The sequence below is a fragment of the Streptomyces sp. SAS_270 genome, assembly GCF_052543295.1.
Genome location: NZ_JBMNDS010000019.1, coordinates 1 through 115,343, shown reverse-complemented (window position 1 = coordinate 115,343; position 115,343 = coordinate 1). Strand labels below are relative to the sequence as shown.

Genomic DNA, 115,343 nt, shown 5'->3' with positions numbered 1-115,343 from the left:
CTGAGGTCCCAGATCCGCACGGCCTTGTCGTCCCCGCCCGTGACCGCCACCGGGCATCCGTCGATCTCCCCCAGGGCCGCGTCCCGGACGGTGCGGCGGTGCGCGGACATGTCACCGCCCAGCTGGGTCCGGTCCCGCAGGTCCCAGAGGCGTGCCGTGCCGTCGCTGCTCGCCGTCAGCGCGACCGGTCGTCCGCCGAGGTCGCCGGTCGTGATCGCCTTGACGCTGTTGGTGTGGCCGGTCAGGGCGCGGCCGTACTCCTGGCCCGCCGAGAGGTCCCAGATCCGTACCGTGCCGTCGACCCCGCCCACCAGCGCCACGGTGTAGTCGCCGAGATCGCCGATGGCCACGGCGCTGACCGCGACGCCCATCCGCAGCGAGTCCCCCAGTTGCCGCTGGGCGGTGAGGTCCCAGACACGCACGGTGGCGTCGTTGCTTCCCGTCACCGCGATGGGCCGCTCGTCGAGGCTGCCCACCGCGACGCAGTACACCCCCCTGGTGTGGCCGGTGAGCAGCCGGTGCGCGCCGCTCGCCGACCACCAGGCCCAGCGGGCGCTCCAGGGAAGGGTCACACCGAGGTCCTCGATGCGGTCGGCGAGGCTGTCGGCCTCGCAGCGGCGCGCCGAAAGCTGCAAATCCGCGGCCCGCGCGCCCAGTTGGCGGTTCGGGGTGAGCCGGTGGGCCACCTGCTCGTACGCGGTGCGGATGCGCCGGGGGGCCTCGCCGTTGATGGTGGCCAACGCCCGGAGCAGGCCGAGGGGTTCGCAGGCGAGCAGGAAGCCGGGGTCCTCTATGAGGCCCGCGAAGACGCCCGCCGCCGCGGCGTGCGTGGCCAGGTGCTGGCGTACGTAGGGGGGTGCGGCGAACCAGTCGAGGCCGTCGTGCGGCACGACCGGTACGAGGGCCACCAGTGCTTCGACCACGGACCGATGGATGTCGGTGGTGGCCCGGCCCGCGGTCTCCCGCAGGTGCTCGGCCAGGGCTTTGTGGTAGAGCCGGTAGACCGACCGGTGGTCGTCGTCGGTGACCTCGGCGACGTACGCCTCGGCGACGTCGAGTACCCAGGAGACGTCCTCCTCGGTGCAGGGGACGCCGGAGAGCACGGTGCTGAGCGTCGTCCACACCCGGCCGCGGGGCAGCCCCGTCCCCTCGGAGAAGGCCAGGGCGAGCAGCATCCGGCGCACGCGCGCCTCGTCCGGTCCGAAACGCGCCAGGTAGTCGTCGAACGCCTCGCCGATCTCGCTGGGCAGTTCGTCGGCCCACCCCGCGCGGCGTACGTCGACGGCGGCACCGTCGGAGCGCAGCGTACGGGCGGTGGTGCGCGCGTAGAGGTAGACGCCCGCCGCGCGCCTGGCGACCCCGGCGGCGACGGTCCCGGCGAGGTCGGGGAGGTCGCGGTAGGGGGTGCTGACCTCGGGCTCCTCCTCGGCGAGCAGCATCTTGCCGACGTACTCGGTGAGATCGCCCTGCTCGGCCCGGTAGCCGGGGCGGTCCAGGTCCAGGCAGGTGAAGGTGGGGCCGAGCGGGGTCACGAGTTCGTGGCGGGTGCCCACGAGCAGCCGTACGCCCTGGATCTCGGACATGGGCCGCAGCAGTTCCCGGGTGATGCGGCGGGGCTCCCCGTGTCCGCCCGCGTCGGCCGCGGTGTCGGATCCGGCCTCGTCGACCGCGTCGACCACGACGACGATCGGTGGCTCCTGCCGGCCGCGCCGCGTCAGCTCCTGGAGCAGTGCCGGCGTGCCGTTCACCTCCGCGCCCAGGGTGTGGGCGATGCGCTCGACGATCTCCTCAAGTCGTTTGTGCCGTGCGTGCACGGCCACCGTCACGCATCCTTTGGGCACCACCGTCGCGGGATCCAGCGCGCGGACGTCGAACCGGGTGCGGTAGCGCTGGTCCGACAGGGCCACGACTCTTCCCAGGACCGCCGATTTGCCGCATCCGGGCCGTCCGGTGACCACGCGTCCCCTGCCGTCGCCGTGAGCGGCCGTCAGCCAGGCCACGAGTTCGCGGAGCACCCGGACACGCCCGCTGAAGTACAGGCCGTGCTCGGACTCGAACTCGACTCCGCGCGAGCGGGGGCCGAAGTGGTCGGCGAGATCCTGCTCGGCGGCGCGCCGTTGCACCTCCAGGTCGGTCCCGATGGGCGGTAAGGACTCACGGAAACCGGAGTTCGGGAAGAACGGTGCCAGGCCGGTCACCAACCCGCTGGCGAGTTCGGCGCGTTGGCCGCGGCCCGCGTCCTCGAAGCGCTCGTTGACGGCCCGCACCAGCTCGGTCAGGTCGAGGTACTGCTGGCGTTGCCCGGTGCGAGTGGTGGTGACGCCGACGGCCGTGCGCAGCGCGCTCACGAAGAGGCCGTCCTCCGCGACGTCCTTGCGCCGGGCGGAGGCGAGGAACCACAGTCCGGTGGAGGTGCCCGCGCCGCCGTGCCGGTAGGCGATCGACTGGAGGGCGATGCCCGCCGCGTCGGCGCTGCCCGCGCCGGCCGCGCAGGTGTCGAGGACGAGGAGCAGGTGGCGCAGCTCTCCTCGGCACAGAATGCGGACCAGGTCCTCGGTGGCGAGGGCGGTGGTGGCGACGTCGGCGTCCTGCGAGTCCCAGCACAGCAGGTAGTGGCGGTCGCGGTCCTGGACGAGTCCGTGGCCGGCGAAGTACACGACCACCACGTCGTCGCGGGCGAGTTCGGCGTCCGTCGACCAGTGGCGGAGCTTCTGGCGGACCTGTTCGGCCCCGTCGTACTCGCCGAGTCCCGGAAGCACTTCCTGGTATCCGCACCCGGCCATGAGCTCGCGCATCGCGCGGACGTCCGTGGGCACGTGGAGCAGTTGCTCGTCGGCCGGGAGGTGGGCGTACCGCCCCATCCCCAGCGTGATGAAGAATCGCCGCCCCACCTGTCGCACCATCGCGCCCCCCGCTGCCCCTGTGAGAAACAGTAGCGGCACGGTCGCTCTCTGTGTCGAGAAGCGTCAGGCGCGAAACACCTCGATTCCTCCCGCCGCCTACCGCTCGTTCACTTCGCCGACGAAGGCCGCGCCGTCTTCGAGCCGTGCCCGCACGCTGTCGTCCCCGGACCAGGACACGACGATCCCGTCCGGCCCGTCCGTGCGCACGGACACCAGGTCCGCGAGGGGCCGGGGGTCCGGCTCCGCGGTGAGCCGGGCGAGCGCGACGAACAGGGTGGGGCCGTCCCCCGTGGTGCCTGTCAGGCCGGCGGGGCCCTCCAACAGGCCGACGGCGGGCAGGAGTTCGGCTTGGGCGTCCTCGTGCGGCGCCCAGCCGGTGATCCGTACCGGCGTCCCGGGCGCCGCGCCTGTCACCAGGTGCGCCCGCACCTCCGCCGCTCCGCGGGCGAGGACGAGGCTGGTCACCCGGGCGTCACCGCCCGTCGTATGGCGGGACGCCACCCAGTCGTCGCCCGCGCCGAGCGGTTCGATGTCCGTGCGGCTCGGATCCTCGTCCACGATCACACTGTTGTCGTACGACGTGGAGGGCGCGGTCACGGTCGAGTACGCGAGCCGTGTGTAGTACGGGTCGTAGCGGACGTCCTCGCTGCCGTGGTTGTGCAGGCGGACCAGGCCGTCCGAAGCGGTGGACTGGAGAAGCCAGTTGGGCGGGCGGACGGGGGTGACCGCGTCGGCGCGGTCCGTCGGGCCGGGCTGTTCGGGGGCCGTCCAGGCCTCGTGGTCGGGGGGCAGCAGCAGCCCGACGAAGGCCTTGCTCGCCCAGTACGGGGACGCGGGGCCCGAATAGCCCTGCAGGACGGCTTCCTCGGGGCCGTGCCAGCCGAGGGTGAGCAGGCCCCGGTCGTCGACGGCGTCCCGGTCGAGGAAGTGACGCAGGGCGCCGGAGGCCAGCCTGCGGGTCTCGCCGGGCGACAGGGGCGTGCGGCCGGTGAGGGCGCCCAGCCACAGCGGGGCGGTGGTCGCGAAGCGGTAGGTGAGGGAGCGGCCCTGGCGCATCGGGGCTCCGTCGGCGCCGAACAGGCGGGCGTAGTCGGCGAGATGGGTCTCCAGGCGGCCGCCGTAGAGGTCCAGCAGGCGGGGGTCGTCCTCCAGCCACGCGTGCAGCACCGGGTAGAGGTGCATGGCCCAGCCGTTGTAGTAGTCGAAGGCCCGGCCGCGGCCGTCGGTGTACCAGCCGTCGCCGACGTACCACTGCTCGATGCGGTCCAGGCCCCGGTCGATCGCCGCGCCGGCGGCCTCCGGCTCGTAGCCGATCTCCCGCAGGAAGCCGCCCACCGTAACGGGGAACAACTCCCAGTTGCAGGCCCAGGGTTCGGCCGTCAGGGCGTCCGCGAGCCACTGCGCGGCCCGCTCGCGGACGGGGGCGTCCAGGCGGTCCCAGAGCAGCGGGCGGGTCAGCCGCAGTGCGAGGGCGATGGACGCCGCCTCGACGAGCGGCTGGCTGCGGTCGGCGATGCGCGGCCAGACGCCCGCGGTTCCGGCGGCGAGGCCGTCCGCGTAGCGCTCCAGGGCCTTCTCGTCGCGCCGGAAGGCGGCCAGGAGCAGGGTGCGGGCGTACCCTTCGAGGCCGTCGGAGAGCTTCCCGGACCAGCTCGTGCGGTCGCCGGGGAGGTGGTAGAGCGCGCCGTCCGCCGTGGCGTACGGCGCGACCGCGGCCAGCAGGGAGTCCGCGGCCGACTCCCAGTGGGCGCGCGTGTAGCCGGTGTACGGGCTGAGTGTGCGGTCGTCCGACGGCAGGGGGAAGGGGAAGGGCACGGGAGCTTTCCAGTCTCGATCAGAGGGCGGCCGCCCCGGGACGGGCGTCGGGCCCGTCGACGGTCGGGCCTGGCGTCGGGCCCGTGCCCGGTGGACAGGCACAGGCCTGGGGCGCCCCGGTTCCGGTCGGGACGCCCCAGGGTCTCATCCCACCCTCACCAAGCCCTCCGGCACCAGATGCCGGGCGACCAATTCGTCGCGCACCAGCTCCGCGTACACCGTGGCACCGTGCACCGAGGTGTGGGTGTTGTCCCTTTTTTCGTTGTACAGGTAGATCGCTTTGGAGCCTTCGACGCCCAGAGACTCGACGAGGGCCTTGGTCCTGGCGGTCAGGTCGATCAGCGGGACGTTCTCGGCCGCCGCGACCGAGCGGATGACCGCCGGGTGATCCACGCCGAGGCCGTTCACCAGCAGCGCGGTGTTGTTGTTCAAGGTACCGTCCGCGTTGAACCAGCGTCGGACGATCGGTGTGACCAGAACGGGTTCCCCGCCCTCGGCTCGTACACCTGCCACGAGGGTTTCCAGGTTCGCACGGTAGGTCGGCTCGTCGGTGGTCTTGTCGTTGTGGGCGAGCTGGATGAGGACGAGGTCGCCCTTGCGGATCAGCGGCTTGACGGTCGCGAAGAGCGCCGGGTTGTCGAGGTAGGTGACCGTACTCTCCCCGGAGTCCGCGTAGTTGGCCACGGACAGGCCCTTGCGGAGGTACTGGGGCAGCTCCTGGCCCCAGCCGGTGTAGGGCTCGCCGGGCTGGTCGCAGACCGTGGAGTCGCCGACCAGGAAGATCTGCCGGGTGTGCGGGCGGGCGGGGGTCACGCGGATGCCGGCCAGCGCGGGCGCCGAGCCGCCGATCACCAGGTCCAGGCCCGGTGTGCCGTCGGCTCCGGTCGGTTCGCCCTCGGGGGTGCGGACGTTCACGGTGAAGCTGCGGGCCGCGTACTCGCCGGCCGCCGTGGCTGTCTCGGGGAGGAGGGCGCGGCGCGTCTCGCCGCTGATGCCGGTGGCGGCGGCACTGTCGCCGCCGAGGAGCACCTTCACGTCGTACGTGCCGGGGGCGACGTCGAAGTGGCAGGTGACCGGCGCGGTCGTCGTGCAGTTCTCCGGACCGAGAACGGGCCCGCGGCCCCCATGGGCCTGCGCCGGGGTGACCGCGAGTGCGGTCGCGGCGGTCAGCGCCGCCAGCACGGCGACGGGGACTCGGTTGAAACGTCTCACTGCGGCTCCTCCGACAGGACGACAGGACCTGGCGGCTGGACGGTACCGCTCCGGACAAGCGCTTTCTAGTACTCGGCTCAATTTCACACGATCGCCAACTCCAAGCATGCGAAAGCCCTTTCGCGAAATCGATTCAACTGTCACTCTGCGAGACACCCGCACACCCCCCACACCCTCCCGAAGGAGGCACCCCCATGTCCGGATCCGCCCGCAGAACGGTCCGCCGCCGCACCTTCGTCCTCGGCGCAACGGCCGCCGCAGGATCGGCCGCCCTCGCCGGCCCGCTCGCCCCCACGGCGACCGCGGCGACCTTCGGCTACGCGGACGACGGTGCGAACTACGTGATCGACACCGGCGCCAACCTCGTGTTCAAGGTCAGCAAGACCAACGGCGACCTGACCTCGCTCGTCTACCGGGGCACGGAGTACCAGGGCTACGGCGGCAAGAACTCGCACATCGAGTCGGGCCTCGGCACCTCCACCGTGACCGTCAAGCAGTCCGGTTCGACGATTCTGGTCTCCGTCGCGTACGGCACGCTGAAGCACTACTACGCGGCCCGCAGCGGCGAGAACAACGTCTATCTGTGGACCAACAAGGCCGACACCTCGGTCAGTGCGACCCGTTACATCGTGCGGGTCAAGGCGGGCCTCTTCCTCAACGACGAGCCCGATTCGTACACCTACGCACCCACCACCATCGAGGCCGCGGACGTCTTCGCGAAGTCCGACGGCCAGACCCGCTCCAAGCACTACTCCAAGCTCCGCGTCGCCGACTACGACTACATCGGCTGGAAGACGGGCAGCGTCGGCCTGTGGATGGTGCGCAGCAACCACGAGAAGGCGTCCGGCGGCCCGTTCTACCGCTCGCTGCTGCGTCACCAGAGCGCGGACGGCGGCGGCCTGTACGAGATCCTTTACTACGGCGAGAACCAGACCGAGTCGCAGCGGTTCGGGCTCCAGGGGCCCTACGTCATCGCCTTCACGGACGGCGGCGCGCCCTCCTCGTCGCTGTTCCACGGCAGCCTGACCACCTCCTGGGCGGACTCGCTCGGCATCTCCGGGTACGTCGCCTCGGGCGGCCGGGGCAAGGTCGCGGGCGTCGGGATCTCGGGGCGCGACACGGCGTACGCGTACACGGTCGGGATCGCCAACTCGGCTGCCCAGTACTGGGCTTCGGCGCGCTCGTCGGACGGCTGGTTCTCGATCGCGGGCGTGCTGCCGGGGACGTACACTCTCACCGTCTTCAAGGGTGAACTCGCCGTCCACACCATGTCGGTGACGGTCACCGCGGGTGGGACGACCACGCTGAACACGATCGCGATCCCGTCCTCGAACGATCCGAGCAACGCGAGCGCGATCTGGCGGATCGGCAACTGGGACGGTACGCCGAGCGGGTTCAAGAACGCGGACCTGATGACCTACGCGCATCCGTCCGACCCGCGGGCCGCCGCCTGGACGGGCAACGTGGTGATCGGCAGCGGCAGCGAGACGTCCGCGTTCCCGGCGTACATCTGGAAGGACGTCAACAGCGGTCTGCTGGTCTACTTCAAGCTGACGGCGGCCCAGGCGGCGGCCGCGCACACGCTGCGGATCGGGGTGACGACGGCATACGCGAACGGGCGGCCGCAGGTCGTCGTCAACGACGCCTGGACGTCGCCGATCCCCTCGCCGCCCACCCAGCCGAGCACACGGTCGCTGACCGTCGGCTCCTACCGGGGCAACAACTACACGTTCACGTACAGCGTTCCGGCCAGTGCCTGGCTCACGGACACCAGCCAGTACAACGTGCTGAAGATCAACGTGGTGAGCGGTTCGGGGACGACGTCCTATCTCAGCGCCGGGACAGCCATCGACGCGCTGGACCTGCTGACCTGACGGCGGCAACCTCCGGGCGCCGGGCGGCGACTCCTGTGCATGACTGAGCCGAACCCGCACTCCGCAGAGCAGCACCGGCATCGTCTCTCCCGCACCCGGCGCCGTACCCTCGCGTTCGCCACCGGCACCGCGGCGGCCCTCGGGCTCGTCGCGGTGTCGCTGGTGCCCAAGGCGCAGGCGGCGACCGTGATCACGGTCGCCAAGGACGGTTCCGGGAGATACACGACCGTGCAGGCCGCGATCGACGCGGCGTCCGCGGGCGACACGATCTCCATCGGGAAGGGCACCTACACGGAGATCGTCAAGGTGCCGACGAGCAGGTCGGGGCTGACGATCAAGGGCGCCACCGGCAACGCCGAGGACGTCGTCATCACCTATGACAGGGCCGCCGGGTACACGGATGGGAGCGGCAACAAGTACGGCACGCTGGGCAGTTCGGTGGCGACCTTCTCGGCGAACAACCTCACCGTCACCGGGATCACGGTCCAGAACACCTTCTCCAAGGCCGCACATCCGGAGATCACCGACACCCAGGCGGTCGCCGTCACCACACAGGGCGACCGGCAGAAGTTCACGAACGACCGTTTCATCAGCCGCCAGGACACGGTGCTCAACTGGGCGCCGTCCGCCACCGGCCAGTACCGGCAGTACTTCTCCTCCTCCTTCGTCTCCGGCGACGTCGACTTCATCTTCGGCAACGCCACCGCCGTCTACGACCGCGTCAACATCCAGCTGCGCAATTCGGGCGCGGCGGCGGGCGGGCTGAACGGCTTCCTGGCCGCGCCCAACACCAACTCGGCGAAGACGTACGGGATCCTGATCACCGGTAGCACGATCTCCAGCTCGGCCGCGGCCAACTCGTACTATCTGGGCCGTCCTTGGCATCCCACGTCGGATGCCGTGGGGCAACTGGTGATCAGGAACAGCGCGTTGCCCGCCGCCGTGAAGACCGCGGGACCCTGGACCGACATGAGCGGCTACTCATGGAAGAACGCCCGTTTCTTCGAGTACAGGAACACGGGCGCCGGTGCCGCGGTGAACTCCAACCGCCCGCAGCTCACCGACTCCCAGGCCGCGAGCTACACGGCCCAGAAGTACCTGGCGGGCACGGACGGTTGGAATCCCGTCGGCTGACGTCACGTCATGAGGCGCGCGTCCACTGCTGGTTGGTGCCTCCGTTGCAGGTGTACGTGATCAGGGTGGCGGAGTTGGCGGTGGACGCGCCGTTCACGTCCAGGCACTCGCCGCTCGCGCGGGACTTCAGCAGCACGTAGCTGCCCGACGTGGTGACCGACCACTGCTGGGCGGTCGCGGTGCTGCAGTTCTCCTGGGTGACGTTCGTGGCGTTCTCCGTCAGGCACAGGGAGCTGTGCCGGGTCATCAGCTCGTAGTAGCCGCTGCCGACGGACTTGAACCAGTACTTCTGGTTCGTCCCACCGTTGCAGGTGTACTGGGTGAGCGCCTTGCCCTGCCACAGCGACTGGTCGGGGACGTCGGCGCACTTGCCGGAGTGCCGGGCGGTCAGCGTCTGGTAGGTGGCGGCGACTGCGGTCACCGTCCCGGCGGTCGTGTCGACGGTGACCTCCGGGGACCAGCTCATGCTCAGACTGGTGGAGGTCGGGAAGGTGAGCGGCAGCCACACGTACCGCGAGTCGTTGACGGTCCCGCCGAAGGAGTTGCCCCAACGGTCGCCCATATAGAGGTACGAGGTGCCCGAGGTGCCCTGCACCGGAAGGACGTAGGCGGTCTGCGAGTTGAAGGCCGTCGAGTCGCCGACGTTCGTCATCGCGCTCCACGGCCCGGCGGGACTGGTGGCGGTCGCGTACTGCTGCTGGTTGGCGCTCCAGCCGGTGGCGCCCGAGGTCAGCATGAAGTACACGCCGCCCCGCTTGAAGAGCGCCGGTGCCTCGCGGTGGCCGCCGGGCCACGGGTTGGCGACCAGGCTCGCGATGCCCGTGTAGTCGGCGGTGAGCCTGTAGAGGTGCAGGTCGTAGTTCTCGTTGGCGGCCGATGCCATGTAGCCGGCACCGTCGGAGTCGACGAAGACGGTGATGTCGCGGGACATGGAGTCGCCGAGCGGCCGGAAGCTGCCCCGGTAGGTGTAGTTGCCGTCGACGGTGTCCGAGACGGCGACGGCCGCGCGGGCCTCGCTGTAGTCGGTCCCGTTCTCCTTGTGCATCCACATCACGAACTTGCCGGTGGACGCGTTGTACATGACCTTGGGACGCTCGATGTTGGCCGTCGCCAGTTCGCTCGCGCTGGACTGGCTCAGCACATGGTTGCGGAACTCCCAGTTCTTCAGGTCGGTGGAGCGGTAGGCGTCCACGTACTGGAAGGTGTTGTCGGCGTTGCGGTGCTCGCCGAACCAGTAGTAGTAGCTGCCGACCTTGATGACGCCGCCGCCGTGCGCGTGCACGGCGCTGCCGGAACTGTCCGTGAACTGGGTGCCGTTGGTGATGGTCTGGGCCGCGGCCTGCGCCGGCCCCGCGGTGGCAAGAGCGCCGACGAGCGCCAGACAGAGCGCGACGAGGACCGCGTGGACACGTCTCATCTCACACACTCTCCTTCAGAACGGTGAAGTGCCGGGCGGAGCCCGAGAGTCCGGGCAGGGTGCGGATCGGTGACCAGGTGCGCAGCCCGTCGAGGCTGTCGCTGTAGTAGTACTTCTTCTCCGCGTAGCCGTCGAAGTAGATCCGCCAACCGCCGTTGTCGAGACGCACCAGGGCGGGACCCTCACGCCAGTCGCCCCAGCCCGCCCAGTCGCCCGTGCCGGTGAGGGTGTAGGGCCCGGCGAGGCGGTCGGCGACCGCGTGCTCCAGGTACTTGGTCGTCTCCTGCTTGGTGATGGCGTGGTACTTGCCCCCGTGGCGGACGACGAAGGTGTCGATGTAGTTGGCGTTGTCGAGACCCGAAAGCGGCCTCGGAACCGACCAGTTGAGCAGCGAGGTGCCGCGCGCGGTGAGCAGGTGCGGCCGGAAGACCGAGTTGTTGGCGGTGTCGAGGGCGACGACGATGTTGACGCTGCCGTCCACCGGGTCGACGAACCACTCCGGTGCCCAGGTGCGCGCGAGGCCCGGCGTCGGCAGGGTGTGGTTCGCGACGAACTGCCAGCTCGTGCGGTCCTTGCTGCGCGCGAACCCGATCGTGTTCCCGGTCCAGTTGGTGGTGTAGACGATCCAGTAGTACCCGTCGGAGTGCTTGATGAGCGAGGGGTCGCGGATCAGCCCGGTCGGCGGGGTGTAGGCCGGTCCCTTCAGCAGGGAGTACGTCAGCGCGTCGGTGGACTCGTAGACGTACAGGTTGGACTCGCTGCTGTTGGTGAACGCCGTCATCGTGTAGCGGCTGGTGGCGGCGGGCGCCTTGACGGGGGTGTCGGCGACGGGGACGCCGAAGTCGGGGGTGCCGTCCTCGTGCCAGCCCAGCTTCTGGATACGGGTGTGCCGGTTGGGGTCGTTCAGCGGGTCGCCGACGATCTCCTTGTACTGGCGGGCGTGGTAGACGAGGACGTCGGTGCGGCCGTCCTCGGCGACCGTGAAGCAGTTGTGGCCCGGCCCGTACTGCTTCGTGGTGTCGTTGCTGGTGAAGACGGGGTTCGGCGACTTGGACCAGCCGGCCGGGTCCATGAGGTCGCTGTCGGCGTCGGCCGTGAGCAGGCCGAGGCAGTAGTGGTAGTCGGTGGCGCTCGCGGAGTACGACATGAAGACGCGTCCGCCCCGGGTGATGACCGAGGGGCCCTCGTTGACCTTGTAGCCGACGCACTCCCAGTCGAACTCCGGTGTGGTGAGCCGAACCTGAGGACCCGTCAGTGTCCAGGGGTTCGCCATCGCGGAGAGGAAGATGCCGGTGTTGTTGTCGAGGCCGGGCTCGTGCTGCGCCCAGGAGAGGTAGCGCGTGCCGTTGTGCTCGAAGGTCGTGGCGTCCAGGGAAAAGGTCTCCCAGGCCGTCTTGATCTGCCCCTTCTCCGTCCAGGTCCCCTTGAACGGATCGGCGTTCTCGTTCTCCAGGACCCAGATGCGGATGGCCCACACGTCGTTCGCGGGCGCGGAGGCGAAGTAGATGTACCACTTGCCGTCGATGTGGTGGATCTCCGGCGCCCAGATGTGCGCGCCCATGGCACCGCTCGAGTGCTTCTTCCAGATGACGGACTCGTCGGCCTTCGCCAGCCCGCGCAGGGTGCGGGAGCGGCGCAGGATGATCCGGTCGTACTCGGGGGCGGTGGCCGTGAAGTAGTACTGGCCGTCGGTGTGGCGGTGGATGTGGGGATCGGCGCGGTTGCGGACCAGCGGGCTCGGATAGGCGGCGGTGCGGGCCTCTGCCACGCCGGGGGCGGCGACGAGCGCGCCCGCGGCCAGTGCGGCACCCTTCAGCACCAGTCTCCGGCTGGGGACGTCGGGCAGGTCGTCAACGCGGCTCATGCTGAGGGCCTCTCGGGGTGGGGGACGAGGGGGCGAGGGGGGACGGCTCTCGAACGCGGCTGGTTCGATATGTCGCACGACATCTGTTATTCCGAACGCCGAAAAGGTAAGGGCGTGTTACGAGGAGGTCAACGGGTCCGACGGGACAAAAGAGGAAGCGAAAATTTCTGTTATCGGCGACGGTCCGCCCGCGTCTCCGATGCGTGCGCAGCCTCCCCCACACCACAGCAGCCGCCGCCGGAGCCATCGCCGCGGTGGCCCTGACGATCACCGCCCCCGCCACCGCCCGGGCGGCCGGGGCCCAGGACGTCACCGCGGCGGTCCGCGCCGACCAGGACGTCACGCTCACCGGCGACGCGGTCGTCACCGTGCCGGCCGGGACCACCACGTACGACGGAGTGATCCACGGCGAGGGCACCCTCAGCGTGCGCGGCACCGGCACGCTGGTCCTCACCAAGGACAGCGACTTCACGCTTCCGAAGTCCCGGCAGCGGCAGACCGTGCGGACCCAGGGCGGCAACCACCCGTACACGACAGTCACGAACCCCGATCCGCCCGCGATCACGGTCGAGCGCGGCGCGACCCTGCAGTACGGCACGGGCGGCGGCACCGGCCTGATCGGCCACTTCCCGTACAGCACCCCGGGCTATCGGCTCAATCAGCTCAACGTCCGGGTCGACGGCACCCTGCGCCTCTCCCTCACCCGCACCTTCAACATCGGCACCATCAGCGGCTCGGGCCTGGTCACCCAGCCGCGCAACATGTGGGGCACGCTCGACCTCGCCGGAACGCACCCGTTCTCGGGGGTGATCGACAACGGCACGGGCATGGCGGTCGGCCGCCCCGAGTACCCGGTGGCGCTCCCGAACACCCGCGCCGTCCTCAACCAGGGTTCCTGGATCATCGACACCCCGCTGTACCAGACGATCACCCTGCGCCAGGACTTCTACCAGCGCGAGTACGGCAGCGACGTCAACGTGCACACCCGGCCCGGCAGCAAGGTCGTGCTCACCGGCCAGTACAGCTACAGCGACCGGGGCGGCGACACGAACCCCTCGCTCAGCGACCCCGGCATCAACTGGCGTGCGATACCGCACCAGTTGAACAAGCGCGGCACCAACATCGAGGGTGCGAACATCCAGTGGGGCGACGGCACCACCCACAAGATCTTCATGCCGGGAACGGCCGACACCGTCTACATCAACCTCCATGAGGCAAGCGGCCGCCGCTCCCTGCTCACCTTCGCCTACAACGGCCCCGTCACGCTGGGCGCACCCATCGGCGGTGGCAGGTACCACGACACGCTCGCCGCGCCCGGCGCCGGTGACGTAGTGATCAAGGGGACGGCCGGCAACGACGTCACGTTCGCGGCGAAGCAGCACTACGACGGCTCCACGACCGTCGAGAAGGGGGCCGTGCTGCGGCTCGGCTCGGGCGCCCGCGGCGGCGACGGCTCGCTGATGACCGGCACGGCGCGCCGCCGCATCGTCGACAACGGCACGCTCGTCGTCCGCAACATGTCCACGCCCGTCTCGCTGTCCCGCATCAGCGGCAGCGGAGGCCTTGTGCAGTCGGGCGCCGCGACGACGACGCTCACCGGCACGGGCGTGACGTACACGGGGACGACGACCGTGAAGAAGGGCACGCTCGCGCTGGCCCCGGGCGCCTCGCTCGCCCGCAGCAAGGCGATCCGGCTCAGCTCGGCCGGAGCACGGCTGGACGTACGCGGGACGGGCCTGCGGGTGGCGACCTCGCTCACCGGCAAGGGCACGGTCCTGGGTGCGGTGACCAACGCCGGCGAGGTCGCGGGCGCGCCGACGGTGAACGGCTCCTACACACAGACCGCGAAGGGTGAACTCGTCCTGGGCGACCGGCCGTTGAAGGTGAGCGGCGCCGTCCGCCTCGCCGGGGGCCTGGACCTCTCCGCCGCCGGCGGCGCCCCGGCCCGCACGGTCACCGTCCTCGACCACACGGGCGACGCGAGGACCACCGGCACCTTCACCGGGCTGCGCGAGGGCGCCAAGGTCAAGCTCGCCGACACCACGTACCGCATCACCTACCGGGGCGGCGACGGCAACGACGTCGTCCTGACCGCCGCCACCGCCGCGAGCCCCTCGGCGACCACCCGCGCGAAGGCGGCGCCCGGGACGTCGGAGGTCGACACCCGCGCCGCGGGCGCCTCCGCCGCAGCCCAGGGCTTCGGCTGGTGGCCGTACGCGCTGGGGATCGGCCTGCTCGTCGGACTGCTGATCCCGGCGACCCGGCGGACGCGGGGCGGCGGACGGCGGCGCGGCGGGCGGCATGCGTCGCAGAGGTAACCAGGGATGCCGTTCTTGCCTCTCGCGACCGGCGGGAAGACGGCTGTCCTCCCCATGACGGGCGTCGGCGACGGCCGGCGGTCGACCCCGCGCCCGTGCCCCTGAAACCGGCTGGGACACTGCCAACCATGGACACGACACCCGAGCAGATAAGCTCCCGGACAGCAGCCGCGTGGACCGTCGCACTCACAGTCCTCGGAGGTTTCACCGGCTTCGCCTGGGACGGGCCGTTTCTTGCCGTTACCTGCGCCCTTTCCCTGGGAGGCGGCGCCACTCTGGGCACGATCCTGTCCCGCCGCCGAATGATCGCAACCATTCGGGAAGGCCAGGGGAAGGCTGCCGCGCTCGGGTACGCCGACGGGATCGCGGACATGATGGTGCTGGGGATATCCGCATACAGTGCGGCTGTCTTCCCGCTGTCCGGCCCCGGCGCGGTGGACACCGCCGAGCGCGCGGCGCGCCGTAAGGCCGCCTACGGCCTCACAGCCGCCGAGGGACTCCCCCACCCCGTTCGCGAGGCCGCGGCCGCCGCTCTGGAAGCGATCGACGGCGGGAGTGAAAGCGACACCCGGTCCGCCATCGAGGACCTCATGAACGCCGTTCAGGAGCAGCGCCGCGCAACGTGACTGACAGGTTCTCGCTCACGGCCTTCTGCACGGGGACGCCGTAGGAGCCCAGGACGGCTGGGCGAGCGCTGCTGCGTGACCAACGGCCGTGTCGTGCGCTACGACCGCACTGCGTCCGCCGTCACAAAGTCATCCCCGGCTGTCGGCTCACCCGTCCGGACCTGTCGGACTGTGCAGGCGGGGCGGTCGGCATGACGCTGGAAGCCGAGCCCGCGGGACGGCCGGAGGGACCACCCGGCGCACCGGACCCACCCGTCGGGCCGAGGAGCGGCCGGGGGACGCCTCCATGCCGCCCATCCTCCAGGAGCGTGATCATGGCCCGTAACCGCTGTCTGATCCTGAGCTCGCCAGCCGAGGTCTGGCGCCTGCTGTCCGACGGCCACCGTTACGGGGAGTGGGTGACAGGAACTCAGCAGGTCCTCGCCGCGGACCCGAATTGGCCCGACGTCGGTGCCCGACTTCAGGTCCGCGTCGGCGCCGGCCCTCTGACCCTCGACGACACCTGCGTCGTCCGTATCTCCGAACCGCGACACCGTCTCGAACTGGAAGCGAAGGCGGATCCCTTCGGCGCCGCTCGCATCGCCATGAAACTCACCCCCTGGGGCGAGCACACCCTCTTCACCCTCGACTGGCACCCCCTGCGGGGTCCCGGCACCCGGATGCACGGACTCCCGGTGAACTACTTCGTCTCGGTCCGCAACGGCATGATGCTGACGAAGCTGGCTCGCATCGCGGTGCGCGAGCACGACACGACCGTTTGAGGCACCTTGCAAGCACCCGAGGCGGTCCACTGCTCGTGAAGGACCAGCTACGGCGTCGACTGGTGGCCTGAGTCCGTGGATTCCACATCATGGGCATTCCGCCCACATAACGGACAGGATCCGCCTCCCCCTCCCCCTTCGACTAACGTCATGACATGACCAGCGACACCCTCAGCGACAGCCCGCGCACCCTCGCCGACGCCCTCGCCACCGGCACGGTCGTCCTGGACGGCGGCATGTCCAACCAGCTCGAGTCGGCCGGCCACGACCTGAGCGACGAGCTGTGGTCGGCGCGGCTGCTCGCGGAGCGGCCCGAGGCGATCACCGAGGCGCACCTCGCCTACTTCGAGGCAGGCGCCGACGTGGCGATCACCTCCAGCTACCAGGCGACCTTCGAGGGCTTCGCCGCACGCGGCATCACGCCCGAGCGTGCGGCCGAACTCCTCGGCCTCAGCGTCGAGTTGGCCCGTGAGGCCGCTCGCCGCGCGCACGCCAAAGGTGTCAGCCGGCCGCTGTGGACCGCCGCTTCGGTCGGGCCGTACGGTGCGATGCTCGCGGACGGGTCGGAGTACCGGGGGCGGTACGGGCTGAGCGTCGCCGAGCTTGAGCGCTTCCACCGGCCGCGCCTGGAGGTGCTGGCCGCGGCCGGCCCGGACGTGCTGGCCCTGGAGACCGTGCCCGACGCCGACGAGGCCAAGGCCCTGCTGCGCGCGATCCGCGGCCTCGGGGTGCCGGCCTGGCTGTCCTACAGCGTCGCCGGTGACCGTACGCGAGCCGGGCAGCCCCTGGAGGAGGCCTTCGCCCTGGCGGCCGACGCCGAGGAGGTCCTCGCGGTCGGCGTGAACTGCTGCGCCCCCGAGGATGTGGACGGCGCCGTGGAGATCGCGGCGCGTGTGACCGGCAAACCGGTCGTGGTCTACCCCAACAGCGGCGAGACCTGGGACGCCGAGGCACGCGGCTGGGCCGGCCGCTCCACCTTCACGGCCGAACAGGTCACCGGGTGGCAGCGCGGCGGAGCACGGCTGATCGGCGGGTGCTGCCGGGTGGGGCCGGGCGCGATCACGGGGATCTCCGAGGCACTGGGAGACCACTGAGACTCCCGGGCCGGACGGCCACCGCGCGGCCCCGGCTCCATCGCCTCTGTCCCCAGCCCTCCTCCTCGGCCCCTCCCCCCTGCTAGCCTCCGGCTCGGGAACCGGTTGCCCTGGTGTTGCCGCACTTCCCGAGGGGTGGATCCGGCGCGGCGAAGGCGTCGCCCGGGGTGGCGGAGAGGGGCGAGGGGATGACCAGGAAGAGCACCGCGGATGCCGGGGGGCGGCTCACGATCCGGGACGTGGCGGCGCGCGCGGGGGTGTCCGCGTCGACGGTGTCGCGGGTACTCGGCGGCGACTACCCGGTGAGCACGGCGACCCGCACCCGGGTCATGCGCGCGGTCCGCGAGATGGACTACGTCGCCGACGCCCGCGCCAAGGCGATCGCGGGAGTCGGCACCCCGACGCTGGCGTTCGTGCTCGACGACATCACCGGCCCCTCGTTCGCGCACATGGCGCACGGCGTGGAGCGCGAGGCGACCCGGCTCGGCCATCTCTGTCTGGTGTGCAGCACGGACGGCGACGCCGAGCACGAGCTGGAGTTCATCGAGACGATGCGCGCGCAGCGTGCGACGGCGGTGATCCTGGTCGGCGGCGCCGCCGCCACCGCCGAGTACCGCGAGCGCATGGCGCGCATCGCCAACTCACTCTCCTCGGCGGGGTCGCGGCTCGTGCTGTGCGGGCGGCCGCCGCTGGAGCGCGGCACACCGGCCACGGTCATCGAGTACGACAACGAGGGCGGCGCCTACGCCCTGTGCGCCCATCTCCTCGCCCAGGGCCACGAACGGGTCCTCTTCCTCGGCGGCAAGCCGGACAACAGCACCGCCCAGGGCCGCGAGCGCGGCTACCTCGCCGCCCACCGCGCCCGCGGCCTCGACCCGGACCCGGCGCTGCGGCTGTCCGGCGACTTCACCCGCGACTCTGGCCACCGTCTGATGCGCCAGGCCCTCGCGCAGGGGCTGGAGTTCACCGCCGTGTTCGCCGCCACCGACATGGTCGCGTCGGGCGCGCTGACCGCGCTGCACGAGGCGGGTCTGCGGGTGCCGGCCGACGTCTCGCTCGCCGGTTACGACGACATCCCGTACGCCCGTGACCTCCACCCCCCGCTGACCACGGTCCACGTCCCCTACGAGGAACTCGGCCGGCTGGCCGTCCGCACCGCGCTCGGCCGCACCCCGGACGCGCCGGACGAACACCTGCTCCTCGGTACGCACGTCGTGGTCCGCGACTCGGTGGCGGCTCCGGCACACATCTAGCACCTGTGGTGCAGGAGCATAGAAACCGGTTGCTCAACCCGCGTCCGGCGGTCCGGCACGAACCCCGGCTCCTCGGCTGGACCGACGTCCTCACGGCCGCGGGCGGGGCTCGCCGGAGCGACGCAGTCGCCGTACGACCGACAGCGATGCCGTGCTGCGCGGGGGCGAACCGTCGACAGGGGGCGCTGCGGGTGTGGTTTCCGCAGAGCTGACGGGTTTCGCCGACTCGGTCTCCCACAGGGCAAGTTCGCGATCGCGCGGGCCCCGCACGACGACAGGGTCTCCGGCGCCGAAGACGCGTACCGGACGAGAGGCGTCCCAGGCGGGCCAGCCCGGGTCGCCCTCGACCGCGAACCGCACCCACGCCGAGTGCATCGCGTCGGCGAGTTCCTGCGGAGCACCCTCGCCCGCGAGTTTCGCCGACTCGGGCACCCCGGCGGTGTCGAAGACGAAGCCCAGTTCCAGGGCATGGCAGGCGCCGAGGCCGGTGACGTTGGACGGCCAGGCGAACTCGTAGACGTGGCACGGCACTTGGCGCGCGTCGGCGAGACGGTGCAGGGGCATGCGCAGCAGGTGGTCGGTGACCATCTGGCCCACGAGGTCGGCGATGCCCGCGTCCGGGTGCAGGGCGCGGTAGCCGCGCGGCACCTCGGTGCCGCAGTGGCAGCGGGCCATGGCGCCGGCGAGGGCGACCGCGCCGAGCCGGTCGACGCGCTCGTGCAGGCCGCCGGGCACCAGCCAGAGCCGGTACTCCTCGCTGGTCCAGCCCAGGAGCAGTTCGACACCGGGCGCGGCCGTCCCGTCGAGCAGGGCCTCAAGCGGGTCGCGGGGGACGAGGTCGCCGTCGACGACGATGCCGAAGGCGGGTCCGCCGAGGATCGGGCTGCTGAGCCGGCCGACGTCGGCCTGAATGCGCAGCAGCAGGTCACGGTCGACGGAGGCGAACGCCTCGGCCGTGGCGGGGACCTTCAGCCGGGTGGCCATCCTGCGCACCATCCGGCGGACCTTGTCGCGCTCCATCGCCTCCGGCGGTCCGCTCTGCAGGGCCGCGCGGTGGAACAGCCCGGCGGCGCGCGGAGTGGCCAGCAGCGCGCCGATGCTGATGGCGCCGGCGGACTCGCCGAAGACGGTCACCCGGTCCGGGTCGCCGCCGAACCGCTCGATCGACTCGTGCACCCACTCCAGGGCGGCGAGCTGGTCACGCAGTCCGGCGTTGGCGGGTGCGTCCGGGAAGAGGCCGTAACCCTCCACGCCCAGGCGGTAGTTCATCGACACCAGGACGACGCCGTCGCGGGCGAAGGCGTGTCCGTCGTAGACGGGGACGGCCGAGGAGCCGCGGGTCAGGGCGCCGCCGTGGATCCACACCATGACGGGCAGCCGGGCGCCCGAACCCGGTTCGGGTGTCCACACGTTGAGGTTGAGGCAGTCGTCGCCGGGCACGACGGGGTCGGACAGAAGGCGCGCGAACGCCTCGGAGTACGGCGGCTTGGGCGGCGTCGGCCCGAAGGCGCCCGCGTCGCGCACCCCGTCCCAGGGCTCAGGGGGAGCCGGTGGCCGGAAGCGGCGGGGGCCGAAGGGTGGTGCCGCGTACGGGATGCCGCGGAAGACGGCGATCCCCCGCTCGTACCGGCCGCGCACCGCTCCGTAGGGGGTGGTGACCACCGGGCCCCGCGCGTTCACCGGGTCCGTCGAGTCCACCGAGGGCGCCGTCATCCGACCACCAGCTCCTCACTCAGTACCGCGCCGACTGTTCGGGTCAGCGCATCACATCACCTCCGGTGTGTGCGTCGAGGGCGTTTCGGACGGCTGCCCGGCCGCCTATTTGGCGTACATCAACGTGCCGAATCCGGTCTGGTCGAAGCCGCCGCTGGTCGAGCCGTAGTCACCGCCCCCGCCTTCGGGGCGGCCCGCCTCGGCCATGGCGGTGATGTACGGGACGGAGAGGCCGCGCCTGCGGGCGTAGTGGTAGTGCAGGATGTCCCACACCGGGCGGGCCTGGCCGCGGCTCGCGGACGAGATCACGGTCTGCGACTGCTTGGCGCAGTTCTGGCCGGTGCCCCAGGTGTACGTCGTGTAGGGGACGTTCTGTCCGAGGTTGTACTTGGCGACGTACTGGGCGCACTTCATGAAACGGCTGTCGTCGTAGCCGTACAGGTCCTCGCCCTGCGACCAGGCCGTCTCGCAGAAGGCGCCGAGCTGGCCCATGCCCATCATGGTGTGTCCCTGGTCGCGGCCGGACTCCTGGTACTGGGCGAGGCCCTGGCTCTCGTGGACGAACGGCACGGCATGGGTGATCGACCCGTTTCCCGCGCCGCTCTTGAAGTAGTTCACGGCCTGGTCGTACATGGCCGCGTCGTCGCACAGGATTCCGATCGCGAGGATCGAGTTCATGGTGCAGAGGTCCCAGTTCGCCCAGTAGTTGGTGATGCAGGCGTCGTTGTGGCCGGTGAGGAACTGGTTGTTGAGCGGGTAGAACACGCCCCGCATCATCGTCTTGAACCGGTCGAGGTCGAACCCGGCGTAGCCGCGCATGAGTTCGGCCGCGTTCGCGAACTGGTAGCCGTAGATCCCGGCGGCCAGGAAGCGGTCGGCGTTGCCGGTGACCGTGGTGAGTTTGGCCGACCAGGCGTTGAGGATCTTCACGGCGGTGTCGCCGTTGGCGCCGGTGCCGGCGATCTTCCAGCGCAGGGCGTTCTGGTAGGCGGCGTGGATGTCGTTGTAGAGGATGCCGTAGTTCTCGCCCGTGCCGCCGCGGATGATGGTGGCCTGCGGGTTGGGTGTCCAGCCGGCGGCCGAGTGGGAGTTGGCGGTCAGCCGGTTCCAGCCGGAGAGCCAGGGGTCGTCGCCCGCGGCGACCCTCACCTTGGCGCGGTTGAGCTCTCCGTAGGCGTGCAGCATGCCGGGGTGGGTGAAGGTCGCGGGTGCGGCGGCCGCGGTGGGGCCGCTCACCGCCGACGCGGAGGCGCCGACGGCGAGGGCGGCGGTGAGTCCGCCGGCGGTCCTGAGCAGACCGCGGCGGCTGACGTTCGTGGGCGTGCTCTGCCTGTGGGGGTTGGTGCGGCTCATGGCAGTGCATCTCCGATCTATGTGGGGGTGATGCTCACCTGCTCGAACTGCGTGGTGCTGTGGACCAGCGGGCTGCGGGAGCAGACCACGAGGCCCACGTAATAGGGGGCGTCACCGAAGTCGGGGATCTGGCCGTCCGCGAGGGAGGTCCAGGTGGCGCCGTCGTCGGTGGAGAGAGCTGCGGTGAAGGCGGTCCCGGCGCGCTTCAGCCGCAGCAGGCAAGGGAGTTGAGTGCTTCCGCTGCCGGTGAAGGCGGAGGCTCCCGCCACGGTCCTGCGGAGCATGAGCTGCGCCGTGCTCCCGGACGTGACGATCGCTCCGGCCGCCTGGTCGAACGGTGACAGCGACTTGGCCATCAGCAGGCCCACGCGGTCAGTGGGGGATCCGCTACGGGACAGCAGCCGGGCGGTGATCTCGCAGTCGCCGCTGACGGGCTGCCGTACGAACTGACCTGTCATCCCCTGGCCGTTGACGTTCAGGTCGACGCCCGCACCGCGCACGGTGAAGGTGCCGCCGTCGTACGACGTGCTGCCGGGGGTGCGGATCGCGACCACGCCGAGGGTCCCGAAGGCCCGGTCGTCGAGCACGGGGTCGCCGAGGTCGCCGTACGTCCAGGGGGCGGGCGGCGGGGTGCCGACGGTGACGGTGAGCGTGCCGGAGGCGGTTGCGGCCGCGTTGCCCGCGGTGGTGGTGACCGTGAACTCGCCTGTCCCGGTGGCGGTTCCGCAGATGAGGCCGGTGCGTTTGTTGAGGCGGAGTCCGTCGGGCAGGCCGTCCGCGGTGAACCGCACGGGCTCGTGCGACGCGCGCAGCAGGTGCCTGAACTCCGTGCCCCGGTTGACGAACACCGCGCCGGGCGAGGTGAGTTCGGGTGCCGTCGGGGTCGGCATCTGCGCGTGGGCGGTCTCCGAGAGCGGGCCGCGACCGCCGGTGCCGGTCTTCGCGACGGCGTAGTGGTACGTCGTTCCGGGCGCCCCTGTCGCGTCCGCGTAACGGATGCGGGCGCCGAAGCCGACAGGGCCGATGCCGGTGGCGAGGGTCTCGTACGGTCCGTCGGGACGGTCGGCCCGCAGCACCAGGTAGTTGGCCGCCAAGTCCGGGTCGGACCAGGCGAGTTCGACGGCGTCGGCCGCGGTGGTGGCCCGCAGATCGGTGGCGGACCGGGTGGGCCGGGGCGAGGTCCAGACGTCACCGGACGACGAGGTCACGCTCACGTTGTCGAAGGCACCGGTGCCGGTCTCGGCGTACTCCTCGTCGACGCCGAGGCAGGAGGTGAGGGTGAGCCCGGCGTGAACCGTGCCGCCCAACTGGACCTTGGTGGAGCCGACTTCGCGCCAGCGGATGCCGTCCGGGGAGAGGAGTCCGGTGCAGCGGCCGCCCTTGCGGGTGACCCGCACCCAGTACGGCTTCCGCAGCCGGTAGCCGTCGCCCGCACCCTCGACGTACGGCGCCTGGAGGGGCGTCGCCGACTCCGGCAGCGTGCCGAGGTCGGAGATCGGGAAGGACGCGGACGTGGTGAGGGTCTGCTGCTGGGACGGCGGGACGGGGGTGCTGCCGGTGGCCGAGGTGGCCGCCCCCGCCTTCGGACGCACGGTCCACACACCGCTCCAGGTGTGCAGCGGCAGCCCCTGGACCAGCATCGACGCATGCGCCGCGGTCGCGTCGAGGGAGTCGCGGAGGGTGACGCCGATCTTGGAGTACTGCGAGCTGAGCGGCCACACGATGCGCGCGGTGACCGTGCCGTCGCCGTGCAGCGGAAGGTGCACGAACCGGTGGGTCTCGGCGGTGCCGCTCGCCTCCAGCACGAACCGCTCTGCGTCGAACACCGCGGATCCGGGGATCCTCACCTCGCCCACGTCCTGGGTGGACCAGGGCTCCGGGAGGCCTGCGCAGGCGGCCACCGGCAGCGAACTCCCGCTCATTCCCTGGGAGTTGGAGGCGGTGACTGTGTAGTGGTACGTCCGGCCCGTGCGCGCGCCGGCGTCGGTGTACGTCGGCCGGTCGACACCGGTCGCGACGGTCTCGTACGGGCCCTGCGGCCTGGTGGCCCGGCGCACGGTGTAGGCGGTCGCACCCGCGGACGGCAGCCAGCCGACGGTGACCGACCCGTCCTGCCCCACCGCAGTGAGGCCCGCCGGAGGAGTCGGCGCGGTGGGCGCGGGCGCCGTCGCGCCGGCGTAGGTGAAGGTGCCCCAGCTCGGCAGGTCGTCGTTGCTGCCCTCGACGACGCGGGCTCCGCCGCTGCCGCGGAAGACGGCGGCCTTCGTGTACGGGGCGTCGAGGCCGCGGACACCGGCGTAGTGGGCGTAGTACATCTCGTAGATCGGGGGCAGCGTGCCGCGGACCTTGTCCGAGACGGCCGTCTTGACGTACTTGCCGGTGCGGTCGAGGTCGGGGGTGAAGGGGACATCGCCGCCGAGGTTGTAGCGGGCGGCGTACTCGGCGTTCGCGAGCATACGGTGGCCGTCGAAGCCCCACAGGTCGACGCCCTGGCTCCAGGCGACCTGGGCCGCGTCGCCGAGCAGTCCGACGGCGAGCTGCTCGTGGCCCTGGTCGCGGCCGCTCTCCTGGCCCTGGCCGTCGGCGCCGACGACGCGGTGCGGGACGCTGCCGTTGCCGGCGCCCGCCGCGGCGAAGCGGAGCGCGTCCTCGAAGAGGGTGCGGTTCTCGCAGAACACGCCGATGGCCAGAATGGTCTGAATGGACGTCAGGTCCCAGTTGCCGTTGGCGTAGAGCATGTATCCGGACACTGCCGGATACCAGACGCGCAGGAAGGACTCCTCGCAGCGGGCGATGTCCGAGTCCGCCCAGCCGTCGTAACCGGTGTGCCGCAGCAGCTCGGCCGCGTTGACGAACTTGAAGGCCTGGAGCCCGGCGCCGAGCGGCCCGTCCGCTCCGGTGATCGCCGTCAGCGACGTCGACCAGGCGTTGAGGATGTCGCGGGCCTTGTCGGCATGGGCGCGCTCCCCGGTGGCGCACCACATCAGGGCGTTCTGGTAGGCGGCGGCCGAGTCGGCGACGGCCTGGTTCATGAAGTTCGAGGGGCCGCGGCCCCAGGAGGTGATCTGGCCGGTGTTCTGCACGGTGTACGACGCCGACGAGCGGGCGTGCGCCGCGAGCGCCGAGTAGCCGTCGTACAGGGGGGATTGCTTGGCGCCGACCGCGGCTTTCATACGGGCGAGGTCGTCGACGGTGTGCAGGAGGCCGGGGTGGGCGAAGGTGAACTCGGCGGCGGTGTCCGGGGTTTCGGCCCGCGCGGCGGGCACGGACAGGGAGGTCGTGCCCGCGGCGAGGAGCAGTGCCGTGGAGGCCTGGATGAGGCCGCGGCGGCTGAGCGTGGTCACTGGGCTGCCGCCTCCGCCTCGGCGGTGGTCAGGAAGGTGAGACCGGTGACGTGCTCGTTGTAGTACCACTGCACCGAGTCGGTGGTCGCGTACCACTTGGGCTTCTTCATCGAGTCGGCGACGACCGTGCCGTTGATCACCAGGTTCTCGAAGGTGACGTTCTTGATGCCGTGGTCGGCGTCGTAGCCGAGGAAGAGCGACGGGTTCGCGTGGGTGCCCGTGTAGCTGAGGTTCTTGACGTAGACGTCCTCGATGCCGCGGCCGACCGAGGTGTTGTACTTGGTGTTGTACATGACCCGCATATGGATCACCTGACCCCAGCGGAAGTCCTCGATGCGGACGTCCTCGATCAGCACGTTCTTGACCAGGTTGGAGTCGCCGGGGTTGAGGGCGATGCAGCCCTGGTAGCCCAGCTGCGGCTCGCGGTGGTCGAGGATGTCGAGGTTCTTGAAGACCAGGTTCTCGAGCATCTCGGGGGCGTCGCTGTTGCCGTGCGTGCCGACGTTGATCGGGTGGGCGACGTCGGCCCAGAGGGTGCAGTTCTGGACGGTGATGTCCCGGGTGTCGCCGTAGTAGTCCCAGCGGTGGCAGTAGATGGCGATGCAGTCGTCGGAGTTGCGCATGAAGCAGCCGTCGAAGACGATCCCGGTGGAGGAGAAGACGTCGAAGCCGTCGCCGTTGCCCTTCGAGCTGAACGAGCGCGCCTTCTTGATGTGGACGTTCTCGCTCATGCCGAACGTGCCCGCGTAGCCGTTCGGGTTCATGATGATGACGTCCTCGACGCGGATGTTTTTGCTGCCTTCGCAGAGGATGCCGCCGGGGCCCGCGTTGAGCATGCCGTGGCCGGTGAGGGCCGCCTTCTCCACGTTCTTGAAGAACACCTGCGCCTGCAGGACCGCTCCTCCCGCCAGGTACACGGTCTTGCCGCTGGGGACGGTGAGGACGTTGCCGGTGACGGTGTGCACGCCGGGGCCGAACCAGAGGACGTCCGGGTCGTCGGCGGAGGGCGGGTTGGGGTCGATGTGGTTGGTGAACAGGTGCAGACAGTCGAAGATCTCGTCGTTGATCTGGACGACCACGTCACGCGGCTCGTCGAGGGTGAACCGCAGGGTGTCGCCGAGCAGTTCGGGCTTGATGCCGAGCGCGTCCGGTCTCACCCGGGCCTTGGTGGTGCCGCCCTTGAGATACGTGACCTCGATCTCGACGCAGCCCTGGAAGTCGAAGTACACCATCGACGTGTTGAGGACCTTGCCCGACCCGGTGGTCGCGTTGATCTCCTCCAGCTGCGGCCGCCAGATGTCGAGGGTCGCCCACTCCCCGTCGGGGGCGGTGCGGACACGCACCTTGAAGCTCGTGTTGGTCGGCATGGTGGACGGACGCGGGTAAGTGACCAGCTTGGGGGCGGAGTTGCCGCCGTCGGCGCGGGCCGCCGTGGCCGTCGGGCCGGACAGGCCGGCGGCGAGCACGGTGGCGCCGGTCGCCTGAAGGGCGGTGCGCCGGGACAGGGGCGTGTTCATGCGTGACTCCTTGCAACAGGAAGGCAGGTGGGGCTACTTGAGGCCGGAGGTCGCCATACCGGCGACGAATCCGCGCTGGGCGACGAGGAAGATCAGCAGGATGGGGACGACGTACATCACGGAGGCCGCGGCCTGGAGGTTGGCGACGGGTGTGCCGGCCGAGGTGACGTAGGTGGACATGATGGCGACGGCGAGCGTGGTGTGGTCGGTGGACAGCAGCAGCTGCGGGGCGATGTAGTCCCCCCAGGTCCAGGTGAACGCGATCACGAAGCTCGCGGACAGGACCGGCCAGGACTGCGGCAGGAAGATCCGCCAGAAGATCGCCGCATAGCCGCAGCCGTCGACGATCGCGGCCTCCTCCAGCTCCCGGGGCAGGCCGGCGAAGAACTGCCGGAAGAGGAAGACCAGATACGGGGCGGCGGACAGGCCCCACAGCACCCACGGCCAGTACGTGTCGACCATGCCGAGCTTCGCGAAGATCAGGTAGGTCGGCAGGAGGGTGATGAGCTGGGGCAGCATCATCGAGCCGAGCAGGATGCCGAACAGCGTCTTCTTGCCCGGTGCGTCGAGGCGGGCGAAGCCGAAGCCGACCCAGGCCGAGCTGAGAGTGACCAGGGTGGCGTAGATGAGGGCGATGACCAGGGAGTTGCGGGCGTAGCCGAGGAAGTCGATGAGGTTGAAGGCGTCGGCGAAGTTGTGCCACTGGACGTGCTCGGGCAGCCAGTGCACGGGTGAGGCGGCCAGTTCGCCCGGGGTCTTCAGGCCGGTGAGGACCAGCCAGCCGAAGGGGCCGAGGAACAGCCCGGTGAGGGCGACGAGGACGGTGTAGAGAACGAGGCGGTTCACGCGCAGTCGCACGCGGGCCGGGGACGTCGAGGGCTTCGGGGGCAGGCTCGCGGCGGTCACTTCTTCGCCTCCGGTTCGACGTTGTAGAACACCGCACCGGACGTGAACTTGAAGATGAGCCCGGTCACGATGAGGATCAGGACGAAGAGAATCCACAGCAGCGCGGAGGCATAGCCGTAGCGGCCGAGCGCGAAGTACTGCGCGAACACGTGCATCATGTAGGTGTAGTTGGACTGAGGGACCGTGGTGACGCCGCCCGTGGTGCCGAGCGGGGCCAGCAGCAGCGGCATGATGGTCTGCACCGAGGCGATCACCCCCGTCACCGTCTGGAACAGCAGCACCGGCGACAGCAGCGGCACGGTGATGCTCCGGAAGGTCCGCCAGGCACCGGCCCCGTCGATACGGGCCGCCTCATGGAGCTCGCGGGGTACGTCCTGGAGCCCGGCCAGTGAGATGATCATGATGTTTCCGGCGGCCCAGAGAACCGTCATCAGCAGGACGTAGCGCGCATAGGGATCGGCGAGCCAGCCGACGGCGTCGATACCGAAGATGTTGAGGACGCCGTTGGCGGCACCCGAGTTCTGGTCGAAGAGCTGCTTGAACGCGATACCCGCGCCCACCGGCGGCACCACCGCCGGCAGATACAGCAGGGTGCGGAACAGCCCGCGTGCCTTCATCGGCCGGTTGACCAGGACGGCGAGCCCCATCCCCGCGGTGATCGACAGGGGTACCGAGGTCACCGCGAACAGGCCCGCGCGGCCCAGCGCGTCCCAGGTCGTCGGGTCCGAGAACAGCTCTCGGTAGTTGCCGAGGCCCACGTAGCGCCAGTGCGGCGAGATGCCGTCGTACGTGGTGAAGCTCAGCCACAGCGCGTACGCCATCGGCACGATGGTCAGCAGCAGGAACCCGATGATCCAGGGCGAGGTGAACATGTAGAACGCCCGGTGCCTGCGCGCGGCCATGGAGGACCGCGGCCGGTCGGCGGTCCCTGCCCGTCCGGAACTGGCCGCCGAGTTACGCCGGTCCGCGACGGACGGCATCTGATCAACCGTCATCCCACCTGCTCCTTACCGCGCTTCAGCTGCTCGTTGAGGGCCGAGTTCAGCCGTCCCGCGAGGGTGTCGACGGAGATGCCGCCGTTCATCGCGGCCGGGGCGATCTGGTTGAAGAGCGCGTCGAACGCGTCCGCGGTGGTGTACGGCGTGAAGGAGATCACCGAGAAGTGCTTCAGCTCGGCCTCCTGGACCCTCAACTCCTGCTTCTGATAGGCCTCCTGAGAGGGCATCAGCGGGCGTAGCGACTTCAGCGTGGGGATTCCCCAGCCGCTGGAGGCGCGCGCCTTGGCCGGTGCCTCGCCGAAGAACCACTCGAAGACCCGCCAGGCGGCGTCCTTGTTCCGTGCCTTCCGCGGCATCCACAGTCCGGTGCCGCCCTGGCAGGCGCTGATCCGCGGGCCTCCCTCGAAGACCGGCGCGGGTGCGAGGCGGGAGACGGGCGCCATCTTCTTGTCCGCGTTGATCACGCCGCCGAGCCAGTAGCCCGCGTTCGACATGGCCATCCGGCCGGCCTGGTAGGTGGGGCCGTCCCAGCCATTGGGGTCGGGCTGGATGAGGCTCGGTCCGACCTTGGCCCTGCAGAAGTCGATGTACCAGGCCAGTGCCTTGCGGGCCTCGGGGGTGGTGAAGTCGACCCGGGAGAAGTCGTCGTTGAAGAGACTGCCTCCGGCGGACGCCGTCATGGTCGCCAGGAGCGTGGCCCTGGTCAGACCGCTGTAGCTGCCGCCGAAGACGGTCGTCTGGCCGTTCTTGCGCTGGACGATGCGCTTGGCGCGCTCCAGCCATTCCTCGTACGTGACCGGCTCGGTTTCCGACGGGTGGTCGACCCCGGCCTTGTCGAACGCCGAGGTGTTGTACCAGTACATCGAGTCCTGGGAGAAGTCCTTCGCCATGCCGTAGCGGGGGCCCTTGCCCTGGGTGCGGCCGTCGTACCGCCACAGGTCGTTGACCGGATCCAGGTCGTCGACCTTGAGGACGCTGCTCCTGGCGAAGTAGGGGTCCAGCTCCTCCATCACGTCCCGCGCCGCGAAGTACGCCGCGTCCACGGCTCCGACGGCGCGCACCAGGTCGGGCGGGTTGCCGTTGGTGAGCATCGCGATCAGCTTGGTGATGTCCTGCTGCACCGTGACGATCCTGATGCCGGTGTCCTTCTGGGCCTGCTTGATCAGTTCCGGGGAGATGTCCTCGGGCTTGACCATCAGCGTGACGGTCTCGCCCGACCCGCCGACCGCGCTCGACACCTGCAACGCGCAGCCGCTGAGCGCCGCCGCACCGGCCACGGCGCCGCCCGCCGACATGGCGAGAAACCGGCGGCGGCTGGGTGGAGTTCCGGCGTGCGAGCGCATGAACGCCTCACCTTCTGCTTCGAGTCGAGCGGACCACCGGCCAACCGGTGGCATAACGACCTCACCGATAGCAACCGGTTGCTACGGCAGGTGCGCAGAGCTTCTTCGCTGTCCGGAAACCTCGTCAAGACTCCTGACGAACTTTCGAAAACACTGGTCGGTCCTCGACGACACGCAAAAGCGGCGATCGGGAGGGCGGTGACGGGCGGTTTCGGGGCACTTGGGTGGAGGGCAGACTCCGGAGGCGGGCTGCCCGCGAGGCCGAACCGGTGGGTGGCGCGACCGGCACGGGGTCAATCGTCGATGTCGACGGCACTCATAGGAACCGGTTGTCGATCACCTCTTGAGGATCACTCGCGGAGAGGCGCACCATGGAGTCCCTCGCCATGGGGCCCCTCGCCATGGGGCACTCGCCGAGGGGCACTCGCCGAGGATCAGACCCCTGCGGCGCCGCCTGCGAGCCGCCCACCCCGAGGCGACAGCCTCACCGACCTCGCCGAACACCGCGGGCCGCTCGAGTAAGCGCTTGCCCCCATTCCCGGCTCCATGACGCCACCCCGGCGCAAGGACCCGCCCCCGACCCCACCCCGACCCCGCCCCCTTTCCGCCACGAACCGCGCCCCCAATGCCCCATCCCGCCACGACATGCACAGATGCACCCAGCGGGATCGAGCCGCGCGCGAGGCCCTTCCTCCACCGCACTGTTTGACCGGCTCCGCGCGCCAGATCTACGGTAGAAGACGCTTTCTGAAACTGTTTCCCAGCGCCTCAGGAGAGTCATGCCCAGCGCCCAGCCGCCGAGGGTCGTGTTCGCGATGGATCCGGTACACCTCCCCCTGCTCTTCCCTCCCCCGCTCATGGCACGGCTCCAGAAGGCGGCCGAGATCGACCCCGGTCTCGTCGTACGGGACTTCGCGGCCCCTGAGGCGGCCGCGGCGCTCGCCGAGGCCGAGGTGCTGATCACCGGCTGGGGCTGCCCCCGGCTCGATGAGGAAGCACTGGCGGCGGCACCGCGGCTGCGCACCGTCCTGCACGCCGCGGGCTCCGTCCGCTCGCTGGTCGGCGAGGCCCTGTGGGAGCGCGGCGTGACCGTGGCCAGCGCGGCGGCCGGCAACGCCCTGCCGGTCGCGGAGTACACGCTCGGCATGATCCTGCTCCTCGGCAAGGACACCTTCGCCCACCGCGAGCGCTTCCGCGCCACCCATGCCCAGCCCTCCGCCGCCGAGACCGTGACCACGGGCAACCTCGGCCGCCGGGTCGGGATCATCGGCGCCTCCCGCGTGGGCCGACGGCTGCTGGAACTGCTGCGCCCGTTCGACTTCGCCGTATCGCTGTACGACCCCTACGTGGACGCCGCCGAGGCCGCCGCCCTCGGCGCCGAACCCCGGTCGCTGGAGGACCTGCTCGGCGACAGCGACATCGTCAGCCTGCACGCTCCCGACATCCCCGAGACCTACCGCATGCTCGACCGCGACCGGCTCGCCCTCATCAAGGACGGCGGGGTGCTGATCAACACCTCGCGCGGCGCCCTGGTGGACCCGGTCGCTCTCACCGAGGAACTGGTCTCCGGCCGCCTGCACGCGGTGCTGGACGTCACCGAACCCGAGCCGCTGCCCGCCGACTCGCCGCTGTACGACCTGCCCAACGTGTTCCTCACCCCGCACATCGCCGGCTCCCTCGGCAACGAGCTGGCGCGCCTCGGCAGCATTGTCGTCGACGAGCTGACCCGCTTCGCCACCGGACTGCCGCCGGTCCACGAGGTCCGGCGCGCGGATCTGGCCCGTGTCGCCTGACCTCCACGCCTTCCGCGCGCCCCGCCGCGCGGAAACCATGGGATACGGTTTCACCACCGGCGGGGTGCGGGACCCCGGCCCGTCCGGCGGGAGAGTCGCCGACGCGGCAGTCGCTACGGTCAAGGAGTCGCCACGGTGAGTCAGCGCAAGGTGTCGGGCGACTCCGCAGGACGGGCCACGATCCGGGACGTGGCCCAGCGCGCGGGTGTCTCCGTCGCCAGTGTGTCGCGCGTCCTGTCCGGCAACTACCCGGTCTCGGACGAGCTGCGCCGCCGGGTGATGAAGGTCGTACAGGACCTGGACTACGTCACCAACGCGCACGCCCGCTCCCTGGCCGGCGGCGGTACGCCCACGGTGGCCATCCTCCTGAACAACATCACCGGTGCCGCCTTCGCCCATGTCGCCAAGGGTGTCGAGGGTGCCGCCTCGCTTCGCGGCTGGCTCTCGCTGGTCGGCACGACCGGGGACGACCCGGAGCGGGAACTCGCCCTGGTCAACCTCATGCGGCAGCAGGGCGTCGCCGCGGTGGTCCTGCTCGGCGGGGCGTACGACTTCGACGAGTACCAGGTCCGGATGGCGAGGTTCGCCCGCTCCCTGGACGCGGCGGGCTCGCACCTCGTCCTGGTGGGCAGACCGCCGCTGGAGGGCAACGTCCCCGCCACGACGGTCGACTACGACAACGAGGGCGGCGCCTACGCCATGGCCAGCCACCTGCTGTCCGCCGGCCACCGCCGCGTCCTCATCCTGCCGGGCCACGCCGAACTCACCACCGCCCAGGGCCGTTTGAGGGGCGCCCGGCGCGCCTTCGAGGCGTACGGAGTGCCGTTCGACCCGGGCACGGTGATCCACGGCAGCTACGACTACGAGCACGGCTACGACGCGGTCGAGCAGAGCCTGCGCGAGGGGCTGGACTTCACGGCCGTCCTCGCGGGCACGGACGTGGTCGCCGCCGGCGCCATGCAGGCGCTGCGCTCGGCCGGGCTCAGGGTGCCCGAGGACGTGTCGATCGTCGGCTACGACGACATTCCGCTGGCCTCCCAGCTCACGCCGCAACTGACCACCGTGCACGTCCCGTACGAGGAGATGGGCCGGGTGGCGCTGCGCGCGGTCGCCGACCGGCGCGAAGGCGGTGCGGGCCGCCGCCGTAGCGGGGACGGCGACCACCTGGTCCTGGGCACGCATGTCGTCGTACGCCAGTCGGTCTGCCCGCCGAGCCGACGCCCGTAACGTCTCCCGCACTCTGTTACGTAAACGTTTTCTTACCGTTCTCGCTCTCACCCGACGCTCCACGCGTCACCCGAGGCCAGCCGCTCACCCCACCCCTGCATGGCGCTGACCTGCCGAGATTCACATTCCCCCAACTCCCTCGGGTCAACCTTCGACCTAACCTCCCGGACAACCCCGCGTAACAATTTTCCGGGGACCTCTTGCTCGCGACTGGCCGATAGGCCTACCGTCCACGGCAACCGCTTTCTACATCTTCCGCTTGGCCACTCCCCCCGCAACCGCGTGCCGATGCATTCCGGCCGCCGTTCCTGGCCGACACCGAGCCGCCGTCCTCTCGTTCTGAGAACGCCTACTCCGAAGGATCAGGGTCAGATGAACTCCACCAGCCCCCGCAAAAGGGCCGTCCGCGCCGCTGTCGCGGGCCTCGCGCTGACAGGTCTGCTCGCCGCGTGCGGCGGGTCCGGCTCCGGAGACTCCTCGTCGTCCGGTCCGGTCACCCTGCCCTTCTGGGGCTGGGCCAACGGCCAGGAAGCGGTTGTCAAGGCGTTCAACGCCGGCCACAAGGACATCAAGCTCAAGTACACGAAGGTCACCGACCAGCTGACCATGCAGAAGCAGCTGACCAACGCCGTCAAGGCGGGCAACGCGCCCTGTCTGGTGCAGAACACCGCCGAGTACGTGACCACATGGGTGTCGCAGGGCGCGCTCGCCGACATCACCAAGTACGTCGAGGCCGACAAGGACAAGTTCAACGCAGGCGCCTGGGCCGGCGCAGGGGTGCAGGGCAAGATCTACGGCGTTCCGACCAGTTCGGCGCCCGCCTTCACCATCTACCGCACCGACCTCTTCGCGAAGTACGGCCTGAAGGCACCCGCGACCTGGGACGACTTCATCGCCGCGGGCAAGGTGCTGAAGAAGCACGGAATCAAGATCACCAACTACGCCGGTGAGGACCCCAGCACCCTTGAGGTGCTCGCCATGCAGGCCGGAGCGCACTGGTACTCCATCGACGGCAACGCGTGGAAGGTGAACTTCCAGGACGCGGGCACCCTCAAGGCCGCCAAGGTGATCCAGGACATCATCGACAACGGCCTCAACTCCAAGCTCTCCTTCGCGGACTACGCGGCTGTGCAGCGCAACTACGACAACGGCGGCACCGCGACCCGGCAGATCTCCACCTGGCAGATGGCCGGCATGGTGCAGAACTTCACCAAGTCGAACGGCAAGTGGGCCCTGTCCCCCTGGCCGACGTTCGACGGCGCCGCGGCGAAGACTCCCGCAGGCACCAACCAGAGTGGCGGCCTGACCCTGGTGACCAAGCAGTGCAAGAACCAACAGCAGGCGGCCGAGGCGGCGTTGTGGATGTCCACCAACACCGGCCCGGTCAAGACGATGGCGAGCCCGGAGACCGGCAACGGCGTGATGCCCGCGCTGGCCGACAGTGACTCGTACGTGGGAGAGGCGATCTCCGACAAGCTGCTCGGCGACAACTACGAGCCCGGCAAGAAAGTCGTCACGGACAGCCTGTCCACCGTCACGACCGACTGGACCTTCGGTCCTGACTGGACCGCGATGTTCACGGAGTTGCAGAGCGGCTGGGCGAAGGTCATGAACAAGGAGCAGAAGGTCACCGATCTGCTGGCGCACATGCAGGAGTGGACGGTCAAGGACCTCAAGTCCCGCGGCATCAGCGTCAAGGGCTGAGGCACGCCCGATGATCCGCTCCCAGCGCTGGAAGGGCGCCGCCTTCACGGTGCCCTTCCAGCTCGGCTTCGTGTTCCTGTACGTGATCCCGATCGGCTACGCCGTCTACCAGTCGCTCTTCCTTGAGCAGCAGTCGGGCCTCGGGCTCGGCGGTGCGACGGAGAAGTTCGTCGGTCTGGACAACTACCAGCACGGCCTGACCGACTCGGCGTTCCTCAACTCCGTGCTCCGGGTCGTCCTGTTCGCCTGCGTCCAGATTCCGGTGATGCTCGCCGTCAGCCTGGTGCTCGCCCTGTGTCTGGACGCGCTCACCTCGCGGGCGGCCGGGCGCTTCCGGATCCTGCTGCTCATTCCGTACATGATCCCCGGGGTGGTCGCCGCCATCGTGTGGATCAACCTCTACAGCCCGGATGTGGGCCCGTTGACCCCGCTCGGCGACCTGTTCGGCTTCTCCTGGAACTTCTTCGCACCCTCGATGGTCTGGCCGTCCATCGGCAACCTGCTGACCTGGCACGGCATCGGCTACAACATGGTGATCATCTACTCGGCGCTGCAGGGCGTGCCGCGCGAGCTGTTCGAGGCCGCACGGCTCGACGGCGCCTCCGAACTCCGTATCGCGCGAAGCATCAAGATCCCGCACGTGCGCGGGGCCCTCGTCCTGACCGGCATGCTGTCGATCATCCAGATGCTGCAGATCTTCAACGAGCCGGCGCTGTTCCGCAACGTGACCCCACAGACGGTCGACGACAGCTTCACGCCGATCATGGTCATCTACAACCAGGCGTTCAACGCGGGCAACTACCACTACGCGGCGGCCCTTTCGGTGCTGCTCGCCCTCATCCTCGGTATCGCCTCCTTCCTCTTCTACCGGCTGACCTCGAAGGAGGCCGACTGACCATGCTGACGGACACCCGCAGCGAAGACACCACCGAGCGGCCCCCGACGCGCCCCGTCCGGCGGCTCACCCGTCCCGACCGCGCGGCCACCGGCCGAGGCGGCCAGCGCTTCATCATGATCGGCCTGGCCCTGGGAAGCGCCTACAGCCTCTTCCCGGTGTACTGGCTGATCGTCGCCGCCACCAAGGACCGCACCGGGCTGTACCAGACCAACGGCCTCTGGTTCTCCGGCATGCACCTCTGGGACAACCTGCATCAGCTCTTCACCTACCACGACGGCATCTTCCTGCGCTGGACAGCCAACTCGTTCCTGTATGCCGGCGTCGGCTCCCTCGGCGGCACACTCATCGCGCTCGCCACCGGCTACGGCCTGGCGCGGTTCGAATTCCCGGGCCGCGGCGCGGTGTTCGCGTGTGTCGTGGGCTCCTTCCTCATCCCGATCGCCCTGCTCACCCTCCCCCTCTATCTCCTGTTCTCGGAGATCGGGCTGGTGGACACCCCCTGGGCCATGCTCATCCCGTGCCTGATCAACCCGTTCAGCGTGTACCTGGCCAAGGTCTACACGGAGTCCTCGATCCCCTTCGAACTCCTGGAGGCGGCCCGCCTGGACGGTGCCGGCGAGCTGCGGATCTTCTTCAGCATCGTGCTGCGGATGATGACGACGGGCGGCGCCACCGTCTTCCTGCTCGCCTTCGTCCAGACCTGGAACGCCTTCTTCCTCCCGCTGACCGTGCTCCGCGGCGAGGAGAACTGGACGCTGAACATCGGCCTGTACAACTGGAGCGGCAAGCGTCTGGAGTCAGGCATCGACCTGACCAGCCTGGTGCTGACCGGCGCACTCCTGTCGATCGTGCCGCTCGCCGTGATGATGACGGCGATGCGCCGCTACTGGCGGACCGGCGTCACGCTGGGAGCCCTCAAGTGACCGTGGCGCACAATCCCGTCATCCGTGGCTTCGCCCCGGACCCCTCGCTGGTCCGGGCGGGCGACTGGTACTACGTCGCCACCAGCTCCTTCGAGTGGTTCCCCACGATCCCCGTCCACCGCTCCCGCGACCTGGCCCACTGGGAGTACGCGGGCCATGTCCGGGGCGCCGTCCCGGGCGACTCGCTGGCCGGGGTGCCGGACTCGGGAGGCATCTGGGCCCCTTCCCTGAGCTGGGACGGCGAGCGGTTCTGGATGGTCTACTCGATCGTGCGCTCGGTCGGCACCCGCTACTTCGACCTCGACACCTACGTCACCACGGCCACGCAGGTCGAAGGGGAGTGGACGGCACCGCGCCGGGTCGCCGGCCACGGCTTCGACCCCGCGCTCTTCCACCACGAAGGACGCCTGTGGCTGCTCAACATGCAGAGCGACCACCGCCCCTCGGGGCAACGCTTCGCCGGAATCGTGCTGACCGAACTCGACCGTGACACCCTCACCCCGCTCGGCGACACACGTCTGCTGCTCCAGCACGAACGGCTCATCGAGGGACCGAAGCTGCTGTACCGCGACGGCTGGTTCCACCTCGTGCTCGCCGAGGGCGGAACCGGTTTCGAGCACGGCGTCCTGACGGCACGCAGCCGCGAGATCACGGGCCCGTACGAACTCGACAGCCGCCCCCTGCTGACCACACGGGACGACCCCTCGCACCCCCTCCAGAAGGCCGGTCACGCGGAACTGGTGCAGACCCCGACCGGCGAGTGGTTCCTCAGCCACCTCACGGCCCGCCCCCTCCACACCGCAAAAGGCCCCCGCTGCACCCTGGGACGCGAGACGGCGATCCAGGCGGTGACCTGGGACGACGACGGCCGGCCCCGACTGCGCCAAGGCGGTTGGCACCCCGAGATCGACGTGGAAGTACCCGACCCCCCAGCGCCACCCGCACATCCCTCCCCCTCCCCCTCCCCCTTCCTCGAAGCCGCCACGCCGTCCTGGCCCTGGAGCACCCTGCGCGGCTACCCCGACCCCTCCTGGGCCGACACCTCGGCGCGCCCCGGCTGGATCCGACTGCGCGGCCGCCAGGGCCCGGAGTCCCTCTGGGACCAGAGCCTGCTGGCCAGACGCATCACGGAACACCACGCCGAGGCCGAGGTGACGATCGAGGCGAGCCCGCGCACCTTCACTCAGGCAGCCGGTCTGGCGCTCTGGTACAACACGGAGTCCTTCCTGACCCTCGATCTGACCTGGGCGGAGTCCGCGGGCGAACCGCAGCGCGGCCAGCAGTGGCAGGGCGGGGGCCGTACCGTGCTCAGCCTCCTGGAACGCGACCCGGAGGGCACCAGGCAACTGGCTGTCGTCGACGTGGACGCGGGAACCCCGGTCACCCTGGGTGTGACGGTGGAAGGCACCGACGCCCAGTTCTGGCACGTCCGGAACGAGACGCGCACCCCGATCGGCCCGCCGCTCGACATGACCCGCCTCTCCGACGACCACGGCCCCAAGCTGCGCTTCACCGGCTCCTTCGTAGCCCTTCGCGCCCACGACCTCGTCGACGCGGCCTTCACGGCGGATTTCACCGACTTCCGGCTGACCTGCACGGCCGGCTGACGTTCGACCCTTCGAAATTTTCGCCGAGCCCCATCCTCCAAATCCCTACTCCTTCACGCCGCGTTGAGGCAGGTCTAGGGTAGGAAGCGCTTGCTATGCGGTGCGTGGCGCCGACGCGCGAGCGACGCAGTTCGAAAATTTCGTCGGCCCACGGGACGGGGCCTGAGAGATGGAGTCGCGATGGCGCGTGGCGGGAGCGTGACGACCGGGCCGACACTGGCCGTCGTGGCCCGCGAGGCCGGGGTGTCGGTGCCCACCGCCTCGAAGGTGGTCAACGGACGGGAGGACGTGGCGCCGGAGACCCGCCGCCGGGTCACCGAGGCGCTCGACCGGCTCGGGTACGTTCGCAGGCCCCGCTTCGACGCGGCCAAGGCGCCGGGTCTGGTCGACCTCGTCGTGCACTCGCTGGACAGTTCCTGGTCGGGCGCGGTGCTGCACGGCGTCGAGGAGGCGGCGTACGACACGGGCCTGGAGGTGGTGGTCTCCGCCGGCCTGACCCGGACGCGGGCCGGTCACCCCGACCGCGACTGGCTGGACAAGCTCACCGCACGCGGCTCGGCCGGAGTCCTGTTCAACCTGGCCGAGTTGACCCCGGCGCAGTACGCCTGGCTCGACCAGCACCGCGTCCCGTTCGTGATGATCGACCCGGTGCACGAACCGCCGCCGGGCGTGGTGTCGGTGGGCGCGGCCAACTGGCAGGGCGGGGTGACGGCGACCGAGCACCTCCTGTCCCTGGGTCACGAGCGCATCGCCGTCATCGGCGGTTACCGCCGCAAGATGTGCAGCAGCGCCCGCGTCTCCGGTTACCGCTCCGCGCTGGCCACGGCCGGCATCCCGCACCGCCCCGAGTACATCCGCTACGGCAGCTTCAGCGAGGACGGCGCCCACCGCCGCATGCTGGAACTCCTCAGCCTCCCCGAGCCGCCCACGGCCGTCTTCGTCTGCTCCGACAAGATGGCACTGGGCGTCTACCAGGCCCTGACCGAACGGGAGTTGAGCGTGCCGGACGACATCAGCGTGGTCGGCTTCGACGACCTGCCCGAGGCCCGCTGGACGAGACCGTCGCTGACCACGGTCCGCCAGCCCCTGTCGGAGATGGCGTCGACGGCACTGCACCTGCTGGTACGCATGATGGCGGGCGACCGCCCGGAAAGCACCCGCACAGAACTCTCCACCCGCCTGGTGCACAGATCGAGCACGGCCCCACCCGACCAGAACGCACCCACAGCACCCCACCGGCCGTGACAACGGCCGCCACACACCCGCAGCAACCCACCGGCCGGCGTTGACAACGGCCCCCACGCACCCGCAGCCGCGAAAGCACGGCAGGGGACGGGCCGGAACGTCCGCCCGCAGCGGATGGCGCGTCAACACCCTCCACCCATAACGCAACCGATTCCGCGCCAGACCGAGGACGGATGCTCCGGCCCGGCCCCGACCCACCCACCGGCGGCGGCGGCAGCAGCAGGCGACCCCCCTGCCGAGTGACCGATTCCTTCAAGACCCGCCCCCGCCCCCCGCCTACCGTGGCCACATGACCAAGACTCCACGATTCGACGTGATCGGCCTGGTCGTCTCCGACCTGGCCGCCTCCCTCGCCTTCTACCGCCGCCTCGGCCTCGTCTTCCCCGACGGCTCCGAGACCCAGCCGCACGTCGAGGCGGAACTGCCGGGCGGACTGCGGCTGGCCCTGGACACCGAGGCGACGGTCCGCTCGTTCCACCCCGGGTGGCGGCCCCCGGCCGGAGGGGGCCGGATCTCGCTGGCGTTCACCTGTGACTCACCGGCCGAGGTGGACTCGGTGTACGAGGACCTCGTCGGCGCGGGCCACCACGGCGAGCTCAAGCCGTGGGACGCCTTCTGGGGCATGCGGTACGCCGTGGTGCACGACCCGGACGGCAACGGCGTCGACCTGTTCGCCGCGCTACCCGCGACCCAGTAGCTCCCCGAGCGTCCGCCCCGCCAACTCCCGTACGTCCCGCGCCAGATGGGCCTGATCCGCGTACCCGCAACGGACGGCCGTCTCCGCGAAGGACACCCCTTCCCGGGCCAGCGCAAGCGCCCGCTGGAGCCGCAGCACACGGGCCAGCGTCTTGGGTCCGTACCCGAAGGCAGCCAGCGAGCGGCGGTGCAACTGGCGTACGCCGAGGCCGAGTTCGTCGGCGGCGGCCGCGACGGGGCGGCCCGCGTCCAGCGCTGCGGCGAGTCGGCGCAGCAGCGGGTCCGCCGGATCGCGGTCGGCCGCCCGTTCCAGGGCCACGTCTTCCAGGGCAGCGACGGGGTCGGCGGCCGCGTCCACACGTGCGGTGAGGCGTCGTACCTCCGAGGCGGGCCACAGATCGGCCAACTCGACGCGAAGGTCACGCAGTTCGCAGGCCGGCACCCCCAGCAGGGCGGGCGCGGTGCCGGGAGGGAACCGCACGCCCGCCCACCGCACGGGCCGCTCCCCCGCGACCGGGACGTACGCGTGTGTGTCCGGCCCGGCGACCAGCAGCCGCCCCTCGCTCCACAGCAGGTCCATGCACCCGTCGGGCAGCACGGGCCGGATCACGGGATCGTCCGGGGAGCCCAGCGTGCGGCTCCACACCACCGCGCCCGGGAACCTGGACGCCTGCTCCACGTACACACCCACCACGCTACGCGGCGCGCGCCCGATGTTCCTGCGGGCTGACGCCGTACACCCGCTTGAAGGCGTTGGACAGCGCGAACGCGCTGCCGTAGCCGACCTGCCGGGCGATCGCCTCAAGCGTGTCGTCGGTGTCGCGCAGCCGGTCGGCGGCGAGGGCGAGCCGCCAGCCGGTCAGGTAGGTCATCGGGGGCTCGCCGACGAGTTCGCTGAAGCGGCGGGCCAGCGCGGCCCGCGAGACCCCGGCCTTGGCGGCGACGGTGGCGACCGTCCATGGGTGGGCGGGGTTGTCCTGAAGCAGCCGCAGCACCCGCCCGACGACGGGGTCGGCGAGCGCCCGGTACCAGGCGGGCGTGGCGGCCTCGGGACGCGAGAACCAGGCGCGCAGCGCGGCGATGACGATCAGGTCGAGCAGCCGGTCGAGGACCACCTCCTGCCCGGGCTCGTCGCGCACGATCTCCTCGGCGAGGATCGGCGTGAGCGGGCACTCCCACACGTCGGGGGTGAGCGTCAGCAGCGGCGGCAGGGCGTCCAGCAGCCGTCCGTGGACCTCGCCCTGCATCATGTAGGTCCCGATCAGCATCACCGCGGAGCCGTCGAGCCGGTCGCCCCAACTGCGTACGCCGAGGTCCCAGTGGCCCTTCAGGGACCGTCCGTCGGGGTAGCTGCACTCGCCGCCGGGCAGGATGACGGCCTGCGGTGCGGTGGCCGGGTCGTCGGCGCAGGTGTACGGGTCGGGGCCGCGGGTGATGGCGAGGTCGCCGGCCCGCAGCCGCACGGGCTCTCCGCCGTCCGGCATGATCCAGGAGTCGCCGCGGACCATGAGGACGACCGTCAGCGGAGCGCGGTCCTCCACCCGCACGCACCACGGCGGGTCGAAGCAGGCGCGGATCATGAAGGCGCCCCGGGCGCGTGGGCCCTCCAGCAGGCCGGCGAGGGGGTCCCCCCGCGTGAGCGTGGTCGAGCGTGGAGGAGCGTCCATGGCGTCAGCGTAGACGCCCGGGGCCGGGCGCCGTAGACGTCGGCTTATGGGAATGAGTCCTTCAGCGATGTTCCCGTGCCGGGCACGGAAGTTGACTGAACGGCATGACGGAAAACACGGCAGGTACGCAGGACATGACGGTGTTGGTCACGGGGGCCTCGGGGCGCACGGGCCGCCGGGTCGCGGAGGCGGCGCGGGCCGCAGGTCTCACGGTACGGGCGGCCTCGCGCGCCCAGGGATTCGACTGGGAGGACCGGTCGACGTGGGCGGATGCACTGCGGGGCGCCGACGCGGCGTACCTCGTCTTTCCCTCGGACGTCGGCTCGCCCGCGGCGGCCACGGCGGTCGGCGCGCTCGCCGCGGAGGCGGTCGGGCTCGGCGTACGGCGGCTGGTGCTGCTGTCGTCGCGGGGCGAGGAGCGGGCCCGGCCGACGGAGGAGGCGCTCAGGGAGTCCGGCGCGCACTGGACGGTCGTACGGGCCGCGTGGTTCGCGCAGAACTTCAGCGAGGGCCCGCTCGTGGAGGGGCTGCGGCATGGGGAACTGGTGTTCCCGGCGGGTGAGGTGCGGGAACCGTTCGTCGATGTGCGGGACATCGCGGACGTCGTGGTGGCCGCGCTCACGGCGGGTGACCGGTACGTCGGCCAGGACCTGGCGGTGTCGGGGCCGCGGCTGCTGACGTTCCGGGACGCGGTCGCGGAGATCGCGCGGGCGACGGGCCGCGAGCTGACGTACACCCCGGTGACGGCCCGCGCGTACGGCGGGAACCTCGCGGGGTTCGGGGTGCCGCCCGAGGAGGTCGAGTTCCTCGTGGAGCTCTTCGAGAGCCTCCTCGACGGCCGCAACTCCTACCTCTCCGACGGTGTCCAGCAGGTCCTGGGCCGCGCGCCGCGCGACTTCACGGACTTCGTTCGGGAGGCCGCGGCGGCAGGCGCCTGGAAGGAATAGGCAGCCTCCCCCGTGGGTCACTCCCCCCGTAGGTCACTCCTCCGGAGGACGGGGCGGCGGCGCGTCCCCGTTCTTGTGCGGATGCGGATGCGGGTGCGGATGGGGATGCGGCTGATGATGGGTGTTCTTCGCGTGCGTGCGCAGCCGGGACGTGACGTCCTCGGGCGGCAGGAAGCGGGACCAGCGCTCCGGGAACTCGGAGGGCATGTCCGGGTCGTCGGGGTCGGCATCGAAGTCGGAGTCGGCGGCGCGGGAGGCCGCGGCGCGCGCGACGTACTCGGCGGCCTGCTCCTGGCGCAGCCGCTCGTTGGCGGCGCGGGCCGCGGCCGTGGCGGCGGCCGGCCAGATCCGGTCGATGGCGGCGTTGACCGCGGCGCCTACCAGCACCGCGAACGCGGACACACCGATCCACAGCAGGACGGCGACGGGCGCGGCGAGCGAGCCGTAGATCGTGGGGCCCTCGACGGTGTTGGTGAGGTAGATGCGGAGCAGGAAGCTGCCGAGCATCCACATGCCGAGGGCGACGAGGGCGCCGGGGACGTCCTCGACCCAGGGCGAACGCACGGGCACGGACACGTGGTAGAGCGTGGTCAGGAAGACGATCGAGAGCACGATGACGACGGGCCAGTACAGGATCTGCACGACCGTCGTCGACCAGGGCACGATCTTCACCACGGCGTCCGGGCCCGCGACCATCAGCGGCAGCGCCACCGAGCCGATGATCAGCGCCACGATGAAGAGCAGGAACGACATCAGTCGGGTCTTGACGATGCCACGGGCGCCGTCGAGGCCGTACATGACGGTGATGGTGTCGATGAAGACGTTGACCGCGCGGGACCCGGACCACAGGGCGAACAGGAAGCCGATGGAGATGACGTCGGGGCGGCCGCCCTTCATCACGTCGTCCAGGATCGGCTGGGCGATCTGTGTGACGCCCTTGTCGGACAGGACCGTGCGGGAGGCCTCCAGGAGGTTGGACTCCAGGCTCGCGATGGTGTCGGCACCGGTCCAGTCGTCCACGTAGCCGAGCAGGCCGATCATGCTCAGCAGCAGTGGCGGTACGGACAGCAGCGTGAAGAAGGCCGCCTCCGCCGCGAGGCCGAGGATGCGGTACTCCATGCACGAATTGACGGTGTCCTTGACCAGCAGCCAGGCGGTCCTGCGCTTGGAGACGTTCCGGTAGAGGGCACGGGCCCGGTGGAGACGGCCGCGGGGGCTCTCGGGTGGTTCACTTGCTGGCTGCACGCCCTAAAGGTATCCGCAGTGCCGGGCCCCACTCACCCTCCGGTACGACGGCCCGCGCGGGGCGGGCCCCCGCCCCTCCCGTTCCGAGGCCGTTCCACCGGAAATCCGCCGGAATCACGGCGCGCGGCACCTGCCCGGGAAACCTGGTGACCTGCCCGTACCGAGGAGTAGGTTCGCAGACATGGCAGCCAGCACGCACGAAGTGACCAACCAGGTTCCGCCCCTGGTGGGCTATGACGTCTACTCCGCCGACCGGGCGCTGACGGAGGCCGTCGAGCGGCATCTCGAACCCCGGCTCCTGGACGAGGCGCGCGACGAACTGTCGGCCCTCGGACGTACGTCGGGTTCCGCGCAGGTCCAGGAGTGGGGGGTGCTCGCCAACGAGAACCCGCCGAAGCTGCGGACGCACGACCGCTACGGGCACCGCATCGACGAGGTCGAGTTCCATCCGTCCTGGCACCGGCTGCTCGGCAAGGGTGTCTCGGCGGGGCTGACCTCGGCCTGGGCGCGGCCCGGCGGGCATGTGCGGCGCGCGGCCGCGTTCGTGGTCTGGACGCAGGTCGAGGCGGGCAACGGCTGCCCGCTGTCGATGACCCACGCGGCGGTGCCCGCGCTGCGCACGGACCCGGAGTTGGCCGCCGAGTGGGAGCCGCGGCTGACCTCGACGGTCTACGACCAGGGGCTGCGGCCCGCCGCGCAGAAGGCCGGCGCGCTCTTCGGCATGGGCATGACGGAGAAGCAGGGCGGCAGTGACGTCCGCGCGAACACCACGACGGCGCGGCCGCTCGCCGAGGACGGCACGTACGAGCTGACGGGCCACAAGTGGTTCTGTTCGGCGCCGATGTCGGACGGTTTCCTCGTGCTGGCGCAGGCTCCGGGCGGGCTGACGTGTTTCCTCGTGCCGCGCGTCCTGGCGGACGACACGCGCAACGTGTTCCGCATCCAGCGGCTCAAGGACAAGCTCGGCAACCGCTCCAACGCCTCCAGCGAGGTCGAGTTCGAGGGGACCTGGGCGCGCCGGGTCGGGGACGAGGGGCGAGGGGTGCGCACCATCATCGAGATGGTCGCGGCGACCCGGCTGGACTGCGTGCTCGGTTCGGCGTCGCTGATGCGCCAGGCCGTCGCGCAGGCGGTCCACCACAGCACCTATCGCGAGGCCTTCGGCGGCCGGCTGCTCGACAAGCCGCTGATGCGCAACGTGCTGGCGGACCTGGCGCTGGAGTCGGAGGCGGCGACCACGCTGGCGCTGCGGCTGGCGGCGGCGTACGACGACGGGGGTGAGCAGGAGCGGGCGTTCCTGCGCCTCGCGGTGCCGGCGGCGAAGTACTGGGTGACCAAGCGCTGTACGCCGGTGGTGGCGGAGGCGGCGGAGTGCCTGGGCGGCAACGGGTACGTGGAGGAGTCCGGCATGCCGCGGCTGCTGCGCGAGTCGCCGCTCAACTCCGTCTGGGAGGGGGCGGGCAACGTGCAGGCGCTGGATGTGCTGCGCGCGATCCAGCGGGAGCCGCAGGCGCTCAACGCCTTCCTCCTGGAGGTCGGTCAGGCGCGCGGCGCCGACCATCGCCTCGACGCGGCGATCAAGAACCTGCTGACCGAACTCGCCGACCTGGAGGGCATCGAGGGCCGCGCCCGCCGTCTGGTGGAGCGCATCGCGCTGGTGCTCCAGGGTTCGCTGCTGGTGCGGTACGCGCCCGCGGAGGTCGCCGACGCGTTCTGCGCCTCACGACTGGGCGGCGACTGGGGTGCGGCCTTCGGGACACTGCCGCACAGTCTGGATCTGGCCACCGTGGTGGAGCGGGCCCGGCCGGTGTCCTAGGACCTGTTCGGCCGATCAAGGCGCAGAGGAGCAACGGCTCCTGGCCGACACCGGTGAGCGGGGTCTGGTGCGTGCAGCTGCAAGGCGGAGGAGGGAGTCGACGCGGAGCGTCGGCGACCGACGACAACGCCGCAGATGAGCGTGCCAGACCCCACGTCTGCGGCATGATCGGCCGGACAGGTCCTGGCCGAGAGCGGAACCTACGCCGTACGGGGGTGGTGCTGCGCCGACACGGCACCACCCCCGCGTGCTGGCCCCGTTCAAGGAGCACGGACGCCGTACAGGCGGCGTTGTTCAAGTTTCTGACGCCGTACGGCTGTTCGCCAGGGTTGCAAGGGGTTGCAACTTTTCTGCCTCTGCCGCCGAAGTGTGTCCGTCCACCCCGGGCGGGCGGCACTATGAGAGCCACAGTCGGCGGGGCACCTGGGAGGCTTGGCCGAAAAGAGCCGAGCAACCGGTTGTTCGCGGACCGTCCGGGAGGATCCAGTGGTGCACTCGCCGATCGACGTGACGCGGCTCGCCGCCCTGGACGCCGCGCAGGCGGCCCGCGTGCTCGGCGAGGTGCGCACCGCCACGCTCTCCGGGCAGCGCACCCGGGTCGCGCCGCGCCCGGTCATCGAGGCGTCCTGGGAACGGATGCTGCGCTGCGGCGTGGACCCGGACCACGACTTCCGTGCCGGGCTGCTCAGCCGCGACGAGGTCGAGCGGCGCCGGCAGACCTCCCGGTTGCGGCATGTCATGCCGGTGCTGCGCGAGGGACTGCTGTCGGTCGCGGACGTCTCGCAGCACATCATGGTCGTCGCGGACGCCGAGGGCCGGGTGCTGTGGCGGGAGGGCTGCTCGGCCGTGCTGCGCAAGGCGGACGGCCACGGTTTCGAGATAGGCGCGGACTGGCGCGAGGACGTCGTCGGCACGAACGGTGTCGGCACTCCGCTGGTCGCCCGCCGTCCCGTCCAGGTGTTCTCCGCCGAGCACTTCGTGCGCACCCACCTCACCTGGACGTGCACGGGCGCCCCGATCACCGATCCGCGCGACGGCTCCCTCATCGGCGTCGTGGACGTGAGCGGCCCGCTGGAGACCCTCCACCCGGCCACGCTCGCCCTGGTCGACTCGGTGGCCAAGCTCGCCGAGTCGCGGCTGCGGGAGATGCATCTGACCTCGCTGGAGCGGCTGCGCGCGGTCGCGGCGCCGGTGCTGGCGCGGCTCGGGGGACGTGCGCTCGCCGTGGACACGGACGGCTGGACCGCGGCGGTCACGGGAATGGCGTACACGAACCGGCTGGCGCTGCCCAAGGCCCTGTCCCCCGGGCGGAGTTGGCTGCCGCCGATCGGGCTGTGCTCGGTGGAGCCGCTGCCCGGCGGCTGGTTGGTCAGGGCCGCCGACGAGCCGGTGTCCCGGGGCGCGACGCGGATCGTGCTCGACCTGGCGCAGCCGCGCCGCTGGTCGCTGAGCGTCTCGTCCGGCTCCGGCACCTGGACGCACGAACTGAGCCCCCGCCACGCCGAGTTGCTCTACCTGCTGGCCGTCCATCCCGCCGGCCGTACCGCCTCGGGCCTCGCGGACGACCTGTTCGGCGACCCCGGCCGCACGGTCACGGTCCGCGCGGAGATGTCCCGCGTACGCCGGTATCTCGGGGCGCTGCTGGAACACCGGCCGTACCGCTTCAGCGAGGCCGCCGAGGTCGAGGTCGTGCTCCCCGAGGACCCCCTCGACCTGCTGCCGCACTCCACTGCGCCCGCGGTGCGACGGGGACAGGGAACGCCGTGGGGCGCGGGGCGCCTGTAGTCGCGGCGTTCCGAGGTCGTACGTCACCGAAGCCGTACGCCGAAGTCCCGGGGGGGGGCCCCGAGATGTCGCGGCCGCCGCCCTGCACTCACACTCCGGGGATCTCCCGGGCCCGGAAGGCGGCCCGGACGGTGTCGGCGGCGGACGTGCCGTACATCTTCCGGGCGGTGGCGATCGTCGTGAGCGCCGCGTCCGTGAAGCTCGTGTCGGGCGCGAAGCCGAACTGCGCGTTCACGATGATCCGGTCGGCCTCGCGCGCACCCAGCGCGCCCCGGATGTCGAACAGCGCCCGGGACCAGATCTCGCCGTCGGCGTGCACCTCGCCGACCTTGTCGCCGTACACCTTGTTCCCGTCGACGCGCCGCAGACAGTGCGGAGCCGTCGAGGTGTACGCCACCGAGTCCCAGTCGGCGACGCACGCGAGATCCGTCCTGCGCGGCCAGCCGTACTTGGCGTCCGCGTAGGCGCCGACCGAGACCGCGAGGTAGTCGCCCCAGGCCTCGCCGATGGAGCCCGCCTCCTCGGACGTACCGAAGCCGGGGACCTGGGCGTTGTGCACGGCGTGGCCGTACTCGTGGACGATGACCTCGGCGTCCTCCGCGTCGTCGACACCGCCCTTGCCGAAGCGGATCTCCGCCTTCTTGTCGGTGAAGAAGGAGTTGTCGGCGCCCCACTGGTTGATGCGGACGGGCTGGGCGCGGTCGTTGGCGCCGGGCAGTTCGCTGCCGAAGCCGAGGCTCTGCAGGTACTCCTGGGCCTCGTTGACCCAGAAGTACGCCATCACCTGCTCGAACTGGTCGTCCTTGCGGGTGTACGTGCCGACGTCCGCGATCTTCGCGGAGGCGCCGGTGTCCGATCTGACGTAGACCCACTTGCCGGACAGGCCGCCGGAGGAGTCGAGGTTGCGCAGGGCGGCCAGGGCGTACGCGGAGCCGGGGACCGCCGTGGCGGCGTCCTTCTGGTCGGTGAGGCTCTCGTCGCCCGACGACTGGACGGGGTTGACCATGAAGACGCGCGCCTGCGGGTCGGCGGACGCCGTCGCGGGCGCGGCAAGGGTGGCCAGGGCCACGGCGAGGGTGGCCGTGGTGAGCAGCACGCGGGAGTGTCGGCGTGTCATGCACATCCTCCAGAACATGGGTGGACCGTGGATGCGGGGGGTGACGTTGCGCGGCGAGATCTTGCCCTGTTTACGGGTCTTCCACCAGGCCTGCGGTCACCTGGCGTAGCATCCTCTGACAGGCCCCCCACCCGCCTCTCCGTCAACGCCCTGAGCGTGGGAGGCAGTTGGCCTTCCTCGGGAGGACGCATGAAACACCGCGGCAGGCATCGCCGGCGCAGGAGGGGACAGGCGCTGCGCGCCACCCTCGCCGGAACCGCGCTCGCGCTGACCGCGGCCGCCACGCTGATCAGCACCTCCCAGGCCTCCGGCAGCGGGGCCCCGGGCGCGCTCGCGCCGGTGTCCCAGGCGGGCCCGCTCCGGCTGCACGAGAACCTCGTCGACGCCAGGACGCTGGACACGCTCACGCGCCGGATGGGCGGGAACGTCGGCGTCTCGGGGGTCCTCACCGACACCGATCACGTGATGCGCAACCGGGCGGGCTGCGACACCGCCGAGACGGACGCGCTGCCCGTCGAGCCGACGGCCACGCGCGCGTACTGCTGGGACCGCGCCGACTCGACGTCACCGGGCTGGGTGCCGCGGGCCGTCACCACCTCCGGCGACGCGGACGACGACGGCGCGTGGGGCGAGAACCGGGTGATCCTCGCGGGCTGGACGCACAGCGCGCGCACGGCCGGCACCCCGGCGCGCGACAGGAGCCTGGCCCGGATCGCCGTCATAGACGCGAACGACCCGGACCGCCTCACGTACCGCTGGATCCTCCTCGTGGCCCCGACGGACGGCGGCAAGGACTTCACGGCGGTCCGCTCCCGGCTGTCCGGGATGGTCTGGTACCAGGGCAAGCTGATCGTCACCGCCGAGGGCGGCGCGGACCGCGCGGGCGGCCTGCTCGTCTTCGACCTGCACCGCATCCTGAAGGCCGACGCGGCCGACAGCGCGATCGGCAGGGTGAACGGCGGCTACGCGGCGCACGGCTACCAGTACGTGCTGCCCGCCATCGGCTCGTACACCCCGGCCGGCGGCCGCTGCGACCCGACGACGGACCAGGGCACCCCATGTCCCGGCGCCCTCTCCCTCGACCGCAGTTCGGCGCCCGACAGCCTGGTCGCGAGCGAGCGGATCCCCCAGGGCAGCGACCGCCGCACCCGCCTGTGGCGCTACCCCTTCGGCCTCGGCACGGACACGGCCCGTGGCGGCCTGCTGGCCGGCGACACCCGTGGGCGTGTGGACGCGAGCGAGGCCTACGAGACGAAGGCGACCGGCGTGTCCGGGGTCCTCTCCCACCGGGCCGAGGGCGCGAGCGGGGCCGACTGGTACGTCGACCGCACCTCGGACCACCACGACGTCCTGTGGCGGCAGAGCGGAAGCGGCGCCAAGGCCGCCGAGTGCACCGCGGACCAGTCGCACGCCTGCTGGGGCCGGGGCACCCGCTCCCTGTCGTACTGGGAGCAGACCGGCGAGCTGTGGTCCCTTTCCCCGGACGGCGTGCTCTACGCGGCCCCGCTCACCTCCGTCGAGAAGTCTCTGGAGTAGCCGGTCCCTGCGCCGCCGTGGCCGACCCCTTTCGACAGGCCGCCGGGGAAGATGATTCCCTGGCCCGCATGAGCAACGTCACTGTGACCACCTGGTCCCTGGAGCAGACGGCCCCGACCGACCTGCTCCCCGCGGTCGCCCCGGAGGGGGACGTCCGGATCGTCCGCGCCGAGGTGCCCTCGCCGGAGTTCAGCCGCTTCCTGTACGCGTCCGTGGGCGGGGACATCCTCTGGACCGACCGGCTCGGCTGGACGTACGCGCAGTGGCAGGAGTTCCTGGCCCGGCCCGGCGTGGAGACCTGGGTCGCCTACGACCGGGGCACCCCGGCGGGCTACGTCGAGCTGGACCCGCAGGACGACGGAGCCGTGGAGATCGTCTACTTCGGCCTGATCCCCGCCTTCCGCGGCCGCCGCATCGGCGGCCACCTCCTCGCGTACGGCGCCGCGCGCGCCTGGGACCTGGCCGAGCGGTGGCCGGACCGGGCCGAGACCAAGCGGGTCTGGCTGCACACGTGCAGCAAGGACGGCGAGCACGCCATGGACAACTACCAGCGCCGCGGCTTCAAGCTCTTCGACACGAAGGTCGAGGAGGAGCAGGACGTGGCGGCTCCGGGGCCCTGGCCGGGAGCGTAGGGGTCACTCCTGGACGAGGGGCAGTACCCGGGAGGGCAGCCCCTCGTCCAGGAACTTCTCCAACACCCGAGGCGTCGCCAGGGGGGCCAGCAGCACGATGACACCCGCGCAGAGCGCGACGCCGACGGCACCCGACGCCCAGGTGCCCCACCACTCGGCCAGGGCGATGCAGCTGCCGAGCGGCACGAGACAGACCGTCACGGTCCAGATGTCGCGTCGGGTGGACTGGTCGTCGTGTTCCCTGGCCCACGCTTGCCTGTCGAGGCCCGTGGGAGCCCGGTAACGGGGTCTGGTCCCGACAAGACCGAAGTACACCAGGCATCCCACGTTCAGGGCCAGGAAGAGGATGCCCAGCCAGCCCTGTACGCCCCATGACCAGCCACCCAGGACAGCCGCGCCGGCCCTGGTGCAGGGGGCGATCGACAGCATCACGTACAGCACCAGGAGTGCGGAGAACCTGACGGCGAACTCGGATTCCCTCAGGCGTGTGGTACCGGACCGCCAGCTCTCGTTGCGCGCGATACCGGTGGTGGTGAGCAGTCGCACGGCACGCAGGCACAGGTCCGGCCTGAGCCACCCCAGCAGTCTCACGCGTGCCTCGGACAGGCCCGCCGCCGCCACCAGACGGCGCCCCAGCTCGGCGCCGGTTTCGTCCGGAGGGCCGAAGGAGGTCAGTCGCACTCCGAGATCGGCCAGTCCGCGTCGGCCCTGGCTCAACGACCGGGCCCAACCTCCGGCGTCGCCGAAAAAAGCGTCCAGGTCCGCAAAAAGCGTGGTGTCGACGAGCTCGTTCGGCAGGCTCAGCTCCCTCGGTCCGGCGTCGCCGTAGTCCACCAGGGCGAGCGGCACCACGATGCGAGGGTCGGGCTCCACGCCGGGTGGTGGGGCCGCGCCGGACTCGGCGGCCTTGCGAAGGTGGGCAGCCAGCGCAGTGAAGATGCCCCGCAGTCCCGTCCAGTCTCCACCCTCGCGGTAGGGCCCCATCACCCAGAAGAACTCGCCCCAGCCAGGCCGATAGCGCCGGACCCAGTCCAGCTCTCTGGAGACGTTCCTCTTCACCACCACCAGCCCGCGGTCCCGCAGCAGATCGGACAGGCGGAACGCCGCGTCCTGTGCGATCGCGGGGTCGTCCGACCGGAGCAGTTCACCAAGTGAGTCGATCGCCCTCGGCGTACGGACGGCCCACAGCATCTCCGTGATCAACTCACCGGGCAGACGCAGCTCAGGGGCGAGCACAGCCGCCACCGCGACATCCCCCATGGACGCCAACGCGGCCTTCGCCTCCGGCAGTTGCATGAGCCGCGACGCCAGGAACCGCGCCGCCGACGGCAGATGGGTGGCCGCGAGCGCATGGACCGCCGCCGGTGCCTGCCCGGGCTCGTCGGAGTACTCCGCCGTCACCCGCAGCAGATCGAACACCGCGGCTCCGCGCGGGCGCCGGTCCGCCGCCACCAGCCCGAACGCGGCCACCACGGCGTCCCGCTCGCTCCCTTCGGCCGGCGCCGCGCCGTTCCCGAGGCGCTGGAGGAACATCGTCACGATCTCGTCCGCGAGCGCGTCGTCCACGACCTGAGCGTCGGCCAGGCACTGGAAGGCGAGCAGCTGATCGGCGGCCAGGATCTCGCGCACCACGTCGGAGCAGTCACGGGAGACGACGCCGCACCACAGCCGCACCGTCTCGCGCCAGACCTCCGGGTCCCGGCGGTAGCGCTCCAGCAGCGCGGCAGGCTCGTCGGCGAGGGCCGTGGCCGCCAGGTACTCCTGGAGTGTGAGGTGGGCGAACTGGAAGCGCTCGCCGTTGTCCACGGACAGGAGCAGCCCGCTGCGGTCGACGATCTCGTTGAGCATGCCCTCGGCGTCGTCGGCCGGGCGCCCGTACCGTTCCAGGGTCTCGCGCAGCACCGGCAGCACCTTGTCGTACGGCATCGCGAGCCGGTCGTACGCGTCCGGTGGAACGTCCTGGGCGGCGAGCGCGAGCCGCTGGAGTGCCGCCCGCTTCACGGGCTGGACGAAGTGCGCGTCGCGCTGCCGGTCGCGCAGCAGGCTCACGTTGACCTGCTCGTAGAAGTCGGCCCGGTTGTGCGGCAGGACCTGGCCGGTTCCCGCGTACTCGTAGCTGTAGAGGTACGCGATCATGGTGAGCAGCAGCGGATTGCGGGCCAACGCCATGAGCTGGGGGGTGTCGCGCAGGGCGCCGAGGAGCTGGTCCACGGTGTCCGGCTCCAGGGTAGGGGGCCAGGGCCAGCCCTCCAGGAAGCGGCCGACGAGCCGGTCGTCGAACTCCTCGACGCGCAGGGTCCGCCCGGCCTCATCGTTGAACTCGCCCCGGTAGACGGCGACCCGGCAGGTGACCACGACACGGCAGCGGCCGTACACGGTCATGAACGTCCTGATCGCCGCGGCCACCTGTGGGCGCTGCCCGGTCGGGATCTCGTCGAGGCCGTCGAAGTAGAGGGCGAGCCGGCCCTCGTCGAGGGCGCGTGCGACCCACTTGCCGGCCTTGGGGAAGCCGTGCTCGGCGAAGTGCCCGACGATGTGGTGGACGAGATCGCCGTCTGCCAGGTCCACGGAGCGCAGCGGGAGCAGGACGGGGACGTCGGCCGGCGTGCCGAGATCGACGCGGTGTCTGCGGCGCGGGTCGTACCAGGTGCGCTCGGGCGGCCGGTCGGGCCGGTAGCGCTCGCGGGCCCAGGCCAGCACGGTGTGGCGCAGCAGCATCGTCTTTCCCGCGCCGGGGACGCCGAGCACCACGGCCCGGCGCACCGCGCCCAGCGTGGCACCGGCCTCGCCGCGCTCGGCCGCGGCGCCGAAACCGGACGCGGTGCGCAGCGGGACGTAGACCGATGCCATGTCCATGGCCCTGGCCTCCTCCGGGCGGAAGGAGACGGAGAAGCGGTGATGGCGTTCGTACATCCGGACCGTGTAGCGGCGCAGCGCGGTGCGGGCGAGGAGCGCGCTGCCCGCCAGCCGGTTGTAGAGCGCGGTGGCGACCAGGTCGACGAGATGCTTGAACCAGTCCTTGAGTTTCAGGACGAGGGCGCCGAGGACGAAGGCGATCACGGCAAGAAGCACGTCGTGCGCTCGGTCCCCCATGGACTCCCCCTCCGGCCACCGCGCCGTACCGGAAGGGCAGAATACGAGGGGGCGTCCGCCTGTGTCCCGCACCTGGCGGAAGCCCCTGGCGTACGGTTCCGACCTGGGCCTGAGTGACGAACACCACAGCGTCCCAACATGCGGGACATTCTCGTCCGCATTCTGGACGGTGGTGGACTGCCCCGAGATCCCCGTGACACGCTTCCGTCATGTCTGGAACTGGAATTGCCTTGGTGAGTCGGCGACACGTCGATCTCGGCCGCATGTCCAGCGCCATCTGTCCGGCGCGCTGACGCACTCGCCGGTGGCCTTCGGCCACGGGCCCAGCGCCGCCGTATCCCCCAGTTTCGCGACCCTTGCGCAATGACGCGCCCATACTTCCGTATGCGCCCGTATGCGCAGGTCAGAGCCGCTTTCAGACCTGTCCCGCAGTCCCGAAGGACGTAACAGCCATGGCCGCCACCCCGCAGAATCCCGCCGCGCCCCGCCGCAAGGTGAGCCGTCACCGCGGCGAGGGTCAGTGGGCCGTGGGTCACTTCACCCCGCTCAACGGCAACGAGCAGTTCAAGAAGGACGACGACGGTCTCAATGTGCGGACACGCATTGAGACGATCTACTCCAAGCGGGGCTTCGACTCGATCGACCCCAATGACCTGCGCGGACGTATGCGCTGGTGGGGCCTCTACACCCAGCGCAAGCCCGGGATCGACGGCGGCAAGACCGCGATCCTGGAGCCGGAGGAGCTGGACGACGAGTACTTCATGCTGCGCGTCCGCATCGACGGCGGCCGCCTCACCACCGAGCAGCTCCGCGTCATCGGCGAGATCTCGCAGGAGTTCGCGCGCGGCACCGCCGACCTCACCGACCGGCAGAACGTGCAGTACCACTGGATCCGCATCGAGGACGTACCCGAGATCTGGGAGCGGCTCGAAGCGGTCGGCCTCTCGACCACCGAGGCCTGCGGTGACACGCCCCGCGTGATCCTCGGCTCGCCCGTCGCCGGCATCGCCGAGGACGAGATCATCGACGGCACCCCCGCCATCGAGGAGATCCACCGCCGCGTCATCGGCAACCCCGAGTTCTCGAACCTGCCCCGCAAGTTCAAGACCGCGATCTCCGGCTCGCCCCTCCTGGACGTGGCGCACGAGATCAACGACGTCGCCTTCGTCGGCGTGAACCACCCCGAGCACGGCCCCGGCTTCGACCTCTGGGTCGGCGGCGGCCTCTCCACCAACCCGAAGATCGGCCAGCGCCTGGGCGCCTGGGTGCCGCTCGACGAGGTCGCGGACGTCCATGTGGGCGTCCTGTCGATCTTCCGTGACTACGGCTACCGGCGGCTGCGCACCCGCGCCCGCCTGAAGTTCCTGGTCGCCGACTGGGGTGTCGAGAAGTTCCGCCAGGTGCTGGAGGACGAGTACCTGAACCGGAAGCTCGTCGACGGTCCCGCGCCCGACCAGCCCGTCGCCCGCTGGCGCGACCACGTCGGTGTGCACCGGCAGCAGGACGGCCGCTTCTACGTCGGTTTCGCGCCGCGGGTCGGCCGGGTCGACGGCGCGACGCTCACGAAGATCGCCGAGGTGGCCGCGGCGCACGGCTCCGGCCGGCTGCGCACCACCGTCGAGCAGAAGATGATCGTGCTCGACGTGGCGGAGGACCAGGTCGACTCCCTCGTCGAGGGTCTGGAGGCGCTCGACCTCAGCGTCAGGCCCTCCACCTTCCGGCGCGGCACGATGGCCTGCACCGGCATCGAGTACTGCAAGCTCGCCATCGTCGAGACCAAGGCGCGCGGCGCCGCGCTGATCGACGAACTGGAGCGCCGCATCCCGGAGTTCGACGAGCCGATCACCATCAACATCAACGGCTGCCCGAACGCCTGCGCCCGTATCCAGGTCGCGGACATCGGTCTCAAGGGCCAGCTGGTCCTCAACGACCGGGGTGAGCAGGTCGAGGGCTTCCAGGTGCACCTGGGCGGCGCGCTCGGCCTGGAGGCCGGGTTCGGCCGCAAGGTCCGTGGCCTGAAGGTCACTTCGGAGGAGCTGCCCGACTACGTCGAGCGTGTCCTGACCCGCTTCCGGCAGGAGCGCGAGGACGGCGAGCGGTTCGCCACATGGGCCGCGCGTGCCTCCGAGGAGGCACTGTCGTGAGCGTCGGCGAACGGCCGCGAAAGGAGGGGCCATGAGCGAGCGTGCGGCGCCGTTCTACTGCCCCTACTGCGGTGACGAGGACCTGCGTCCCAGCGAGCAGGGCCACGGCGCGTGGGAATGCGGAGCGTGCAATCGAGCCTTCCAGTTGAAGTTCCTCGGGCTGCTCGCCCGGGGTCTTCAGCACAACACGGGTGGAGGGGACGAGATATGACGACCATTCAGGCAGACACCGACGACACCGAGCTGACCGACGGGCGCGACGCGGAGCTCAAGGCGCTCGCCGAGCAGGCCGGGCGCGACCTGGAGGACGCCTCCGCGCTGGAGATCCTCCAGTGGGCCGCCGACACGTTCGGCAGGAAGTTCTGCGTGACCTCCTCCATGGAGGACGCGGTCGTCGCCCACCTCGCCTCCCGCGCCTTCCCCGGCGTGGACGTCGTCTTCCTCGACACCGGCTACCACTTCCCGGAGACCATCGGCACCCGGGACGCGGTCGAGGCCGTGATGGACGTCAATGTCATCACGCTCACCCCGCGCCAGTCGGTCGCCGAGCAGGACGCCGAGTTCGGGCCGAAGCTGCACGACCGCGACCCGGACCTGTGCTGCAGGATGCGCAAGGTCCAGCCCCTGGAAGAGGGCCTGACGTCGTACGAGGCATGGGCGACCGGTCTGCGCCGCGACGAGTCCCCGACCCGGGCGAACACCCCGGTCGTCGGCTGGGACGAGAAGCGCCGCAAGGTCAAGATCTCGCCGATCGCGCGCTGGACGCAGGACGACGTGGACGCGTACGTCAACGAGCACGGGGTTCTCACCAACCCGCTGCTGATGGACGGCTACACCTCCGTGGGCTGCGCCCCCTGCACCCGCCGGGTCCTGGAGGGCGAGGACGCCCGCGCCGGACGCTGGGCGGGCCGCGGCAAGACCGAGTGCGGACTGCACGAATGAAGACAACGACTGAGGAGTTGCACGTGACGACCGGAGCCACCATCTGGCTCACGGGTCTGCCGAGTGCCGGCAAGACCACCATCGCGTACGAGCTGGCGGGCCGGCTGCGCGAGGAGGGCCATCTCGTCGAGGTGCTCGACGGCGACGAGATCCGCGAGTTCATCTCGGCGGGCCTCGGCTTCAGCCGCGAGGACCGGCACACGAACGTGCAGCGCATCGGCTTCCTCGCCGAACTGCTCGCCCGTAACGGCGTCAAGACGCTCGTCCCGGTGATCGCGCCGTACGCGGACAGCCGTGAGGCCGTGCGCAAGCGCCACCAGGAGAGCGGCGCCGCGTACATCGAGGTGCATGTCGCGACCCCGGTCGAGGTGTGCTCCGTACGCGATGTGAAGGGGCTGTACGCCAAGCAGGCCGCGGGCGAGCTCAAGGGGCTCACCGGGGTCGACGACCCCTACGAGGAGCCCGCGTCGCCCGATCTGCGGATCGAGTCGCACACCCAGACCGTGCAGGAGTCCGCGGCGGCGCTGCACACGCTGCTCAACGAGAGGGGTCTCGCATGACGACGACCGTCGCCACTGTCTCCGAGGACGCAGGCTCCGAGCAGGTCAACCCGTACGCGCTCTCGCACCTGGATGCGTTGGAGTCCGAGGCGGTGCACATCTTCCGTGAGGTCGCGGGGGAGTTCGAACGGCCGGTGATCCTGTTCTCCGGCGGCAAGGACTCCATCGTCATGCTGCACCTCGCCCTGAAGGCCTTCGCCCCCGCCGCGATCCCCTTCACCCTGCTGCACGTCGACACGGGTCACAACTTCCCCGAGGTCCTGGAGTACCGCGACCATGTGGTCGCCGCACATGGGCTGCGCCTCCATGTGGCCTCCGTCCAGGACTACATCGACCGCGGTGTGCTGCGCGAACGCCCCGACGGCACCCGCAACCCGCTGCAGACGGTGCCCCTCACCGAGAAGATCCAGTCCGAGCGCTTCGACGCCGTCTTCGGCGGCGGCCGGCGCGACGAGGAGAAGGCCCGCGCCAAGGAGCGCGTCTTCTCCCTGCGGGACGAGTTCTCCCAGTGGGACCCCCGTCGCCAGCGCCCCGAACTGTGGAACCTGTACAACGGCCGCCACGCCCCGGGTGAGCACGTCCGCGTCTTCCCCCTGTCCAACTGGACCGAGCTCGACGTGTGGCAGTACATCGCCCGGGAACACATCGACCTCCCCGAGATCTACTTCGCCCACGAACGCGAGGTGTTCCAGCGCGCCGGCATGTGGCTCACCGCCGGTGACTGGGGCGGCCCCAAGGACGACGAACACGTCGAGAAGCGCCTGGTGCGCTACCGCACCGTCGGCGACATGTCCTGCACCGGCGCCGTCGACTCCGACGCCACCACCCTGGACGCCGTGATCGCCGAGATCGCCGCCTCCCGGCTCACCGAACGCGGCGCCACCCGCGCCGACGACAAGATGTCCGAGGCCGCGATGGAAGACCGCAAGCGCGAGGGGTACTTCTAGACATGACCAGCACCGCCGAACCCACCCAGACGCTCTCGGTCGAGCAGCTGTCCGCGACCACGCTGCTGCGCTTCGCGACCGCCGGCTCAGTCGACGACGGCAAGTCCACCCTCGTCGGCCGCCTGCTGCACGACTCCAAGTCGGTCCTCGCCGACCAGCTGGAGGCCGTCGAACACGCCTCCCGCAACCGTGGCCAGGACGCCCCCGACCTCGCCCTGCTCACCGACGGCCTGCGCGCGGAGCGCGAACAGGGCATCACCATCGACGTCGCCTACCGCTACTTCGCCACGGCACAGCGGCGGTTCATCCTCGCCGACACCCCCGGCCACGTGCAGTACACCCGCAACATGGTGACGGGTGCCTCCACCGCCGAGCTCACGGTGATCCTGGTGGACGCCCGCAACGGCGTCGTCGAGCAGACCCGCCGCCACGCGGCGATCGCCGCCCTGCTCCGCGTCCCGCACGTCGTCCTCGCCGTCAACAAGATGGACCTCGTGGAGTACAAGGAGTCCGTCTTCGCCGCGATCGCCGAGGAGTTCACGGCGTACGCGAGCGAGCTCGGCGTCCCGGAGGTCACCGCGATCCCGATCTCGGCGCTGGCCGGCGACAACGTGGTGGACCCGTCCTCGAACATGGACTGGTACGGCGGCCCGACGTTCCTGGAGCACCTGGAGACGGTGCCGGTCAGCCACGACCTGGCGCACTGCCATGCCCGGCTGCCCGTGCAGTACGTGATCCGCCCGCAGACCGCCGAGCACCCCGACTACCGCGGGTACGCGGGCCAGATCGCGGCCGGTACGTTCCGGGTCGGCGACAGCGTGACGGTGCTGCCCTCCGGCCGTACGTCGAAGGTCACCGGGATCGACCTGCTGGGCGAGCCGGTGGCCGTGGCGTGGACCCCGCAGTCGGTGACGCTCCTGCTGGAGGACGACATCGACATCTCGCGCGGCGACCTGCTCGTGCCGGCCAAGGACGCGCCCGCCACGACCCAGGACGTGGAGGCGACCGTCTGCCATGTCGCCGACGCCCCGCTGACCGTCGGCCACCGGGTCCTGCTCAAGCACGGCACCCGCACGGTCAAGGCGATCGTCAAGGACATCCCGTCGCGGCTGACCCTCGACGACCTCTCGCTGCACCCGCACCCCGGGCAGCTGGTCGCGAACGACATCGGCCGCGTCAAGATCCGTACGGCCGAGCCGCTGCCGCTCGACGCGTACGCCGACTCCCGCCGTACCGGCTCGTTCATCCTGATCGACCCGGCGGACGGCACCACCCTCACGGCGGGCATGGTCGGCGAGTCCTTCGCCGCGCCGGAGCCCGTCAAGGACGAGTCCGACGACGACGGCTGGGACTTCTGACATGACGTCCACCGACTTCTACTCCACGTTCGCGAAGGAGGGCGGCCGCGTCGGCAGCGGCGCCCTCGGCAGCGGGCAGGGCGGGGTCGGGCGATGTGCGTGCTGACGTACGCGCACTGCCTGCGCGCCCCGTCCCCCCACCCTGCGTCTTGGACAAGACGAAGACCTGCCGACCTCCCGGCCACGAACTGAACCCGTGACCGCCGGGCCAACGAGAGGAACCCCTCCCGTGCCTGCCATCCGCTCCGCGCTTCTCCGCCGCGGCATTGCCGTCGCCACCGCGCTCCCCCTCCTCGCCCTCGCCGCCTGCAGCTACGGCTCCGAGGCCAAGGACGACACCAAGGCGAAGGTCGCCGCCGGGTCGAAGAAGATCGACGGTCTCGACACCGTGAAGATCGGCTACTTCGGAAACCTGACGCACGCCACCGCGCTGGTCGGCAACCAGAAGGGCATCTTCCAGAAGGCCCTCGGCGCCACCGAGGCGAAGTACTCGATCTTCAACGCGGGTCCCTCCGAGATCGAGGCGCTCAACTCCGGTTCGATCGACATCGGCTGGATCGGCCCCTCCCCGGCGATCAACGGCTACGTCAAGTCCGACGGCAAGAGCCTGCGCATCATCGGCGGTTCGGCGTCCGGCGGTGTGAAGCTCGTAGTCAACCCGAAGAAGATCAAGTCCCTGAAGGACGTCAAGGGCAAGAAGATCGCGACCCCGCAGCTCGGCAACACGCAGGACGTCGCGTTCCTCAACTGGGTCGCGGAGCAGGGCTGGAAGGTCGACGCGGAGAGCGGCAAGGGCGACGTCTCGGTCATCCGCACCGACAACAAGATCACCCCGGACGCCTACAAGTCCGGCTCCATCGACGGCGCCTGGGTGCCGGAGCCGACCGCGTCCAAGCTGGTCGCCGAGGGCGGCAAGGTGCTGCTCGACGAGTCGACGCTGTGGCCCGACAAGAAGTTCGTGATCACGAACATCATCGTGTCGCAGAAGTTCCTCAAGGCCCACCCGAAGGTCGTCGAGGCCGTGCTCAAGGGCTCGGTCGAGACCAACAAGTGGATCAACGCCAACCCGGACGAGGCGAAGGCGTCGGCGAACGCCCAGCTCAAGACGGACTCCGGCAAGGAACTGCCGGCCGCCGTCCTGGACCCGGCGTGGAAGTCCATCCAGATCACCAACGACCCGCTGGCGTCCACCCTCAACACCGAGGCGGCGCACGCGGTCAAGGCGGGCCTGCTGGAGAAGCCCGACCTGACCGGGATCTACGACCTGACGCTGCTCAACAAGGTCCTCAAGGCCGCTGGTGAGAGTGCGGTCGACGACGCCGGTCTCGGCACCAAGTAACCCTGCACACCGATGAGTTCCCAGGAGGTGACGACCATGGCAACAACCCTCGCCAAGGACGCCGACGCCACCGTGTCGGTGGAGCACGCCGCGCGGATCGAGCACGTCTCGAAGTCCTTCTCCGGACCCGCCGGGCGGCAGCTCGTCCTCGACGACATCACCCTTGATGTCGCGCCGGGCGAGTTCGTCACCCTCCTGGGGGCCTCGGGCTGCGGCAAGTCGACCCTGCTGAACCTGGTCGCGGGCCTCGACGCCCCGACCGCGGGCAGCATCACGACGCACGGCCGCCCGGCCCTGATGTTCCAGGAGCACGCCCTCTTCCCGTGGCTGACCGCGGGCAAGAACATCGAACTCGCCCTGAGGCTGCGGGGTGTCGCGAAGTCCGAGCGGCGCGACCGGGCCGAGGAGCTGCTCGAACTCGTCCGGCTCAAGGACGCGTACGGCAAGCGGGTGCACGAGCTGTCCGGCGGTATGCGCCAGCGCGTCGCGATGGCCCGCGCGCTCGCCCAGGACAGCCAACTGCTGCTGATGGACGAGCCGTTCGCGGCTCTCGACGCCATCACCCGGGACGTGCTGCACGACGAGCTGACCCGGATCTGGAAGGAGACGGGACTCTCCGTCCTCTTCGTCACGCACAACGTGCGCGAGGCGGTGCGCCTCGCGCAGCGGGTGGTGCTGCTCTCCTCCCGTCCGGGCCGGATCGCGCGCGAGTGGACCGTGGAGATTCCGCAGCCGCGCCGCATCGAGGACGCCGACGTCGCGGAGCTGTCCATCGAGATCACCGAAGAACTGCGTGGGGAGATCCGCCGTCATGGCCAGCACTGAGACCCCGGGGACGGGCCCTTCCGCCACGGACGCCCATGTCAAGGACAACTACGAGCTGTTCGGTCTGGAGGCCGGCCTCGACGCCCTCGAAGTCGGTGTGATCGGACGCAGGCCGCTCCCGCAGCGGGTCGGGCGCACGCTTCGGGAGAAGACTCTGCCGCCGGTCGTGGCGATCGTGGTGCTCCTCGCGATCTGGCAGGCGCTGATCTCGTTCAAGATCGTGGACGACCCGAGCAAGCTGCCCTCGCCCGGCGCCGTGTGGGGCGAGGTCGAGGACGCCTGGCTGGAAGGCAAGCTGCTCGGCTACATCTGGACGAGCGTCTCGCGCGGTCTGTTCGGCTTCCTGCTGGCGCTCGCCATCGGCACCCCGCTGGGTCTGGTGGTGGCCCGGGTGAAGTTCGTGCGTGCGGCGATCGGTCCGATCCTGTCGGGTCTCCAGTCGCTGCCGTCGGTGGCCTGGGTGCCGCCGGCCGTCATCTGGCTCGGCCTCGAGCCCTCCATGATGTACGCGGTGATCCTGCTGGGCGCCGTCCCGTCGATCGCCAACGGCCTGGTGTCGGGCGTCGACCAGGTGCCCCCGCTGTTCCTGCGGGCGGGCCGGACGATGGGCGCGACGGGCCTGCGCGGCACATGGCACATCGTCCTGCCGGCGGCCCTGCCGGGTTACGTCGCCGGCCTCAAGCAGGGCTGGGCGTTCTCCTGGCGCTCGCTGATGGCGGCGGAGATCATCGCCTCCTCCCCCGAACTGGGCGTCGGTCTCGGCCAGCTGCTGGAGAACGGCCGCACCGCCAGCTCCATGTCGATGGTCTTCCTGGCCATCTTCCTCATCCTGTTCGTCGGCATCGCCATCGACCTGCTGATCTTCAGCCCGGTCGAGCGGTGGGTGCTGCGCACTCGCGGTCTCCTCGTGAAGAGCTGAACTCCCATGCCCGCCCCGGTCCTTCTCGTCATCGCCCACGGCAGCCGCGATCCGCGGCACGCCGCGACGGTGCATGCGCTGGTACGGCGGGTGCGGGCGCTGCGTCCGGGCGTGCGGGTGGAGACCGGCTTCCTGGACTTCAACATCCCGTCGGTGCAAGGAGTGTTGGAGTCCCTGGATGCGCAGGGCGTGCGGGATGTGGTGGCGCTGCCGCTGCTCCTGACCCGCGCCTTCCACGCGAAGGCCGACATCCCGGCGGTGCTGCGGGACGCGCCGGCGCGGCTGCGCATCCGGCAGGCGGAGGTGCTCGGCCCCTCGCCCCTGCTCACCTCCGCCCTCGAACAACGGTTGTACGAGGCCGGGCTGAGCCCCGCCGACAAGTCCTCGACCGGGGTCGTGCTGGCCTCGGCGGGGTCCACCGACCCGGAGGCGATCGCAGTGATCGCTGACATCGCGCGGGAGTGGCGGCACACCGGTTGGTGCGCCGTGCGGCCTGCGTTCGCCTCCGCTTCTCTTCCGCGCACCGAGGACGCCGTGCGCGAGCTGCGCGCCCTCGGGTGCGCCCGGGTCGCCGTAGCCCCCTATGTCCTCGCGCCCGGCTTCCTGCCGGACCGCATCGCGCGGGGCGCCGCCGAGGCGGACGTACTGGCCGATGTGCTGGGGCCCGCGCCTGAGGTGGCCCGTGTCCTGCTGGAGCGTTACGACGAGGCGCGCAGGCCCGCCCTGACGGCGCTCGGGGCCTGACCCGAGCGCCGCCGCGCCGTGCCCGGGTCAGGGCTTGGTGGTCGCCGTCACGGTGGCTGTCGGACCGGTGCCCGCCGCGGTCACAGCCGCGATGGTGACGGTGTACGAGGTGCCGGGCGCGAGCCCGCCGAGCACCCGGAACATGCCCTTGGCCGACGGCTGGGTCACCAGGACGTCCCGTCCCCTGACGTCGATCGGGGCACGGCCGTCGGAGACGGTGACGCGGTAGCCGATCACCTTGGCGTCGCCGGTGGCCGTCGGCGGCGTCCAGGCCACGGTCGCCGCCGTGGACGCCGCACGCAGCTTGGGACCCGTGGGGGCGCCCGGCAGCGCGTGCACGGCGGTGGGGGTCAGCGGGAGCGAGGCCGGCGACGGGGCGCTCGCGCCGTGGGCGTTGCGCGCGGTGACGGTGACCGTGAACGGGCCGCCGGACGCCGGGAGTCCACCGATGCGGACGAGGGCGGTGCGCTTGAACTCGGTTGCGCTGACGCTCTGTTCGCCGGCTTGACTGCCCCTCGCGTCATAGGCGCGCGCCGTGTAGCCCGTCACGGGTGAGCCGCCGTCCGCGAAGCTCGGGTTGAAGGTGACCTGGAGGGCGTCGGCGCCTGCCGTGCCGGTGCCGACGCGCGAGGGCGCCTCGGGGGCGGCCGCCGCTCCGATCTTCCGGTTCAGCAGTCCTCGGTGAGCCGGTTCGAGTCCCGCGTTCGCCAGCACCTGTGACGGTACGTCGGACGGCGTGGCCATGATTTTGTTGCCGCTGGTCACGAGGCCCTTGTTGTCCCCGTCGGCCGTTCCTTCCTCCCACCAGTTGCCCTTGATGAGGGTGGGATCGTTGTTGCCGAGGCCGTCCCGGTAGTCGGTGTGCCGCGATCCGACGTTGGCGTACGCAGCGCCGTAGAGGACGTTGCCCTCGATGGTCTCGTAGGTGCAGCCGTTGTCGGTGTAGACGCTCTTGCCGAGGCCCAGCTGGTCGTGGATGACGTTGCCGGTGACCTTCTCGCCGTCGGCCGTCGAGGTGCCGGTCAGACCCTGGGTGTAGATGCCGCCGCCGTCGTCGAGCATCTGCATGTAGTCGGAGATCAGGTTGTCGCGGACGGCGTTGTCGTGGCTGGGGTTCGCGGTCGCCGGATCGCCGATCTTGTCGGGCCAGCCGCCCCAGCCCATGGAGATCGCGCTGTAGCCGACGTGGTCGATCTGGTTGTGGGCGATGGTGTTGTGCCGGGTGTACCCGTTGAGGATCGCCACGCCGCCGTGGTACTCGCGAGGCAGCCCGTAGAGGTGATTGTTCGTCACCTGGACGCCGGTGGCGGGTGTCTGGCCGTCCACGCCGCCGATCTCCAGGCCGTTGCCGGAGATGTCGGTGAAGATGCTGCCGCTGACGGCCGAGTCCGCGGAGCCCGCGCCCAGATCGAGCCCGGAGGCGCCGAGGTGGGCGAAGACGTCGTCGCTGAACTCGATGCGCTGTCCGTGGGCGAAGGACACGTTGCCCGGCATCTTCGTCCAGGACGCGAACGGGCAGGTGCCGCCCTCGACGTACTGGCACAGGCCCTGGGTGGCCCAACCCTTGTCACCCGTGATGGTGTAGCCCGCCTGGATCTCGGAGAAGCCCTCGGGCCGGGAGGGGGTGAGCCAGGTCGCGTAGCTGAACTGCAGCCCGCGGAAGGCGACGTCGTGGACGGGTGCGGAGGCAGTGCCGCGGCCGTCGACCAGCTTCTCGGCCTGTGCCAGCTCGATGTCGGCGCGGGTCGGGTCCTCGCCCGCGCGGGGCAGGTAGTAGACCCGGTGCTCGGTCCGGTCGAGATACCACTCGCCGGGCTGGTCGAGGAGTTCGTAGGCGTTCTCGATGTACGTGGCGCGGCCGCCGTTGGTGAGACGGCCGGGCCCGACCATGCTGACCGTGCGGCCCGGGATGTCGGGGAACTCCACGCGTTTGTTGGAGTTGTCCCAGCACGGCTGGGCCATCGTGATCGTGGTGCCCTCGGCGGCGGCGATGCGGCAGCGCGGCTCGGTCCACTGGCCGAGGCCGTTGCGCTCGATGTTCCACAGGGCTTCGCCACTGGTGTAGACGAACTCGGCGTCGGACGGGTGCTTCCAGTGTGCGAGTGTGCCGGAGGACGCCGTGTACCCGGTGGCGGTCTGGGTGAGGGCGACGGGCACGGCGCCGCGGGCCCGCTGTGCACGCACCCCGTCGACGTACAACTGCCGTGTGTCGGTGAGCCCTTGGGGCGCGGGCGCCGACCAGAGGCCGGGGCGGCCCTCGTCCTTCTGCCAGCCGGCGACCTTGCGGCCGCCGCTGACGACGGTGTTCCCGGTGCCCTGCCACACGACCTTGTGCCCGTTCGCGCCCGAGTCCCGGGCGTCGAGGACGAGCGGCTTCGACCGGCGGTAGGTGCCGGCGGCGAGGTGGACGGTGAGGTCGCCGTCCAGGTCGGCGACGCGGTCCCGGGCGAGGTCGCGGGCGCGTTCCAGCGTGCGTACGGGGTGCTGGACGGTGCCGTTCGCTTGGTCGTCCCCGGACGGGGACACATAGAGATCGGAGGACCCGGCGGCCCCGGTCGCGGTTTCGGCGCCGGTGACCCCCAGGGCCAACAGTGCGGAAACCAGGGTGATCACGGCGGCTCTTCGGCGCGCGGGCATGTTCCCTCCCAGGGATCAGCCGTACCTGACCCCGGAAAGGTAGGAGCATTGAAGGGACGCCGTCAATGAATCGGACACGTAAGCCCGAAAACCCGCTGGGAATGGCGCGGGCGAGGCGCCACGGGTTCCAATTCATCGGACCATGGTTCAGGTTGCTGACCTGCGTTCAGTCGAAGGACAGCCCTCCGGTCCGTGTCCGCTTCAGCTCGAAGAAGTCGGGGTGCGCTGCCAGCACCCGGAAGCTGTCGAAGAGTTCGGCCGCCTTCTCGCCCCGCGGAATGGCCCGCAGCACAGGGCCGAACCACACTGTTCCATCGACATGAATGGTGGGAGTCCCCACATAACCGTCCGAGTCGGACTCCATGCCCGCCTCGTGACTGCGCCGTACGGCCTCGTCGTACGCGGAGTCGTGGGCCGCGGCGGCGAGTTCGGCCGGAAGTCCGACCTCGGCGAGCGACTCGGCGATCACCACGTCGAAGTCCTCGATCTTCCGCTCGTGGATGCGGGTGCCGAAGGCCGTGTAGAGCTCGCGCAGCACCTTCGTGCCGTGCTGCTCGGCCGCAGCCACGGCGACCCGCACCGGGCCGATCGACTTGTCGACCAACTCCCGATACCAGTCCGGGAGTTCATTGCCGACATTGTGCAGATACAGGCTCATCGCACGGAAGCGGAGGTCGAGCGGCCGGGTGCGTTCGACCTCCAGCATCCAGCGGGAGGTGATCCAGGCGAAGGGGCAGGCGGGGTCGAAGTAGAAGTCGACACGGGTCGGCGATCCGGAGTTGTTCTCGGTGGGCGTCATGCGGTCGACGCTACCCGCCGAGTGGCACAGAATCCCGATCCAATTCCGCAGTTCTTTACTGGTCCACTTCTTGGACGAGGGCGGCGGCCCGGCGCGGGTCCCGACCGCTCTCGGCCAGCGCGCGCTCGAACGCGGACGCGTCGTCCGGTACGGACACCGGGTCGGCGAAGCCGTCGTACTGCCGGTACAGCTCGGCGTGCTTCTCGACCACCTCCAGGACGAAGCCGGCCGCCGCGTCCGAGATACGGAACTCCTGGCCGGTGACGGTGGCCACGTCCCAGCCGTGGACCGCCAGCTCCTTCACGATCATCGACGCGATCTCGGCCGCGGGCATCTTCGCCATGCCGAGGTCCACCTCGCCCTCCCACACCGCCGGGTCGTCCCAGGCGGCGACGGCACGGTCGAGCTGCTCGGCGTACGCCTGCGCCCAGTCGGGCCCGGCCGTGAAGTCGCGTCCGGTCAGCTCCTCGGGGAGCTGCTTGCGCAGGGCGCGGTGCTCCAGACCGTGCGAGGTGTAGAGGACCCAGTGGTTCACCAGGGTGCGGACGTCCCAGTCCCCGCAGAGGCTGGGTCCTGACAGCCGCGTCGCCGTGACCCCCCGGGCCACCCGGGCGGCCTCGGCGGCGCATTCCACCATGTACGGATGCACGTTCTTGTACGCGTTGTTCATGCGCTCCACGCTAGGAGCGCAGCGGTCGGTCCTCTTGAACAAACGCGACAGCCTCGTCCGCGAGGTGCACGAGTTCCGCGACCGCCATCGAGCCCGCCTGTCTGCGCTCGCGCGCGAAGGTGTTCGCGAGGCGCTGGAGCAGTTCGTTCAGCGGGGTGGGTACGCCGTGCAGCCGGCCCAGAAGTGCGATCTCGCCGTTGAGGTAGTCGGCCTCGATGGTGCCGGTGCCTCGGTTCAGGGACTGCCAGGAGGAGCCGGCGCCGCGCGGGGAGCCGTCGAACGGTTCGAAGCGGATCCTGTCGCCCCGGGCCTCCTTCTGCTCCTCCTCGCTCGCGTACGCGATCCCGGCCGCGGCCAGCACGGCTTCGCCCTCGGCCCGGACCCGTTCGTAGAGCTTCAGGCCCTCCTCGCCGGCGAGGACCCCGCTGACCGCCTCGATCGAGTTCGCCAGGTTGCCGAGCAGCTTGGCGTACTGCCAGCGCGTCACGTCGGGCACGACCGGCGCCTCGAAGCGGGACTTCTCCAGGTCGGCGGCGATACGGCGGGCCGTGCCGTCCGTGCCGTGCGGGAAGCGGCCGATGTGCAGGATGCCGGTGAGCGGGGCGCCGGCCGCGGAGACGACGCCCGGTTCCACGAAGGTCGCGGGCAGCCAGACGCAGACGCCGTACACACGGCAAAAGCGGCGGAGCGCGAGGCGCTGGCTCTCCACGCCGTTCTGCGCGCAGACGAGGGGCAGTTGCCCGGCCGCCGTGCCCTTGCCGCCCGCCACCGGGACGGGGGCCCAGGTGTCCAGGGCTGCCGCGCTGTCCTGCGTCTTCACGGACAGCACCAGGACGTCGTCCGTGCGCAACTCGCCGAGCGCCTGCGGTCCGTCGACGACGGGCAACCGGTACGTGAGCTCGCCCTCGGGCGTTCTGAAGCGCAGGCCGTGTTCGGTGAGCGCCGCGTGCTGCGCTCCGCGCGCGACGAGCACCACCTCGTGGCCCGCTCCGGCCAGGCGGCCGCCGATGGCTCCGCCGACCGCCCCTGCTCCGATGATGATGTAGCGCATGCGCCCCAGCCTCGCACAGCTGCGTGCACCATCCACGGGATTCCTCGCCCCCTCCGCCCCTTCCCGTCCCGGAACCCGGGGGCTGCGCCCCCAGACCCCCCTGTCGGCTAGAAATAGCCCCTCCGGCGTTTGAGGAGCGGGGGTCCAGGGGCGGAGCCCCGGGAGACGGGACGGGTAGGGGCGGAGGGGGCGAAAACCCCGTAGGGCCCCCACCCCCGCCCCCGTTGACCTTCCCCCAAGGGCAGACCTCAGCCTCGTCGTCATGGACCTCCACCTCACGCAGACCCCGTACAGCGACCCCGGTGACCTCGACGTCGGCGGGCTTCCACGAGAGCCCGGCCAACTGGCCTCCCTCGTCCGGGGGTTGATCATCCACCGCCTGGAGGGCGAGCGCTTCGGGTACGCCATCCCCGAGCAACGCCTGCACGTGGACGCGGAGTCGCGCTACGTGACCGAGCTGCTGCGGATCCTGCGCGAACGCGGCGACGCGCCGCTCACCGAGCGACGGGCGCCCGAGCAGCGTTTCGTCGGCACCTGCCGGGACTTCGCACTGCTCCTGTGCTCGCTGCTGCGGGCGACGGGGACACCGGCCAGGATCCGCGGCGGCTACGCCACGTACTTCGTCGAGGGCTTCCACGACGACCACTGGGTCACCGAATACCGTCTGCCGGACGGGAGTTGGCGACTGATCGACCCGCAGGTGCACGGAGGCGACCACGACGTACCCTTCGACCCGCTGGACGTGCCGAGGGACCGCTTCGTCGTGGCCGGGCAGGCCTGGCAGGCGTGCCGGGCCGGGAAGGCCGACCCGGAGACGTTCGGGGTGTGGGCCGTGGACGGACTGCGCGGAATGTGGCTCGTCCTCAACAGTGTCGTACTGGACCTCGCCGCGCTGAACGGCACGGAACCACTGCCGTGGGACGGCTGGGGACTGGCGGGGCCGCAGCGCTACGACTCGCTCACCGAGGACGACTTCGCGCTGATCGACACGGTGGCCGAGGCGCGTGCGCCCGAGGACCTCCGCCGGCTCCACGCACACCCCCTGCTGGCCGTGCCGGGCGAGATCCTCTCCCACTCGCCCTACCTCGGCCTGCGGCAGGTCACCCTTCCGCGGCGCTGAACACCGTCCCCTGATGGAAGTACAGCAGCCACCCCTCCCCCGTCCGCCGCCACAGCGAACTCCGGTGCGCGCGGCGGCCGTTGTGGTCGGTGTCGAAGGTGAGGTGGACGAGGTCGGGGGCGAGCTGGACGCCCTTCATCTGTGAGGTGACGACGGGCCGGGCGCCCGGCGCGGTGGTCACGGCGAGCGCGGCGATGATCGAGGCGCGGTCCCAGTGCCGGCCCGAGGCGCCGAACTCGTGGAACTCCGGGTGGAGCAGGGCCCCGACCAACTCGGGCGACCGGCGCACCTCCGGGTCGAGGAGGCGCAGTTCGGCTTCGACGGCGGCCTCGACAGCGGGGTTGCGCTCAGGCACCGGTGAGCTCCTCCAGTTTCACGACGGTGTTCCAGTTGCGGGTGGTGGCGGTGAGGCCCTTGAGCAGCCGGGGCTTCGACAGGGCCTCGGCCAGTTTCGAGCGGCCGAGGCCCTCGGGGGCGTACAGGTACAGCTCGCGGTCGCCGAGGCGGAACTCCTCGGGGAGAAAGGCCACCGCGTCGACGGCGGCGAACCGTTCGGCGCCGACGGGCATGGAGAAGTAGGTGACGTGCAACTGCTTGGCCTCCAGTTCGGCGGCCGGGAACGGACACGCCTCGCGTACGGCCTTGAGGTAGGTGTGATCGCGCACGAGCACACCGACGGTGAAGCCGAAGTGCTTCTCGATCGCCTGCGCCAACTCCGCGGCGAGGGAGTCCTCGTCGCCGTGGTCGCTGCCGAAGACGGCGTTGCCGCTCTGCAGATAGGTGGCCACGGAGTCGTACCCGAGTCCCTGCATCAGCGTGCGCAGTTCGGCCATCGGCACCTTCTTGTTGCCGCCCACGTTGATCCCGCGCAGCAGCGCCGCATACATCGTCATCCGCACACCATAAAGCGGCCGCCGTGCCCCATGGGGGTGGGCACGACGGCCGCGGTCAGGAGCGCCGCGTCCCTCGACGATCTTCAGGAGCCCGTCCGGCGTTCCGGCCGACGGATCGGCGATCCGAACCCCTATACGTGTAAGGGGCCCCGTCCTCCTCAGTGGGGAGCCGACCAGGTCCGAGGGGAGGACTCCGACCTCCGCCGGTTCATCGAACAGCACGACGAGACGCGCTTATCCGGCCCCTACCTTCATAGAGAAAGGTGGCGACAGGGGGTTGCCACCACGCACAAGGGGGCTGGCCCGTCATGGGGAACGGAGATATACGGGTGCGAGGTCTGGCCGCAAGGGCCGGCGGCTGGAGCGCCCGGCACCGATGGGCGGCCGTCGGCATCTGGGTGCTGTTCGTCGTCCTCGCCATGGGACTCGGCTCGGCTGCGGGCCGCGTCGACGTCGACGAGAACGATCAGCTCAAGGGTGAGACGCACACCGCCTCGCAGATCATCAACGACGCCGGGATCGACGAGCCGGCCGGCGAGACGGTGCTGATCCAGGCGAGGGACAAGAACCTCACGTCCACGGACGCCGAGTTCCGCAGCGCCGTCACCGCGGTCGTCAAGGCCGTCGACGCGACCGGCAAGGCCACGGACGTGACCTCGCCGTACGACACGAAGACGATCTCGAAGGACGGCCGCAGCGCGCTCGTCCAGTTCGACATGCGCGGCGACGCGAAGACCGCGGGCGACCGCGTGGAGCCCGTCCTGAACGCCGTCGAGGACGTCCAGAAGGACCACTCGGGGCTGCGGATCGAGGAGATCGGCGGCGCCAGCATGCAGAAGACGTTCACCGATGCCTTCGGTGACGACTTCAAGAAGGCTGAGCTGTCCGCCGTACCGGTGGCCCTCGGCATTCTCCTGATCGCCTTCGGCGCGCTCGTGGCGGCGCTGCTGCCGGTCGCGCTCGCGGTCACCGCGATCATGGCGACGATGGGCCTGATGGGCCTCGTCAGCCATCTGCAGCCGATGAGCGACACCGCCAACTCCGTGATGCTGCTGGTGGGTCTGGCCGTCGGAGTCGACTACTGCCTCTTCTACCTGCGGCGTGAGCGCGAGGAGCGCGCGGCGGGCCGGGACGCGGACACCGCGCTGCGGATCGCCGCCGCGACCAGTGGCCGCGCGATCGTCGTCTCCGGTGTCACGGTGTGCGTGGCGATGGCCGGAATGCTCTTCACCGGGCTCGCCGGGTTCGAGGCGATGGGCCTGGCCTCGCTGATGGTCGTGGCCGTCGCCATGGTCGGCTCCGTGACGGTGCTGCCCGCGCTGCTCTCACTGCTCGGCGAGCGCGTCGAGAAGGGACGCATCCCGTTCCTGCACCCCGACAAGCGCCGCAAGAAGGCGGGCCGCAGCGGCAACGGTGAGAGCCGGGTCTGGAGTGCCGTCCTGCGGTTCGTGCTCGCCAAGCCCGCCGTGGCGTTCGTCCTGGCGGCCGGTGCGCTGCTGGCGATCGCGGCGCCCGCGCTCGGCATGAAGACCCAGAACCTCACCCTGGACCAGGAGTTCGGCGACTCGCTGCCGATCGTCGGCACGTACAACCGGGTCAACGACGCCTTCCCGGGCGGCTCCGAGCCGGCCCAGGTGGTGGTGAAGGCGAAGGACATCAACGCCGCCGACGTGAAGTCCGCGCTCGCCGACTTCCGTGCGGAGGCGATCAGTTCGGGTGCCTCGCGCGGCCCGGTCGAGATCAAGGTGCACGACGCGCAGAACGTGGCGTTCGTGTACGTCCCGCTCGTGGGCGGCTCCGACCAGGACAAGGCGGGCAAGAGCCTGGAACTGCTGCGCGACAAGGTGCGGCCCGACACGCTCGGCAAGGTCGACGGCGTTCAGGCACCGGTCAGCGGGCAGGTCGCGGGCAGCCATGACTTCAACGACCAGCTGATCGGGTCGGTCGTCCCGGTCTTCGCGTTCGTCGTGGTCTTCGCCTTCCTGCTGATGCTCCTGTCGTTCCGTTCGCTGACCATCGCGATCACCTCGATCGTCCTCAACCTGCTGTCCGTGGGGGCGGCCTACGGCATCCTGGTCGCCGTCTTCCAGCACGGCTGGGGCGCGTCGCTGGTGGGCGCGGAGGGCGTGGGTGCCATCGTCACCTGGCTGCCGCTGTTCCTCTTCGTGATCCTCTTCGGGCTGTCGATGGACTACCACGTGTTCGTGGTCTCCCGCATCCGTGAGGCGCGGCTGAGGGGGCACTCGACGAAGGAGGCGATCCGGCACGGTGTCGTCACCACGGCCGGTGTCGTCACCAGTGCCGCCGTCATCATGGTCGCCGTCTTCGCGATCTTCGGCACGCTGTCCATGCAGTCCATGAAGCAGATGGGTGTGGGCCTGGCGGCCGCGGTGCTCATCGACGCGACGGTCATCCGGGGTGTGCTGCTCCCGGCCGTGATGGCACTGCTCGGCGAGCGCAACTGGTACCTGCCGAAGTGGCTGAACCGTATGCCCGACCTCACGCACGACGAGTCGTCCGAGGCCATCGCGCCGTCCGCCAGGGAGGGCGAGAGGGTCGGCGTGTAGCTCCGGCACTGTTCGGTAACTCCGTTCGAGTCAGGGCCTGTTGGTTCCCCCAGGAACCGGCGGGCTCTTTCTCATTTGCCTGCCTGCTCTCGGTCGCGCGCGGGCAGTTCGGCCTCGATGAGGTCGGCCGCGCGCCGTGTGCCCCCTTCTGCGGCCATCTCCGCGCGGAGCTCCGCGAGCCGTCGCGCGACCCCCGGGTCGTCGGCCACCGCGAGAACGGCCTCGCGCAGGGTCTCGGCCGTCGCCTGCTCCATGGGCACATGACGGGCGACGCCGAGCGCCTCCAGCATGTCGGCGTTGCCGAACTGGTCGACGGCCTGGGGTACGGCGACCATCGGCGTGCCCGTGGCGATCCCCTCCTGGCTGCCGCCGGCCCCCGCGTGCGTGATGAACGCGTCGGCCTCGCGCAGCACCGCCAACTGCGGTACCCAGTCCCGTACTTCGATGGTGTCGGGTACCTCGCCCAGCTCCGCCGGATCGACGAACCTGCCGATCTGCAGGACGACATGCCAGCCCGGCAGATCACCGAAGGCCTTGACGCACTCGCGGTAGAAGGCGGGCTGCTTGGTGAAGCTGGAGCCGAGGGACACGAGCAGCACGCGCTCGGCGCCCGCCGGGCGGTGCCACTCGCCCTGGGCCGCGCGGTCGCCCTGGCAGGCGCCGACGAAGGTGTTGCGCCGCTCGTCGACGCGGTCGGCGTGCGGCTGGAGCGCCTTCGGGATGAGGACGAGGCACCGGTCGGGACGGCCCATGAAGTCCTCGACGCTCAACTCCATCGCGTTGTCGGCGATCCAGCGCGCGAAGGTGTCGTAGAAGGCCTTCCCGCGCGGGGTCTGCTTCAGCGGCTCGAACATCGGTCTGCCGACCTCCTCCTCGTACCCCTCCCAGGCCACGAGGTTCGGTGAGAGCTGCACGATCGGGACGTCCCAGCGGTGGGCGAGGACCCGGGCCGGGTACGCCGTGATGTCGTAGAGCACCAGGTCCGGTTCGTCGCCCTCGTACGCCGCGGCGAGCTGCGGTTCGGCCTGGAGCGCGTCCGTGAGGAACGGTTCCAGGTGGTCGATCGGTTCGGTGCCCCACGCGTCCGGGTCATCGGCGGTGGGCAGTGTCGAGTGCCACGGCTTCGGCTCGGCTCCGGTCTCGGCGACCTTCTCGGCGAAGGAGGGCGGAATCGCGTACGTGACGCGGTGCCCGCGGGCGACGAGTTCCCGGATCACTTCCAGGCTCGGGTTCACGTGCCCGTGGGCGGCGATGGAGAACATGGCGATGTGGGCGCGTGGAGTGGTCATGATCCGACGGTAGGCGAGACGATACGTCTCGTGCAACATGATTACTCCGACCTGCCCGGGCCGGCCGACTCCATCGGTGCCGCCCGTGCCGTATAAACGTTCGGGCACGGATGAGCGGGGGAACGGGGGGCCATGCACGAGGACGTGGATCAGGACGCGGTGCTGCGGGCGCGCAACGTGCTGCTGGGATCGGGCCGGCCGACCCGGCGCCAGGAGGTCGAGGCCTGCCGGGTGCTGGCGCGGGTGAGCCCGGCGACGTATCTGCCGCGGCTGTCCAAGGCGTTGATCTACCTGGGCTTCAGCGACGAGTACCGGAAGCTGGGCGAGGCGCAACTGGCCCTCTACGAGGAGGCGGTCGAGGTCGCCCGTGCGGTGGATCCGTCCGACCCGCAGCACACGGACCTCCTGATGAACGCGCTGCGGTGGAAGCAGCACCAGTTGTTCGAGCTGGCACGGCGCCCCGAGGGCCTGGCGGTGCGCGAGGAGATGGCGGGCCTCGACCGTCGAACCGGCGGGGCGGACCCGGACACCCTCGCCGGGCTGGGAGTGGACCTGTGGGCGCGGGGGCTCGCGGAGGAGGGCCGCCATCGTGAAGCGGCCGAACTCTTCGAGAAGTTGGTGCGGCGCGCCCGGCCCGCAGGGCCGAGCGAGGGTGCCTTCGCCTGGCGTCTGCTGGAGTGGGCCGCGGAGGCGGAGGCCGCCGGGCTGCGGCAGACGGCGCTGGCCGCGACCGGTGAACTCGTCGAGAGGGAACGGGACCAGCTCGCCGCCGGAAGGACCGGCATGAGGTCCTTGTTCTTCGCCCTGCTTCGGCTGGCGGAGCTGCACGAAGGGTATGCCCGGGCCGACGAGGCCTCGGCCGCACTCGACGAGGCGGCCGCCCTCCTCGCCGAACTGGCCGCTCACGGAGAGTCCAAGCAGTGGAGCGGTTACCAGTCCACCTACTGGGTCGTGCTGCTCGGCCTCTCCGGCCGGGCCGCGGAACTCCCCGCGCCCGGCCGCGCCGCGCCCCCGCTCGGCGCGCACTTCCACGAGTGGTCGCCCGACCTGCGCCAGAGCTACTTCGCGGAACTCCCCGCGCTGCGCGATGCCGTCGAGGCGGCACAGGATCCCGGCGAGCGTTTCCGGCTGCACCGCAAAATGATGATCCGCTCGGTGCTCCACGCCGAGTCCGGGCACCGGAACCGCTTTTTCGAACTGCTCCTGCCGCTGTTCGACGAGGGCGTGGCCCTCGCGCGGCAGACCGCCGATCCGGCGCCGGTGGCCCGCGCCCTTTTCGACCGCGCGAGCGCACTCACCGCGGCGCACCGGTTCGTCGACGCCCTGGCCGACTTCCAGGAGGCTTTGGAGGTACGGCGCCACAAGGACCCTCAGCGCTGATAGCGGGCCAGCACCAGGTTCCCGTCCTTCACCAGCCGCCGGCGCAGCTCCGCCAGGCCGATCGCCCCGCTGTAGTACTCCTGGAACGCGGGAGTCGCGACCTTGTCCTTCCATTCCGGGTAGCCGCGCACGGACTGGGCGGGGGCGGAGCGGAGGTGCTCGGCGAGGGCCGTGCCGGTGGCCCAGTCGTTCTTGGCGGTGTGCAGGGCCGGGTCCTTGAGGGCCTGCGTTCCGGTGGGGAGCATCCAGTCGCCGAGCGCGAGGCGGACCATGTTCTTCGGCCGCAGCAGGAAGTCGATGAACTCGGCGGCCTCCCTCTTGTGCGGGCTGTCCGCGGAGACCGACAGGGTCTGCGGGCTGACGCCCTGGGTGAGCCCGTCGGCCCCGGCCGGGGCGGGCAGGACCTGCCAGTCGAAGCCCTTGGGTGCCTGCTGCACGATCTGCTGACGGTAGGAGAAGCCGAGCGGGACCATCGCGTACTTGCCGCCGAAGAAACCGGGCAGCGTGTCGGAACCGCCCATGCCGAGCGTGGTGCTCGACGCGCTGCGGTCGGTGTTCACCTGGTCGTGGACGGTGCGCGGCACGGTCGCGTCGGCGGCGTCGAAGCGCACCGTCACCCTGCCGTCCGCGCCCCGGTGGAAGAGCCGGCCGCCGGCGGAGAGGGAGAGGTTGAGGGTGGCCGAGACGGGCTCCTTGAGCGGCCAGGCGACCCCGTACTTCCCCTTGCCTCCGAGCTCCTTCGTGATGGCCCTGAACTCGCCCCAGGACCAGGGCTTTTCGGGCGTCGGAATCCGTACTCCCGACTTCTTCAGCCAGGTGGCGTTGGCGATCAGGACGCGCGGCTCCTGAAGGAACGGCACCCCGTAGATCCCGCCACCGAAGGTCGCCGTGTCCCAACTGTGCTGCGGGATGTCGGACTTGAGGCGGGCCGGCAACAGATCCTTCAGGTCGGCGAGGTAGCCGCCGTACGCGAAGTCGGCGAGGTCGTCCGAGGCGTCGTGGATGATGTCCGGCGCCTCGCCGCCCTCGAAGGAGGTGAGCAGCTGGTCGTGGACGCTGTCCCAATTCCCCTGCACGTACTCGACGTTGATGTCGGGATGCGCCGCGTTCCACTCCTTCACCAGTTCCTTGTTGGCGGCGACCGACTCCTCCTGCCAGGCGAGGGACTGGAAGCGGAGGGTGATACGGCCACCGGAGCCGCCGCCCCCGTCGTCGCTGCATCCGGCGAGCAGCAGCGCCAGGACCAGCACGACGGCCGCGACCAGTCTCGTATGCGGCGCTGCAGACAGTCTCGTACGCATCAGCTCTTCACCGCCCCGGCGAGCATGCCGCCCGTGATCCGCTTCTGGATGAGGGCGAAGACGACCAGCGACGGCAGGGTCGCGAGGAACGCCGCCGCGGCCAGCGGGCCCAGGTCCGCGACACCCTCAGCGCCGATGAAGTGGGTGAGGACGACCGGCAGCGTCTGTTTCTCCGGGGTCTTGAGCAGGACCAGCGCGAAGAAGAACTCGTTCCACGCGGTGATGAACGCGAACAGCGCCGTGGCCACGATGCCCGGCGCGAGCAGCGGCGCCGTGACCGAGACCAGCGTGCGCAGCCGCCCCGCACCGTCCACCGCCGCGGCCTCCTCCAGCTCCAGCGGCACGGCCCGTACGTATCCCACCAGCATCCACAGGGCGAACGGCAGCGCCCAGACGACGTACACCATGATCAGTCCGGGCACGGAGTTGATCAGCCGCAGGTTCTTCAGCACGAGGAAGAGCGGGATGATCACGAGCACGAACGGGAACGCCTGGCTGATCACCACCCAGCCGGTGCCGGCCCGTGCGAGCAGGGTGCGGTGCCGGGCCATGACGTAGGCCATCGGGGTCGCGATCAGTACGGCGATCACGGCCGCGCCGAGCGCCGCGACAAGGGAGTTGAGGGCGGCGTGCAGCAGCGGCTGCTCGTCGAACGCCTGACGGAAGTTGGCGAGAGTGGGGTCCTTGGGGATCCAGGTGGGGTGCAGACTGGCCAGCTCCCGTGGCGGTTTGAAGGCGGTGGAGAGCAGCCAGAGGAGGGGGAACGCGAGGAAGACGAGATAGCCGAGAAGGGCCGCGTACTGGCCGACGCGGGCTCTGGTGTCGGTCCTCACGATTCCTCGCCTCCCCTCAGCCGGCCCACCAGGAAGACGGCGAGCACGACGGAGATCACCGCGACCATCACACAACCCATCGCCGCCGCGTAGCCGAACTGGCCGTAGCGGAAGGCCTCTTCGTAGGCGAAGAGCATGGGCAGGCGGGTGCGGCCGCCGGGTCCTCCGTTCGTCAGCACGTAGACCAGGGCGAAGGAGTTGAAGTTCCAGATGAGGTTGAGCGCCGTGATGGCGAGGGCGACCGGTCTGAGGGCGGGCCAGGTCACGGTGCGAAAGCGGCGCCAGGCGCCCGCGCCGTCCATCGCCGCCGCCTCGTGCAGTTCGCGCGGGGTGTTCTGCAGCCCGGCGAGCAGCGCGACCGTGGTCTGCGGCATGCCTGCCCAGACCCCGACGACGATCACCGCGGGCAGGGCGGTGCCGAGGCCGCTCAGCCAGTCGCGCCCGTCACCGAGGCCCAGGTCGCGGAGCGTCTCGTTGAGGATGCCCGCGTCCGGGTTGTAGACGAGCCGCCACATGATGCCGACGACGACCTCGGGCATCGCCCACGGGACGATCGCGAGCGCCCGCGCCAGCCAGCGGAAGCGGAGGTTCTGGTTGAGCAGCAGGGCGAGTCCGAGCGCGAGCAGGAACTGCGGCACGGTCACCCCGACCGCCCACAGCAGTCCGATCCTGAACGAGTCCCAGAACAGCGTGTCGTGCAGCAGGTCCTGGAAGTTGAGGGCGCCGGTCCACTGCGTGGGTTCGGTGCGGCCCGACTGCGAGTCGGTGAACGCCAGCGCGATCCCGTACAGCAGCGGTCCGACGCTCAGCACCAGGATCGGGATCAGCGCGGGCAGCACCAGGAACCAGGCCCCGTGGTCGGGGGTCCCGCCGGCCCGGCCCGGCCGTCCCGCCGAGCGCGGCGCACGCCGTGCCGGCTGTTTCGTCGCGCTCACCAGTGCCACGTAATCGACCCCTTTGGGCGGCTCGTACGGGTCTGGCCGTCCAGGCGGCCCCGGTCATGGTCGTGAAGGCGGTGTACCTCGTCAAGGCACCACGCACACCGTGCTACCTCGGGCAATGCGAGACTGGCCAACGGTTGGCGTGATCGTGACGCCGTGGGCGAGGGTCCGAGGAACACACGGAGGCGGCGGAATGGACGAGGCGCGGGCGCGGGACGTGCTGGCCACGGCGGGTGTGCTGCCCCGGTCGGCCGGGGACGCGCGGCTCCTCGCCCTGGGCGAGAACGCCGTATTCGCCGCCGGTGACCTGGTCGTCAAGGTGGGACGCGACGCCGAACTCCTGGGCCGCGCACGGCGGGAGCTGGAGATCGCGGCCTGGCTCGCCGACGCGGACGTCCCCGCGGTGCGGGCCGCCGAGCCGAAGGCGCTGCTGGTGCAGGGGCACCCGGTGACGGTGTGGCACCGACTGCCCGATGCCGTACGCCCCGCCGGGCCACCGGATCTGGCCGGACTGCTGCGGGTCGTGCACGCGCTGCCCGCCCCCTCCTTCGCCCTGCCGCCACGCGAACTGCTCGGCGGGGTGGAGCGCTGGCTGCGCCTCGCGGGCGACACGATCGACCCGGCGGACGCGGCGTACCTGCGCCGGCGGCGCGACGGTTTCGCGACGGCCGCGGCGGCGCTCACCCCGCATCTGCCACCGGGCCCGATCCACGGCGACGCGCTGCCCCGCAACGTCCATGTCGGACCCGACGGTCCGGTCCTGGTCGACCTGGAGACCTTCTCCGCCGACCTGCGCGAGCACGACCTGGTGGTCATGGCGCTGTCCCGCGACCGCTACGGGATGCCTGCCGAGGCCTACGACGCCTTCACCACGGCGTACGGCTGGGACGTGCGCGAGTGGGCGGGCTGTTCCGTGCTGCGCGGCGCGCGGGAGACGGCCAGCTGTGCGTGGGTCGCCCAGCACGCGCCCGGCAGTCCCAAGGCCCTGGCCGAGTTCGAGCGCCGGGTGGCGTCGCTGCGGGACGGGGACGAGACCGTGCGGTGGTATCCCTTCTGATCACCTCGGCCGGTGGGATCAGTCGCCGCCGGTGACCGTGCCGGCGGCGCGGTGAAGTTCCGCGAGGACCGCGCGGACGGCCCTGCGGGCGGTGCGTTCGGGGCGGTGCAGCACGTCGATATGGCGCAGGGCCCGTACGCCGTCGAGCGGTTTGAGGACGAGGGCCGGGTGCGGGCGCGTGGTCCAGCGGGGCATCAGGGCGAGACCGCCGCCGGCGGCGACGATCTCGGCGACCACGGCGAACTCGTTGACGCGGTGGGCGAGATGGAGCCGCCGGCCCGCGGCGGCGCCGATCGCCTCGATGGTGGCCATCACCGGGAACCCGTCGTGCACGGTGATCCAGGGCTGGTCGGCGACGTCGGCGGCGCCGACCCACGGCCGGGCGGCGAGCGGGTGGTCGGCAGGCATGGCCACGTCGAGGGGTTCGCGCAGGAGGGTGCCGGCGGTGACGGTGCGCGGCCACGGCGGCGTGTGGTCGAGACGGTGGGCGAGGACGAGGTCGTAGTCGCGGGTCAGCCGCGGGAAGTCGTCCTGCGGGACGTCCTCGTCGCCGAACGCCAGGCGCGGCCCGCCGGGCGCCGCGAGGCCGCGCAGCAGGAGGGGGAAGAACGTCGAGGCCGCGCTGTGGAAGGCGGCGACCGAGACGTCCCCGTCCGGCCGGTCGACGAACTCCTCGACCGTGTGGCGTGCCCGAGCGAGCGCCGTCTCCACCTCGATCGCGGCGCCCGCGAGGGCCTGCCCGGCGTCGGTGAGCACCAGCCTCCGGCCGTGCCGCGCGGTGAGCGGGACAGGCATCGAGCGCTGCAGCAGGCGCAGTTGCTGCGAGATCGCCGAGGGGGTCACCAGCAGCGCCTCGGCGACCGCGGTGACGCTTCCCAGCTCGCCGAGCTCCCGCAGGATCCGCAGTTGTCGTTCGTCCACGGCGACAGTGTAGGCCGCCGATGTAGGCGTACTAAAAGATCCTTTTAGAAGGTGGCTCTGGGCTTCAAGCACCTCTGCGGTGCACCGTGGGCGGGTGCCTGATGCCCGCCGTACCGATGCGGTACTTCTGCTGGTCGCGATCGTCTGGGGTTCCAGCTATCTGGCTGCCCAGACGGCCACCGCCGCCCTCCCTGTCCTGGTCGTCCTCTTCGCGCGCTACGCGCTCTCCGCGCTCGCCTGTCTGGGTCTCGTCGCCGGGCGGCCAAGCCGTGGGGCGCCTCGGTGGTGGACCCGTGACGAGATCCGGGCCGGGCTGCCGCTGGGGCTCACGCAGGCCGCCGTGCTGATCGTGGAAACGTACGGCGTCGCGCACACGAGTGCCGCCAACGCGGGCCTGATCATCAGCCTGACCATCGTGCTCACCCCGCTCCTCGACCGCGCGGGCCGTCGCGGCGGGCTGCCCCCGGCGTTCTTCGCCGCCGCCGGTCTCTGTGTCCTGGCCGTCGGCCTCCTGATGTCCGGCAACGGGTTCCACGCTCCGCGCAGCGGCGACCTGCTGATGCTCGGCGCCGCCGTGGTGCGGGCGGGGCATGTCGCGCTGGTCGGCCGGCTCACGGTGCGCAGGTCGATACGCCCGCTCCAGCTGACGACCCTCCAGACCCTGGTCGGCACCGCCCTGTTCCTGGTGCCTGCCGCCGGTGACCTCCCGGTCCTGGCGCACGCCGATACCGCGACCTGGGCCCAGCTGGGCTATCTCGCCCTCTTCTGCAGTGTGTTCGCCTTCCTGGCGCAGACCTGGGCCGTGCAGCGCACCTCCGCCAGCCGGGCCAGTCTGCTGCTGGGCACCGAGCCGGTCTGGGCGGCCGCGGTCGGCATCGCCCTGGCCGGTGACCGGTTCACCCTGCTCACCGGTCTCGGCGCGACGCTGCTCGTCGCCGGTACGTACTGGGGCCAGGCTGTCGAACGCGCCCACCGCACCGAGGGCAGCCATGCGATCGCCGAGGCGACCAGCACCGCCGGGGCGAGCGCCGGACCGACAGAGGAGGACCTCACCGCACCGGACCTGAACAAGGACGCCGTACGCCGGTCAGCAGCCCTGCCCGGCGTCTGAGCGACCCGTCGGCCGCATCCCGCGCGCCGTCAGACCGTCTCGTCCGCCAACTCCCGCAAGGGCCAGGTCCCGTCCACCACGGCCGCCGCGTCGCCCTTGCGGCGCAGGAAGCTCTGGAAGTCCGCCGCCCACTGCGCGTACCACTCGATCTGGCGGCGGTGCAGCTCCGCCGGGCCGAGGGCCGCGACCTTCGGGTGGCGGACGGCTATCGCGCGGGCGAGCCGGGCCGCGGCGAGCGCGTCGGCCGAGGCGTCGTGGGCGGCGTCCAGCGCCACCCCGTACTCCGTGCAGACCGCTTCGAGGTTGCGCTTGCCCCGGCGGTAGCGGTCCACGGAGCGGTCGATCGTGTACGGGTCGATGACCGGGGCCGGATCGACGCCGCCGAGGCGCTCGCGCAGGGACGGCAGCCCGTGGCGCCGCAGTTCGGCGGAGAGCAGGGTCAGGTCGAAGGCCGCGTTGTACGCGACGACCGGGACGCCCGTCTTCCAGTACTCCACGAGGACGCCGGCGATCGCGTCGGCCACCTGGTCGGCGGGCCGGCCCTCGGCGGCCGCCCGCTCGTTCGAGATTCCGTGCACCGCCACCGCGTCCGCGGGGATCTCCACGCCCGGATCGGCCAGCCACTCGCGATGCCCGGCCGGCTCCCCGTCCTTGAGCTCGATCACGGCCCCCGTGACGATGCGCGCCTCCCGCGGATCCGTCCCGGTCGTCTCCAGGTCGAAGCCGATCAGCAGCTCCCGGTGCCAGCCCATGGGTGGCCCCCCTTCTTCGTGGTGCTTTCCCCCAGTGGTCTCCACGATCCCATGCGCCACTGACAATCCGACGGGCGCATTCCGCTTCCCGGGCCCACGCGGCAGGGCGACCGGTGACTTGAGGTCAGGAGACGGGACGCGAGTCCGCCCAGGCCAGCTCGAACTCCTCGCGGTATGTCGGGAAAAGACCTTCTTCGCCGTTCTCGTCCGACTTGAGCACCCGGCTACCGCCGCGCAGGACGAGCACCGGGGCCTCCAGGCCGCGGGTGCGGCGCAGATAGGACTGCACTACGGCGACACCGTCCGAGCCGTCGCCGTCGACGAGGTAGGCGGTGAAGCGGGGGGTCTCGTCGAAGACCTGGATCTCGAAGGCGCCCGGGTCGCGCAGCCGGGCCCGGACCCGGCGCATGTGCAGGATGTTCATCTCGACGGCGCGGCTCAGCTCGCCCCGTTTGATGCCGAGTTCCCGCTCGCGCCGCTTCACGGCGCTGGACGCGGGGTTGAGGAAGAGCAGCCGTGCCCGGCAGCCCGACTCGGCCAGCCGCACCAGACGCCGTCCGGAGAAGTTCTGCACGAGCAGGTTCAGGCCGATGCCGATGGCGTCGAGGCGGCGGGCGCCGCCGAAGAGGTCCTCCGCGGGGAACTGGCGCAGCAGGCGCACCCGGTCCGGGTGTACGCCGACGACGTCCGCGTACCGGTCGCCGACCAGGTTCTCGACGGCGTCGACGGGCAGCCGGCGGGCGGAGGGCACGTCGCTGCCGGAGCCGAGGATCTCCAGCAGCTTGGCCGAGGCGCGCTCGGCCTGGGCGAGGACCGCCTCGGACAGGGCGCGGTTGCGGGAGACGACGTTACGGGTGACTTCCAGCTCGTCCAGGGCGAGTTCGACGTCGCGGCGCTCGTCGAAGTACGGCTCGAAGCAGGGCCAGTGCTGCACCATCAGCTCGCGCAGCTGCGGCAAGGTGAGGAAACTCAGCACGTTGTCGTCGGCCGGGTCGAGCAAGTAGCCCTTGCGGCGGCTCACTTCGCGGACCGCGACGGCCCGTTGCACCCACTCCTGACCTGCCGGTCCGGCGGCGGCGACCACCCAGTCGTCGCCGTGGACGGGGTCGTAGATGGGCCGGAGAACAGCGGCCACGACCGCGCGCAGCCGCTGTTCGACCAGGTTCAGCCAGATGTAGGCGCGCCCGGCTCGCTGGGCGCGCGTACGTACCTCGCGCCAGGCGTCGGCTCCCCAGTCCAGTTCCGGTCCAATGGAACCCATCTCCATCGGCCGCGCCAGGGACACCGCGCCGGGTGGGACATCTGTGGAGTTCCCCTCGTGACCCTCGTCACCAGGAGGCAACTCCAGCCCTCCCGAGCCCACCCGCGCACCGCCTTCCGCTCCCCCGAGCCTCCGGGGGGCCTGGCCCCCACTCAACGATCAAGGAAGGGTACTCCGGGAGCGGTCGGCGGTGCAGCCGGATGGACAGGGTAGTTTCTCAACTACCGTCTCGGACATGCCCGTTCTGGTCGGCGAGCTCGGCCGGAGTGAGCGGATTCATAGCCGTGACGTCACGCGGGACGATCGAGAAGCCCTGCCAGTGGACCGGCATGGGCTGCTGGTCCTCGTCGCGGGCTATGTGGTGGAAGCCCACGTTGACCCACATGATGGGGTGCTTGAGAGCCTGACCGTTGACCCACTTGTCGACGGACTTGCCCGCCCCGGTACCGCAGTTGTGCAGGTTGTTGCTGGCGTACTGCTCGCACTTCTTGTACTCGGTGAAGTAGATGTCGCGCTTGGTGAAGTTGCGGCCGAGGAACTTGCTGGTCGCACCGGGCACGAACTCGTACGAGCGCGCGTGGTTGTCCTTGTTCTTGCCGGCGTCGCTGACGACCCGCCACCAGCGCCCGTTCTTGGCGTCGCCCGCGAGTTCCTTGGTGACCTTGGTGAGGGTGGTCTTGGTGGACGGTGCCTGAGCGCCCGCCGCGGGCGCGCTGACCGCGGAGTCGTACTGCTCGACCCGGTTCGTGGTCGAGCCGTCCAGGCCGAAGTTGAGCCGCCAGAAGATGTTGTGCCGGTGGCTCGTGGCGTAGTCCTTGGCGCCCTTGCCGATCGGCCAGCCGCGGCCGTCGCCCGCGTCGTAGTCCTCGGGGGCGAGGCTTCCGGTGGCACCCGCGTTCATGTTGATCGTGCCGTCGTCCTGGAAGCGCCACTCGGTCATGTACTCGTACCAGCCGACCTTGTTGACCGTGTAGACGAGCAGGTCCTTGCCCTGGGCCTGGAAGACCTTGTTGCCCGTGTCGGACTGCATACGGTAGGCGTGACCGCGCGAACGGGTCGTGGTGCACAGGCCCTTGACGTTGGCCTGCGACGGGTCCCAGGCGTCGGGGATCTTCACGTTCTTGATGGTGCCGCCGGGACACTCACCCGCCGCCAGGTTCATCAGTCCCTGGCCGAAGCCGAAGCCCGTCAGGTCGTCGTACTCGACCGATCCATCGTCGTAGGGGACGTCGATCTGGGCGAGCTTGGCGCTGGTGAGGACCTTGATCGGCTGGGCCTCGCCCTTGGGCTGGTAGGAGATGTTCTCCAGGACGAGCCCGGCGTTGCTCTCGTAGTGCCAGCACATCCGCCAGGTGGTGCCGGTGGAGAGCTTCTGCTCGATCTTGTAGTCCGCGCTGCAGTTGGCGGCCGCCGCGGAGGCGGCCTTCGCGGCGGTCTTGGCGGTGGTCTTCGGCTGGGCGGAGGCCGGGCCCGCGGCCGAGGTCACACCGACGGCGAGTGCGGCCACCGAGAGGCCCACCGCCGCCCGGCTGCGGGCACGGCTGATTCTGTTGACGCGCATGAAGAAGGGACTCCTTGCGGAAATCAGGAGGGTTTGGAAAGTGGACGGAGGGCGGCTCAGCCGAGCTTGCCGACCTTGCGAGCGCTCAGGTCGATCACGAAGTCACGGGTGTCGATCCAGGCACCGTTCTTGATCTTCGGGAACAGCCTCACGCAGCGGTGCTTGCCGCAGTCCGCGACGCCGGCGGGAGCACCGGAATTCGCCCGGTAGACCATGCTGGTGAGCATGAGCTGCTGCTCGGGCGAGGTGAGCTTCTTGCCGGTGGCGTCCTTGTAGTCGGCCTTCAGACCGGCGCCGAGCGGGTCGGCGATCAGCAGCTTGGCCGCCTCGATCGACTCGTCGCGGGTGATGGGCGGCTGGACACCGTGCTGCGTGTCCGTCCCCTCGACCTTGCCCGTGTCGAGGTTGACGGTCCTGGTGACGAGCGAGTCGTCCTTGTAGTCGTAGTACGTCACGTCCGCGCGACGGGGCGCGTTCGGGTCGTCGATCTCGTTCTCGTCGGGTTCGGCGAGGTCGATGCCGAGGCGCTGCGGCCCGCGGTCACCCTCGACGTTCTTGCTGGCGCCGAACGACGAACGGTTCAGCGCGATCTGTTCGACCCGCTTCAGTTCGTCGTCGGTGAGCGGGTCGCGGCCCTTGCCCTTCGCGCCCTCGGCGGGCGCCGCCTCGACGACACCCGGCTGCACGGCCGACTGGTCCTGTCCCTGCCCTTGCCCCTGTCCGGCCTGCTGGGCGGACCCGGCGCGACCGGCGCCGCCCGAGTCGTCCGCCCCCGCGGAACCCGGCAGAGTGATGCCGACCATCACGGCGGTCCCGGCCACCGCAATGGCCGCACCCGCCACCACCTTGCCCAGATGGCGGTGCACTATCTTGCGCACATCTTCCCCCACTCCCCCTGTTGTCTCTAGGAGTTCTTCGAGCCCCACTGGTTCGGCATACGCGGTATGCCAGGTCGATCGGTAAGAGGGACGTAAGTCATAGGTGGTTCCATCACTTTCGGGGAGACTCGGCACGGAGTCGCCCACGGAAGCGCAGCACTACTGGAAGAGTCGTGTCCATGCAGGTCTGGCCTGGAGAGGCGTACCCACTCGGTGCCACGTACGACGGCGCCGGCACCAACTTCGCGGTCTTCTCGGAGGCCGCCGACCGGATGGAGCTGTGTCTGCTGCACGACGACGGCTCCGAGACGGCGGTGGAGCTGCGCGAGACCGACGCGTTCGTACGGCACGCGTATCTGCCCGGGATCATGCCCGGACAGCGCTACGGCTTCCGTGTCCACGGGCCGTACGTGCCGGAGCGCGGGCAGCGCGCCAATTCCGCGAAGCTGCTGCTCGATCCGTACGCGCGTGCGATCAGTGGTTCGATCAAGTGGGGCGAGGAGGTGTACGGCTATCCGTTCGGGGCGCCCGACAAGCGCAACGACCTGGACTCGGCGCCCCACACGATGACGTCGGTCGTGGTCAACCCGTACTTCGACTGGGGCGACGACCGGCGCCCGCGCACCGAGTACCACCACACGGTGCTCTACGAGGCCCATGTGAAGGGCCTCACGATGCTGCATCCGGGCCTTCCGGACGAACTGCGCGGCACCTACGCGGCGCTCGCACACCCGGCGGTCATCGAACACCTGACGGAACTGGGTGTCACCGCGCTGGAGCTGATGCCGGTGCACCAGTTCGTGAACGACCACCGTCTGGTCGACATGGGCCTGAACAACTACTGGGGCTACAACACGATCGGCTTCTTCGCCCCCCACAACGCGTACGCCTCCTGGGGCGACCGCGGACAGCAGGTCCTGGAGTTCAAGTCGGCGGTCCGGGCACTGCACGAGGCCGGGATCGAGGTCATCCTCGACGTGGTCTACAACCACACCGCCGAGGGCAACCACCTGGGCCCGACGCTCTCCTTCAGGGGCCTCGACAACGCCTCGTACTACCGCCTCGCGGACGATCCCCGCTACTACACGGACACCACGGGCACCGGCAACTCCCTGCTCATGCGCTCACCGCACGTGCTCCAGCTGATCATGGACTCGCTGCGCTACTGGGTCACCGAGATGCACGTCGACGGGTTCCGTTTCGATCTCGCGGCGACGCTGGCCCGGCAGTTCCACGAGGTGGACCGGCTGTCCTCGTTCTTCGACCTGGTGCAGCAGGACCCGGTGGTCTCCCAGGTGAAGCTGATCGCCGAGCCGTGGGACGTGGGCGAGGGCGGCTACCAGGTGGGCAACTTCCCGCCGCTGTGGACGGAGTGGAACGGCAAGTACCGCGACACCGTACGGGACATGTGGCGCGGTGAGCCGCGCACGCTGGCGGAGTTCGCGTCCCGGCTGACGGGCTCCTCCGACCTCTACCAGGACGACGGGCGGCGTCCGCTGGCCTCGATCAACTTCGTCACCTGTCACGACGGTTTCACGCTGCACGACCTGGTGTCGTACAACGACAAGCACAACGACGCCAACGGCGAGGACAACCGTGACGGCGAGAGCCACAACCGGTCCTGGAACTGCGGCGCCGAGGGCGAGACGGACGACGCGGACGTCCGTGCGCTGCGGGCCCGCCAGATGCGCAACTTCATCGCGACGCTGATGCTCTCGCAGGGCGTGCCGATGCTCAGCCACGGCGACGAGTTCGCCCGCAGCCAGGGCGGCAACAACAACGCGTACTGCCAGGACAGCGAGCTGGCCTGGGTGCCGTGGCCCGAGGACGGCGACGAGCTGCTGGCGTTCACCCGCGCGATGGTGTGGCTGCGCCGCGACCACCCGGTCTTCCGGCGGCGCCGGTTCTTCCACGGGCGCCCCGTGGAGGGCACGCACGACGAGCTGTCGGACATCGCGTGGTTCACCCCGGAGGGCAAGGAGATGACCCAGCGGGACTGGGACTCCGCGCAGGCGCGGGCGCTCAGCGTGTTCCTCAACGGCAACGCGATCTCCGAGCCGGGACAGCGCGGGGAGCGCATCAGCGACGACTCGTTCCTGCTGATGTTCAACGCCTCGCCGAAGCCGTTGGAGTTCGTGGTGCCGGTGAATCACGGGCGCCAGTGGCAGGTGGTGATCGACACGGCAAGCCCCGAGGGGGTGGCGCCGGGCACGGGCGCGAAGGTCAAGGCCGGGGACCGGCTGACGCTGGTGGACCGGAGTCTCACGGTGTTGCAGCGGCCGGCGTAGGGACCGGGCCGGCCGTGGGAGGCACGCGCGCGTGGAGGTCGATTTCCGATGACCGGGTGCACGCGCGGGGCTCAGTCGGTCGGCACGCGGGGCTCGTTTGCGTGCGTCGGTGACACGAAAGGCGGCCGGGCGGGTACGTAGGTCTGCATGACACCTGAGCGTCCCGACCCGGTGCCCGGGCCCCCGGTCCCCGCCGCACCGACCGCCACGTACCGGCTGCAGCTGCAGCCGGACTTCCCCTTCACGGCCGCCGAGGCGGCCGTGCCGTACCTGGCGTCGCTCGGCGTCTCGCATCTCCACCTGTCGCCCGTCCTGGAGGCCGTCCCGGGATCGACGCACGGCTACGACGTGGTGGACCACGCGCGCGTGCGGGCCGAGCTGGGTGGCGAGGAGGGGCTGCGCTCGCTGGCGCGCACCGCGCGCGAGCACGGCCTCGGCCTGGTGGTGGACATCGTGCCGAACCACATGGCGATGGCTCCGCGGCACAACCACGCCCTCTGGGAGGTGCTGCGCGAGGGGCCCGAGTCCCCGTACGCGCGCTGGTTCGACATCGACTGGGAGGCCCAGGACGGACGGCTGCTGCTGCCGGTGCTGGGCGGCCCGCTGGGCGCGGAGATCGGCCGCCTGAAGGTCGACGGCGACGTCCTGCGCTACTACGACCACGTGTTCCCGCTGCGCGAAGGCACCGAGAAGCTGCCGATGCCCGGGCTTCTCGACGCGCAGTGGTACCGCCCGGCCTGGTGGCGGCTGGCCCGTACGGAACTCAACTACCGGCGCTTCTTCAGCATTTCGGAGCTCATCGGGGTGCGTGTCGAGGACCCGGAGGTGTTCGCGGCGACCCACGCGAAGATCCTGGAGCTGCTCCGGGACGGCGTGGTCGAGGGGCTGCGGATCGACCATCCCGACGGACTCGCCGACCCGGACACCTACCTTCGCCGGCTGCACGAGGCGACCGGGGGCCGCTGGACGGTGGTGGAGAAGATCCTCGCGGACGGTGAGTCCCTGCCGGCCGCGTGGCCCGTCGCGGGCACCACCGGCTACGACGCGCTGCGGCAGGTCGACGGGCTCTTCACGGACCCCGCGGGCGCGGGCGAACTCCTCGGCCAGTACCGGCGATTCGCGGCGGTGCAGGGCGACCGGGGAGCGCACTGGGAGTCGACCGTGCGCCGGGCGGCGTACAAGGTGGTCACGCACGAGCTGGCCACGGAGACGGACCGTCTCACGCGCGTGGCGAGCCGGCTGAGCGCCACCGCCGAGGATCCGGCGCTGCGCGACCGCGCCCCCTGGGCCCTGGGCACCGCCCTGCGCGAACTCCTCGTCCGCCTGGAGGTCTACCGCCCCTACCCCTCCACGGACGCCGCCTCGGTCGTCACCGGGGAGGCCGCCGCCGAGGCCCGGAAGGCCTTCACGGTGCCGGAGGAGGCCGAGGCCGTGGACGTCGTACGGGATCTGGTGCTCGGGCGGGCCGGGGAGGGGCCGGAGGCGGCGGAGTTCCGGGCGCGGTTCGCGCAGACGTCGTCGGCGCTGCGGGCCAAGTCCGTGGAGGACACGGCGTTCTACCGCTATGTGCCGCTGCTGTCGGCCAACGAGGTGGGCGGGAACCCGGGGAGCCCCGCCGTGTCCCCGGACGACTTCCACGCGTACTGCGCGCGTGTGCAGCGCGACTGGCCCGGTACGGGGACGGTGCTGTCGACGCACGACACGAAGCGGAGCGGTGACGTCCGCGCGGCTCTGTCGGTGCTCACCCAGTGCCCCGGGCGGTGGGCCGACGTCCTGGCCGAGGTGACCCGGGCCGGCACGGGCGTGCCCGACCCGCAGCTCGCGTGGGCCGCGTGGCAGACGGTCTTCGGCCTCGGCCCGGCCACCGGGGAACGCGTCCAGGGAGCCCTGCTGAAGCACGTCAGGGAGGCCGGGCTGCACACCGCGTGGACCGAGCAGGACCCGGCCTACGAGGAGGCCCAGGCGGCGTTCGTCGCGGAGGGTCCGTGCGGCTCCCCCGGGAGACTCGTGACGGGCCTGCGTGCCGCCCTCGCGCCGCATGTACGGGCGAACGTCCTGGGCGCCGCCCTGGTCCATCTGACGATGCCCGGCGTTCCGGACGTCTACCAGGGCACGGAGGCCGAGTACCTGGCGCTGGTCGACCCGGACAACCGGCGTCCCTTCGCCCCTGCGGACCAGCCCTCCGAGAAGACGGACCTCACCACGGCCGCCCTGCGCCTGCGCGCGCGCCGCCCCACCGCCTTCGGCGACGAGGCGACGTACACCCCCCTGCCGGCCGAGGGCCCGGCCGCCCCGCACTGCGCGGCGTTCGTGCGCTCCGGAGAGGTCCTCACGGCCGTCACCCGCCTGTCCCTGCGCCTGGCCGAGGCGGGCGGCTGGCGTGACACCCGGCTTCCGCTCCCCGCGGGACGGTGGGCCGATGTACTGGCTCCGGGCCGGGAGTTCACGGGCCACGCGCGCGTGGAGCAGCTTTTCGAGACCTTGCCGGTGGCGCTGCTGGAACGGGTCAGCGGCAGCGGACCGGGAGGGTCCGGGGCGAGCGGCTGATCAGGCCCTCCGCGGCGGGCCGCGCCCCCGGAGCCCACCGCAGGTCCGGCACGGCGGCCAGAAGGGCCTTCAGGCCGTGTTCCGCCGTGAGACGGGCGAGGAGAGTGCCCGGACAGGAGTGCGGTCCGGAGCCGTACGCGAGCGGACCGGGATCGGTGCGGAAGGCGTCGTAGCGGTCCGGGTCGGCGAAGCGTGCCGGGTCGCGGCCCGCCGAGCCGAGCAGACAGGCCACCGTGGCACCGGCCGGCACGACGCCGACCGGTTCGGTGGCGCGCCGCAGCACCACGTGCAGCGGCGGATCGCGGCGCAGCGACTCCGCCCAGGCACCGGCGGTGAGCTCGGGGCGGGCGCGGACGGCCGCCAGTTGGCCCGGGTGGTCGAGGAGGTTGGCGAGGAACGACGCGAGCGCCCTGGCTGTCGTGTCACCGCCCGCTCCGAGCAGGGTTCCGGCCAGCCCCGCCACGGCTTCGTCGGGCAGGGGGCGTCCACCGACGCGGGCCGCGCACAGCACCGACAGCAGGTCCGTGCCCGGGTGGGCCCGGCGGCGGGCGATGTACGGGCGCAGGAAGGCGTCGAGTTCGGGGTGGTGGCCGCCGAGGTGATCGAGACCCGTGCGGCACCAGGTGTGCACGCGCGCGGTGTCCTCGTACGGCAGCCCCAGCGCGGCGACGGCCGCGGCGGCCGGCAGCCAGTGGCAGAACTCGGCGACGAGGTCGGCCTCCCGGCGATCGGCGAGGCGGCGGGCCAGGACGTACGCCGTGCGCTCGACTCCCGCGCTCAGGGCGGCCGACGCCGGACCGCGGAACGCGGCCGCGACGAGCGAGCGGTGCATACCGTCCGCCTGGTGGGCGGGAGTGCGTCCGGGCGGCGGCGCGACGAGCCGCGGGTCCTCCAGCGCGGCGCGTACGTCGGCGTACCGGCTGACCAGCCAGGCGCCGAAGGGGGCGTCGTGGACGAGGGGGAAGTGCTCGCGGAGGGTGCGGTAGAGCGGGTGCGGGTCGCGCTCGACCGCGGGGTCGCGGAGGCTCGGCGGGGGTCCGCAGGGGCCGGGCGGCCGCATCCCGGGGGAAACGGTGGCCACGGCAGTCAGTCCGCCCGAAGGGCCGGCGAACCCGGGAAGACACAGCACCAGCGGCTCCCGCCTGTGCGTCGGCGCGCAGGGGCGATGCGCGCGGTTGCCCCCAGCCGACCACCCCGGACTGCTGATCGCAGCCCGCATGAGCCCGTACGGGTGACGCCGGCGTCCCGCGGGGCATCGCGCGCCGCGCGATCGTCCCGGCGCCCGGCACGTCGGCGCCCGGCGTTGCGTCGTACGCCGCGTGATCACCCCAGCGCCCGGCACACGCCCGCGCACACGCCCAGGGCTCGCGACAGACAGACGGCGTGCGGTGACGAGCGACGCCGTCCTGGCAGGGGGGACAGCGGGCGAGCGCCGGTGCCTGGCGTACGTCGGCCTGCATGCCGCCCGGTGGGACGGGCACCCCGACCCGGTGGGACCGGCACGCCGACCGAAGACGGCGGCACCCGGCGTCCGCACGGCCGGAAGGTGTTTCTGGCGGCCACGGGACCGGTATCCGCACCGGCGACGAGTCCCACGCCGCCGTCGCGCACCCGCCCGCCAACACCCCTTTCCTGCCGATATGTTCACCCGTTGACGGTAAACGCCACTTGGCGCCCCCTGGAGCCTCCCCACCGGCTGCTTGACAGTTCAACCCTCTTCATGGAGTACTGCGAAGGCGACCCAAAGCGGACAAGTCGGGGGTGAGTCTCCTGCTGGAGTTGCGCTACCCCAGTGTGACCGAAATCGTCTCGTCCGCCCGGGCGTTGGCGGCCCATCGCCCCGCGCTGTGCAGCCTCAGGCAAGTCGGCGTCTCCCGGGGCGGCAGACCCCTTCACCTGCTGTCCGTCGGTCACGCACGGCGCGCGGTGCTCGTCGTGGCGGGTGCGCACGCGAACGAACCGACCGGGGGTTCGACCCTGCTGTCCCTGGCCGAACGCGTACTGCACGAGCGGGAGTTGAGGGCCGGCACATCATGGCACTTCCTGCTCTGCGCGGACCCGGACGGGGCGAGCCTGCATGTGACGCCCGCGCCGCGCACCCTGCTCGACTACCACCTCGGTTTCTTCCGCCCCGCCGGTCCCGAGCAGCCGGAGTGGTCCCCCTCCGTCCTGCCGCCCGACCGGCTGCCGCCGGAGACCCGCGCCCTCACCCGGGTGATCGACGAGGTGAGGCCCTATCTCCAGGTGACCCTGCACGGCACCGATCTGGGCGGCAGCTGGGTGCAGTTGACCAAGGACATCCCGGGGCTCGCCGAGCCGTTCGCCAAGTCCGCGGCGGAGTTGCACATCCCGGTGGAGACCGGCGCCTCCGACGCCGCGGGCTGGCCCGCGTCCGGGCCCGGGGTGCATGTGATGCCGGCGCCGGGCTCGGGCACGGCGTACCCGAGCATGCCCGACGACGCACGGCACAGCACGTGGTACCACGCGCACCGGTACGGCGGCCTGACCGCGGTCGTCGAAGTGCCCATGTGGGCCAGCGACCTGGTGGACGATCCGACGCCGCACCCGGACCCGGCGGACGCGTTGCGGCGGCTGGCGCGCCGACTGCTGCGGGACGCGCTCCAGGTGGAGGCCGTCCTCACGGAGGCGATGCCCCGGCTGAGCGGTCCGGACGGTCCGCTGCTGCGGGCCGCCAAGTGGGCGCTGGAGCTGGTGCCGGGCCTGGCCGCCGACTGGATCCGGACGCCTCCCGCAGACACCACGATGGCGTACGTCGGCAGCGTGGACGCGTTCGGCCGCCGGCTCCCGCTGCGGGCCGCCTCGATGCTGCTGCGGGTCCTGCAGGAGGCCGACGACCGTGCGGCGCCGCGTCTGGAGGCGCTCGTCGCCATGTGGTGCGACGCCTTCGCCGAGCGCTTCCGCGCCCGCTGGGTCCCGCTGGAGCACCAGGTCGAGCACCAGTCCCGTACGGTGCTCGCGGCGGCCCGCCACGCACGTGCGGACGCGGCCTAGATCAGTCCGCCGGCGCGAACACCGCCCCGGTCTCGGCACCCAGCACGCAGGAGTTGGCGAAGGTGTGCCGGTACTCGGTCGGGCGGCCGTTCCACTCGCCGTGCGCGGAGGCGGTGACCGGCGCGTAGATCATCGGGCAGAGGACGTCGGCCCGGGGCGGGATCCGGTCGATGCGGCCGTCCGCCGCGTCGAGTTCCTCGCAGGCCTCGGCCGCGCGCACGTGCCCCTGGGGCGGGTCACAGAGGAGCAGCGTGCCGCCGCCCGTGTCGGCGGATCGGGCGTCGCCTCGGGCGACCGTGAGGTAGAGCCAGTTCCCGGGGGCGGCCTCGTGGGGAGCGGCCTGCGCCGGGAGCGCGCATGCCGTGAGCAGGGCCGCCGACGCGAGGAGACCGCCGCGTACCGCTTGAGTGGTTCTTGTCATTCCTGGTGCATCGGCACGGCGGGCTGCGAGCCCCACCCGTTCTCACCCGAACGGGAGCGCACGGGCGCCTGCGAGGCGGCGAGTTCGAACGCGGCGAGCACCACGCGCGCCTGGTATTCGACTTGGCGGACGACCGGGATCCAGCGCGCCCCGTGGCCGTCGCGGTAGTCGGCGCACCACCCGTCGATGAGCCGGTCCAGCTCGGGCAGCACGCCGCCGGGGTCGCGCCCGGAGCCGGTCACCAGCTGACGCAGCAGCCCGGCGGTGCGCAGGGCGACCCGGCGTCCCGCGAGGCTCAGGGAGGTCAGGCGGGCGGTGTCGAGGCGTGGCAGTGGGCGGGAGCCGACGGCGCAGGTGTCGGGGTCCCAGGAATCGGCGAGACCGGGGCCGACCAGTAAATAGTCGTCGACCGGCGCGAGGAGGCAGTCCGTGTCCGGGGAGGCGGCCAGCTGGGGGCGCAGCCGGGCGAGGATGTCCTCAAGGAGGCGTGTGTCGCGGCGCAACGTGCCGCTGACGGCGCGCAGGACCGCGTCGGCGTCGGCGGGCGGCGTGGCGTCCTCGACGGCCGTCACGCCCCACATGGGGGCCTCGACGATCGCGGTCACCGTGCCGTGCCGGTGCGGATGGAACCAGGTGGACTCGACCGCGGCCTCCGTGATCGCGGCGGCCAGGTCGCCGCGGTGCGGCGGGGGAATGCGGTAGACGGCGGGGCCGAGCGCCGGCCAGTACAGCGTGTCGTAGGGACCGAGTTCGCGCGGGATGCCGTGGCGCGCCGCGATCTGGGCGACCCGGTGCGGGAGTCCGGGCAGGTCGCGGGTGAGTTCGACGAAGGCGCCGCCGACGTCGACACCGTGCAGGGAGCACTGGAAGAAGGGCCGCAGCTCGTCCTGGAGGTCGAGGAGGGCGCGGGTCTCGGGCAGGACGGCGCCGTCCGCGCCCTCGGGCAGCCACTCGGGCTGTTCCAGGAAGCCCGGCCGGAAGAAGTGCCTGAAGTAGTGGCCGAGGGTGTACGGGCCGGGCAGCCAGGCCTCGTTGCGGCGGGAGCCGTCGGGGTCGAGGCAGAGCAGCAGGTTCCAGGTGGCGTCCGAGCCCTCGCGGAGCCGGGGGTCGGCCAGCGCCCGCTCGGCCAGCCTCAGCACGGTGGCGCCGCCCACGGGTTCGTTGGCGTGCGGTCCGGCGACGACGAGGGCCTGGCGGCTGCCGTGCCCGACGGACAGGAGCCAGAGCGGATTGCCTGCCCGGGAGGTACCCACGCGGCGCAGTCGGGCGTCCCGCGGGTGGCGGGCGACGAGCGCGGCCGCGCGGGCGCCCAGCTCGTCCACGGTCGGGTAGCGCGGAAGTGGCGGCAGGGGACACCTCCACTGTGCGATGCCGTCGGTTCACCTGGTGTGCATGGTGTAGGCACAGTCAGTCACGGCTCAAGGGGTACGTCAACACTGTGGAAGGCAAGGGAAGTTGAGCATGAGCCCAGAGTGAATCCCAGGCCAGAGCTCTGCGGGACGCGGGGGCCCTGGGGCACCGGGGCGTCGAACGCTCAGCCGGCAGCCAGCCGGAACGACATCCGCCCGAAGCCGACCATGTCGCCGTCGCGGACGACGGCCGCGCCGATCACACGCCGCCCGTTGACGGTCGTGCCATTGGTCGAGCCGAGGTCGCGCAGCACCCACAGACCGCCGTAGCGGCTCAGTTCGGCGTGCACCCGGGACACCGTCTCGTGGCTGAGCCGCAGCCCGTTCGCGGGATCGCGGCCGATGCGCAGCGGGTAGGGACTGCCCGGGTTGGGCAGCAGCAGCTTGGGCAGCCGCTCGGCCTGCCAGGCCCTGCGCAGCCGCACGGTGAAGCCGGAGACCGCCTCGACGGTGCCGAACACCAGCTTCGACCACCGGTTCTCGGTGGGCAGGTCGGCGGTGAGCGCGGCGAGTTCGTCGGACCTGCGGGCGGTGAGGGCCAGCTCCATACGGCGGACGAACGTGTCGTGCGAGAGGCGGCCGAGGGCGACGCCGTCACGGAGCACCTTCAGCGCCCGGTCGCGCTCCGCGTCGGACAGCCGCGCGGGGTACGTGTGGAACTCGAAGGACGACGTCACGGTCGTGATTGTCGGTCAGCGAAGGCGGGGTGTCCAGAAAACGGGGAAACGACCACTGCGGCCGACAGGGTCGTTCCGTGCGGCAGAAGGGCGGCAAAAGGGTGGATCCGAAAGCGAATTGATCTCGTTTGACGCACCATGGACGGGCTGCGCCACAGTGAGCAGCATGGAGCGACGAGTGGGCAACAGCGGACAAGCGAACAGGTGAGCTGACAAGGGGGAACCGTCTGTGCGGTTCGATGTGTGGGCACCGCAGGCCGACCGGATGACGCTCCACTGCGAGGGCGGCGCGCGGGCACTGGAGCGCGATCCGGAGCGCGCCGGGTGGTGGACGGGCGAGGCCGACGCGCGGGACGGCACGCGGTACGGGTTCGCGGTGGACGACGGGCCGGTGCTGCCCGATCCCCGCTCGCGCCGTCAGCCGGACGGCCCCGACGGGCTGAGCGCGGTGGTCGACCAGGGACGGTACGACTGGCGTGCCGAGTGGCCCGGGCGCCCGCTGCCGGGCGCGGTCCTGTACGAGCTGCACGTGGGGACGTACACCCCCGAGGGGACGCTCGGCGCGGCCGCCGGGCGGCTGGAGCACCTCGCGCGACTGGGCGTCACCCACGTCGAGTTGATGCCGCTGTGCCCGTTCCCCGGACGGCACGGATGGGGGTACGAGGGCGTCTCGCTGTGGGCGGTGCACGAGCCCTACGGCGGCCCCGAGGCGCTGAAGCGCTTTGTCGACCGGGCGCACGAACTCGGTCTGGGCGTCGTCCTGGACGTGGTGCACAACCACCTCGGCCCGTCCGGGAACCACCTGCCCGCGTTCGGGCCGTACTTCACGGACACCCACCACACGCCCTGGGGCTCCGCGGTGAACCTGGACGCGCCCGGCTCGGACGAGGTGCGCGCGTATCTCGTCGGCAGCGCGCTGGCGTGGCTGCGGGACTACCGGCTCGACGGGCTGCGTCTGGACGCGGTGCACGCGCTGATGGACACGCGCGCGTGCCACTTCCTGGAGGAGCTGTCGACGGCCGTGGACGGCCTCGCCGCCGACCTGGGGCGCCCTCTCTTCCTGGTCGCCGAGTCGGACCTGAACGACCCGCGGCTCGTGACGCCGCGCAAGGAGGGCGGCCTCGGACTGCACGCCCAGTGGAACGACGACTTCCACCACGCGCTGCACACCGCGCTGACCGGTGAGGCGCAGGGCTACTACGCGGACTTCGCCCGGGCTCCTGTCGCGGCGCTCGCGAAATCGCTGACCTCGGGCTTCTTCCACGACGGCACGTATTCGAGCTTCCGCGGGCGCCACCACGGGCGCCCCCTGGACCGTACGCGCGTCTCCGCGCACCGGCTGCTGGGCTACGCGCAGACCCACGACCAGGTCGGCAACCGCGCGCAGGGCGACCGGCTCTCGGCGTCCCTCTCCCCCGGGCTGCTGGCCTGCGCCGCCGCGCTGGTGCTGACGGCGCCGTTCACGCCGATGCTCTTCATGGGCGAGGAGTGGGCCGCGGGCACGCCCTGGCAGTTCTTCACCGACCACACCGATCCGGAGCTGGCGGAGGCCGTACGGCGGGGCAGGCGGCGGGAGTTCGCGGCGCACGGCTGGGCCGAGGAGGATGTACCGGACCCGCAGGACCCGGCGACCCGGGAGCGCTCCTGTCTCGACTGGTCGGAGCCGGCGCCCGGCGCGGAAAACGGGCTCCACGCGCGCGTGCTGGACTGGTACCGCGATCTGATCGCGCTGCGGCACAGCCAGCGGGACCTGTCGGACCCCGATCTCGCGGCTGTCAAGGTCGCCCACGACGAGGGGGCGCGCTGGATCGCGTTCCGGCGCGGGGACGTCCAGGTGGCCGTGAACCTCGGCAAGGACGCGGCGGCGATCCCGCTGGGCATCCGCAACGCGCGCGTGCTGGCCGCGTGGGAGCCGGTGGAGCGACCGGGCGCCGACGGGCTGCTGCACCTGCCGGGCGAGTCGTGCGTGGTGCTGGCGCAGGCTTGAGCTCCCGGGACGCCTCGGCTCGTGCGGGTCAGTCGTCGCCCGGAAGTTCGGTGACACGTTCGAGGAGGATCGCCTCCCAAGCGCGGCGGAGCTGGACGCGCAGGAGCGGCACGGGGCCCGTGTCGCCGCCCCGCAGCCCGTCGGCGAGGCGGATCAGGATGTCGCAGCGCGACAGCCACAGGCCGCGCAGACAGGGGCGGGCGCCGTAGCCGGCGAGGGTCGCGGCGCGTACGGCGGCGGGGGCGCCGACGGCGATCGCGAGCCCGGCGATGTCCTCGGCGGGGTCACCGAGGACCGCGTCGCTCCAGTCGAGGACGCCGCGCACCCGGCCGTCGCCGCTGACCACGAGGTGCTCGCCCCTGAGGGCATGGTGCACCAGGACCGCGCCCTGGGACTGGGCCGCGAGCTGGACCGCCGCGGGGGCGGTGAGCTGCGCGAGCCGGGCGGGGTCGAACTCGTCGGCGGCGGCGAGCCGCCGGGCGGCGTCCGCGGCGGCGGCCCGCAGCGTCTCCAGGGAGCGCGGTGCGGCGCGCGGAACGCCGAGCGGCTCCGCCTGGCGTACGGCCACCTCGCGCAGGCCCGTGAGCAGCCCCGCCAGATCGTTCTCGCCGAGCGCCGAGACGTCCGGTGCTTCGCCGGTGGTGCCGGGCAGCCGGGTGTCCAGGGTGTAGCCCAGCCCGCTCGCCCACTCGCCGTGCGCGACGCTCACCGGGACGGCGACCCCGACGTGCGGCCGGACCAGATCGCGCAGCCGCAGCTCACGGCGCAGTCGCACGGAGGCGTCACGGTCGGGCGCGAGGCGCAGCACATGGCGGGTGCCGACCCACCAGCTGGAGTGCGCGCCGCCCTCGCCCACGGGCCGCACGTCGGGTCCGGCGCCCGACGCCCCGCTGCCGGGGAGGAGGGACAGGACCAGCCGGCGGACGGTGTCCGCTGTCGGTGTCGGTGCCTGGGTCATGATCGCGCCGTTGTCGTCCGGGGGCGTGGGCGGGGCTCTCGCCGGGTGGTCGGTGGGTACACGTCGCTCGGGTGGGCCGGGTCAGTCGACGATCACCAGCTCGCGGGAGGTGGTGTTGAGGCGACGGCCGCCGTCCGCGGTCACCGTCACGATGTCCTCGATGCGCACCCCGAAACGGCCCGGCAGATACACGCCGGGCTCCACGGAGAAGCACATCCCGGGCACCAGGGGCATTTCCTCGCCCTCGATCATGTACGGCGGCTCGTGCGTGGTGACGCCGATGCCGTGTCCGGTGCGGTGGATGAAGTACTCGCCGTATCCGGCGTCGGCGATGACCGCGCGGGCCGCCCGGTCGACCTCCTGGCAGGCGACGCCCGGCCGCACCGCCGCCACGCCGGCCTCCTGGGCGGCGCGTACGAGATCGTGCACCTTGCGTTCCTCGGCGTCCGGTTCGCCGACGTGGACCGTGCGGGAGGTGTCGGAGCCGTAGCCGTGCTTCAGGCCGCCGAAGTCGAGGACGACCATGTCGCCGTGCCCGATGGTGCGCTCACCGGCCTCGTGGTGCGGGTTGGCGCCGTTCGGGCCCGAGGCGACGATCGTGAAGTCGACCTGTGTGTGCCCGAACTGCCGCAGCAGGTCGGCCAGATCGGCGGCGACCTCGGCCTCCCTGCGGCCGGCGAAGGGAACCTTCCGGATCTCCTCGAACGTTGCGTCCGCGGCTGCTCCCGCTGCCGCCAACCGGTCCAGTTCCGCCTGGTCCTTGACGGCCCGCAGCATCGGCAGGGCCTCGGTGAGAGCGACGTGGCCGGTGTCCGGGCGGCGCTTTCTGAGGCCGAGCAGGTGCAGGGCCCAGGCGTTGTCGCTGATCCCGTAACGGCCGCTGTCCCGCATCAGCGAGACGGCTGCCTCGTAGGGGTCCTTGCCGTCGGTCCAGTCGCGGAGCGTCAGCGCGGGAGCGCCGGCGGACGCGGCCGCATCGGGCGCCTCCAGGGTGGGCACGACCAGGACGGGGTCCTGTCCGGGCCGCAGCACCAGCAGGGTGAGCCGCTCGGTCTCCACGGGCCGATAGCCCGTCAGCCACACCAGATCCGGCCCGGGCGCGACCAGAACGCCGTCGAGCCCGGCGTCCGCGGCGGCATCCGCCGCGCGCCGCATACGGGCCGCGTAGTCACCGGCCGTGAAGGGCGCGGGCGTGCTGGTCATCCATACCTCCGTCTGTCCGGAGTTCCCCGGGAGCCTTCGGGCAGCATCCTGCCCCTCCGCACAGGCGTGCGCGAGCCGATTGCGGCCGTTGAACCGGCCGAACCTAATGATTCGGTGCCGCTGAACCATTAGCACTAATGATTTGATGCTCGCACCCCATTAGTGCGGGACGTCCAGCGGCGGCTGACGAGCCACTTCGGAGTCGCCTGCCGCCAGGTCTCCGCCCCCGGGGCATGCCGCTACGTCGCGATCCCGGGCACGACGGACAGTTGCTGCCGGTTGCCGTTCGCGTGGCGGACGCTCAGGGCTACGGAGGTCCCGGGGCGGGCGTCGGCGACCGCTCGCGCGAGATCGGCGGCCGAGTCCACGCGGGTGCCGCCGAGGGCGAGCAGGACGTCACCGCGGACGACGCCCGCGCTGTAGCCGGGGCCCGGGACACGGACGCCGATGAGGAGCGCGCCCTTGCCGCTCGGGGCGTCCACCACCTCGACGCCGAGCGTGGCCCCGGCACCTGCCCCCGCGGCTTCCTTCGAACGCATCCCTGTCGGGGTCGAACTCCCACCGCCGGACCCCGACCTGGTGGCGGAGGAAGGCTGCGGTAGTGCGCCTCCCGGCGGCGCGGACCGGCCCGCCTGCTGCTGCAGGTCGGCGAGCTTGCTCATGCCGATCACCGTGGCCCCCACCGTGCCGAGCCCCACACCCGACAGGACCAGCACCGTCCCGACGAAAAGGCCGAACAGCAGGGTCGTGAGCCGCCTGCCGCGCCGCCGGGCGGCGTGCGGGCGCCGGGACGCGCTGCCCCCTCTGCGCCCGTCACCCGGTTCCTGCCCCGGCATCGGCTTGGGACGCAACGCAGTCTGTTCCATGGTTCGCCTCCGGATCGCCCCCGGCAGATGCTCTACCCGGCGCTCCGGCGCGCGACGATCCACGAACGAGTGAGACTGACACGTGCGTTCGGCCAGGTGGGGGCGCGTGCGTGAAGTGCGCTGCCGCCGGGCTCGCGCCCGCGCCCGATCCTCCGGGAGCGGGCGCGCGCCCCACGCGGACCGGCCGGAATCCGGATACGGAAGTGGGAAGTCCTGTTGTCGGTGGCGGCTGTTACGTTCTGCGGCATGACCGACCGCGCCCTTCAGCTGCTCCGCCGCCACACCCACCTGGCCGAACTGGCCGCGTTCCCCTTCGACTTCGACCTGGAGCGAGCGGACCACGTGGAGCCGGTCCGGCTCGCCTCGGGCGGCCCGCTCCAGCCGGTCGCGGGGGACGACACGGGCGGTACGTACTTCGTGTGCGGGGACGGTTCCGTGCTGTACGCCGACTCCGAGGGATCGGCCGGGATCATCGGAAACAGCGTCGACGAGGCGCTGGAGACGATCATCGGGCTGCCGGGATGGCGCGACCATGTCGGCCTCTCGCCGCAGGACGGCGAGGAGCGGATCCTCGCGCAGGTCACCGAGACGGAGGAGGAGATCCGCGAGGACTACGGCATCGACGCCGAGCGCGCCGAACTGCGCACCGCGCTGGGCTTCCCCGAGCGCTCCCCGGTGGAGCTGGTCGGCATGCTGCACGCCGCGCTGCAGCGCACCGAGCCCGACTTCCTCCTCCTCAACGGCGAGGAGGGATGCGCGTACGCGCTGCTCGACCGCCTCCCCCGGCCGCCGCTCCAGGAGGTGGTCATCGCCGAGGGCCGCGCCGATCTGGCCCGCCTGCGCCGCGAGGACGCACACACGGCGTGGGACGAGGTGGCCGGGGACGCCGGGCGCCGCGCGCTCGCCCTGCGCGCCGCCCAGTACGACCGCAGGGATACCGACCTGCCGCTGCTGCGCCATCTGCTCCGCCGCGAGACCGAGGCATCCATGACGGACGAACTGCGCCTCGGCGCCGTCCTGGTGGGGCTGCACGGCCTGGCCGAGGACCTGCCGCTGCTCTTCGAGGTCCGCGAGACGACGTACGACACATGGTGCGGGCTCGCCGGCATGCCGGAACCGGGTGCGAGCGGGGAGGAGCTGCGGGAGTGGGCGCGCGGCCTCGACGACTCGCTCTTCGGCACCGACCCCTCGGACGAGCCGGCGTCCACCTGGACCGATCTCGCGAGCGGGCGTGGCATGGCCGAGCATGTCCGCGTCGCCCTGATCCGCACGCTGGACGAGATCGACCTGCGCGCCTTCGTGAGCGCCCGGGACGGCAAGGCGCCGGACAGGTCGGACTCGTACGAACTTGCTTATCTGGCCCAGGAGTTCGAGGACCTGGGTGACACCTTCCAGGCACTGCGGGCCCATCGGCTGTACGTGCCGCTGACGTCCACCGCCTCGGACCGCGCCTCGGCGCTTCTGCGGCTCTCCCGGCTGGAGAGGGAGGCCGGTCGGCTGCCGGCCGCCGTCAGCGCGCTGGGGCAGCTGCGCGACACCCTCGCCCGGCCCGCCGACGACACCGTGGCGCACTGGCGTGGCACGAACCTGGGCGCGTTCGTCGTCGACGAGCACCATGAAGTGGCGAGCGCGGCCGCGGGCGATCCGGCTCTCGCCGCGGCGGGCCGCGAGGTCACCGAGGCCGCCTCGGCGCTCCTGGCGGAGCTGTCGGAGGCGGCCCGCCGGGCCGTCAGAGCGCCATCGACACCGTCTGCCGGCTGAGGGGCGGCACGGGCACCTGGTCGGGTACGAAACCGTGGGCGCGCCGGGCCAGGTCCGCCGCGCCGTAACGGTGGCAGTCCTGATGCCACTTCAGGATTCCTGACAACCAGTTCTGCAGCTCCACGACATAGCCGTCCATGATCTCGCGCACCTCCCGCGAGAGCTTGAGGTCGTCGTACAGAATGGGCAGTTCATGGGCGGCGACATGCTCGAACTGCCGCATGCGCTGGGTCATGAGGTCGTGGACGATGCCGAGTGCGGTGGGGTAGTCGCAGCCGAAGAAGTTCTGCACGACGAGGATGCCGTTGTGCACCTCGCCCTCGTACTCGATCTCCTTCTGGTACGAGAACACGTCGTTCAGCAGGCACGCGTAGTCCATGGCCGCGTTCTCCAACGACCGTACGGGACCACTGCGGTAGACCTCCGGCGGGACCTCGGGGCCGTGGCCGCCCATACGGCACAGGCTCATGGTGAGCTCGGAGCCGAAGGTGGCGCGGCGCATCTCCATGTAGTCGACTGGATCCGGGATGCGGTTCTGGATCTGGTTGAACAGCTCCCACACCCAGCTCTCCGTCATCACGTCCACCGCGGCCCGGAACGTACGCCGCTGGTCCGTGGTCATCGCCGCCGTCGTACGGGTCCACAGGTCGATCAGCCCGCGTTCCATGCCGTTGACCGGGACCACGGGCTCCTCGCCGTCGACCGGCATACAGGCCGACAGTCGCTCGGTGCACAGCTTGGCGGCCGCCAGATCGCGGCGGTGCCCGAAGACCACCGGGTAGTAGTCGTCGCCGTAGGTGCCCCAGGCAAGCCACTGGGAGCTGAGGTCGAGTTCGTCGGGCGTGGCGTCCGGGTCGAGGCCCGCCGAGCACAGCGGCAGGTCGTAGGCCAGCAGCTTGTCCTCGTCCCAGACGCCCTCCTGGAGCATGCCCATGCCGTGCATCCAAGGGGTGAGCCGCTGCCGGGCGCCTTCCAGGTGCGGGCTGACCGACACCTCGAACGGCATGTAGAAGGGCGGGAGTTGGGAGGGGCCGACCTTCTGGAAGGGCATGTGCGTGTAGGCGCGCAGCCGCTCGGCCCCGGCGTCGGCGAGCAGCCCCCGCATGTCGGTGGCGGACGTGCCGAAGACGCCGATCCCGAAGGGCCGCTCCGCGGACAGGGCGCCCTCGTTCATGTAGCGGCTGGAGCGCAGGTGCCATTCGTGGCCGCCCGACTGCCAGTCCTGCAGCCCCTGCGCATACGCGGCGACCGCAGCGACCTCGACAGGGGTGAGCCCCTCCTCCAGGGCCAGCGCGGGCACTTCGGTGAACGCCGTGTGCTCGAACTGGTGCAGCCGTGACGTGAGGATGTCGTTGACGGTCTCGGCGGCCTCCTGGGTGGAGCAGCCGAAGAAGGTCTCCAGGACGAGGACGCCATTGCTGAGCTCGCCCTCGTCCTCGACCTCGCGCTGGTAGGAGAACAGGTCGTTGCGCAGGTGCACACCGTCGGAGAACGTCTCCATCAGCACCCGCAGCGGCCTGGACTCGGCCACGGCGGCGGGCACTTCGGACGTCGCGTACTCCACGAGCCCCGCCGACCAGGGGGCGCCGCCCACCTTGCGGCGCATCTCGATGTACTCGACGGGGTTGGCGACGCGCCCTTCGTTGATGTTGGACAGCTCCCACAGCGACTCGTTGAGGAGGTGCTCGGTGGAGACGGCGAACCGTCTGCGCCAGTTGGCCGACATCGACGGCACGGTGCGCGCCCAGAGGTCGGCGAGCCCCGCCTCGACGGGATTCTCCGGCTCCGGTACGGGAGTTGCGAGGTCGAGCGGCATGAACAGCGGGAGCCGGTCCAGGTACGCCTTGCCGCCCTCGCGGTCCTGGCTGCGTTTGAAGGTCTCCAGGAAGTGGTCGTCGAAGAAGAACACCCAGACGTACCAGTCGGTGATCAAAGAGAGCGCGGGCCCGTCGCAGTCGGGGTGCGTGTACGCGCACAGCAGCCCGTAGTCGTGCGCGTCGAGGTCGGACTGTGCCCAGATTCCGGAGCCCTCCAGCATGCCCATCCCGCGCGCCCAGTCGGAGGAATGGGCGCGGGCCTCGTCGAGGTGCGGGTTCAGCCGGGCGTGATACGGCATGTAGAAGCGCGGGAGTTGGAACGGCTGCGTCATGGGCGGGCCCTACCCGGGGCCTTCGGAGGCCATCCGCCGCACCGGACATGATCACACCATCGCGTGAACCACGGACGAAACCGCCCGATTCCCCAGGTCTTGTGACGTTGACTTCCGCGCTCGCAGACTACGGGGGTTCACGCGTCCCCCACTTCCCCGGAGTCCCGATGACCCCCTCCAGAGTCCCGAAGAGCATGAGCCCCGCCAGGTCGGACCACCGCGTGGTGTGGCCGGCGTGAACGGTCCGCAGGCCGCGTCCACCGTGCCCGTTCCCGATGTCTTCGACCCGCGGCGGTACGCCGACGGCGTGCCCCATGCCGCGTACCGCACCCTGCGCGACCACCATCCGGTGGCCTGGCAGGAGGAGACCGAGGTGCTGGGGTGGCCCGCGGGTCCCGGGTTCTGGGCGGTGACCCGGCACACGGATGTCGTGCGCGTCCTGAAGGACCCGGTGAGCTACTCCTCGTGTCTCGGGGCGACCCAGATCCGCGATCCGGACCCGGACGACCTGCCGTTCATCCGGCGCATGATGCTCAACCAGGATCCGCCGGACCACGGCCGGTTGAGGCGTGCGGTCAGCCGTGCGTTCACGCCGCGCCGCATCGAGCGGTTCGAGTCGGTCGCGCGGGAACGGGCGCGCACCCTGCTGGCGGCGGCCGTCGACGAGGCCCGCGCGGGCGACGGCACCTTCGACCTCGTCACCGCGGTCACCGACGACTACGCCCTGCTCAACCTCTCGGACCTGCTCGGCGTACCGGAGTGCGACCGGGGGCTGCTGCTGCACTGGACGCAGCGCGTCATCGGCTACCAGGATCCCGACGAGGCGGGCCCACCGGTCCTGGACGCGGACGGGGGGCCGGTCAATCCGCGCTCACCGGCCATGCTGCGGGACATGTTCGCCTACGCCCGGCAGCTGGCGTCCCACAAGCGGCTGCACCCCGGCGACGACGTGCTGACCACGCTCGCGGCCGACGCCGAACTCGACCCGGCCGAGCTGGAGATGTTCTTCTTCCTTCTCACGGTCGCGGGCAACGACACGGTACGCAGCGCGGCACCCGGCGGCCTGCTCGCACTCGCCGAACACCCGGACGAGTACCGGAGCTTGCGCGAGGGCGAGGTTCAACTCTCCACAGCTGTCGAGGAGTTGCTCCGGTGGCATCCGCCGGTGCTCACCTTCCGCCGTACGGCGGCCGTGGACACCGAGCTGGCCGGGCAGCCGATCCGGGCGGGCGACAAGGTGGTCGTCTTCCACGCCTCGGCCAACCACGACGAGCGCGTGTTCGCCGATCCGCACCGGCTCGACCTGTCCCGGACGCCGAACCCGCACGTCTCCTTCGGGGACGGCCCGCATGTCTGCCTGGGCGCCCACTTCGCCCGTCTGCAACTGCGCGTGCTGTACGAGGAGGTGCTGCGCGCACTGCCGTCACTGCGCCCCGCCGGGCCTGCCCGCCGCCTTGTCTCCAACTTCATCAACGGCATCAAGTCGCTGCCACTGGAGGTCAGTTGACCTGGATGAGGGCATGCGTGCCGCTCACCCGCCAGCGCTGTTCCTCAGCGGCGACGAGCGCGGCCTCGGTGTGCGCGTCGAGGCCGACGATCACATCGGACTTGAGGGTGCGCAGGGCCGCGACCGGGCCCGGGAAGTACGCGGTGACCGCCGCGAAGGCAGTGGTGGGCGGACGGAGGCGATCGCCCACCAGGCGGCGGTAGTTGAGGTCGCCCTTCACAAGGGTGACGTCGGCCTCGGCGAACTCCCGGCGCAGGTCCTCGGGCATGTCGGCGTACGGCAGCGGGGCGCAGGAGAAGGGGTGGGCCCGTACCGTGAGGCGGCCGTCGGCCATCGCGGACCAGAGGCGGCGGCCGGACTCGGCGGCAGCGCCCTGCGCGGAGGTCAGGCGGCGCAGTGCGTCGACGACGTCCGCGGTCGTGGCGTCGGAGACGTAGTACGGGTACGGCTTCACGTGCAGGACGGCCCGCTCGGCGCGGCGGTGGCGCAGGAGATGGTCGATGAGGAGCAGGTCGGGGATGAGTTCGCGCCCGGCGTTGTCCGCGACCAGGCAGACGGTGCCGCCGGTGAACAGCGGCCACAGCAAGGCGCTGTCGTCCGCGACGAGTTGCCCGGCGGCCGCGGCGCCACCGGTTCCCGCGAGGCTGAAGCCGAGGTCCGCCCGGTTGCCCCACAGCGCTCCGTGCAGCAGCGCCTGCCCCTGCTCCTCGACGGGCCGGTCCGCCAGCGGGTCGAGCGCGGCGAGCTCCTCGTCCGCCTCCGGGGTCCCCAGTTCCGCGAGCTTGAAGGGACGGAACGGGTCGATGCCGTTCCAGGGGCCGGGAGTGAAGTACCCGACGGCTTCGAGGAGTTGGCGGTAGAAGTAGCTCTCGGACCAGAGGAAGGGCACGTCGAACCAGGAGCGGCCGAAGCGGCCCTGCCCCCAGGTGTCCCACTGCGCCCGGTCCGCCGCCGCGGGGCCCAGCGGTTCGATGACACCCTCGGTGCTGTTCTTCAGCAGGGCGTCGAGCGCGCGGTGCTGCTCGGGGCCGTACGGGAAGGCGCCTTGCACCTTGCGGATGAGCGCCGGATGCCGCTCGGCCAGCACGCTCCAGGGGAACGAGCCCGGTTCGTTGCTGAGGATCACGGGCGCGTCGGCGGGTTCGGGCAGGTCGGCGGGTTCTGGCATGCGGCTCACCGTACCCGGCGAAAACGAAGGGGCCGGCCGGCACACGCGCGCCGGTCGGCCCCTCCCCCCGTGGGCGGTCTCAGAAGGTCAGGTTCCAGCTGTTGATCGTGCCCGTGTCCTGCGCGGCCACGTCCTGGACCTTGAGCTTCCAGGTGCCGTTGGCCGCTTCGCTCGACGCGTCGACGGTGTACGTGGTCTTGACGTCGTCGGCGGAGTCCGAGGTGCTGGACGCCTTGAGACGGTAGGTCGAACCGTCCGGGGCGACCAGGTCGATCACCAGGTCACCGCGGAAGGTGTGGGTGATGTCGACGGCGACCTTGAGGGCCGAGGGCGCGTTGCCGGTGCGGCCGCTGACGGTGATCGGCGACGTGACGGCCGAGCCCGCGTCGGGGACGGCCACGGCCGAGGTGCTGCTGAAGGTGGTGCCGCTCGTGGATCCCCCGGAGCCGCTCACCGCCTGCACCGTCTTGGTCGCGTCGGCGAGACCGGCGCCGCAGCCGCCCGAGCAACTGCCGGGCAGGGCACGGGCATTGGTCTTGATGGCCGACTCGACCTGGGCCGGGGTCAGCGCGGAGTTCGCCGACTTCATCAGCGCGACCAGGCCCGCGATGTGCGGGGTGGCCATGCTGGTGCCCTGGTAGTACTCGTAGGACTCCGAGGACGGCGTCTTCGTACCGGAGTTGAGCGTGGACAGGATGCCGTTGGCGGTGCCGGTGCTCATCTCGCCGCCGGGGGCGGAGATGTCCACGAGGGAACCGTAGTTGGAGTACGAGGCCTTGGCGCCGGTGCGGCCGGTCGCGCCCACCGAGATGACGTTGTTGCAGTTGCCCGGCGAGTGGTTGGAGACGTTGTCGTTCTCGTTGCCGGCCGCTACGACGACCGTGGTGCCGCGGTTCACGGCGGCCGTGATGGCGCTCTGCGTGGCGGACGAGCAGGCGCCGTCGCCGCCCAGGCTCATGTTGATGACCTTGGCGACGTTGGTGTTGGCGGGCACGCCGGAGACGCTGCCGCCGGACGCCCAGGTGATGGCGTCGATGATGTCGGAGTCGTAGCCGCCGCACTTGCCGAGGACACGCAGCGGGGAGATCTTCGCGTTGTACGCGATGCCCGCGACACCCTTGTTGTTGTTGGTGACGGCGGCGATGGTGCCCGCGACGTGGGTGCCGTGCCAGGAGGAGTCGCTGGCCGGGATGTTGGCGCCGCACTCGTTGGCCGCGTAGTAGTCGCCCGGGTCGGCCGGGTTGCTGTCCCGTCCGTCGCCGTCGACGGAGACCGCGGTGTCGGAGATGAAGTCGTAGCCGCCGACGATGTTCGCGGCGACGTCGGAGTGCGTGACGTAGCCGGTGTCGATGACGGCGACGGTCACGCCGCTGCCGGTGGAGGTGGCCCAGGCACCCGGAACGCGCATGCCGGCGGTGGCCTCGAAGAGGTCCCACTGCTTGCTGTACTCGGTGTCGTTCGGGTCCGCCTGCGGCTTGTTGAGGCGGTCCGGTACGACGTAGGCGACCTGCGGGTCGGCCCGGTACTCGGAGATGACGTCGGCGACGTCCGCCGCGGCGAGTTCGTCACCGAGGTCGACGAGCGCGGCGCCGGTGCCGAGGCGGCGCGTGAAGTCGAGGTCCTCGCCCGCCTCCTTGCCCTTGGCCTCGGCGTCGGCGGAGGCGGCCTTGTTGGACTTGGCCGCGGCGGCGCCGGACTTGTAGCCGACGATCAGGCGCTCGGCGGGGGCGGCGGTCGGCTGCGCCGCGGGGGCGGCGGTGCCGTCGGCGGGGGTCTGGGCGACGGCGACGGCGGTGGTCATTCCGGCCATCAGGGTGACCGACAGCGCGGCGACGGATATCAGCTTCCGTCCGGCGCCGCGGGAGGGGGAGGTACGCAAGGGGCTTGGGCCTTTCCCTGGCCTGCTCCGTCCGGGCAGGGCGGGCGCGGAGCAGCGGTCTGATCGCTTCGTCGTCGAAGCGGCGGGGGGTGAAGACGTGGGGAAACAGGTGAGGCAGGTGAAGACGGACAGCTGCGCGGCGGCCGGCCATGCGCGAGCGACGTGTCCAGGGGTTGCCTGTGCGTCGGCTGTGCTCGAACGATAGGCAAAGGCCGGGTAATACGGATACAGGGGAAACCCTCGATCCGGCCGAGAAGCGACCCTATCCGCGACCCGGTTGACCCTCTTCGCACCCTTTGACGGAGGCCCCCTAGGGCTCGCATCTGAACGCACGGCACCTGCTCCCCGTACTCCTCGATGCCACCCCCCACCCCACCGCCGAGGAGTTCCCCGGATGACCGCACATCGCAGGGCCGGCGCGGCCGCGGCCGCCATGGCGGCCCCGCTCCTGCTGACGACGTGGGCCTCGGTGCCGGCCCAGGCCCATGGCGCGCCGACGGATCCGGTCAGCCGGGTGTTCGCCTGCTCCCCGGACGGCGGTGACCGGGCGAGGACCGCGGCCTGCGGGGCGGCGATCGCCGCGAACGGCGCCCCCTTCACGGACTGGGACAACCTCCGGGTCGCCGACGTGGGCGGCCGGGACCGCGAGGTGATCCCCGACGGAAAGCTGTGCAGCGGGGGCCTGCCCGCCTACAAGGGCCTCGACGTCGCCCGCGCCGACTATCCGGCGACGCGGCTGACGCCGGGTGCGGCGTTCACGCTCGCCTACAGCTCGACGATCCCGCACACGGGCACCTTCAAGCTGTATCTGACGAAGCCCGGCTACGACCCGACGCGGCCGCTGACGTGGTCCGAGCTGCCGGCGAAACCGTTCGCGACCGCCACCGATCCGGCTCTGGTCGACGGCGCCTACCGCATCAGGGCGAAGCTGCCGTCCGACCGGACCGGCCGCCAGCTCCTCTACACGATCTGGCAGAACACCAGCACGACGGACACGTACTACTCGTGCTCGGACGTGGCCTTCCCCGACGCCGGGAAGACGAACACCGGAAAGACGGGGGCCGGGACGACCGGGAAGACGGGGTCCGGGACAGGCGGTGCGGACTCCGTCGCCCGCACCAACTCCCCGGCGCCCGCCACGAGTTCGGCGGCCCCGAAGCCGGACACGACCACCGCATCCGCCGAGGCCGGGGCCAAGGCCGGCGCCGGCGCACCGGCGTCGCCCTCCGACGCGCCGCTCCCGGCCGCCGACAGCAGTCCGGACAACAGCTCCCGTGTGTCGCTGGTCGCGGGTGCCGCGGCGGCGGCGCTGATAGTCACCACGGGCGTGGCGGTCACGCTGGGCCGGCGGAGCCGTCGGCCCAGGTGACGCCCCGGGTCGGGGTCAGTTGACGAAGACCGCCGGGCTGCCCTCCTGGCTGGTGTCGACGACCGGGGCGTACTTCGCGGTGAAGTAACCGTTGCTGAAGCAAAGCGTCGAGCCCGAGGTCTTGGTGAAGTGCTGAGCGGCGAAGGCGATGCTGTTGTCGGCGTTGCTCGCCGTGCCGGAGAGGCTGGGCGCCTGGTAGACGCAGTTGATGGTGCCCAGCAGGGTGCGCAGCTTGACGGTGGTCTGGATGGTGGAGCCGGCCGCGGGGGTCACGGTGACGGTGCCGTCGGAGGCCACGGTCGTGGTGTACGGCAGGTTGTCGACCAGGATGCTGGTGACGCCGAGGACGCCGGTGACGTTGCTCGTGCAGCTGCTGCTGCCGAAGGTGTGCCCGGTGAGGGACTCGGTGGCCGTGCCGGGCGCCGCCGGGTTGTCGGTGACGGTGGCGGTGAACGTGGACGAGCTGCAGGAGACGCCGCTCGTGCCGGTGCTGCTGGAGTAGAGCGTGGCCGCGGTGCCACTGGCCAGCGAGGCGTTGAGGACGTCGCCGGTGGCGACGGGGGTTCCGCCGGCGCTTCCGGTGGTGAGCACCGGGGCGTCGTCGGCCGAGGCGGGGACGGCCGCGGACAGCGAGAGCGCCACGGCTGCGCCGGCGAGGGCGAGGAGGGATCGAGTACGCATGGGGGGTGCCTCTTCTCGATGAGGGTGCGGGTGGCCGCCGTCGGCCCGTGACGCCTTCTCCGTGCGGCACGGGCCGACAGCGACTGCCGGGCGACCGGGCACGGTCCAGGGGGAAGGCGACCGTGCCGGTGCCGCGGGGTGGGGATGGTTCATGGAGCGCTGCGCGCATGCCTCAAGGCGGCATGGGGCCCGGGAAGGAATCTGCCGCGCCGCGAACGGCGGAGCTGCGGCAACGGATCCGGCGCCACGGATCCGGGGAAACAAGGGAGAGTTGTAGACCCGTAAAACGCTCAACGTCAAGGCAGGAAAGGGAAGTTGGAGGTGAAAGACTCAATCGGCCACTGGCGCGTTCACGGGTGACACACAATCAACATCCCTTTCCCACAAGTCCCTTGACCCAGGGTGTAACCCCGGGTAACTTCCAGGTCGGCTACTGCGGCGTAACGAGAAAGCCCTTGCACCCGCCGGGAGGTTCGGGGTGGCGTGCGCCGCAGCCGCTGTCCGCGCCAGGACAACGTGCCGTTCGTCCCACCTGCGTTGACTATGCTCAGGGAGCACACATGGCCTCGTCCTCGGACGCCTCGGCGTCCACCCCCGAACAGCCGGAAAGCGGTTCCGCCCTCGCTCAGCCGGAGCCGGAAGTTGCCGGCAGACGCGGGCGGGTCCGCCTGCGCCGCGCCGCGGTGATGGCGGTGCCTGCCACCGCAATCGCCGCCGGGTTGATGATCCTGACCGCCCAGGGGGCCCTGGGTGTGCAGTTCGCGATCTCCGGCATGCCGTTCACGGTCACCGCCACGGAGCTCAACGGCACGGGCTTCGAGCAGTTCGGCGGCCTCGACAGCATGGCCGAGGACAGCCCGAACGCGGGTGACACCGGAGGCCAGGTGCTGATCGTCACCTCCGCGATCAAGAGCGCCACGATCACCAAGCTGTGCCAGAGCGTCGACCTCGGCGGTACGAACCTGGTGATCACCGCGGGCAGCGGCGCCGACAAGGTGCAGGCGACCAACCTCACCACCGACTCGACCGAGATGTCGGGCGACGCGTCCTTCAACAACATCGAGATCGGCAACGACGCGAGCACGCTCGACAAGGCCGGCGTACAGGGCCCCAAGGGTGTCTTCAGCCAGCAGTCCGACACGGTCCGCATCGCGAACCTGCGGCAGACCAACTACGCCACCACAGCGGCGGTGTTCAAGCTTCCCGGCCTCAAGCTCCGCTTCAGCGACCAGGCTTGCTGATGACCTCGTCCCGGATTCCGCGGTCCGTGAGGTCCGGCTTCCGGCAGTGGCGCGCGAACCGCCCCTTCTGGGGCGGGCTGCTGCTCGCCCTGGGCGGGGCGGAGGTGCTGCTCACCGAGAAGGCGTCCGTGAAGGTCATCCTGCACAGCGGTACCGAGGTGCTGGCCGGCTATCTCCTCCCCGTCGTGATGCTGCTCTGCGGCCTGCTGATCCTCTTCAACCCCACCCAGCGGCTCTTCTACTCCCTGGTCGGCATCCTGGTCACCCTCGGCACCTGGGTCACCTCGAACCTGGGCGGCTTCTTCGTCGGCCTCCTCCTCGGGATCACCGGCAGTTGCCTGGCCTTCGGCTGGCTGCCGGACCAGCAGCCGCGGCACGGCCTGCTGGCCCGCCGACGCGAGCGCCGGGCGGCGGCCGAAACGCCCGCCCCGGAGCCCTCCCCCGCCCCCTGACCGCAAGCGTCAACGCTCCCTCCCCGCACGGACGTCGACACCGCACAGCCGCCGCCACGCGCTCTCGCCAGAGCGCCGGGCGGCGGCTAGCGTGGCGTGCCGCAGTGACTGACGACGTGATCCGACGGACGATGTGACGGACTTCGCGACGTGACGCACGACGTGACGTGACGCGACGGAGTACGTGCAGGACATCGACGTACGAGTGCCAGGGAGGCGCCCCGATGGGAAACCCGAGCCCGTTAACGAGCCCGAGCCCCATGGCGATAGACGCGGCCGGCCGTGACATCCACGGCGAGGCCGCCCGTATCCGCGCGAGGGGACCGGTGACGCGCGTCACGCTGCCCGGCGGAGTGGAGGCCTGGGCGGTCAGCAGCCCCGACCTGCTCAAACGACTGCTCGCCGACCCGCGGGTGTCCAAGGACCCGCGACAGCACTGGACGGCCTTCATCAACGGGAAGATCTCCCCCGAGTGGCCGCTGTTCACCTGGGTCGCCGTGCAGAACATGTTCACCGCGTACGGAAGTGACCACCGGCGGCTGCGCATCCTGGTGTCCAAGGCCTTCACCGCCCGCCGCACCGCTGCCCTCCAGCCGCGCATCGAGCAGATCACCGAGGATCTCCTCGACCGCGTCGAGGAGGCCGGGCGCAACGGCGCCGCGGTCGACCTGCGGGAGGAGTTCTGCTACCCGCTGCCCATCCAGGTGATCAGTGAGCTGTTCGGCCTGCCCGAGGAACGCGGCCCGGAACTGCGCCGGTTGGTGGACCGTCTCTTCGACACCTCCGCCGCCGCCGGCGAAATGCTGGCGGCCTACGAGCAGTTGTCCGGCATCCTCGGCGAACTCGTCGCCGCCAAGCGGCTGTCGCCCGGCGACGACCTGGCCTCCGGCCTGCTCACGGCCCGCGACGAGGACGGCCGCACCCATCTGACCGACCAGGAACTGCTCGACACCCTGTTGCTGATGATCAGCGCCGGGCACGAGACCACGGTCAACCTCATCGACAACGCCGTGCACGCGCTCCTCACCCACCCCGAACAGCTCGCCCTGGTACGAGGGGGCCGCGCCTCCTGGGACGACGTGATCGAGGAGTCGCTGCGCCATGACGCCCCGGTCGCCAGCCTGCCGCTGCGCTACGCCGTGGAGGACCTGGACCTCGGCGCACTCGGCGGCCCGGAGGGGATGTCGATCCCCAAGGGCGACGCGCTGCTGGCCGCCTACGCCGCCGCCGGACGCTCCCCGGAGCGGTACGGCGACGACGCCGACCGCTTCGACGTCACCCGCGCCGACAAGGAGCACCTCGCCTTCGGCCACGGCGTTCACCGCTGCCTCGGCGCCCCGCTCGGCCGTCTGGAGGCCCGCATCGCCCTCCCGGCTCTCTTCGACCGTTTCCCGGATCTCCGACCGGCCGTGCCGGAGAGCGAGTTGACCCAGGTGGACTCCTTCATCTCCAACGGCCACCGGTCCCTTCCCGTCCGTATCTGAACCCTGGTCGGGACAAGGGACGTCGGCTGAGCCGGCCTCCACCTACGTACGGCAGCGGGGGGGGGGGGGGGGGGGGGGGGGGGGGGGGGGGGGGGGGGGGGGGGGGGG

Annotated in this window: 89 protein-coding genes and 1 pseudogene (1 of these 90 running past the window's edge); 46 read left to right on the top strand and 44 right to left on the bottom strand. The window is 71.1% G+C overall.

Annotated elements, in window-relative coordinates; genetic code table 11:
* The 3 genes from ACN6LB_RS15935 to ACN6LB_RS15925 form a co-directional block, all read right to left on the bottom strand.
* On the bottom strand, positions 1–2,903 hold the 5' portion of the coding sequence (locus tag ACN6LB_RS15935; protein ID WP_445026398.1) for a caspase family protein. Its footprint begins 2,341 nt before the window's first position; the window shows 2,903 of its 5,244 coding nt (coding positions 1–2,903); the start codon lies at positions 2,901–2,903; its stop codon lies beyond the left edge, outside the window.
* 96 nt (positions 2,904–2,999) lie between these two features.
* Complete coding sequence (locus tag ACN6LB_RS15930; RefSeq protein WP_445026397.1) at positions 3,000–4,718, bottom strand: DUF2264 domain-containing protein; 1,719 nt, start codon at positions 4,716–4,718, stop codon at positions 3,000–3,002.
* Between the two features lie 144 nt (positions 4,719–4,862).
* Positions 4,863–5,930, bottom strand: a complete 1,068-nt coding sequence (locus ACN6LB_RS15925) for a rhamnogalacturonan acetylesterase (RefSeq protein ID WP_356138961.1) — start codon at positions 5,928–5,930, stop codon at positions 4,863–4,865.
* Positions 5,931–6,124: 194 nt separating this feature from the next.
* Between ACN6LB_RS15925 and ACN6LB_RS15920 the strand changes: the two genes are divergently transcribed.
* Positions 6,125–7,804, top strand: coding sequence for a rhamnogalacturonan lyase B N-terminal domain-containing protein (locus ACN6LB_RS15920; protein WP_445026396.1), 1,680 nt, complete (start codon positions 6,125–6,127; stop codon positions 7,802–7,804).
* A 39-nt stretch (positions 7,805–7,843) separates the two neighbouring features.
* Positions 7,844–8,938, top strand: coding sequence for a pectinesterase family protein (locus ACN6LB_RS15915; protein WP_445026395.1), 1,095 nt, complete (start codon positions 7,844–7,846; stop codon positions 8,936–8,938).
* 7 nt (positions 8,939–8,945) lie between these two features.
* Here the strand turns inward: ACN6LB_RS15915 and ACN6LB_RS15910 are convergent, their stop codons facing one another.
* The 3 genes and pseudogenes from ACN6LB_RS15910 to ACN6LB_RS15900 all read right to left on the bottom strand — a co-directional run.
* On the bottom strand, positions 8,946–10,355 hold the full coding sequence (locus ACN6LB_RS15910; RefSeq protein ID WP_445026394.1) for an RICIN domain-containing protein: 1,410 nt from the start codon (positions 10,353–10,355) through the stop codon (positions 8,946–8,948).
* Between the two features lies 1 nt (position 10,356).
* Positions 10,357–11,136, bottom strand: coding sequence for a glycoside hydrolase family 43 protein (locus tag ACN6LB_RS15905; RefSeq protein WP_445026408.1), 780 nt, complete (start codon positions 11,134–11,136; stop codon positions 10,357–10,359).
* Positions 11,137–11,172: 36 nt separating this feature from the next.
* Positions 11,173–12,219: pseudogene (locus tag ACN6LB_RS15900) on the bottom strand (glycoside hydrolase family 43 protein); the annotation flags it as partial.
* A gap of 203 nt (positions 12,220–12,422) precedes the next feature.
* On the opposite strand from ACN6LB_RS15900, the gene ACN6LB_RS15895 reads away from it, so the two are divergent.
* The 5 genes from ACN6LB_RS15895 to ACN6LB_RS15875 all read left to right on the top strand — a co-directional run bounded on the left by ACN6LB_RS15895 (position 12,423) and on the right by ACN6LB_RS15875 (position 18,271).
* Positions 12,423–14,537, top strand: coding sequence for an autotransporter (locus ACN6LB_RS15895; RefSeq protein ID WP_445026393.1), 2,115 nt, complete (start codon positions 12,423–12,425; stop codon positions 14,535–14,537).
* A gap of 128 nt (positions 14,538–14,665) precedes the next feature.
* On the top strand, positions 14,666–15,163 hold the full coding sequence (locus ACN6LB_RS15890) for a hypothetical protein (protein ID WP_445026392.1): 498 nt from the start codon (positions 14,666–14,668) through the stop codon (positions 15,161–15,163).
* A gap of 314 nt (positions 15,164–15,477) precedes the next feature.
* Positions 15,478–15,924, top strand: coding sequence for an SRPBCC family protein (locus ACN6LB_RS15885; RefSeq protein ID WP_445026391.1), 447 nt, complete (start codon positions 15,478–15,480; stop codon positions 15,922–15,924).
* 155 nt (positions 15,925–16,079) lie between these two features.
* Entirely contained in the window at positions 16,080–17,018 is a 939-nt protein-coding gene (mmuM, locus tag ACN6LB_RS15880) for a homocysteine S-methyltransferase (protein WP_445026390.1), read from the top strand.
* A 188-nt stretch (positions 17,019–17,206) separates the two neighbouring features.
* Complete coding sequence (locus ACN6LB_RS15875) at positions 17,207–18,271, top strand: LacI family DNA-binding transcriptional regulator (RefSeq protein WP_445026389.1); 1,065 nt, start codon at positions 17,207–17,209, stop codon at positions 18,269–18,271.
* A gap of 90 nt (positions 18,272–18,361) precedes the next feature.
* Here the strand turns inward: ACN6LB_RS15875 and ACN6LB_RS15870 are convergent, their stop codons facing one another.
* The 7 genes from ACN6LB_RS15870 to ACN6LB_RS15840 form a co-directional block, all read right to left on the bottom strand.
* Positions 18,362–19,984 carry a carboxylesterase/lipase family protein gene (locus tag ACN6LB_RS15870; protein WP_445026388.1) on the bottom strand — a complete coding sequence of 541 codons (1,623 nt, stop codon included), beginning with the start codon at positions 19,982–19,984 and terminating at the stop codon, positions 18,362–18,364.
* A 105-nt stretch (positions 19,985–20,089) separates the two neighbouring features.
* Positions 20,090–21,337 carry an alginate lyase family protein gene (locus tag ACN6LB_RS15865; protein ID WP_445026387.1) on the bottom strand — a complete coding sequence of 416 codons (1,248 nt, stop codon included), beginning with the start codon at positions 21,335–21,337 and terminating at the stop codon, positions 20,090–20,092.
* A 17-nt stretch (positions 21,338–21,354) separates the two neighbouring features.
* Positions 21,355–24,681 carry an alginate lyase family protein gene (locus tag ACN6LB_RS15860; RefSeq protein ID WP_445026386.1) on the bottom strand — a complete coding sequence of 1,109 codons (3,327 nt, stop codon included), beginning with the start codon at positions 24,679–24,681 and terminating at the stop codon, positions 21,355–21,357.
* Positions 24,678–26,198, bottom strand: a complete 1,521-nt coding sequence (locus tag ACN6LB_RS15855; protein WP_445026384.1) for a glycosyl hydrolase family 28 protein — start codon at positions 26,196–26,198, stop codon at positions 24,678–24,680. Before ACN6LB_RS15855 ends, ACN6LB_RS15860 begins: the two co-directional genes overlap by 4 nt.
* A 33-nt stretch (positions 26,199–26,231) precedes the next feature.
* On the bottom strand, positions 26,232–27,104 hold the full coding sequence (locus ACN6LB_RS15850) for a carbohydrate ABC transporter permease (protein WP_356138986.1): 873 nt from the start codon (positions 27,102–27,104) through the stop codon (positions 26,232–26,234).
* Positions 27,101–28,099 (bottom strand): carbohydrate ABC transporter permease, encoded by a 999-nt coding sequence (locus ACN6LB_RS15845; protein ID WP_445026382.1) that lies wholly within the window; start codon positions 28,097–28,099, stop codon positions 27,101–27,103. Before ACN6LB_RS15845 ends, ACN6LB_RS15850 begins: the two co-directional genes overlap by 4 nt.
* Positions 28,096–29,445 carry an extracellular solute-binding protein gene (locus ACN6LB_RS15840; RefSeq protein ID WP_445026381.1) on the bottom strand — a complete coding sequence of 450 codons (1,350 nt, stop codon included), beginning with the start codon at positions 29,443–29,445 and terminating at the stop codon, positions 28,096–28,098. Before ACN6LB_RS15840 ends, ACN6LB_RS15845 begins: the two co-directional genes overlap by 4 nt.
* 779 nt (positions 29,446–30,224) lie before the next feature.
* Here ACN6LB_RS15840 and ACN6LB_RS15835 point away from each other — a divergent pair.
* From ACN6LB_RS15835 to ACN6LB_RS15800, 8 genes are all read left to right on the top strand, one after another.
* Positions 30,225–31,238 (top strand): hydroxyacid dehydrogenase, encoded by a 1,014-nt coding sequence (locus ACN6LB_RS15835; protein WP_445026380.1) that lies wholly within the window; start codon positions 30,225–30,227, stop codon positions 31,236–31,238.
* Between the two features lie 135 nt (positions 31,239–31,373).
* On the top strand, positions 31,374–32,465 hold the full coding sequence (locus ACN6LB_RS15830; protein WP_445026378.1) for a LacI family DNA-binding transcriptional regulator: 1,092 nt from the start codon (positions 31,374–31,376) through the stop codon (positions 32,463–32,465).
* Positions 32,466–32,837: 372 nt separating this feature from the next.
* Positions 32,838–34,169 carry an ABC transporter substrate-binding protein gene (locus ACN6LB_RS15825; protein ID WP_445026377.1) on the top strand — a complete coding sequence of 444 codons (1,332 nt, stop codon included), beginning with the start codon at positions 32,838–32,840 and terminating at the stop codon, positions 34,167–34,169.
* A 10-nt stretch (positions 34,170–34,179) separates the two neighbouring features.
* Positions 34,180–35,064 carry a carbohydrate ABC transporter permease gene (locus tag ACN6LB_RS15820; RefSeq protein ID WP_356138999.1) on the top strand — a complete coding sequence of 295 codons (885 nt, stop codon included), beginning with the start codon at positions 34,180–34,182 and terminating at the stop codon, positions 35,062–35,064.
* A 2-nt stretch (positions 35,065–35,066) separates the two neighbouring features.
* Positions 35,067–35,990 carry a carbohydrate ABC transporter permease gene (locus ACN6LB_RS15815; protein WP_445026376.1) on the top strand — a complete coding sequence of 308 codons (924 nt, stop codon included), beginning with the start codon at positions 35,067–35,069 and terminating at the stop codon, positions 35,988–35,990.
* Positions 35,987–37,597: a family 43 glycosylhydrolase gene (locus ACN6LB_RS15810; protein ID WP_445026375.1), complete on the top strand. Its 1,611-nt coding sequence runs from the start codon at positions 35,987–35,989 to the stop codon at positions 37,595–37,597. Before ACN6LB_RS15815 ends, ACN6LB_RS15810 begins: the two co-directional genes overlap by 4 nt.
* Positions 37,598–37,777: 180 nt before the next feature.
* Positions 37,778–38,842: a LacI family DNA-binding transcriptional regulator gene (locus ACN6LB_RS15805; protein WP_445026374.1), complete on the top strand. Its 1,065-nt coding sequence runs from the start codon at positions 37,778–37,780 to the stop codon at positions 38,840–38,842.
* A gap of 289 nt (positions 38,843–39,131) precedes the next feature.
* Positions 39,132–39,539, top strand: coding sequence for a VOC family protein (locus ACN6LB_RS15800; protein WP_445026373.1), 408 nt, complete (start codon positions 39,132–39,134; stop codon positions 39,537–39,539).
* On the opposite strand, the gene ACN6LB_RS15795 is transcribed toward ACN6LB_RS15800, so the two are convergent.
* The gene (locus ACN6LB_RS15795) at positions 39,522–40,223 is read right to left on the bottom strand and encodes a helix-turn-helix domain-containing protein (RefSeq protein WP_445026372.1); all 702 of its coding nucleotides are present in this window, start codon (positions 40,221–40,223) and stop codon (positions 39,522–39,524) included. The genes ACN6LB_RS15800 and ACN6LB_RS15795 overlap by 18 nt on opposite strands.
* 10 nt (positions 40,224–40,233) lie before the next feature.
* Complete coding sequence (locus ACN6LB_RS15790; RefSeq protein ID WP_356139013.1) at positions 40,234–41,205, bottom strand: AraC family transcriptional regulator; 972 nt, start codon at positions 41,203–41,205, stop codon at positions 40,234–40,236.
* A 104-nt stretch (positions 41,206–41,309) separates the two neighbouring features.
* Between ACN6LB_RS15790 and ACN6LB_RS15785 the strand changes: the two genes are divergently transcribed.
* Positions 41,310–42,152: an NmrA family NAD(P)-binding protein gene (locus ACN6LB_RS15785; RefSeq protein ID WP_445026371.1), complete on the top strand. Its 843-nt coding sequence runs from the start codon at positions 41,310–41,312 to the stop codon at positions 42,150–42,152.
* 33 nt (positions 42,153–42,185) lie between these two features.
* Here the strand turns inward: ACN6LB_RS15785 and ACN6LB_RS15780 are convergent, their stop codons facing one another.
* Positions 42,186–43,397 (bottom strand): YihY/virulence factor BrkB family protein, encoded by a 1,212-nt coding sequence (locus ACN6LB_RS15780; RefSeq protein ID WP_445026370.1) that lies wholly within the window; start codon positions 43,395–43,397, stop codon positions 42,186–42,188.
* A gap of 181 nt (positions 43,398–43,578) precedes the next feature.
* Between ACN6LB_RS15780 and ACN6LB_RS15775 the strand changes: the two genes are divergently transcribed.
* A complete protein-coding gene (locus ACN6LB_RS15775) occupies positions 43,579–45,213 on the top strand; it encodes an acyl-CoA dehydrogenase family protein (RefSeq protein WP_445026369.1) in 1,635 nt (544 codons plus the stop codon).
* 486 nt (positions 45,214–45,699) lie between these two features.
* Positions 45,700–46,998: a GAF domain-containing protein gene (locus ACN6LB_RS15770; protein WP_445026368.1), complete on the top strand. Its 1,299-nt coding sequence runs from the start codon at positions 45,700–45,702 to the stop codon at positions 46,996–46,998.
* 88 nt (positions 46,999–47,086) lie between these two features.
* Here the strand turns inward: ACN6LB_RS15770 and ACN6LB_RS15765 are convergent, their stop codons facing one another.
* Positions 47,087–48,115, bottom strand: coding sequence for a M36 family metallopeptidase (locus ACN6LB_RS15765; RefSeq protein WP_445026367.1), 1,029 nt, complete (start codon positions 48,113–48,115; stop codon positions 47,087–47,089).
* 189 nt (positions 48,116–48,304) lie between these two features.
* On the opposite strand from ACN6LB_RS15765, the gene ACN6LB_RS15760 reads away from it, so the two are divergent.
* Entirely contained in the window at positions 48,305–49,651 is a 1,347-nt protein-coding gene (locus tag ACN6LB_RS15760; RefSeq protein WP_445026366.1) for a hypothetical protein, read from the top strand.
* Between the two features lie 68 nt (positions 49,652–49,719).
* Positions 49,720–50,283, top strand: coding sequence for a GNAT family N-acetyltransferase (locus tag ACN6LB_RS15755; RefSeq protein ID WP_445026365.1), 564 nt, complete (start codon positions 49,720–49,722; stop codon positions 50,281–50,283).
* A gap of 3 nt (positions 50,284–50,286) precedes the next feature.
* On the opposite strand, the gene ACN6LB_RS15750 is transcribed toward ACN6LB_RS15755, so the two are convergent.
* Positions 50,287–53,376: an NACHT domain-containing protein gene (locus ACN6LB_RS15750; protein ID WP_445026364.1), complete on the bottom strand. Its 3,090-nt coding sequence runs from the start codon at positions 53,374–53,376 to the stop codon at positions 50,287–50,289.
* Between the two features lie 209 nt (positions 53,377–53,585).
* Here ACN6LB_RS15750 and ACN6LB_RS15745 point away from each other — a divergent pair, with 209 nt between their 5' ends.
* From ACN6LB_RS15745 to ACN6LB_RS15695, 11 genes are all read left to right on the top strand, one after another.
* Complete coding sequence (locus ACN6LB_RS15745) at positions 53,586–53,669, top strand: putative leader peptide (protein WP_310591794.1); 84 nt, start codon at positions 53,586–53,588, stop codon at positions 53,667–53,669.
* Positions 53,670–53,828: 159 nt separating this feature from the next.
* Positions 53,829–55,520, top strand: coding sequence for a nitrite/sulfite reductase (locus tag ACN6LB_RS15740; protein ID WP_445026363.1), 1,692 nt, complete (start codon positions 53,829–53,831; stop codon positions 55,518–55,520).
* A gap of 31 nt (positions 55,521–55,551) precedes the next feature.
* The gene (locus tag ACN6LB_RS15735) at positions 55,552–55,731 is read left to right on the top strand and encodes a hypothetical protein (RefSeq protein WP_356145106.1); all 180 of its coding nucleotides are present in this window, start codon (positions 55,552–55,554) and stop codon (positions 55,729–55,731) included.
* Positions 55,728–56,462 carry a phosphoadenylyl-sulfate reductase gene (locus tag ACN6LB_RS15730; protein ID WP_445026362.1) on the top strand — a complete coding sequence of 245 codons (735 nt, stop codon included), beginning with the start codon at positions 55,728–55,730 and terminating at the stop codon, positions 56,460–56,462. The genes ACN6LB_RS15735 and ACN6LB_RS15730 overlap by 4 nt, the downstream gene beginning before the upstream one ends.
* Positions 56,463–56,485: 23 nt before the next feature.
* Positions 56,486–57,022, top strand: a complete 537-nt coding sequence (gene cysC, locus ACN6LB_RS15725) for an adenylyl-sulfate kinase (protein WP_445026361.1) — start codon at positions 56,486–56,488, stop codon at positions 57,020–57,022.
* A complete protein-coding gene (gene cysD, locus ACN6LB_RS15720; protein ID WP_445026360.1) occupies positions 57,019–57,969 on the top strand; it encodes a sulfate adenylyltransferase subunit CysD in 951 nt (316 codons plus the stop codon). Before cysC ends, cysD begins: the two co-directional genes overlap by 4 nt.
* 2 nt (positions 57,970–57,971) lie before the next feature.
* A complete protein-coding gene (locus tag ACN6LB_RS15715; protein WP_356145097.1) occupies positions 57,972–59,327 on the top strand; it encodes a sulfate adenylyltransferase subunit 1 in 1,356 nt (451 codons plus the stop codon).
* Between the two features lie 229 nt (positions 59,328–59,556).
* On the top strand, positions 59,557–60,666 hold the full coding sequence (locus tag ACN6LB_RS15710) for an aliphatic sulfonate ABC transporter substrate-binding protein (RefSeq protein ID WP_445026359.1): 1,110 nt from the start codon (positions 59,557–59,559) through the stop codon (positions 60,664–60,666).
* Positions 60,667–60,702: 36 nt separating this feature from the next.
* Positions 60,703–61,491, top strand: a complete 789-nt coding sequence (locus tag ACN6LB_RS15705) for an ABC transporter ATP-binding protein (RefSeq protein WP_445026358.1) — start codon at positions 60,703–60,705, stop codon at positions 61,489–61,491.
* On the top strand, positions 61,478–62,410 hold the full coding sequence (locus ACN6LB_RS15700; RefSeq protein WP_445026357.1) for an ABC transporter permease: 933 nt from the start codon (positions 61,478–61,480) through the stop codon (positions 62,408–62,410). The genes ACN6LB_RS15705 and ACN6LB_RS15700 overlap by 14 nt, the downstream gene beginning before the upstream one ends.
* Positions 62,411–62,416: 6 nt before the next feature.
* Positions 62,417–63,154 (top strand): sirohydrochlorin chelatase, encoded by a 738-nt coding sequence (locus tag ACN6LB_RS15695; RefSeq protein WP_445026356.1) that lies wholly within the window; start codon positions 62,417–62,419, stop codon positions 63,152–63,154.
* A gap of 27 nt (positions 63,155–63,181) precedes the next feature.
* Here the strand turns inward: ACN6LB_RS15695 and ACN6LB_RS15690 are convergent, their stop codons facing one another.
* The 4 genes from ACN6LB_RS15690 to ACN6LB_RS15675 all read right to left on the bottom strand — a co-directional run bounded on the left by ACN6LB_RS15690 (position 63,182) and on the right by ACN6LB_RS15675 (position 68,311).
* A complete protein-coding gene (locus ACN6LB_RS15690; protein ID WP_445026355.1) occupies positions 63,182–65,767 on the bottom strand; it encodes a fibronectin type III domain-containing protein in 2,586 nt (861 codons plus the stop codon).
* Between the two features lie 190 nt (positions 65,768–65,957).
* Positions 65,958–66,590, bottom strand: coding sequence for a mycothiol-dependent nitroreductase Rv2466c family protein (locus ACN6LB_RS15685; protein ID WP_445026354.1), 633 nt, complete (start codon positions 66,588–66,590; stop codon positions 65,958–65,960).
* A 55-nt stretch (positions 66,591–66,645) separates the two neighbouring features.
* Positions 66,646–67,260, bottom strand: coding sequence for a TIGR03086 family metal-binding protein (locus tag ACN6LB_RS15680; RefSeq protein WP_445026353.1), 615 nt, complete (start codon positions 67,258–67,260; stop codon positions 66,646–66,648).
* Between the two features lie 10 nt (positions 67,261–67,270).
* A complete protein-coding gene (locus tag ACN6LB_RS15675; protein ID WP_445026352.1) occupies positions 67,271–68,311 on the bottom strand; it encodes a ketopantoate reductase family protein in 1,041 nt (346 codons plus the stop codon).
* 262 nt (positions 68,312–68,573) lie between these two features.
* On the opposite strand from ACN6LB_RS15675, the gene ACN6LB_RS15670 reads away from it, so the two are divergent.
* Positions 68,574–69,431, top strand: coding sequence for a transglutaminase-like domain-containing protein (locus tag ACN6LB_RS15670; protein WP_445026351.1), 858 nt, complete (start codon positions 68,574–68,576; stop codon positions 69,429–69,431).
* Here the strand turns inward: ACN6LB_RS15670 and ACN6LB_RS15665 are convergent.
* Both ACN6LB_RS15665 and ACN6LB_RS15660 read right to left on the bottom strand, forming a co-directional pair.
* Positions 69,412–69,786: a nuclear transport factor 2 family protein gene (locus ACN6LB_RS15665; RefSeq protein ID WP_445026350.1), complete on the bottom strand. Its 375-nt coding sequence runs from the start codon at positions 69,784–69,786 to the stop codon at positions 69,412–69,414. The genes ACN6LB_RS15670 and ACN6LB_RS15665 overlap by 20 nt on opposite strands.
* Positions 69,779–70,324: a DUF1697 domain-containing protein gene (locus tag ACN6LB_RS15660; protein WP_445026349.1), complete on the bottom strand. Its 546-nt coding sequence runs from the start codon at positions 70,322–70,324 to the stop codon at positions 69,779–69,781. The genes ACN6LB_RS15665 and ACN6LB_RS15660 overlap by 8 nt, the downstream gene beginning before the upstream one ends.
* A gap of 308 nt (positions 70,325–70,632) precedes the next feature.
* Between ACN6LB_RS15660 and ACN6LB_RS15655 the strand changes: the two genes are divergently transcribed.
* Complete coding sequence (locus tag ACN6LB_RS15655; RefSeq protein WP_356140266.1) at positions 70,633–72,891, top strand: MMPL family transporter; 2,259 nt, start codon at positions 70,633–70,635, stop codon at positions 72,889–72,891.
* Positions 72,892–72,962: 71 nt separating this feature from the next.
* On the opposite strand, the gene mgt is transcribed toward ACN6LB_RS15655, so the two are convergent.
* Complete coding sequence (gene mgt, locus ACN6LB_RS15650; protein WP_445026347.1) at positions 72,963–74,219, bottom strand: macrolide-inactivating glycosyltransferase; 1,257 nt, start codon at positions 74,217–74,219, stop codon at positions 72,963–72,965.
* A gap of 93 nt (positions 74,220–74,312) precedes the next feature.
* Between mgt and ACN6LB_RS15645 the strand changes: the two genes are divergently transcribed.
* Positions 74,313–75,560 (top strand): hypothetical protein, encoded by a 1,248-nt coding sequence (locus ACN6LB_RS15645; protein WP_445026346.1) that lies wholly within the window; start codon positions 74,313–74,315, stop codon positions 75,558–75,560.
* On the opposite strand, the gene ACN6LB_RS15640 is transcribed toward ACN6LB_RS15645, so the two are convergent.
* The 3 genes from ACN6LB_RS15640 to ACN6LB_RS15630 are packed head-to-tail and all read right to left on the bottom strand — an operon-like array spanning position 75,551 to position 78,638.
* Complete coding sequence (locus ACN6LB_RS15640; RefSeq protein WP_445026345.1) at positions 75,551–76,861, bottom strand: ABC transporter substrate-binding protein; 1,311 nt, start codon at positions 76,859–76,861, stop codon at positions 75,551–75,553. The two genes, ACN6LB_RS15645 and ACN6LB_RS15640, sit on opposite strands and share 10 nt — an antisense overlap.
* A complete protein-coding gene (locus tag ACN6LB_RS15635; protein WP_445026344.1) occupies positions 76,861–77,694 on the bottom strand; it encodes a carbohydrate ABC transporter permease in 834 nt (277 codons plus the stop codon). The genes ACN6LB_RS15640 and ACN6LB_RS15635 overlap by 1 nt, the downstream gene beginning before the upstream one ends.
* Entirely contained in the window at positions 77,691–78,638 is a 948-nt protein-coding gene (locus tag ACN6LB_RS15630; protein ID WP_445026343.1) for a carbohydrate ABC transporter permease, read from the bottom strand. The genes ACN6LB_RS15635 and ACN6LB_RS15630 overlap by 4 nt, the downstream gene beginning before the upstream one ends.
* 190 nt (positions 78,639–78,828) lie before the next feature.
* Here ACN6LB_RS15630 and ACN6LB_RS15625 point away from each other — a divergent pair, with 190 nt between their 5' ends.
* Positions 78,829–79,692 (top strand): phosphotransferase enzyme family protein, encoded by an 864-nt coding sequence (locus tag ACN6LB_RS15625; RefSeq protein WP_445026342.1) that lies wholly within the window; start codon positions 78,829–78,831, stop codon positions 79,690–79,692.
* 18 nt (positions 79,693–79,710) lie between these two features.
* Here the strand turns inward: ACN6LB_RS15625 and ACN6LB_RS15620 are convergent, their stop codons facing one another.
* The gene (locus ACN6LB_RS15620; RefSeq protein WP_445026340.1) at positions 79,711–80,613 is read right to left on the bottom strand and encodes a LysR family transcriptional regulator; all 903 of its coding nucleotides are present in this window, start codon (positions 80,611–80,613) and stop codon (positions 79,711–79,713) included.
* Positions 80,614–80,707: 94 nt separating this feature from the next.
* Between ACN6LB_RS15620 and ACN6LB_RS15615 the strand changes: the two genes are divergently transcribed.
* Positions 80,708–81,724 carry a DMT family transporter gene (locus ACN6LB_RS15615; protein ID WP_445026339.1) on the top strand — a complete coding sequence of 339 codons (1,017 nt, stop codon included), beginning with the start codon at positions 80,708–80,710 and terminating at the stop codon, positions 81,722–81,724.
* Between the two features lie 29 nt (positions 81,725–81,753).
* On the opposite strand, the gene ACN6LB_RS15610 is transcribed toward ACN6LB_RS15615, so the two are convergent.
* The 4 genes from ACN6LB_RS15610 to ACN6LB_RS15595 form a co-directional block, all read right to left on the bottom strand.
* Positions 81,754–82,476, bottom strand: coding sequence for a 3'-5' exonuclease (locus ACN6LB_RS15610; RefSeq protein WP_356140257.1), 723 nt, complete (start codon positions 82,474–82,476; stop codon positions 81,754–81,756).
* Between the two features lie 124 nt (positions 82,477–82,600).
* On the bottom strand, positions 82,601–83,839 hold the full coding sequence (locus ACN6LB_RS15605; protein WP_356140256.1) for an SAV2148 family HEPN domain-containing protein: 1,239 nt from the start codon (positions 83,837–83,839) through the stop codon (positions 82,601–82,603).
* A 115-nt stretch (positions 83,840–83,954) separates the two neighbouring features.
* A complete protein-coding gene (locus tag ACN6LB_RS15600) occupies positions 83,955–85,298 on the bottom strand; it encodes a copper amine oxidase (RefSeq protein ID WP_356140255.1) in 1,344 nt (447 codons plus the stop codon).
* 56 nt (positions 85,299–85,354) lie between these two features.
* A complete protein-coding gene (locus tag ACN6LB_RS15595) occupies positions 85,355–86,176 on the bottom strand; it encodes a Tat pathway signal sequence domain protein (protein ID WP_356140254.1) in 822 nt (273 codons plus the stop codon).
* A gap of 179 nt (positions 86,177–86,355) precedes the next feature.
* On the opposite strand from ACN6LB_RS15595, the gene glgX reads away from it, so the two are divergent.
* Positions 86,356–88,464, top strand: coding sequence for a glycogen debranching protein GlgX (glgX, locus tag ACN6LB_RS15590; RefSeq protein WP_445026338.1), 2,109 nt, complete (start codon positions 86,356–86,358; stop codon positions 88,462–88,464).
* Between the two features lie 147 nt (positions 88,465–88,611).
* Positions 88,612–91,011 (top strand): malto-oligosyltrehalose synthase, encoded by a 2,400-nt coding sequence (gene treY, locus ACN6LB_RS15585; RefSeq protein WP_445026337.1) that lies wholly within the window; start codon positions 88,612–88,614, stop codon positions 91,009–91,011.
* Here the strand turns inward: treY and ACN6LB_RS15580 are convergent.
* Positions 90,971–92,092 (bottom strand): cytochrome P450, encoded by a 1,122-nt coding sequence (locus tag ACN6LB_RS15580; RefSeq protein WP_445026336.1) that lies wholly within the window; start codon positions 92,090–92,092, stop codon positions 90,971–90,973. The genes treY and ACN6LB_RS15580 overlap by 41 nt on opposite strands.
* 680 nt (positions 92,093–92,772) lie before the next feature.
* Between ACN6LB_RS15580 and ACN6LB_RS15575 the strand changes: the two genes are divergently transcribed.
* Entirely contained in the window at positions 92,773–94,023 is a 1,251-nt protein-coding gene (locus tag ACN6LB_RS15575) for a M14 family zinc carboxypeptidase (RefSeq protein WP_445026335.1), read from the top strand.
* Position 94,024: 1 nt separating this feature from the next.
* On the opposite strand, the gene ACN6LB_RS15570 is transcribed toward ACN6LB_RS15575, so the two are convergent.
* The 3 genes from ACN6LB_RS15570 to ACN6LB_RS15560 form a co-directional block, all read right to left on the bottom strand.
* Complete coding sequence (locus ACN6LB_RS15570; protein WP_445026334.1) at positions 94,025–94,444, bottom strand: SSI family serine proteinase inhibitor; 420 nt, start codon at positions 94,442–94,444, stop codon at positions 94,025–94,027.
* Positions 94,441–95,766, bottom strand: coding sequence for a M14 family zinc carboxypeptidase (locus ACN6LB_RS15565; RefSeq protein ID WP_445026333.1), 1,326 nt, complete (start codon positions 95,764–95,766; stop codon positions 94,441–94,443). The genes ACN6LB_RS15570 and ACN6LB_RS15565 overlap by 4 nt, the downstream gene beginning before the upstream one ends.
* Positions 95,767–95,978: 212 nt before the next feature.
* Positions 95,979–96,530 (bottom strand): FHA domain-containing protein, encoded by a 552-nt coding sequence (locus tag ACN6LB_RS15560; RefSeq protein ID WP_445026332.1) that lies wholly within the window; start codon positions 96,528–96,530, stop codon positions 95,979–95,981.
* A gap of 229 nt (positions 96,531–96,759) precedes the next feature.
* On the opposite strand from ACN6LB_RS15560, the gene treZ reads away from it, so the two are divergent.
* On the top strand, positions 96,760–98,517 hold the full coding sequence (gene treZ, locus ACN6LB_RS15555) for a malto-oligosyltrehalose trehalohydrolase (protein WP_445026331.1): 1,758 nt from the start codon (positions 96,760–96,762) through the stop codon (positions 98,515–98,517).
* A gap of 28 nt (positions 98,518–98,545) precedes the next feature.
* Here treZ and ACN6LB_RS15550 read toward each other — a convergent pair whose 3' ends face one another.
* The 3 genes from ACN6LB_RS15550 to ACN6LB_RS15540 all read right to left on the bottom strand — a co-directional run bounded on the left by ACN6LB_RS15550 (position 98,546) and on the right by ACN6LB_RS15540 (position 101,544).
* On the bottom strand, positions 98,546–99,475 hold the full coding sequence (locus ACN6LB_RS15550; protein ID WP_445026330.1) for an aminoglycoside phosphotransferase family protein: 930 nt from the start codon (positions 99,473–99,475) through the stop codon (positions 98,546–98,548).
* Between the two features lie 81 nt (positions 99,476–99,556).
* Positions 99,557–100,678: a M24 family metallopeptidase gene (locus ACN6LB_RS15545; RefSeq protein ID WP_445026328.1), complete on the bottom strand. Its 1,122-nt coding sequence runs from the start codon at positions 100,676–100,678 to the stop codon at positions 99,557–99,559.
* A 239-nt stretch (positions 100,679–100,917) separates the two neighbouring features.
* Positions 100,918–101,544: a PDZ domain-containing protein gene (locus ACN6LB_RS15540; protein WP_445026327.1), complete on the bottom strand. Its 627-nt coding sequence runs from the start codon at positions 101,542–101,544 to the stop codon at positions 100,918–100,920.
* A gap of 246 nt (positions 101,545–101,790) precedes the next feature.
* Here ACN6LB_RS15540 and ACN6LB_RS15535 point away from each other — a divergent pair, with 246 nt between their 5' ends.
* A complete protein-coding gene (locus tag ACN6LB_RS15535; RefSeq protein ID WP_445026326.1) occupies positions 101,791–103,305 on the top strand; it encodes a hypothetical protein in 1,515 nt (504 codons plus the stop codon).
* Here ACN6LB_RS15535 and cyc2 read toward each other — a convergent pair.
* Positions 103,274–105,454, bottom strand: a complete 2,181-nt coding sequence (cyc2, locus tag ACN6LB_RS15530; protein WP_445026325.1) for a germacradienol/geosmin synthase Cyc2 — start codon at positions 105,452–105,454, stop codon at positions 103,274–103,276. The two genes, ACN6LB_RS15535 and cyc2, sit on opposite strands and share 32 nt — an antisense overlap.
* Before the next feature lie 235 nt (positions 105,455–105,689).
* Here cyc2 and ACN6LB_RS15525 point away from each other — a divergent pair, with 235 nt between their 5' ends.
* Positions 105,690–106,961 (top strand): cytochrome P450, encoded by a 1,272-nt coding sequence (locus ACN6LB_RS15525; protein WP_445026324.1) that lies wholly within the window; start codon positions 105,690–105,692, stop codon positions 106,959–106,961.
* Here ACN6LB_RS15525 and ACN6LB_RS15520 read toward each other — a convergent pair.
* Positions 106,954–108,129, bottom strand: coding sequence for a damage-control phosphatase ARMT1 family protein (locus tag ACN6LB_RS15520; RefSeq protein ID WP_445026323.1), 1,176 nt, complete (start codon positions 108,127–108,129; stop codon positions 106,954–106,956). The genes ACN6LB_RS15525 and ACN6LB_RS15520 overlap by 8 nt on opposite strands.
* A 79-nt stretch (positions 108,130–108,208) precedes the next feature.
* Entirely contained in the window at positions 108,209–110,008 is a 1,800-nt protein-coding gene (locus ACN6LB_RS15515; protein ID WP_445026322.1) for a S8 family peptidase, read from the bottom strand.
* A 394-nt stretch (positions 110,009–110,402) separates the two neighbouring features.
* Between ACN6LB_RS15515 and ACN6LB_RS15510 the strand changes: the two genes are divergently transcribed.
* On the top strand, positions 110,403–111,377 hold the full coding sequence (locus ACN6LB_RS15510) for a lytic polysaccharide monooxygenase (RefSeq protein WP_445026321.1): 975 nt from the start codon (positions 110,403–110,405) through the stop codon (positions 111,375–111,377).
* Positions 111,378–111,392: 15 nt separating this feature from the next.
* Here ACN6LB_RS15510 and ACN6LB_RS15505 read toward each other — a convergent pair whose 3' ends face one another.
* Positions 111,393–112,058 carry a Tat pathway signal sequence domain protein gene (locus ACN6LB_RS15505; RefSeq protein ID WP_356140236.1) on the bottom strand — a complete coding sequence of 222 codons (666 nt, stop codon included), beginning with the start codon at positions 112,056–112,058 and terminating at the stop codon, positions 111,393–111,395.
* Positions 112,059–112,618: 560 nt separating this feature from the next.
* Between ACN6LB_RS15505 and ACN6LB_RS15500 the strand changes: the two genes are divergently transcribed.
* From ACN6LB_RS15500 to ACN6LB_RS15490, 3 genes are all read left to right on the top strand, one after another.
* A complete protein-coding gene (locus ACN6LB_RS15500) occupies positions 112,619–113,299 on the top strand; it encodes a DUF6230 family protein (protein ID WP_356149556.1) in 681 nt (226 codons plus the stop codon).
* Complete coding sequence (locus ACN6LB_RS15495) at positions 113,299–113,751, top strand: DUF6114 domain-containing protein (protein WP_445026320.1); 453 nt, start codon at positions 113,299–113,301, stop codon at positions 113,749–113,751. Before ACN6LB_RS15500 ends, ACN6LB_RS15495 begins: the two co-directional genes overlap by 1 nt.
* Positions 113,752–114,011: 260 nt before the next feature.
* Complete coding sequence (locus ACN6LB_RS15490) at positions 114,012–115,235, top strand: cytochrome P450 family protein (protein WP_445026319.1); 1,224 nt, start codon at positions 114,012–114,014, stop codon at positions 115,233–115,235.
* Positions 115,236–115,343: the final 108 nt, after the last annotated feature.

Coding starts and splice junctions, on each gene's coding strand:
- ACN6LB_RS15920 (WP_445026396.1), top strand. CDS start 6,125: ATGTCCGGATCCGCCCGCAGAACGGTCCGCCGCCGCACCTTCGTCCTC.
- ACN6LB_RS15915 (WP_445026395.1), top strand. CDS start 7,844: ATGACTGAGCCGAACCCGCACTCCGCAGAGCAGCACCGGCATCGTCTC.
- ACN6LB_RS15910 (WP_445026394.1), bottom strand. CDS start 10,355: ATGAGACGTGTCCACGCGGTCCTCGTCGCGCTCTGTCTGGCGCTCGTC.
- ACN6LB_RS15905 (WP_445026408.1), bottom strand. CDS start 11,136: ATGACGGCGTTCACCAACAGCAGCGAGTCCAACCTGTACGTCTACGAG.
- ACN6LB_RS15890 (WP_445026392.1), top strand. CDS start 14,666: ATGGACACGACACCCGAGCAGATAAGCTCCCGGACAGCAGCCGCGTGG.
- ACN6LB_RS15885 (WP_445026391.1), top strand. CDS start 15,478: ATGGCCCGTAACCGCTGTCTGATCCTGAGCTCGCCAGCCGAGGTCTGG.
- mmuM (WP_445026390.1), top strand. CDS start 16,080: ATGACCAGCGACACCCTCAGCGACAGCCCGCGCACCCTCGCCGACGCC.
- ACN6LB_RS15875 (WP_445026389.1), top strand. CDS start 17,207: ATGACCAGGAAGAGCACCGCGGATGCCGGGGGGCGGCTCACGATCCGG.
- ACN6LB_RS15870 (WP_445026388.1), bottom strand. CDS start 19,984: ATGACGGCGCCCTCGGTGGACTCGACGGACCCGGTGAACGCGCGGGGC.
- ACN6LB_RS15865 (WP_445026387.1), bottom strand. CDS start 21,337: ATGAGCCGCACCAACCCCCACAGGCAGAGCACGCCCACGAACGTCAGC.
- ACN6LB_RS15855 (WP_445026384.1), bottom strand. CDS start 26,198: ATGAACACGCCCCTGTCCCGGCGCACCGCCCTTCAGGCGACCGGCGCC.
- ACN6LB_RS15845 (WP_445026382.1), bottom strand. CDS start 28,099: ATGACGGTTGATCAGATGCCGTCCGTCGCGGACCGGCGTAACTCGGCG.
- ACN6LB_RS15840 (WP_445026381.1), bottom strand. CDS start 29,445: ATGCGCTCGCACGCCGGAACTCCACCCAGCCGCCGCCGGTTTCTCGCC.
- ACN6LB_RS15835 (WP_445026380.1), top strand. CDS start 30,225: ATGCCCAGCGCCCAGCCGCCGAGGGTCGTGTTCGCGATGGATCCGGTA.
- ACN6LB_RS15825 (WP_445026377.1), top strand. CDS start 32,838: ATGAACTCCACCAGCCCCCGCAAAAGGGCCGTCCGCGCCGCTGTCGCG.
- ACN6LB_RS15820 (WP_356138999.1), top strand. CDS start 34,180: ATGATCCGCTCCCAGCGCTGGAAGGGCGCCGCCTTCACGGTGCCCTTC.
- ACN6LB_RS15815 (WP_445026376.1), top strand. CDS start 35,067: ATGCTGACGGACACCCGCAGCGAAGACACCACCGAGCGGCCCCCGACG.
- ACN6LB_RS15805 (WP_445026374.1), top strand. CDS start 37,778: ATGGCGCGTGGCGGGAGCGTGACGACCGGGCCGACACTGGCCGTCGTG.
- ACN6LB_RS15800 (WP_445026373.1), top strand. CDS start 39,132: ATGACCAAGACTCCACGATTCGACGTGATCGGCCTGGTCGTCTCCGAC.
- ACN6LB_RS15790 (WP_356139013.1), bottom strand. CDS start 41,205: ATGGACGCTCCTCCACGCTCGACCACGCTCACGCGGGGGGACCCCCTC.
- ACN6LB_RS15785 (WP_445026371.1), top strand. CDS start 41,310: ATGACGGAAAACACGGCAGGTACGCAGGACATGACGGTGTTGGTCACG.
- ACN6LB_RS15775 (WP_445026369.1), top strand. CDS start 43,579: ATGGCAGCCAGCACGCACGAAGTGACCAACCAGGTTCCGCCCCTGGTG.
- ACN6LB_RS15765 (WP_445026367.1), bottom strand. CDS start 48,115: ATGACACGCCGACACTCCCGCGTGCTGCTCACCACGGCCACCCTCGCC.
- ACN6LB_RS15760 (WP_445026366.1), top strand. CDS start 48,305: ATGAAACACCGCGGCAGGCATCGCCGGCGCAGGAGGGGACAGGCGCTG.
- ACN6LB_RS15755 (WP_445026365.1), top strand. CDS start 49,720: ATGAGCAACGTCACTGTGACCACCTGGTCCCTGGAGCAGACGGCCCCG.
- ACN6LB_RS15750 (WP_445026364.1), bottom strand. CDS start 53,376: ATGGGGGACCGAGCGCACGACGTGCTTCTTGCCGTGATCGCCTTCGTC.
- ACN6LB_RS15745 (WP_310591794.1), top strand. CDS start 53,586: ATGTCTGGAACTGGAATTGCCTTGGTGAGTCGGCGACACGTCGATCTC.
- ACN6LB_RS15740 (WP_445026363.1), top strand. CDS start 53,829: ATGGCCGCCACCCCGCAGAATCCCGCCGCGCCCCGCCGCAAGGTGAGC.
- ACN6LB_RS15735 (WP_356145106.1), top strand. CDS start 55,552: ATGAGCGAGCGTGCGGCGCCGTTCTACTGCCCCTACTGCGGTGACGAG.
- ACN6LB_RS15730 (WP_445026362.1), top strand. CDS start 55,728: ATGACGACCATTCAGGCAGACACCGACGACACCGAGCTGACCGACGGG.
- cysD (WP_445026360.1), top strand. CDS start 57,019: ATGACGACGACCGTCGCCACTGTCTCCGAGGACGCAGGCTCCGAGCAG.
- ACN6LB_RS15715 (WP_356145097.1), top strand. CDS start 57,972: ATGACCAGCACCGCCGAACCCACCCAGACGCTCTCGGTCGAGCAGCTG.
- ACN6LB_RS15705 (WP_445026358.1), top strand. CDS start 60,703: ATGGCAACAACCCTCGCCAAGGACGCCGACGCCACCGTGTCGGTGGAG.
- ACN6LB_RS15700 (WP_445026357.1), top strand. CDS start 61,478: ATGGCCAGCACTGAGACCCCGGGGACGGGCCCTTCCGCCACGGACGCC.
- ACN6LB_RS15695 (WP_445026356.1), top strand. CDS start 62,417: ATGCCCGCCCCGGTCCTTCTCGTCATCGCCCACGGCAGCCGCGATCCG.
- ACN6LB_RS15685 (WP_445026354.1), bottom strand. CDS start 66,590: ATGACGCCCACCGAGAACAACTCCGGATCGCCGACCCGTGTCGACTTC.
- ACN6LB_RS15680 (WP_445026353.1), bottom strand. CDS start 67,260: ATGAACAACGCGTACAAGAACGTGCATCCGTACATGGTGGAATGCGCC.
- ACN6LB_RS15675 (WP_445026352.1), bottom strand. CDS start 68,311: ATGCGCTACATCATCATCGGAGCAGGGGCGGTCGGCGGAGCCATCGGC.
- ACN6LB_RS15670 (WP_445026351.1), top strand. CDS start 68,574: ATGGACCTCCACCTCACGCAGACCCCGTACAGCGACCCCGGTGACCTC.
- ACN6LB_RS15660 (WP_445026349.1), bottom strand. CDS start 70,324: ATGACGATGTATGCGGCGCTGCTGCGCGGGATCAACGTGGGCGGCAAC.
- ACN6LB_RS15655 (WP_356140266.1), top strand. CDS start 70,633: ATGGGGAACGGAGATATACGGGTGCGAGGTCTGGCCGCAAGGGCCGGC.
- mgt (WP_445026347.1), bottom strand. CDS start 74,219: ATGTTGCACGAGACGTATCGTCTCGCCTACCGTCGGATCATGACCACT.
- ACN6LB_RS15645 (WP_445026346.1), top strand. CDS start 74,313: ATGCACGAGGACGTGGATCAGGACGCGGTGCTGCGGGCGCGCAACGTG.
- ACN6LB_RS15640 (WP_445026345.1), bottom strand. CDS start 76,861: ATGCGTACGAGACTGTCTGCAGCGCCGCATACGAGACTGGTCGCGGCC.
- ACN6LB_RS15625 (WP_445026342.1), top strand. CDS start 78,829: ATGGACGAGGCGCGGGCGCGGGACGTGCTGGCCACGGCGGGTGTGCTG.
- ACN6LB_RS15610 (WP_356140257.1), bottom strand. CDS start 82,476: ATGGGCTGGCACCGGGAGCTGCTGATCGGCTTCGACCTGGAGACGACC.
- ACN6LB_RS15600 (WP_356140255.1), bottom strand. CDS start 85,298: ATGCGCGTCAACAGAATCAGCCGTGCCCGCAGCCGGGCGGCGGTGGGC.
- glgX (WP_445026338.1), top strand. CDS start 86,356: ATGCAGGTCTGGCCTGGAGAGGCGTACCCACTCGGTGCCACGTACGAC.
- treY (WP_445026337.1), top strand. CDS start 88,612: ATGACACCTGAGCGTCCCGACCCGGTGCCCGGGCCCCCGGTCCCCGCC.
- ACN6LB_RS15570 (WP_445026334.1), bottom strand. CDS start 94,444: ATGACAAGAACCACTCAAGCGGTACGCGGCGGTCTCCTCGCGTCGGCG.
- ACN6LB_RS15550 (WP_445026330.1), bottom strand. CDS start 99,475: ATGACCCAGGCACCGACACCGACAGCGGACACCGTCCGCCGGCTGGTC.
- ACN6LB_RS15545 (WP_445026328.1), bottom strand. CDS start 100,678: ATGACCAGCACGCCCGCGCCCTTCACGGCCGGTGACTACGCGGCCCGT.
- ACN6LB_RS15540 (WP_445026327.1), bottom strand. CDS start 101,544: ATGGAACAGACTGCGTTGCGTCCCAAGCCGATGCCGGGGCAGGAACCG.
- ACN6LB_RS15535 (WP_445026326.1), top strand. CDS start 101,791: ATGACCGACCGCGCCCTTCAGCTGCTCCGCCGCCACACCCACCTGGCC.
- cyc2 (WP_445026325.1), bottom strand. CDS start 105,454: ATGACGCAGCCGTTCCAACTCCCGCGCTTCTACATGCCGTATCACGCC.
- ACN6LB_RS15520 (WP_445026323.1), bottom strand. CDS start 108,129: ATGCCAGAACCCGCCGACCTGCCCGAACCCGCCGACGCGCCCGTGATC.
- ACN6LB_RS15510 (WP_445026321.1), top strand. CDS start 110,403: ATGACCGCACATCGCAGGGCCGGCGCGGCCGCGGCCGCCATGGCGGCC.
- ACN6LB_RS15505 (WP_356140236.1), bottom strand. CDS start 112,058: ATGCGTACTCGATCCCTCCTCGCCCTCGCCGGCGCAGCCGTGGCGCTC.
- ACN6LB_RS15500 (WP_356149556.1), top strand. CDS start 112,619: ATGGCCTCGTCCTCGGACGCCTCGGCGTCCACCCCCGAACAGCCGGAA.
- ACN6LB_RS15495 (WP_445026320.1), top strand. CDS start 113,299: ATGACCTCGTCCCGGATTCCGCGGTCCGTGAGGTCCGGCTTCCGGCAG.
- ACN6LB_RS15490 (WP_445026319.1), top strand. CDS start 114,012: ATGGCGATAGACGCGGCCGGCCGTGACATCCACGGCGAGGCCGCCCGT.